Source organism: Streptomyces sp. CA189 (assembly GCF_056428985.1).
Map to the genome: position 1 here is coordinate 1 of NZ_JBWJVM010000022.1, position 103,606 is coordinate 103,606.

At 71.5% G+C, this 103,606-nt stretch carries 90 protein-coding genes, 2 pseudogenes and 1 riboswitch; of the genes and pseudogenes, 42 read left to right on the forward strand and 50 right to left on the reverse strand.

The annotated features are described in order from the left end of the window. Positions 1 to 247: 247 nt before the first annotated feature. The 4 genes from AC061S_RS18550 to AC061S_RS18565 form a co-directional block, all read right to left on the reverse strand. On the reverse strand, positions 248 to 1,366 hold the full coding sequence (locus tag AC061S_RS18550) for a GGDEF domain-containing protein (RefSeq protein WP_478687070.1): 1,119 nt from the start codon (positions 1,364 to 1,366) through the stop codon (positions 248 to 250). 120 nt (positions 1,367 to 1,486) lie between these two features. Continuing rightward, entirely contained in the window at positions 1,487 to 2,278 is a 792-nt protein-coding gene (locus tag AC061S_RS18555) for an enoyl-CoA hydratase/isomerase family protein (protein ID WP_478687071.1), read from the reverse strand. 26 nt (positions 2,279 to 2,304) lie between these two features. After that, positions 2,305 to 3,396, reverse strand: a complete 1,092-nt coding sequence (locus AC061S_RS18560; protein ID WP_478687143.1) for an adenylate/guanylate cyclase domain-containing protein — start codon at positions 3,394 to 3,396, stop codon at positions 2,305 to 2,307. A 297-nt stretch (positions 3,397 to 3,693) separates the two neighbouring features. Continuing rightward, a complete protein-coding gene (locus AC061S_RS18565; RefSeq protein ID WP_478687072.1) occupies positions 3,694 to 4,557 on the reverse strand; it encodes a biotin--[acetyl-CoA-carboxylase] ligase in 864 nt (287 codons plus the stop codon). Positions 4,558 to 4,645: 88 nt separating this feature from the next. Here AC061S_RS18565 and AC061S_RS18570 point away from each other — a divergent pair, with 88 nt between their 5' ends. From AC061S_RS18570 to AC061S_RS18590, 5 genes are all read left to right on the forward strand, one after another. Continuing rightward, positions 4,646 to 5,611 carry an RNA-guided endonuclease InsQ/TnpB family protein gene (locus AC061S_RS18570; RefSeq protein WP_478687073.1) on the forward strand — a complete coding sequence of 322 codons (966 nt, stop codon included), beginning with the start codon at positions 4,646 to 4,648 and terminating at the stop codon, positions 5,609 to 5,611. 55 nt (positions 5,612 to 5,666) lie between these two features. Next, a complete protein-coding gene (locus tag AC061S_RS18575) occupies positions 5,667 to 7,262 on the forward strand; it encodes an acyl-CoA carboxylase subunit beta (protein ID WP_478687074.1) in 1,596 nt (531 codons plus the stop codon). A 19-nt stretch (positions 7,263 to 7,281) separates the two neighbouring features. Beyond that, positions 7,282 to 7,491, forward strand: a complete 210-nt coding sequence (locus AC061S_RS18580; RefSeq protein WP_478687075.1) for an acyl-CoA carboxylase epsilon subunit — start codon at positions 7,282 to 7,284, stop codon at positions 7,489 to 7,491. 93 nt (positions 7,492 to 7,584) lie between these two features. Continuing rightward, on the forward strand, positions 7,585 to 7,719 hold the full coding sequence (mmpB, locus tag AC061S_RS18585; protein ID WP_478687076.1) for a morphogenic membrane protein MmpB: 135 nt from the start codon (positions 7,585 to 7,587) through the stop codon (positions 7,717 to 7,719). A gap of 43 nt (positions 7,720 to 7,762) precedes the next feature. Further along, positions 7,763 to 8,371 (forward strand): Maf family protein, encoded by a 609-nt coding sequence (locus AC061S_RS18590; protein WP_478687077.1) that lies wholly within the window; start codon positions 7,763 to 7,765, stop codon positions 8,369 to 8,371. On the opposite strand, the gene AC061S_RS18595 is transcribed toward AC061S_RS18590, so the two are convergent. Next, on the reverse strand, positions 8,352 to 8,927 hold the full coding sequence (locus tag AC061S_RS18595) for a hypothetical protein (RefSeq protein ID WP_478687078.1): 576 nt from the start codon (positions 8,925 to 8,927) through the stop codon (positions 8,352 to 8,354). The genes AC061S_RS18590 and AC061S_RS18595 overlap by 20 nt on opposite strands. A 441-nt stretch (positions 8,928 to 9,368) precedes the next feature. Between AC061S_RS18595 and AC061S_RS18600 the strand changes: the two genes are divergently transcribed. Next, complete coding sequence (locus AC061S_RS18600) at positions 9,369 to 11,123, forward strand: acetyl/propionyl/methylcrotonyl-CoA carboxylase subunit alpha (RefSeq protein ID WP_478687079.1); 1,755 nt, start codon at positions 9,369 to 9,371, stop codon at positions 11,121 to 11,123. Positions 11,124 to 11,215: 92 nt separating this feature from the next. Here AC061S_RS18600 and AC061S_RS18605 read toward each other — a convergent pair whose 3' ends face one another. After that, complete coding sequence (locus AC061S_RS18605) at positions 11,216 to 11,737, reverse strand: hypothetical protein (protein ID WP_478687080.1); 522 nt, start codon at positions 11,735 to 11,737, stop codon at positions 11,216 to 11,218. Positions 11,738 to 11,765: 28 nt separating this feature from the next. Continuing rightward, positions 11,766 to 19,052, reverse strand: coding sequence for a ricin-type beta-trefoil lectin domain protein (locus AC061S_RS18610; RefSeq protein ID WP_478687081.1), 7,287 nt, complete (start codon positions 19,050 to 19,052; stop codon positions 11,766 to 11,768). A gap of 577 nt (positions 19,053 to 19,629) precedes the next feature. Here AC061S_RS18610 and AC061S_RS18615 point away from each other — a divergent pair. Next, on the forward strand, positions 19,630 to 22,740 hold the full coding sequence (locus tag AC061S_RS18615; protein ID WP_478687082.1) for a DNRLRE domain-containing protein: 3,111 nt from the start codon (positions 19,630 to 19,632) through the stop codon (positions 22,738 to 22,740). Between the two features lie 117 nt (positions 22,741 to 22,857). Here AC061S_RS18615 and AC061S_RS18620 read toward each other — a convergent pair whose 3' ends face one another. Next, positions 22,858 to 23,805, reverse strand: coding sequence for a DeoR/GlpR family DNA-binding transcription regulator (locus AC061S_RS18620; RefSeq protein ID WP_478687083.1), 948 nt, complete (start codon positions 23,803 to 23,805; stop codon positions 22,858 to 22,860). 175 nt (positions 23,806 to 23,980) lie between these two features. Continuing rightward, positions 23,981 to 25,420, reverse strand: a complete 1,440-nt coding sequence (locus AC061S_RS18625) for an NAD(P)H-quinone dehydrogenase (RefSeq protein WP_478687084.1) — start codon at positions 25,418 to 25,420, stop codon at positions 23,981 to 23,983. Between the two features lie 198 nt (positions 25,421 to 25,618). Between AC061S_RS18625 and AC061S_RS18630 the strand changes: the two genes are divergently transcribed. The 3 genes from AC061S_RS18630 to AC061S_RS18640 all read left to right on the forward strand — a co-directional run bounded on the left by AC061S_RS18630 (position 25,619) and on the right by AC061S_RS18640 (position 28,803). Beyond that, positions 25,619 to 26,056, forward strand: coding sequence for a gamma-glutamylcyclotransferase family protein (locus AC061S_RS18630; protein WP_327254611.1), 438 nt, complete (start codon positions 25,619 to 25,621; stop codon positions 26,054 to 26,056). 211 nt (positions 26,057 to 26,267) lie between these two features. Further along, positions 26,268 to 27,074 (forward strand): purine-nucleoside phosphorylase, encoded by an 807-nt coding sequence (locus AC061S_RS18635; protein WP_266905195.1) that lies wholly within the window; start codon positions 26,268 to 26,270, stop codon positions 27,072 to 27,074. A gap of 79 nt (positions 27,075 to 27,153) precedes the next feature. Continuing rightward, on the forward strand, positions 27,154 to 28,803 hold the full coding sequence (locus tag AC061S_RS18640; protein ID WP_478687144.1) for a phospho-sugar mutase: 1,650 nt from the start codon (positions 27,154 to 27,156) through the stop codon (positions 28,801 to 28,803). A gap of 76 nt (positions 28,804 to 28,879) precedes the next feature. On the opposite strand, the gene AC061S_RS18645 is transcribed toward AC061S_RS18640, so the two are convergent. From AC061S_RS18645 to afsQ1, 3 genes are read right to left on the reverse strand one after another with little or no spacing between them, the layout of a single operon-like run. Beyond that, positions 28,880 to 29,590 (reverse strand): hypothetical protein, encoded by a 711-nt coding sequence (locus AC061S_RS18645; protein WP_478687085.1) that lies wholly within the window; start codon positions 29,588 to 29,590, stop codon positions 28,880 to 28,882. After that, positions 29,571 to 31,058: a sensor histidine kinase gene (locus AC061S_RS18650; RefSeq protein ID WP_478687086.1), complete on the reverse strand. Its 1,488-nt coding sequence runs from the start codon at positions 31,056 to 31,058 to the stop codon at positions 29,571 to 29,573. The genes AC061S_RS18645 and AC061S_RS18650 overlap by 20 nt, the downstream gene beginning before the upstream one ends. Continuing rightward, positions 31,055 to 31,732 carry a two-component system response regulator AfsQ1 gene (gene afsQ1, locus AC061S_RS18655; RefSeq protein WP_250746240.1) on the reverse strand — a complete coding sequence of 226 codons (678 nt, stop codon included), beginning with the start codon at positions 31,730 to 31,732 and terminating at the stop codon, positions 31,055 to 31,057. The genes AC061S_RS18650 and afsQ1 overlap by 4 nt, the downstream gene beginning before the upstream one ends. 177 nt (positions 31,733 to 31,909) lie before the next feature. On the opposite strand from afsQ1, the gene AC061S_RS18660 reads away from it, so the two are divergent. Then, positions 31,910 to 32,629, forward strand: a complete 720-nt coding sequence (locus AC061S_RS18660; RefSeq protein ID WP_478687087.1) for a SigE family RNA polymerase sigma factor — start codon at positions 31,910 to 31,912, stop codon at positions 32,627 to 32,629. Between the two features lie 271 nt (positions 32,630 to 32,900). Then, entirely contained in the window at positions 32,901 to 33,707 is an 807-nt protein-coding gene (locus AC061S_RS18665; protein ID WP_478687088.1) for a hypothetical protein, read from the forward strand. An 11-nt stretch (positions 33,708 to 33,718) separates the two neighbouring features. On the opposite strand, the gene AC061S_RS18670 is transcribed toward AC061S_RS18665, so the two are convergent. Beyond that, complete coding sequence (locus tag AC061S_RS18670; RefSeq protein WP_478687145.1) at positions 33,719 to 34,423, reverse strand: uridine kinase family protein; 705 nt, start codon at positions 34,421 to 34,423, stop codon at positions 33,719 to 33,721. A 65-nt stretch (positions 34,424 to 34,488) separates the two neighbouring features. Here AC061S_RS18670 and AC061S_RS18675 point away from each other — a divergent pair, with 65 nt between their 5' ends. Further along, complete coding sequence (locus AC061S_RS18675) at positions 34,489 to 34,851, forward strand: hypothetical protein (protein WP_478687089.1); 363 nt, start codon at positions 34,489 to 34,491, stop codon at positions 34,849 to 34,851. 85 nt (positions 34,852 to 34,936) lie between these two features. Here AC061S_RS18675 and AC061S_RS18680 read toward each other — a convergent pair whose 3' ends face one another. From AC061S_RS18680 to deoC, 3 genes are read right to left on the reverse strand one after another with little or no spacing between them, the layout of a single operon-like run. After that, entirely contained in the window at positions 34,937 to 35,842 is a 906-nt protein-coding gene (locus tag AC061S_RS18680; RefSeq protein WP_478687090.1) for an aldehyde dehydrogenase family protein, read from the reverse strand. Beyond that, the gene (locus tag AC061S_RS18685; protein ID WP_478687091.1) at positions 35,842 to 37,299 is read right to left on the reverse strand and encodes an aldehyde dehydrogenase family protein; all 1,458 of its coding nucleotides are present in this window, start codon (positions 37,297 to 37,299) and stop codon (positions 35,842 to 35,844) included. The genes AC061S_RS18680 and AC061S_RS18685 overlap by 1 nt, the downstream gene beginning before the upstream one ends. 5 nt (positions 37,300 to 37,304) lie before the next feature. Then, a complete protein-coding gene (deoC, locus tag AC061S_RS18690; protein ID WP_478687092.1) occupies positions 37,305 to 38,273 on the reverse strand; it encodes a deoxyribose-phosphate aldolase in 969 nt (322 codons plus the stop codon). Between the two features lie 276 nt (positions 38,274 to 38,549). Here deoC and AC061S_RS18695 point away from each other — a divergent pair, with 276 nt between their 5' ends. The 6 genes from AC061S_RS18695 (at position 38,550) to AC061S_RS18720 (ending at position 42,844) form a co-directional block, all read left to right on the forward strand. Next, complete coding sequence (locus tag AC061S_RS18695) at positions 38,550 to 39,476, forward strand: hypothetical protein (RefSeq protein WP_478687093.1); 927 nt, start codon at positions 38,550 to 38,552, stop codon at positions 39,474 to 39,476. A gap of 301 nt (positions 39,477 to 39,777) precedes the next feature. Continuing rightward, on the forward strand, positions 39,778 to 40,557 hold the full coding sequence (locus AC061S_RS18700) for a hypothetical protein (protein WP_478687094.1): 780 nt from the start codon (positions 39,778 to 39,780) through the stop codon (positions 40,555 to 40,557). 86 nt (positions 40,558 to 40,643) lie between these two features. Then, entirely contained in the window at positions 40,644 to 41,318 is a 675-nt protein-coding gene (locus AC061S_RS18705) for a class F sortase (RefSeq protein ID WP_478687095.1), read from the forward strand. Positions 41,319 to 41,343: 25 nt separating this feature from the next. Then, positions 41,344 to 41,961, forward strand: a complete 618-nt coding sequence (locus tag AC061S_RS18710) for a PH domain-containing protein (RefSeq protein WP_478687096.1) — start codon at positions 41,344 to 41,346, stop codon at positions 41,959 to 41,961. A 104-nt stretch (positions 41,962 to 42,065) separates the two neighbouring features. Then, entirely contained in the window at positions 42,066 to 42,581 is a 516-nt protein-coding gene (locus AC061S_RS18715; RefSeq protein ID WP_478687146.1) for a VanZ family protein, read from the forward strand. 50 nt (positions 42,582 to 42,631) lie between these two features. Beyond that, positions 42,632 to 42,844 carry a PspC domain-containing protein gene (locus AC061S_RS18720; protein ID WP_478687097.1) on the forward strand — a complete coding sequence of 71 codons (213 nt, stop codon included), beginning with the start codon at positions 42,632 to 42,634 and terminating at the stop codon, positions 42,842 to 42,844. A gap of 17 nt (positions 42,845 to 42,861) precedes the next feature. Here the strand turns inward: AC061S_RS18720 and AC061S_RS18725 are convergent, their stop codons facing one another. The 3 genes from AC061S_RS18725 to AC061S_RS18735 all read right to left on the reverse strand — a co-directional run bounded on the left by AC061S_RS18725 (position 42,862) and on the right by AC061S_RS18735 (position 45,395). Further along, the gene (locus AC061S_RS18725; RefSeq protein WP_478687098.1) at positions 42,862 to 43,671 is read right to left on the reverse strand and encodes a sensor domain-containing protein; all 810 of its coding nucleotides are present in this window, start codon (positions 43,669 to 43,671) and stop codon (positions 42,862 to 42,864) included. A 166-nt stretch (positions 43,672 to 43,837) separates the two neighbouring features. Beyond that, positions 43,838 to 44,107: a hypothetical protein gene (locus tag AC061S_RS18730; RefSeq protein ID WP_243333777.1), complete on the reverse strand. Its 270-nt coding sequence runs from the start codon at positions 44,105 to 44,107 to the stop codon at positions 43,838 to 43,840. 139 nt (positions 44,108 to 44,246) lie between these two features. Then, positions 44,247 to 45,395 carry an adenosine deaminase gene (locus tag AC061S_RS18735; RefSeq protein ID WP_478687099.1) on the reverse strand — a complete coding sequence of 383 codons (1,149 nt, stop codon included), beginning with the start codon at positions 45,393 to 45,395 and terminating at the stop codon, positions 44,247 to 44,249. A gap of 114 nt (positions 45,396 to 45,509) precedes the next feature. Here AC061S_RS18735 and AC061S_RS18740 point away from each other — a divergent pair, with 114 nt between their 5' ends. Continuing rightward, a complete protein-coding gene (locus tag AC061S_RS18740) occupies positions 45,510 to 46,229 on the forward strand; it encodes an alpha/beta hydrolase (RefSeq protein WP_478687100.1) in 720 nt (239 codons plus the stop codon). A 407-nt stretch (positions 46,230 to 46,636) separates the two neighbouring features. Further along, positions 46,637 to 47,752, forward strand: a complete 1,116-nt coding sequence (locus AC061S_RS18745; protein ID WP_478687101.1) for a helix-turn-helix transcriptional regulator — start codon at positions 46,637 to 46,639, stop codon at positions 47,750 to 47,752. Here the strand turns inward: AC061S_RS18745 and AC061S_RS18750 are convergent. Then, positions 47,691 to 48,629 (reverse strand): LysR family transcriptional regulator, encoded by a 939-nt coding sequence (locus tag AC061S_RS18750; RefSeq protein WP_478687102.1) that lies wholly within the window; start codon positions 48,627 to 48,629, stop codon positions 47,691 to 47,693. The genes AC061S_RS18745 and AC061S_RS18750 overlap by 62 nt on opposite strands. Before the next feature lie 99 nt (positions 48,630 to 48,728). On the opposite strand from AC061S_RS18750, the gene AC061S_RS18755 reads away from it, so the two are divergent. From AC061S_RS18755 to AC061S_RS18770, 4 genes are all read left to right on the forward strand, one after another. Continuing rightward, entirely contained in the window at positions 48,729 to 50,009 is a 1,281-nt protein-coding gene (locus tag AC061S_RS18755) for an MFS transporter (protein WP_478687103.1), read from the forward strand. A 50-nt stretch (positions 50,010 to 50,059) separates the two neighbouring features. Next, positions 50,060 to 51,358 carry a ribonuclease FAU-1 family protein gene (locus tag AC061S_RS18760; RefSeq protein ID WP_478687104.1) on the forward strand — a complete coding sequence of 433 codons (1,299 nt, stop codon included), beginning with the start codon at positions 50,060 to 50,062 and terminating at the stop codon, positions 51,356 to 51,358. A 1-nt stretch (position 51,359) separates the two neighbouring features. Further along, positions 51,360 to 52,322: an RNA-binding protein gene (locus AC061S_RS18765; RefSeq protein WP_478687105.1), complete on the forward strand. Its 963-nt coding sequence runs from the start codon at positions 51,360 to 51,362 to the stop codon at positions 52,320 to 52,322. Positions 52,323 to 52,413: 91 nt separating this feature from the next. Next, complete coding sequence (locus AC061S_RS18770) at positions 52,414 to 53,424, forward strand: sigma-70 family RNA polymerase sigma factor (protein ID WP_478687106.1); 1,011 nt, start codon at positions 52,414 to 52,416, stop codon at positions 53,422 to 53,424. Here the strand turns inward: AC061S_RS18770 and AC061S_RS18775 are convergent. From AC061S_RS18775 to AC061S_RS18835, 13 genes and pseudogenes are all read right to left on the reverse strand, one after another. After that, the gene (locus AC061S_RS18775; protein ID WP_478687107.1) at positions 53,311 to 53,646 is read right to left on the reverse strand and encodes an STAS domain-containing protein; all 336 of its coding nucleotides are present in this window, start codon (positions 53,644 to 53,646) and stop codon (positions 53,311 to 53,313) included. The two genes, AC061S_RS18770 and AC061S_RS18775, sit on opposite strands and share 114 nt — an antisense overlap. A gap of 51 nt (positions 53,647 to 53,697) precedes the next feature. After that, the gene (locus AC061S_RS18780; RefSeq protein WP_478687108.1) at positions 53,698 to 54,285 is read right to left on the reverse strand and encodes a Uma2 family endonuclease; all 588 of its coding nucleotides are present in this window, start codon (positions 54,283 to 54,285) and stop codon (positions 53,698 to 53,700) included. Between the two features lie 96 nt (positions 54,286 to 54,381). Next, the gene (locus AC061S_RS18785; protein WP_478687109.1) at positions 54,382 to 55,659 is read right to left on the reverse strand and encodes a thymidine phosphorylase; all 1,278 of its coding nucleotides are present in this window, start codon (positions 55,657 to 55,659) and stop codon (positions 54,382 to 54,384) included. Between the two features lie 85 nt (positions 55,660 to 55,744). Continuing rightward, positions 55,745 to 56,137 carry a cytidine deaminase gene (locus AC061S_RS18790; protein WP_243333749.1) on the reverse strand — a complete coding sequence of 131 codons (393 nt, stop codon included), beginning with the start codon at positions 56,135 to 56,137 and terminating at the stop codon, positions 55,745 to 55,747. Beyond that, positions 56,134 to 57,399: an ABC transporter permease gene (locus tag AC061S_RS18795; RefSeq protein WP_478687110.1), complete on the reverse strand. Its 1,266-nt coding sequence runs from the start codon at positions 57,397 to 57,399 to the stop codon at positions 56,134 to 56,136. The genes AC061S_RS18790 and AC061S_RS18795 overlap by 4 nt, the downstream gene beginning before the upstream one ends. After that, a complete protein-coding gene (locus AC061S_RS18800; RefSeq protein WP_478687111.1) occupies positions 57,396 to 58,511 on the reverse strand; it encodes an ABC transporter permease in 1,116 nt (371 codons plus the stop codon). Before AC061S_RS18800 ends, AC061S_RS18795 begins: the two co-directional genes overlap by 4 nt. After that, positions 58,508 to 60,142 (reverse strand): ABC transporter ATP-binding protein, encoded by a 1,635-nt coding sequence (locus AC061S_RS18805; protein ID WP_478687147.1) that lies wholly within the window; start codon positions 60,140 to 60,142, stop codon positions 58,508 to 58,510. Before AC061S_RS18805 ends, AC061S_RS18800 begins: the two co-directional genes overlap by 4 nt. A 263-nt stretch (positions 60,143 to 60,405) precedes the next feature. Next, positions 60,406 to 61,464, reverse strand: coding sequence for a BMP family lipoprotein (locus AC061S_RS18810; RefSeq protein WP_478687112.1), 1,059 nt, complete (start codon positions 61,462 to 61,464; stop codon positions 60,406 to 60,408). A gap of 218 nt (positions 61,465 to 61,682) precedes the next feature. Then, positions 61,683 to 62,996, reverse strand: a complete 1,314-nt coding sequence (locus AC061S_RS18815; RefSeq protein WP_478687148.1) for an amidohydrolase — start codon at positions 62,994 to 62,996, stop codon at positions 61,683 to 61,685. Positions 62,997 to 63,145: 149 nt separating this feature from the next. Beyond that, positions 63,146 to 64,288 carry a hypothetical protein gene (locus tag AC061S_RS18820; RefSeq protein ID WP_478687113.1) on the reverse strand — a complete coding sequence of 381 codons (1,143 nt, stop codon included), beginning with the start codon at positions 64,286 to 64,288 and terminating at the stop codon, positions 63,146 to 63,148. A 181-nt stretch (positions 64,289 to 64,469) separates the two neighbouring features. Further along, positions 64,470 to 65,378 carry an N-acetylneuraminate synthase family protein gene (locus tag AC061S_RS18825; RefSeq protein WP_478687149.1) on the reverse strand — a complete coding sequence of 303 codons (909 nt, stop codon included), beginning with the start codon at positions 65,376 to 65,378 and terminating at the stop codon, positions 64,470 to 64,472. A gap of 423 nt (positions 65,379 to 65,801) precedes the next feature. Then, a pseudogene (locus AC061S_RS18830) lies at positions 65,802 to 66,275 on the reverse strand (acylneuraminate cytidylyltransferase family protein); the annotation flags it as partial. Next, the gene (locus tag AC061S_RS18835; protein ID WP_478687114.1) at positions 66,272 to 67,729 is read right to left on the reverse strand and encodes a DUF6716 putative glycosyltransferase; all 1,458 of its coding nucleotides are present in this window, start codon (positions 67,727 to 67,729) and stop codon (positions 66,272 to 66,274) included. The pseudogene AC061S_RS18830 and the gene AC061S_RS18835, both read right to left, overlap by 4 nt. Before the next feature lie 176 nt (positions 67,730 to 67,905). Here AC061S_RS18835 and AC061S_RS18840 point away from each other — a divergent pair, with 176 nt between their 5' ends. Then, positions 67,906 to 68,922 (forward strand): glycosyltransferase family 2 protein, encoded by a 1,017-nt coding sequence (locus AC061S_RS18840; RefSeq protein ID WP_478687115.1) that lies wholly within the window; start codon positions 67,906 to 67,908, stop codon positions 68,920 to 68,922. After that, positions 68,919 to 70,283 carry a polysialyltransferase family glycosyltransferase gene (locus AC061S_RS18845; RefSeq protein ID WP_478687116.1) on the forward strand — a complete coding sequence of 455 codons (1,365 nt, stop codon included), beginning with the start codon at positions 68,919 to 68,921 and terminating at the stop codon, positions 70,281 to 70,283. Before AC061S_RS18840 ends, AC061S_RS18845 begins: the two co-directional genes overlap by 4 nt. Positions 70,284 to 70,342: 59 nt before the next feature. On the opposite strand, the gene AC061S_RS18850 is transcribed toward AC061S_RS18845, so the two are convergent. From AC061S_RS18850 to AC061S_RS18860, 3 genes are all read right to left on the reverse strand, one after another. Further along, positions 70,343 to 71,704, reverse strand: a complete 1,362-nt coding sequence (locus AC061S_RS18850) for a hypothetical protein (RefSeq protein ID WP_478687117.1) — start codon at positions 71,702 to 71,704, stop codon at positions 70,343 to 70,345. Between the two features lie 101 nt (positions 71,705 to 71,805). Continuing rightward, entirely contained in the window at positions 71,806 to 72,480 is a 675-nt protein-coding gene (gene leuE, locus AC061S_RS18855; protein WP_478687118.1) for a leucine efflux protein LeuE, read from the reverse strand. A gap of 79 nt (positions 72,481 to 72,559) precedes the next feature. Next, positions 72,560 to 74,143 (reverse strand): acyl-CoA mutase large subunit family protein, encoded by a 1,584-nt coding sequence (locus AC061S_RS18860; RefSeq protein ID WP_478687119.1) that lies wholly within the window; start codon positions 74,141 to 74,143, stop codon positions 72,560 to 72,562. A gap of 167 nt (positions 74,144 to 74,310) precedes the next feature. Here AC061S_RS18860 and AC061S_RS18865 point away from each other — a divergent pair, with 167 nt between their 5' ends. Then, positions 74,311 to 75,195, forward strand: a complete 885-nt coding sequence (locus tag AC061S_RS18865; protein WP_478687120.1) for a L,D-transpeptidase family protein — start codon at positions 74,311 to 74,313, stop codon at positions 75,193 to 75,195. Between the two features lie 335 nt (positions 75,196 to 75,530). On the opposite strand, the gene AC061S_RS18870 is transcribed toward AC061S_RS18865, so the two are convergent. Together AC061S_RS18870 and AC061S_RS18875 are read right to left on the reverse strand one after the other, a co-directional pair. Continuing rightward, positions 75,531 to 76,550 (reverse strand): hypothetical protein, encoded by a 1,020-nt coding sequence (locus tag AC061S_RS18870; protein WP_478687121.1) that lies wholly within the window; start codon positions 76,548 to 76,550, stop codon positions 75,531 to 75,533. Further along, positions 76,550 to 77,347, reverse strand: a complete 798-nt coding sequence (locus AC061S_RS18875) for an RNA polymerase sigma factor (protein WP_478687150.1) — start codon at positions 77,345 to 77,347, stop codon at positions 76,550 to 76,552. The genes AC061S_RS18870 and AC061S_RS18875 overlap by 1 nt, the downstream gene beginning before the upstream one ends. A 385-nt stretch (positions 77,348 to 77,732) precedes the next feature. On the opposite strand from AC061S_RS18875, the gene AC061S_RS18880 reads away from it, so the two are divergent. The 10 genes from AC061S_RS18880 to AC061S_RS18925 all read left to right on the forward strand — a co-directional run bounded on the left by AC061S_RS18880 (position 77,733) and on the right by AC061S_RS18925 (position 85,243). Then, entirely contained in the window at positions 77,733 to 78,392 is a 660-nt protein-coding gene (locus AC061S_RS18880) for a 2-oxo-4-hydroxy-4-carboxy-5-ureidoimidazoline decarboxylase (RefSeq protein WP_478687122.1), read from the forward strand. Positions 78,393 to 78,544: 152 nt separating this feature from the next. Continuing rightward, complete coding sequence (gene sdhC, locus AC061S_RS18885; protein WP_388831197.1) at positions 78,545 to 78,925, forward strand: succinate dehydrogenase, cytochrome b556 subunit; 381 nt, start codon at positions 78,545 to 78,547, stop codon at positions 78,923 to 78,925. A gap of 5 nt (positions 78,926 to 78,930) precedes the next feature. Continuing rightward, positions 78,931 to 79,413: a succinate dehydrogenase hydrophobic membrane anchor subunit gene (locus tag AC061S_RS18890; RefSeq protein WP_478687123.1), complete on the forward strand. Its 483-nt coding sequence runs from the start codon at positions 78,931 to 78,933 to the stop codon at positions 79,411 to 79,413. Positions 79,414 to 79,436: 23 nt separating this feature from the next. Beyond that, on the forward strand, positions 79,437 to 81,191 hold the full coding sequence (gene sdhA / locus AC061S_RS18895; protein ID WP_478687124.1) for a succinate dehydrogenase flavoprotein subunit: 1,755 nt from the start codon (positions 79,437 to 79,439) through the stop codon (positions 81,189 to 81,191). Continuing rightward, on the forward strand, positions 81,191 to 81,958 hold the full coding sequence (locus AC061S_RS18900; protein WP_478687125.1) for a succinate dehydrogenase iron-sulfur subunit: 768 nt from the start codon (positions 81,191 to 81,193) through the stop codon (positions 81,956 to 81,958). The genes sdhA and AC061S_RS18900 overlap by 1 nt, the downstream gene beginning before the upstream one ends. A 212-nt stretch (positions 81,959 to 82,170) precedes the next feature. Next, on the forward strand, positions 82,171 to 82,779 hold the full coding sequence (locus AC061S_RS18905; protein WP_478687151.1) for a hypothetical protein: 609 nt from the start codon (positions 82,171 to 82,173) through the stop codon (positions 82,777 to 82,779). Then, positions 82,763 to 83,521 (forward strand): alpha/beta fold hydrolase, encoded by a 759-nt coding sequence (locus tag AC061S_RS18910; protein WP_478687126.1) that lies wholly within the window; start codon positions 82,763 to 82,765, stop codon positions 83,519 to 83,521. The genes AC061S_RS18905 and AC061S_RS18910 overlap by 17 nt, the downstream gene beginning before the upstream one ends. A 95-nt stretch (positions 83,522 to 83,616) precedes the next feature. Beyond that, positions 83,617 to 84,021 (forward strand): hypothetical protein, encoded by a 405-nt coding sequence (locus AC061S_RS18915; protein ID WP_478687127.1) that lies wholly within the window; start codon positions 83,617 to 83,619, stop codon positions 84,019 to 84,021. 5 nt (positions 84,022 to 84,026) lie between these two features. Then, entirely contained in the window at positions 84,027 to 84,467 is a 441-nt protein-coding gene (locus AC061S_RS18920) for a thiol-disulfide oxidoreductase DCC family protein (RefSeq protein WP_478687128.1), read from the forward strand. A gap of 11 nt (positions 84,468 to 84,478) precedes the next feature. Beyond that, positions 84,479 to 85,243 (forward strand): TetR family transcriptional regulator, encoded by a 765-nt coding sequence (locus AC061S_RS18925; RefSeq protein WP_478687129.1) that lies wholly within the window; start codon positions 84,479 to 84,481, stop codon positions 85,241 to 85,243. A gap of 7 nt (positions 85,244 to 85,250) precedes the next feature. On the opposite strand, the gene AC061S_RS18930 is transcribed toward AC061S_RS18925, so the two are convergent. The 3 genes from AC061S_RS18930 to AC061S_RS18940 all read right to left on the reverse strand — a co-directional run bounded on the left by AC061S_RS18930 (position 85,251) and on the right by AC061S_RS18940 (position 88,580). Further along, positions 85,251 to 86,804 carry an ABC transporter substrate-binding protein gene (locus tag AC061S_RS18930; protein WP_478687152.1) on the reverse strand — a complete coding sequence of 518 codons (1,554 nt, stop codon included), beginning with the start codon at positions 86,802 to 86,804 and terminating at the stop codon, positions 85,251 to 85,253. A 133-nt stretch (positions 86,805 to 86,937) separates the two neighbouring features. Continuing rightward, positions 86,938 to 88,323, reverse strand: a complete 1,386-nt coding sequence (locus tag AC061S_RS18935) for a metallophosphoesterase (RefSeq protein WP_478687130.1) — start codon at positions 88,321 to 88,323, stop codon at positions 86,938 to 86,940. After that, a complete protein-coding gene (locus tag AC061S_RS18940; protein WP_478687131.1) occupies positions 88,320 to 88,580 on the reverse strand; it encodes an SCO4848 family membrane protein in 261 nt (86 codons plus the stop codon). The genes AC061S_RS18935 and AC061S_RS18940 overlap by 4 nt, the downstream gene beginning before the upstream one ends. Before the next feature lie 121 nt (positions 88,581 to 88,701). On the opposite strand from AC061S_RS18940, the gene AC061S_RS18945 reads away from it, so the two are divergent. After that, a complete protein-coding gene (locus AC061S_RS18945; RefSeq protein ID WP_478687132.1) occupies positions 88,702 to 89,952 on the forward strand; it encodes a D-alanyl-D-alanine carboxypeptidase family protein in 1,251 nt (416 codons plus the stop codon). Here the strand turns inward: AC061S_RS18945 and AC061S_RS18950 are convergent. From AC061S_RS18950 to AC061S_RS18965, 4 genes are all read right to left on the reverse strand, one after another. Next, positions 89,900 to 90,946, reverse strand: coding sequence for a YihY/virulence factor BrkB family protein (locus tag AC061S_RS18950; RefSeq protein WP_478687133.1), 1,047 nt, complete (start codon positions 90,944 to 90,946; stop codon positions 89,900 to 89,902). The genes AC061S_RS18945 and AC061S_RS18950 overlap by 53 nt on opposite strands. 145 nt (positions 90,947 to 91,091) lie before the next feature. Then, positions 91,092 to 91,715 (reverse strand): 2'-5' RNA ligase family protein, encoded by a 624-nt coding sequence (locus AC061S_RS18955; protein ID WP_478687134.1) that lies wholly within the window; start codon positions 91,713 to 91,715, stop codon positions 91,092 to 91,094. Between the two features lie 128 nt (positions 91,716 to 91,843). Beyond that, complete coding sequence (trpS, locus tag AC061S_RS18960; protein WP_478687135.1) at positions 91,844 to 92,857, reverse strand: tryptophan--tRNA ligase; 1,014 nt, start codon at positions 92,855 to 92,857, stop codon at positions 91,844 to 91,846. Positions 92,858 to 93,329: 472 nt separating this feature from the next. Further along, complete coding sequence (locus AC061S_RS18965; RefSeq protein WP_478687136.1) at positions 93,330 to 94,613, reverse strand: serine hydroxymethyltransferase; 1,284 nt, start codon at positions 94,611 to 94,613, stop codon at positions 93,330 to 93,332. 35 nt (positions 94,614 to 94,648) lie between these two features. Further along, a riboswitch (ZMP/ZTP riboswitch) is annotated at positions 94,649 to 94,739 on the reverse strand. Between the two features lie 110 nt (positions 94,740 to 94,849). On the opposite strand from AC061S_RS18965, the gene rocD reads away from it, so the two are divergent. Next, positions 94,850 to 96,061 carry an ornithine--oxo-acid transaminase gene (gene rocD, locus AC061S_RS18970; RefSeq protein ID WP_478687137.1) on the forward strand — a complete coding sequence of 404 codons (1,212 nt, stop codon included), beginning with the start codon at positions 94,850 to 94,852 and terminating at the stop codon, positions 96,059 to 96,061. On the opposite strand, the gene AC061S_RS18975 is transcribed toward rocD, so the two are convergent. Further along, a complete protein-coding gene (locus tag AC061S_RS18975; protein ID WP_478687138.1) occupies positions 96,058 to 96,918 on the reverse strand; it encodes a hypothetical protein in 861 nt (286 codons plus the stop codon). The two genes, rocD and AC061S_RS18975, sit on opposite strands and share 4 nt — an antisense overlap. A 212-nt stretch (positions 96,919 to 97,130) precedes the next feature. Between AC061S_RS18975 and AC061S_RS18980 the strand changes: the two genes are divergently transcribed. Further along, positions 97,131 to 97,349 carry a hypothetical protein gene (locus AC061S_RS18980; protein ID WP_478687139.1) on the forward strand — a complete coding sequence of 73 codons (219 nt, stop codon included), beginning with the start codon at positions 97,131 to 97,133 and terminating at the stop codon, positions 97,347 to 97,349. 469 nt (positions 97,350 to 97,818) lie between these two features. On the opposite strand, the gene AC061S_RS18985 is transcribed toward AC061S_RS18980, so the two are convergent. Together AC061S_RS18985 and AC061S_RS18990 are read right to left on the reverse strand one after the other, a co-directional pair. Continuing rightward, positions 97,819 to 99,009, reverse strand: coding sequence for a glutathionylspermidine synthase family protein (locus AC061S_RS18985; protein ID WP_478687140.1), 1,191 nt, complete (start codon positions 99,007 to 99,009; stop codon positions 97,819 to 97,821). Positions 99,010 to 99,015: 6 nt separating this feature from the next. Further along, positions 99,016 to 99,327 (reverse strand): hypothetical protein, encoded by a 312-nt coding sequence (locus AC061S_RS18990; protein ID WP_478687141.1) that lies wholly within the window; start codon positions 99,325 to 99,327, stop codon positions 99,016 to 99,018. Positions 99,328 to 99,442: 115 nt separating this feature from the next. Here AC061S_RS18990 and AC061S_RS18995 point away from each other — a divergent pair, with 115 nt between their 5' ends. Then, positions 99,443 to 100,297: a DMT family protein gene (locus AC061S_RS18995; RefSeq protein ID WP_478687153.1), complete on the forward strand. Its 855-nt coding sequence runs from the start codon at positions 99,443 to 99,445 to the stop codon at positions 100,295 to 100,297. A 155-nt stretch (positions 100,298 to 100,452) separates the two neighbouring features. Here the strand turns inward: AC061S_RS18995 and AC061S_RS19000 are convergent. Together AC061S_RS19000 and AC061S_RS19005 are read right to left on the reverse strand one after the other, a co-directional pair. After that, a pseudogene (locus AC061S_RS19000) lies at positions 100,453 to 102,005 on the reverse strand (IS200/IS605 family accessory protein TnpB-related protein). Positions 102,006 to 102,205: 200 nt separating this feature from the next. Beyond that, positions 102,206 to 103,606: hypothetical protein (locus tag AC061S_RS19005; RefSeq protein WP_478687142.1), on the reverse strand; the 1,401-nt coding region annotated here is incomplete at its 5' end.

Consider the following 103,606-nt stretch of genomic DNA (forward strand, 5'->3'; position numbering starts at 1 on the left):
CCGGGGTCCGGGGCGGAGCCCCGAGGGGTCCGGGCGCAGCCCGGCACCCCTCCAGCCCGTCCGGCGTTTGAGGACCGGGGTCCGGGCAGCGCCGGGGCACACACCCCAGCCCCGCCGGCGTTTGAGGCGCGGGTCCGGGCAGCGCCCGGGGAACGGTGGAAGGGCGGGTCGGGGACAGCCCCGCGCAGCGGCAAGGGGCGCAGCGGCGCACCCGCCACCGCGGCGGGCCCCCACACCCGGCCAGGGGCTACGCACGGCCCCGGAACCGCCGCCGCTCCCCCGGCCCCCCGGGCTCCGCGTCGGCGAGCCGGACCACCGCCGTGTCCCGCCCCGCGACCACCGGCTTCGCCGACCGCGCCGCCTTCGCCTTGTACTGCGCCGCATCCGCCAGCCGGAACAACCGCCGCGAGGATTTCACCGGCCCGATCGGATCCCCCGTAGAGGCGACCCCGCAGGCGACCCCCTCCCCGAGCTCCAGCTCGGCGGCCCGCAGGCAGACCTCCTCGGTGACCCGTACCACCTCGTCCGCCGAAGGCCCCACGCTGACCAGGCAGAACTCGTCCCCGCCCAGCCGCGCGACCAGCGCACCCGGCAGCATCGCCCCGCACAGGCTGAGCACGGAGCCGAACCGTTCCAGCAGCCGATCGCCCATCGCGTGGCCCAGGGTGTCGTTGACCTTCTTGAGGCCGTTCAGGTCGCAGACGACCAGACTCACCACGGTCTCGGCCCCGCTGCGCCGGTGCTCCTCCAGCGCCTCGTCGAGCCGCATGTCCACGGCCCTCCGGTTGGCCAGCCCGGTCAGCGGGTCGGTGAAGGCGAGCCGCCGGGCCTCCTCCAGCCGGTCGCTCTGCGCCAGCCCGGCCGCGATCACCGCCGCGAGGACGGTCGCGAACTCCGCGTCGTCCTCGTCGAAGTCCGCCATGCCCTCGTCCCGGGCCACGTACAGCTCGCCCCAGGCCCGCCCGCTCAGCACGATCGGGGCGACCACGCACGTACCGCGGCCGCGCCGCCGCAGTGCCTCGCCCCTGCGTCCCGGCCGGTCCCCGACCGCGCTGTCCACCCAGGCGTGGGGGCCGCCCCCGCCGACCCACCGCTCGTGCAGGAACTCCGTGATCTCGGGGAAGTCGTGCACGGGGTACGACTCGTCCTCGGGGAACTCCTCCTCCCCGGCCCTGCACTCCCCCTCGTTCACGAGCACCCGCAGGCGCCCCCGCTCCCGCTCCCACGCGGAGATCGCGGCGAACGATCCGTCCATCGCCAGCCTCGCCCCGCGCGCGGCGGCCCGCACACTGTCCCGCGGCGCGCACGCGGCCGCCATGGCCTGCGCGAGGCCCACAACGGCTCGGAGCCGCCCATCAACACCCATCACCCCAGGTTAGGGAGTTTTGTCCGATTTAGTGACAATTGGCGCGACATTCGGTGGCACCAAGATCACACCCGGTGACATCGGGGCACATCGAGCCGGGCCGAGCCGGGCCGGGCCGGGTCACACGCCGGGCCACTCCGGCTTCCGCTTCTCGTTGAACGCCGCCACGCCCTCGGCCCGGTCCCCCGAGAAGGCCGCCGTCCGCCACGCCGCGTCCTCGATCTCCAGCCCGGCCGTCAGGTCCATGCCGTGCCCGAGCCGCAGCGCCCGCTTGGCGGCCCGCAGCCCGACCGGGGAGTTCGCCGCCATGGCCGCCGCCATCGCCAGCGCGGCCTCACGGTCCGACCCCGCCGGCACCACCGAGTCCACCAGCCCCAGGGCCAGCGCCTCCGCGGCCTCGACCCGCCGGGCGGTGAAGATCAGCTCCGCGGCCCGCGCCGCCCCCACGCGCCTCGGCAGCAGCTGGGTGCCGCCGCCGCCCGGGATCACCCCGACCGACACCTCGGGCAGCCCGACGACGGCCGTCTCGTCGGCCACGATGACATCGCACGCCAGGGCCAGCTCGAAGCCGCCGCCCAGCGCGAACCCGTGCACCGCCGCGATCACCGGCATCGGAAGCTCCAGCACTCCCCCGTACGCACCCCGCGTGGTCGGCCGCTGCCGCAGCAGCTCGGCGTCCGAGAAGGAGTTGCGCTCCTTGAGGTCCGCGCCCACGCAGAACGCCCGCTCGGCGGTGGAGGAGAGCACGACCACCCGTACCGAGGAATCCGCAGCCAGCTCCGCGCACGCGGCGCCGATCCCCCGCGCCATCTCGGTCGACACGGCGTTCATCGCCTTGGGCCGGTCCAGAACCAGCTCGGCGACGCCGCCCTCATGCCGGTGTACGGCGACGAACTCTGAAGATTCGGACACAGGGCGACCCTCCCGGTTAACGAACGTTATCCGGGGATCTTAGGGCTCCGCCGCGTCAGCGACCAGGGCTCCACGACGCCGAGGCCGCGCACCGGGCGCTGGAACAGCGGCTGGAGCGCGAAGCGGTAGGCGCCGCCGCCCTCCTCGTTCTCCGCTTCCTTCTCCGAGACCGGCGCCGCACCCGTACGGCCCAGTTCCTCGGCCATCGCGCCGTCGACCAGCACCGCGTCCTTCGGCGCTATCGACGTCAGCCTCGAGGCCAGGTTCACCGTGGTCCCGAAGACGTCGCCCATCCGGGTGGTCACCGTCCCGAAGGCGATGCCCACGCGCAGCTCCGGCATCTGCGGATCGGCTTCCATCGTCTCGATCAACCGCAGCGCGATCTCCGCCGCCGTCGCCGCGTCGTCGGCGCAGTACAGCACCTCGTCGCCCAGCGTCTTGATCAGACGGCCACCGTGCGCCGCCACCAGGTCGGCCGAGGTCGTCTCGAAGGACTCGACGAGCTCGCCGAGCTCCTCCTCCTCCAGCCGCCGCGTCAGGCGCGTGAAGCCCACCAGGTCGGCGAAGCCCACCGCGAGGCGCCGGTCGACCATCTCCTCGTCGTCCGCCACCTGCACGACCCGCCCGGTGGCGGCCGCGAGCTGGCGCCGCCACACGTAGACGAGGAACTCCTCCAGCTCCGGCAGCAACAGCTCGACCAGCGGGTACGTGACCTCCGTGCGGGTCATCCCCGGCTCCGGCGGCTCCGTCAGCCCCTCCAGGAAGGAGTCGATCTGCCACTCCGCGAGCCGGGCCGTGGTCTGCCCGGTGGACCGCGCCACCTGGACCGCCATCGGCTCGCTGAGCAGCCCGGCCTCGACGAGGCCGGCGAGCCGGCGCAGCGCCAGTACGTCGGCCTCCGTCAGAGCCCTGGCCTGGCCGATGTCCGCGAAACCCATCGCCCGCCAGAAGCGGGAGGCGAGCTCCATCGAGACCCCGGCACTGCGGGCCGCCTGGAAGGGGGTGTACCGGCGCTCGGCGCCCAGGATCAACTGCTCCAGGCGGATGGCGAGCGGGTCGGCCGTCGGCTGGGCCGTGTGGTCGACCTCGTGGTGGGGAGTGTGCTGCTCGCGCCCGATCGGAGTGGCGTGGACTCCCGAACCGGCAACCGGACCGGCCGAGCCGGCCGAAGCCGACGCACCGGTCGAAGCCGCCGAGCCGGCCGAGCCGCCGGAGCCGCCCGCACCGCCCGTCCCCGTTCCGGGGGCGGGCGCGCTGGACTGAGGGTCGTCGACGGTCAAGGGCCGCCTCCTGTCCATTCCGTGCGCACTGCCGAACCGGGTGATCACCGCGAGGACCGGGATCGCCTAAACCATACGGCAGGTGTGCCGTAGCTCACTCCCCTACTCCGTCACCCGGGGCGGTGCCCCGGCGGGCTACCGCACGGACCGCAGATGCACGACGTCCCCTGCCCCCACGGCCTCGTGCTTGTCCTCCGCCGTCCGTACGACGAGCCGTCCGTCGGTGTCCACCGCTTCGGCCGTCCCGGTGAGGGTGCGCCCGCCCGGCAGCTCGGCCCGCACGTGCTTGCCGAGGGTCGCGCAGCCCGCCGCGTACGTCTCCTGCAGACCGCTCGCCGCCGGATCGCCACCGGCCGCGCGCCAGTTCCCGTACCACTGCTCCAGGGACCGCAGTACGGCCCTGAGCAGCGGGTCCCGGTCGGTGACGGTCGCCTTGGCCAGGTACAGCGACCCGGCGGTGTCCACCGGCAGCTCGGCGTCGGTCAGCGTCACGTTGAGCCCGATCCCGACGACGACCCCGTCGCCGACGCGCTCGGCGAGGATCCCGCCGGTCTTGCGCTCCTCCCCGTCCACGGTGACCAGCAGGTCGTTGGGCCACTTGAGGGCGGTGTCCACACCGGCGGCCCGCGAGACCCCGGTCGCGGCGGCCACCCCGGCCAGCAGCGTCAGCCAGCCCCACCGCTCCTGCGGCACCGAGGGCCCGGGCTTCAGGAGTACGGAGAAGAACAGCCCGGACCGCGCGGGCGCGACCCAGCTCCGGTCGAGCCTGCCCCGTCCCGCGGTCTGCTCCTCGGCGACGAGCACGGCCCCCTCGGGCAGCTTCGCGGCCCGTGCGGCGAGATCGCTGTTGGTGGACCCGGTGGAGCCCACCACCTCCAGCGAGCTCCACAGCCCCTCGCCGGTCACGAGGGCCCGCTGCAGCGCGGCGACGTTCAAGGGCGGCCGGTCCAGACTCGACCAACGGCCCGCGGGAGCACCTGCTGAAGCATCTGATGGCATGATCGGATCCTTATGTCGCTATATCGTTTTACGTGACCCTCTGACCCGGGATTGCGTACGGATCGTGATCGACCCTAGCGTCCGGGCTGTGGGGGATTCTCCGGTAAAGAGGGCGTTCAGGTTTCGTTTTTACCCTGATGACGCGCAGGTGACAGAGCTGTCGAAGACATTCGGGTGCGTGCGGAAGGTTTACAACCTCGCGCTGGCCGCCCGTAACGACGCCTGGGCACGCGGGGAACGCGTGAACTACGCCCAGACCTCGGCCCTGCTCACAGCATGGAAGCAGTCCGAAGAGCTCTTCTACCTGGCCGAGGTCTCCTGCGTACCCCTCCAGCAAGCACTGCGGCACTTGCAGAGCGCTTTCACCGCGTTCTGGGGACGCCGGTCCGGATACCCGCGCTTCAAAGCGAAACGGAAGTCTCGGGCAAGCGCCGAGTACACCCGCTCCGCGTTCCGCTACCGGAACGCGGAGCTCACCCTCGCCAAGATGCCGAACCCCCTGCCCATCGTCTGGTCGCGTCGCCTTCCGGAAGGCGCGGAGCCGACCACAGTGACCGTGTCCCGGGACTCGGCCGGACGCTGGTTCGCCTCCCTGCTCTGCGAGGACAGCCCCGCCCCCATGCCCACCACCACCGCCACGGTCGGGATCGATGCCGGCCTGACGGCCCTGGCTGTCCTCGCAGAGCTGGTCGTCGTGGGTCGGTGGTTCCCCAGCTCGAAGCTGTGCTCGGCCTGCGGTGCCATCGCCGCCACGATGCCGCTGAACGTCCGTACGTGGACCTGTGAGGGTTGCGGCGCCGTTCACGACCGGGACGGCAACGCAGCCGTCAATCTCTTGGCCGCCGGGTCGGCGGTGTCTGCCTGTCGAGCGGACGGAAGACCTGCCGGGGGCCCTCCCGGCAGGCGGTCCGCAGTGAAGCAGGAAAACCCGCCCGCGAGGGTCGGGACCGTGCCCCCTAGGGGGCACGGCGAGGCCAAGCAACCCAGATTAGGTGTGTCAAACGCCGCACCGCCGAGCACCATGCCCGCCGATACGCTACGCACCAGTAGCTAGTAAAAACCAAGTAAGTCACCAGGCAGTTGACACCACGCAGGGAGCCGCGACCCCGATGTCACAACCGTCAGAGCCGATCGACATGCACACCACCGCGGGGAAGATCGCGGATCTGCAGCGCCGCGTCGAGGAAGCCACGCACGCCGGGTCCGGGCGGGCGGTGGAGAAGCAGCACGCCAAGGGCAAGCTGACGGCGCGTGAGCGGGTGGCCCTGCTGCTGGACGAGGGGTCCTTCGTCGAGCTGGACGAGTTCGCCCGGCACCGGTCGACGAACTTCGGGCTGGAGAAGACCCGCCCGTACGGCGACGGCGTCGTGACCGGCTACGGGACCGTCGACGGGCGGCCCGTCGCCCTGTTCTCCCAGGACTTCACCGTCTTCGGCGGGGCCCTGGGCGAGGTCTACGGCCAGAAGATCATGAAGGTGATGGACTTCGCGCTGAAGACCGGCTGCCCGCTGATCGGCATCAACGACTCCGGCGGCGCCCGCATCCAGGAGGGCGTCAGCGCGCTCGGCATGTACGGCGAGATCTTCCGCCGCAACGTCCACGCCTCCGGGGTGATCCCGCAGATCAGCCTGGTCGTCGGCCCCTGCGCCGGCGGGGCCGTGTACTCCCCGGCCATCACCGACTTCACGGTCATGGTCGACCAGACCTCGCACATGTTCATCACCGGCCCGGACGTCATCAAGACCGTCACCGGCGAGGACGTCGGCTTCGAGGAGCTGGGCGGGGCGCGCACGCACAACAGCACGTCCGGCGTCGCGCACCACATGGCGGGTGACGAGAAGGACGCCATCGAGTACGTGAAGTCGCTGCTCTCCTACCTCCCGTCGAACAACCTCTCCGAGCCCCCGGCCTTCCCCGAGGAAGCCGACACCGAGGTCTCCGAGAGCGACCGCGAGCTCGACGTGCTGATCCCGGACAGCGCGAACCAGCCGTACGACATGCACCGGGTGATCGAGCACGTGCTCGACGACGCGGAGTTCCTGGAGACGCAGTCGCTGTTCGCGCCGAACATCCTCACCGGCTTCGGCCGCGTCGAGGGGCACCCGGTCGGGGTCGTCGCCAACCAGCCGATGCAGTTCGCCGGCTGCCTGGACATCGACGCGTCCGAGAAGGCGGCCCGGTTCGTCCGGACGTGCGACGCCTTCAACATCCCGGTGCTGACCTTCGTCGACGTACCGGGCTTCCTGCCGGGCACCGACCAGGAGTACAACGGAATCATCCGGCGCGGCGCCAAGCTGATCTACGCGTACGCCGAGGCGACCGTGCCCCTGATCACCGTCATCACCCGCAAGGCCTTCGGCGGCGCCTACGACGTGATGGGCTCCAAGCACCTGGGTGCCGACCTCAACCTCGCCTGGCCGACGGCGCAGATCGCCGTCATGGGCGCGCAGGGCGCGGTCAACATCCTGCACCGCCGCGCGATCGCCGAAGCGGAGGAGGCCGGCACCGCCGAGGAGACCCGGGCGCGGCTCATCACCGAGTACGAGGACGCGCTGCTGAACCCGTACACGGCCGCCGAGCGCGGCTACGTCGACGCGGTGACCATGCCGTCCGAGACCCGGGCGCACGTGGTGAAGGGGCTGCGGCAGCTGCGCACCAAGCGGGAGTCCCTGCCCCCGAAGAAGCACGGCAACATCCCGCTCTAGCAGGCACGAGGAGCTCACAGTGGTGATCAAGGTCGTCAAGGGGAACCCGACCCCGGAGGAGCTGGCCGCCGCACTGGCGGTGGTCCGAGCGCGCGCGGCGGCCCTCGCGTCGGAGCCGTCGGGCGCGGTGCGGGTGGCCGACGCGTGGGCGGCGCCGGGCCGGGTGGCCCGGCGGACCCTGCCGCGCCCCGGGCCGGGCGCGTGGGGCCGTACGTACTGGCCCGCGTAGGTGCGGCCGCGCGTGAAGATGGCGTGAACTGCCTGCGGCGCCTGAGTACCCGTACTCAGGCGCCGCAGGAGTCCCCGAGGCCAGGATCGGGGCATGCTCTGGTCAGACCCGAAGAACGAGCCGCCGAAGGACATGCGCGACGCCGCGGCGATGATCCGGCGGATGACGGTGATCGTCGTCATCGCGATGGTCGTCGTGGTGTACGTGCTGGGCGTGGGCGGTTTCTAGCGCCGCGAGCCGGGCCCTCCGGGCCGCCCCTACGATGGCAGGCATGACTGCTGCCCCCCGCCACGCCCTCGTCCTCGCCTCCGCTTCGCCCGCCCGGCTGAACCTGCTGCGGCAGGCCGGGCTCGCCCCGCACGTGATCGTGAGCGGCTTCGACGAGGACGCCCTCATCGCAGACTCCCCCGCCGAGCTCGCGCTCGCGCTGGCCGAGGCGAAGGCGGCCGTCGTGGCGGCCCTGGACGAGGCCGCGGGCGCCCTGGTGATCGGCTGCGACTCCGTGCTGGAGCTGGACGGCGAGGCGCTGGGCAAGCCGGCCGACGCCGAGGAGGCCACGGCCCGCTGGAAGTCGATGCGCGGGCGCGCCGGGGTGCTGCGCACCGGGCACTGCGTGATCGACACGGCGAGCGGCCGTCGGGTTTCGGCCACGGCGTCGACGACGGTCCGCTTCGGCGAGCCGACGGACGCGGAGGTGGCGGCGTACGTGGCGAGCGGGGAACCGCTGCACGTGGCGGGGGCGTTCACCCTGGACGGGCTGTCGGCCCCCTTCATCGAGGGCATCGACGGGGATCACGGCAATGTGATCGGGATCTCCATGCCGCTGCTGCGCTCGCTGCTGGCCGAACTGGGCGTGTCGATCACGGACTTGTGGGTTTGACGTCCCCGAGCCCGCCGAAGTCGCCGAAGTCCGCGAGCGGGTGGCCCGGCGGAGCGTCCCGGATCTCGGGCCCGCCGCCGGGGGTGCCGCCGGGGGTGCCGGGGCCGCCGAAGCCGTCCAGGGGGCCGCTGGAGCCCTGCGCGGGGCCGCCGGCGCCGCCCTCGGCCCCGCCCGCGGCGCCCTTGGCCGCGTAGAGCGTCAGGCTCAGCACCAGCAGGCAGAGGATCAGCATCATCACCGCGAAGGCGCCCCAGCCGACCAGGCCGACGACGAGGGCGCCGAGCAGTCCGTGGGTGACGGCGGCGCTGACGAGGAGCACGCGCGCGAAGGTGCCCGGGGCCCGGTCGCGGGCCGCGGCGACGACGAGGAACACCGCGCAGGCCACCAGGAACAGGGCCATGCCGGCGCCCAGCGCGTAGGTCGCCTTCGACATGACGTCCGGATCGGCGCCCGCGATGGACATCGCCTGGTTCTCGGTGGTCCGGCCCAGGACGAGGTGGACGAAGCCGAGCACCGCCGCCTCCACGACGAGTACGACCGCGGTCGCTCCGGCCACGGATCTCCGCAGCACCACGGCACCCACGCCACCCACACCAGCCACGACGCCCCCACCCCGCATGCACAAGCCCGTTCGACGCCTGGAGGCTACTAACGGGTAAACCTTCGGACAAGGGGCCGGGACCTCTTCGTTACGGTCGGGCCGCCGCACGGCGGCCGCCCGGCGCCGACACCGCGCCCGTGCAAGGAATGCATGGGCCGTTCGTAGGGATTCGACAAAGAATCACCCCGGGCCGCTGACCCGGCGAACAGAGACCCCGGACACACGGCAGGGTTACTGTGCAGTCGGGGATCCCCCTGACATGGGGCGCCACAAGGGTTTTATCGACTCGGGGTCGACTCGGATCACAGTCCGTGTGGGCAAGGTCACCACCGGGGAAGGGTCGAAAGGCCGTGTGGGCTGTCCCTAAACTCAGCTTGTTTCAAGGAGGGAGCCATCGTGCGCAAGGTGCTCATCGCCAACCGTGGCGAAATCGCAGTCCGCGTTGCTCGGGCCTGCCGGGATGCCGGGATCGCGAGCGTAGCCGTCTACGCCGATCCGGACCGGGACGCTCTGCACGTCCGCGCGGCCGACGAAGCTTTCGCGTTGGGCGGTGACACCCCGGCCGCCAGCTACTTGGACATCTCCAAGATCCTGCAGGCCGCAGCCGACTCCGGTGCGGACGCCATCCATCCCGGATACGGCTTCCTCTCCGAGAACGCCGAGTTCGCGCAGGCCGTCATCGACGCGGGTCTGATCTGGATCGGCCCGCCGCCGCAGGCGATCCGCGACCTGGGTGACAAGGTCGCCGCCCGCCACATCGCGCTGCGCGCCGGCGCGCCGCTGGTGGCCGGCACGCCCGACCCGGTCTCCGGTTCGGACGAGGTCGTCGCCTTCGCCAAGGAGCACGGCCTGCCGATCGCGATCAAGGCCGCCTTCGGTGGCGGCGGTCGCGGCCTGAAGGTCGCCCGGAACCTCGAAGAGGTCCCGGAGCTCTACGACTCCGCCGTCCGCGAGGCTGTGGCCGCCTTCGGCCGCGGGGAGTGCTTCGTCGAGCAGTACCTCGACAAGCCGCGGCACGTGGAGACCCAGTGCCTGGCCGACTCCCACGGCAACGTGGTCGTCGTCTCGACCCGTGACTGCTCGCTGCAGCGCCGCCACCAGAAGCTGGTCGAGGAGGCCCCGGCACCGTTCCTGACGGAGGCCCAGAACGCCGAGCTGTACGCCGCGTCCAAGGCGATCTTGAAGGAGGCCGGCTACGTCGGCGCCGGCACGGTCGAGTTCCTCGTCTCCGCCGACGGCCTGATCTCCTTCCTGGAGGTCAACACCCGCCTGCAGGTCGAGCACCCGGTCACCGAAGAGGTCACCGGCATCGACCTGGTCCGCGAGATGTTCCGCATCGCCGACGGCGAAGAGCTCGGCTACGGGGATCCGGTCCTGCGCGGCCACTCCTTCGAGTTCCGCATCAACGGCGAGGACCCGGGCCGCGGCTTCCTGCCGGCGCCGGGCACCGTCACCAAGTTCGCCGCCCCGTCCGGCCCGGGCGTCCGCCTCGACGCGGGCGTCGAGTCCGGCTCGGTCATCGGCCCGGCCTGGGACTCCCTGCTCGCCAAGCTCATCGTTACGGGTGCCACGCGCGAGCAGGCCCTGCAGCGGGCGGCGCGCGCGCTGGCCGAGTTCGAGGTGGAGGGCATGGCCACGGCCATCCCCTTCCACCGCGCGGTCGTCGTCGACCCCGCCTTCACCGCGGACCCGTTCACGATCCACACCCGCTGGATCGAAACCGAGTTCGTCAACGAGATCCCCGCCTTCGTGGTCCCCGCCGCGGACGACTCCGAGGACGAGCCCGGCCGCGAGACCGTGGTCGTCGAGGTCGGCGGCAAGCGCCTGGAGGTCTCCCTCCCGTCCTCGCTGGGCATGACCCTGGCCCGCACGGCCGCCGCGGGCGGCGCGAAGCCCAAGCGCCGCGCGGCCAAGAAGTCCGGTCCGGCCGCTTCCGGCGACACGCTGGCCTCGCCCATGCAGGGCACGATCGTGAAGGTCGCGGTCGAGGAGGGCCAGCAGGTCAACGAGGGCGACCTGATCGTCGTCCTCGAAGCCATGAAGATGGAACAGCCGCTGAACGCGCACCGTTCGGGCACGATCGTGGGCCTCGCGGCGGAGGTCGGAGCGTCGCTCACCTCCGGCGCGGCGATCTGCGAAATCAAGGACTGACCTCCTCCGCACCACCGGCGACAAAGAGACGGCCCGTGCCCCCCTTCCGGGGAACACGGGCCGTTCTCAGTTCCGGCTCACTTCCTGGTGTCTCACTGCACCGGAAGCGGGTTCACACAGTCTGCGCTCGACAGCACGATCTGGATCCCGGGCAGATCGACGTGCGTGCCGACCCCCAGTTCCGCTGCGAATTCCGACGAAACGAAGCTGACATATCCGGTCCAGCTGTCCGGATCCGTCAGGACGGAATCCGCCGAGATGCGAGCGAGGAGCGGCGGTACCCCGGGCAGGGTGCCGGCCGCGTGCAGCGCATCCCACGCGAAAGCGGTCCCTCGCCGCATGAGGAGCTCGATCTGCTCATCGGCCGTGCCGACGGCATCGTGGTCGGGGACACCCCGCCCGTTGACCGCGGCCTCGTAGCTACCCGTACCGGGAAACCTCGACCGGTCACCGACGTACGATTCGCGGAAGGCGGTCAGGAGACTGGCTCCCCGGTCGACGACCCAGCCCTCGTCGACCACCTCGCTCAGCGGACCGTAGCGGTCCGCCGCATTGACGCCGCCCAGGAAATCCTTCCCGAGGACCTCCAGGGCACGGAAACTCATTCTGCTCATCTGAAATCCTCGCTCGTGGAAAAAACCCTCAGAAGCATCCCGGAGTCCCCGCCCTGGCCCTGTCGAAGACATCGATCGCCTTGTTCATGCCCTTGGCGAAGTCGGGATAGTTCTTCTTCAGATCCTTCTTGAGGCTGTTCGGCATCCCCTCGAACTCGCCCGTGGCCGGATCGTAGTGGTACTTGGGAGCCTTGCTGGACGCGACGCCGTTGATCTGAACCTGGAAGTGCATCTGCACACCGCTCGGAGAGCCTTCGATGTCGATGCGATAGGTGCCGCGCTTCCAGGCCGTGTGGCTCTTGCCGGTCAAGTCGACCGGATCGCCGCCCGAATTGTGCACGAGCACCGGCGTGGCACCCACGAGCACGTAGTACGTGTGGAGATCCGCGACGGTCAGGTTGTACGTCTTGTTGACCGCCTGGTAGACGCGGGTGGCGGCGACCTCGGCCGTCGCGTCCTCGTCCGTGCGCAGCGTCGTACCCGGCTTCAGGTCCTCCGCGTCGCGCCAGGCCTGGTCGGATTCCGACCAGAACGGGTGGTGACCGGTGGTCGTGATGGTCCGTACGCCGTCGGCGGTGGAGATGGAGAGGTCGACGTAGGTCTTGTCGTCCGCGGTGACGATCGTGGCCGTGACCGGCTTCGCTACCGACTGGTCCGTCTCCGGATCCGTCGCGAGGACCTGGTCCGTCGGTTCGAGTTCCTCGATCGGCTTGGTGGAACCGTCGGCCATGAGGACTTGGGTTCCGGCGACGAAGCTGTTCGCCCCGCAGAATTTCGGCCGGGTCTTCCCCTTCATTCCACGTGCCCCGACCCTTGAGGCGAGACCCGCGGCGAACGCCTCTCCCATGCGTTCGCCATCGGTCGGCTCGTACAGGGGCGTATCGATGTTCTTGCCGCTGAGCAGTGCCTCGACCGGCGAGTTGCACGACAGGAAGTCACAGTAGTGACCGCTGAAGTACTCGACTTCCTCTTCGGAGGCCCCGTACAGCCACATCTTGTAGGCGACCTGCTTGGAAACACTTCCGCTGGTCGGGTCGTACTTGACCATCATCCTGCGCAACTCGTCCTTGGACGTGTTGCTGGTGTTGCGGACGATCTTCTGGCCCGAGGTGAACTTCTCCACCGCGCGGTCGTACGACTGCTGGGCCTTGCCGACCACGCCCCATCCGTAGTGCCGGGCGTACTGGCGGTTGATGGCGTGCTGTCGCTCGGCGGCCTTGTTCTGCGAGACGATCTGGTCGTACCGCTTGCCCTGAGTGATGATCGTCGTACCGCGGTTGCCGCACACGTACATGCCGCTGGCGCACTCTTCCAGCGCCATGCCCGACGGGTCCCAATTGGAGACGGGGTTGCCGTTGGAGTACGTGTAGCCGTTCATCTGGAGCGGGTCGGTGATGTCGATGAGCGGGTCCACCGACATGAACCGGCCCGTGGCCTGGTCGTACTCGCGGGCCCCGATGTGGGTCAGGCCGGTCGAGGAGTCGTCGACGCCGGTGCCGAGGAAGCCCCGGCTGCCGGGCCAGTCGTTCACCACTCCGCCCCGGGTGTTGCCGTACGGGTCGGTCTTGCGCCGGGTGACCTTCTGTCCGGCGGACTGGTCGACCGAGGCCGTCCCCGTGTTGTGGTGGTCGGACAGCAGGACGTTGAGCTTGTGTCCCGTGGGCTGGCCGTACGTGGTGCGGACGGTGGTGGCTCCGGGGCCGGTGTAGTAGCGGACCGCGTCGACGGCCCGGCCGGTCTTGTCGACCGTGATCTCGGCTTCGCCGAGGTAGAGGGTCCGAGAGGTTCCGGTCTCCTCGATCAGGCGGTTGCCGTCGGTGTCGTAGATGTAGGTGGTGGTGTTGTCGAAGCTCCACTGCTGGGCCGGGACACCGCCCGCGGCGCAGGCGTAGATGTGGAGGTCGTTGCCGTCTGCGGGGTTGTCGTTGGGAACGGTGACGCACGCGTTCGCCGCGGCGTTGTAGAGCGTCTTGTCGGCGGGACGGTAGGTGAACGCCTGCTTGGTGCTTCCGTCACACGTCGCGAGACGGGCGTACAGACCGTCCGCCGTCAGGCACTTGCCCAGGGCTTGGACGGTGTTGCCGCTCAGCTTCCACTGCTGGGCCCTGGTCTCGTTGCAGGGGTAGATCTGGACGGGCGTGCCGTCGGTGAGGGAGCCCGACTGGACGTCGAGGCACTTGCCGGCCATGCCGACGACCGAAGCCGATCCGATGCCCGGGCTGCTCGCCGTGCTGAGCTTGTTGCGCCGGTCCCAGGTGAGGTTCTGGGTGTCGCCGCCGATCTTCCGGGTCTTGGTGTTGCCGGCGGCGTCGTACTCGTAGGTCGAGAGCGAATTGACCGTGGAGTTCGCCGTCTTGAGGGTCTTCTCGGCCTTCGAGAGGGCGTGCGGCTGGGTGGTCGTGGGCGGCAGTGCGCCGTTTCCGGCGACGGTGACGCCGTAGGTGTACTTGGTCTCGTCGTCCAGGGCCGCGTTGGTGAGGTCGTGCTCGACGAGCTTGGTGCGGTTGCCGATCAGGTCGAACTGGTAGTCCTGCCAGTAGCCGTCACCGTCCGGGCCGGGGGTGACCTCGGTCAGGCTCGGGGCGGGGCAGTTCGCGCTCTTGGCCGTCCAGGCCTTGGTCAGCTGACCGACCGCGTCGTAGTTGAAGCACTGGCGGTCGACCCGGCCACCGGTCTGGGTGTCCGTGATGGAGGTCGGGTTGCCGACCGTGTCGTAGGTGTAGGAGAGGGCCGAGATCCGGTTCGGGTTGGCGGTCTGGCGATCGCTGATGGACTGCTGGACCCGGCCCGAGTTGCGGTCGTACAGGTTGGTGGTCCACACCTGGTTCGGCGCGTTGCCGGATGCCGTGCGCAGGACCTCGCCGTACGGGCTGTAGACGATGTCGGACGTGTACCAGGACAGGCCCGAGAAGGTCTTGGGCATGCCGTCCGCGTCGTAGCGCGTGATCAGCTTCTCCGCCGCGAGACCACCCGGCGTCGCGGGCACCGTCGTCGACTGGACCTTGCCCCGCGGGGTGTAGGTCGTGCCGTACGCGTAGGTGCCGGCCAGCCCCTTCGTGGCGGGGACGTCCGGAATCGTGATCTTGGTGCCGGTGGGTCGGTACTCGGTGTCGTAGGCGGTGACCTCGTTCTTGTACTCCACCGCACCCTCGTAGTGGGTGGAGGCCACCGGCAGCCCCTTGGCGCCGGCCAGGGAGTCGAACGTCCACGAGTCGACCAGGGCGCCGTCCGCGGCGTTGTCGCGCACCTCGGTCGTGCGGCCCAGTGCGTCGTACGTCGTGAACTGGGTGCGCCCGCCGGAATCGGTGACGGAGACCTGCTGGTCGAGGTTGTTGTACGTGTAGGTCGACTTTCCGGTGTCGGGGTCCTCGGTCGAGGTCGTCCGGCCGCGGGCGTCGTAGGTGTAGGCCCACTTGTTCCCGGCCGGGTCGGTGACCTTCTCCAGCTTGCCGCGCCGGTCGAAGCTGTAGCGCGTGTCCTTCCAGGTCGTGAGGTCGGTCGCCGTGTAGTGCTGCACCAGCGAGATCCGGCCCGACGTGTCGGTCCAGGTCTTGACCGCGCGGCTGCCGGACAGCGGCGAGGTGCCGTCGGGCGACATGGCGGTACGGGTGAGCGTCCAGTCGCCCTCGAACCTGCTCGTGCTGGAGTACTGCGGCACGTCGGCGTACAGGGTCGTCACACGGACGGCACGTCCGAGACCGTCGTAGGCGGTCTTCGTGGAGTTCGGAACGTGGAAGACGGTCTCGGGGACGAAGATCTTGTCGTCCGGCTTGCCCTCCGCGTAGTAGCCGTTGTTGGTCTGGCTGACCGTGCCGTTCTGGTTGTAGAGGGTGTCGGTGACCAGGCGTCCGCCGCCCAGTGTGTCCGCCTGCGTCTGGCGCGGCCGCAGGCGACCGTCGTAGATCGTCACGGAGCTGGCGTAGGTGCCGTTGTCGCGCAGGGTCCGGCTGGTGACGACCGGCGTCTGCTGCTCCCCGATCTGGTAGTCGAAGGTCTGCGCGGCCGGATCGGTGGTCTTCTGCGAGGAGGTCCAGACGGCCGTGGTCCTGCCCAGGCTGTCATAGGCCAGTGTGGACTTGCGGCCGTTGGCGTCCGTGGTCTCCAGGACGGTGCCGCGGCCCGGATCGGCCTTGACGCTGTTCGTGTGGCCGGCGGGGTTGGTCGTCTTCGTACTGAACGGGACGCCGGTGGCCGGGGTGAACACCGTGCTGGTCGCGTTGCCGGCCGGGTCGTACACCTTGACGGTGCGGCCGAGCGCGTCGTACTCGGAGCGCGCGGTGGGCGTCCAGCCGGTGCCCGCCGCGTCGTTGCTCTCGACCTGGAAGGGCAGGCCCTTCACCGGCGCGGTCCCGAACGCGTTGAGCGCGTCGTAGGAGGTGCGCGTGTCGGAGACCAGGGCTGCGGTGGCGGCCTGGGCGCAGTCGCCGGTGGTGGCCCGCACCCGCTGGGGAAGGCCGATCAAGTGCTTGGCCGTGTTGTGCACGTAGGTCGTGACGGTGCAGCCCTGGTCGCCTATGACCGATGCGCCCGCGCCGTCCTCGGCGCGGGTCTCGGTCTGGGCGGAGGTCAGGAGCCCGTACGTGGTCTCGAAGGTGTTCAGCGACCGCCCCACGCGGAAGCCGGTGCTGACGGTCTGGATGGTGTCCGTACGGGACACGTTGCTGCGGTAGGCCTCCAGCGGCGTGGTGCCGTCCCGGGGGCGGGTGGCGGTCTTCTGGCTCCACGGCCAGGTCAGGACGCGCTTGTCGACGGCGCCGCCGGCCTGGGTGTAAGTGATGGCCTCGGCGGGGCTGCCCTGGTACTGGGGCAGGTCCTCGCCGAGGGTCTCCTTGCCGGTGGAGTCCTTGACGGTGATCTTCGCGCGTCCCGCGTCGCCGGACATGCCGCGGAAGAAGCGCGTACGGCTCTGCGACTCGACCGTCGCATCGCTCTGGCCCGCGTTGGCCGTCACGCCGCTCTTGGTGAGCACCGAGGCGTAGCCGCGCCACTGGCCGTACGTGCGCAGTTCGGGCTTGGTGAACTCGTCGGTGTCCTTGGCCCAGGCCGGGTCACCCTCGTAGGTGTAGCTGGTGACCACGTCGGGCTGGCGGGCGACGCGGTCCTTCTCGACCACGCGCTCGACGACGTACTTGTTGAACCAGGCCAGCGGGGGCTTCTCCAGGTCGCTGTCGGGCGACCAGTGGACGGGGAAGCACCGGGTGGTGTTCTCCTCCGGCTTGGGGTGCGTGGTGCCGACCGCGCACGGTGCGGAGTAGTCGACGTAGACGTCGCCGCCGGTCTCGGTGCGGATGGTCTCCACGCGGAGCCGGTCGAAGTCCGGGGTGGCGTCGCTCGGGCCGGTCGCGACCCGGTTGGGCATGTCCACGAGGTTCGCCTGGAAGGTCACCGGCGGCAGCGTGACGCTCAGCTGGTTGCCGCCCTCATCCTTCCCGGTGCCGTAGCCGGTCCGGGTGATGGACTCCAGCCACAGGGGCGGGTGGGTGTCGGTGCGCTGCTTGGGGAACGACTGGGTGAGGCTCCAGCGGTCCACCAGGGACAGGGCAGTGGAGCCCTCGGTGCGCTGGCCCCAGGTGGTGACGGCGGTCAGGCGCTTGCGGGTCCAGAAGCTCGGCGAGGTGGTGAAGCAGTCCTTGGCGTCGGCCTTGCAGTGCAGGGCCGACGGGGTGTCCCACCAGGCCTGCTTGTCACCGTAGTTCTTCGACTCGAACTCGGTGTCCGTGCACTTCGCGGAACCCTCCTTGATGCAGCGCTCGTCGAGGGTGAACTCGATCTTGGCCGCCGGGGCGCCGGAGAGGTTGGAGGCACGCAGACCGTAGGTGATCTGGGTCGGGTAGCCGCCGCGGACGTAGGAGACCTTCGCCTGGAACTTCTCGTTCTTGGCGTAGTGGTTGGTCTCCTTCTTCCAGTCGACGATCATCGCGTTGCCGTGGATGTCCTCGACGTAGTCGAGGTTCCAGCGCCAGCCCTGGACGCAGGAGGAGTCCGCGAAAGCGGCTTGGTAGCAGGGCTCGCCCGTGTGGTTGCCGAAGACCGGGACGGTGAACACCGAGTCGGTCACAGCGCGGGTGCCGGCGCCGTCCACGTCGTGGCGGCCGAAGAAGTAGCGGGTGCCGTCGGGCGTGGTGACGACCCAGTACTCGCCGTCCTTCGCGCCGTTGGCGATGGTGGCGTCCGTCTTGCGCTCGACCTTGGAACCGTCGTCGGACGCGGGGACCCACTGGCCGGAGGTGGCGTCACGGACCAGCTCGGTGGTGCTGCCGCCGAGCGACATCACCATGTTGTCGCCGGACCAGCAGAGGTCGCCCTTCTTCTTGTCCGTGGAGTTGTCGTTGTTCGGCTTGCTCGGCACGGCCTTCAGGTCGTCCGAGCAGGAGCGGTAGCGCCGCTCGATGTAGCCCGGTTCGTAGCCCCAGCCGTCACCGATCCAGGAGCCCTGGCTGTTGGCCGCGGACGTCTTGCCGTCCACGGACTGCGACGAGTAGGTGAAGGCCATCTTGGGCGCGGGCCCGGCGGGGGTCTCGGGGATGCCCAGCGGGTAGGACCAGGAGAAGTCACCGCTGTTGCCGCCGGAGGACCAGCTGCCGGAGGGCGCGAGCGGGGTCGCACTGTACGTTCCGCCCGGGCCCTTGCCGGAGTCGGACGCGGCGAGGACCATCGGTCCGCCGCCCCCGAGGGCCATGGTGCGCATGCCCTGGGCCGGAGCGGTCGCCGGGTCGACCGTCGCACGGACGGTGCCGGCCGCCGGGTCGTTGGTGCTGGGCACCGTCTTGGCCGTATTGCACTCCGGGAGCAGCGGAGTGGTCAGGAAACACTCGGGGAGCTGCTTGATCTCCAGGCGGGTCGCCCAGTCGGTCCCGTAGAGGTCCTTGAACTGGCTGTAGTCCAGCTGGACGTCGACCGGGGTCGAGGCGTCGGCGGGCGGGGTGACCTTGATGAGTGCGCCGTCGATGTTGGCGGCCTCGGTCGCGGCACGGGATTCGACGCCCACGGACCAAGTGCCCGACGGGGCCGGCGGGGTCGGGTTGCTCTCGGTCGGCGAAGCCTTGCCGATGCTCACCGGCAGGGACCCGGCCTGGACGAGCTGGTCGCCGGCCAGGGCGACGTCCGCCGTTCCCGCGGCGGGCGGGTTCAGCTTGGACGGCTCGAAATCCACGGGCGGTTGGGCCGGTGCACCGGACCACCCTTCGAGCTTGGCCGCCTCGATCTTGTCGAGTTTGGCCTTCAAGTCCGTTTGCAGGCCGGGCAGATCGACTCCTGCCCGGTTGCCCGGTGGAGCGGCCCAGGACTCGGTGGGCAGAAGGGATGCAACCAGCATCACGGAGACCGTGATGCCTATGCGCCCGGCAAGGCGCGCACGTTGAGTGCGCGCCTTTCCATTTCCGGGCAGGTGAAATCTGTCCGCCGACAACGGCGACATGTGGACCCCCCACGATCTGCCGCTACGGCGAAAACGCGCGCGCGGCAGGAGACTGACATAGTCCACCGATTCTGTGGTCCTGCGACCTGAAACACCAACCTCGCTTTATCCATGTGGCATGTATCACTTCTTTACGTGCACAATCCCGAGACAATCGATGGAAACCCACCCCAATACACAGGGCGTTCGCCGATTTTCGGGCGTGCCCTTCGCGGACGGATGGCCCATGCTCAACTCGCGCGCCCGTCGCGCGAAGGGTGCGCGGGGAGCGGACTTTCGCGTTCCGGGTCGATTGCCGAAGTCGTTTGTGAGTACCGAAGGCTGCGCGAGCGCGAGCCCGAGGGGGGAGAGGACCGTCGTGGTTTTGAGTGGCTCCAAAGGCGGAAGACCGCCGATAGCCGTTTCCGAGAGTGTGGCCGACACACCCGCAACACCCGCACGCCCGTGGTTCCGGCGTCGCAGGAATCTGGGAGGTGTGGCCGCGCTGCTCGCACTCGCGGTGGCCGTACCGGTCGGCGTGCAGTTGCGCGGGGGCGACGTCCAGGACGGCAAGCCCGCGGCGAAGGACGCCGCCGGGCCGCTGGCGGCTCCGGAGGCGCGCAAGCTGGCGGAGGAGACCGGCAAGGACGTCGAGGTCACGGCGGAGCGCAGTCCGAACACGACGACCTGGGCACAGCCGGACGGGTCCTTCAGGAAGCAGGTCTTCAGCTCGGCGGTACGGGCGAAGGTCGGCGAGGCATGGAAGCCGATCGACACCAACCTGGCGAAGACGGAGGCCGGTTACGCGGCGAAGGCCGTCAATGGGGCCGTCGTCTTCAGTGCAGGTACGGCGGCCGCGGGCGCACGGGCTTCGCGCGGTGTGGTGCGTTCGGCGCTGACGGTGGACGAGCCGGGGCAGGTGTGGACCGAGCTGGTCCGGTTGAACGTCGACGGTCATGACATGGCGGTGAGCTGGCCGGGTGTGCTGCCGGCGCCGGTGGTCGACGGTCCGCGGGCCTTGTACGAGAACGTGCGGCCGGGGATCGACCTGGTGATGACGGCGCAGGACGGCGGTTATTCGCACCTGCTGGTCGTGAAGGACAAGCAGGCCGCGGCCGACCCCCTCCTCGCGCAGATCAACTACCGTCTGGCTTCCGCAGATCTGCGATTCCAGCTGGACGCCGAATCCGGTTCGGTCAGTGCTCGCGACGCCAAGGACGAGGAGGTGGCGGGTTCACCGTCGCCTTTGATGTGGGATTCGGCGGGCAAGGTCCTTACCACGGATGACGTCCCCGCGTGGCAGGCCCCGAAAGCGGCCAAGGACCATCCGACGCTGGGTCTGAAGGGTCTGGCAGGTGCGGAGGGCGCGCACCTTTCCGTGGCGGCAGCCTCCCTGACGGAGGGGAACCTCTCGCTGAAGCCGGACACGGCGCTGCTGAATGCGGCGGACACCGTGTTTCCGGTATTCATCGACCCTTCCTTCAAGGGCCGCAAATACGCGTGGTCGCTGCTCTACAAGACGGCCGGCGGGAGCAGTTTCTACAACGGACAGAACTTCAACGCCTCGGGCACCAACGAAGCCCGCGTCGGATACGAATCCACCTCCGGCGGCACCTCCCGTTCCATCTTCAATTTCGAGTTCGGCAGCCAGCTCCACGGAGCGGGAATCCGTACCGCGGTCGTGCGTGCCCTGCAGACCTACTCGTGGTCGTGCACGAAGAAGCCGATGGACATCTACTCCACCTACTTGGTGACCTCGTCGAGTACGTGGAACAACACGACGGGCTGGTGGGGCAACAAGGTGGCCTCGGAGGACGCCGGTTACGGCTACAACTCCTCCTGCCCCGACAACTGGGTCGCCCCCGACATCAAGGGCCTGGTCACGCAGGCCGCGAGCAGTGGCTGGACGGGGCTGGCGCTCGGGTTCAAGGCACCGAACGAGTCGGACTCGTACTACTGGAAGAAGCTCCTGGCGAACGGTGAGTCGGCCCCGTACCTGGAGATCACCTACAACACCCCGCCGGACATCCCGGTCGCCGCGAACATGAGCACCAGCCCGGGTGGCGCCTGCCTGACCAGCGGCACGGGGACCAGCATCGGCAAGACCGACATCAACTTCCAGGTCAAGGGCAAGGACCGCGACGGGAACCTCAGCAAGCTGCAGATCGAGGTCTGGGACGCGGCCTCGGGCACGAACGTCCACAACGAGTGGATCGCGGTCAACAGCGACCAGACCGTCAACCGCACCGTGCCGTGGTCGAAGTTCACCTCCGGCCGCAAGTACTACTGGCTCGCCCGCGCCGTGGACTCCGACGGCTTCGGCGCCCCGGGCTCCGGACCCCTGGACTCCGGTGGCGGCGGTTGGTGCACGTTCACCGTGGACCACGTCGCCCCCGCCAGCCCCGCGGTGAAGTCCACCGACTTCCCCGTCCCCGGGCCCGACGGCGCCGAGTGGAGCGTGAACCCGGCGAGCACCCCCAACCAGAGCTTCGAGATCCGGGGCAACGGCACCCCCGGCAGCAGCATCCGCGAGTACCAGTGGGCCCTGAACCACCCCACCTGGGAGAACAAGGCCGTTCCCGGCGCCGGCACCGACCTGGCCACCATCAAACTCCAGGTCGACACCGCCGGACCCAACGTCCTCTACGTCCGCACCGTCGGCACGTCCGGGAACATCTCGGTCCAGACCGAGTACCTCTTCTACGTCCAGGCGCGTCCCGGCACCGACACCCCCGGTGACGTCACCGGTGACGGCAGCCCCGACATCCTCGCCATCGACAAGGACGGCAACCTGCGCACCTACGCCGGTGACAAGAAGGGCGACACCGACGCCTGGATCCCCGGCGCGGTCGAGAACGGCAAGCCGGTCGCGCCCGGCTACTTCAAGGATCCCTCCGGGACCACGCCCGCGCTGATCGGACACGCCACCGACTGGCATCCCGGCGACGGCATCACCGACCTCATCGCCCGCATGCCTGACGGGAAGATCTACATCTACCCCGGCACCGGCACCGGACAGTTCGACGTCGGCCGCCGCCAGGAGATGCAGATGCCGCTCTCCGCACCCGACGCGTCCACCTTCCGGCAGATCATCGTCACCGAGGACGCGGACGGCGACGGCCTGGGAGACCTCTTCGCCCTGGACGCGGACGCCTTCTGGGCGTTCTCCGGCTACACCGGCTCCAGCTTCGCTTCGTACCGGAAGATGGCGACCGGTTGGGCGGCTCGTGACCTCGTCGGCGTCCGCGACGTCTCCGGCGACAAGGTCCCCGACCTCCTCTTCCGCGACAACTCCAACGCGAACCGCACCATGGCCCTGCGCAAGGGCAAGCCCGGTCCGAACGGCATCGGGGCCGACCTGACCTCGCTCCAGTTCGCCGCCAACGCCGCCGACGGAGTCGACAACACCTACGCCACCACCGCCTGGACCCGCGCCGACTGGCCCAAGGTCCTGGGCACTGCCGACGCCACCGGCGACGGCATCCCCGACATCTGGGGAGTCCGGGCCGACGGCATCCAGTACCTCTTCCAAGGCGGCACCACCACCTACGGCAACGCCTCCGGCGCCGAAGAGGACAGCTGGAACACCTTCCTCACCATCGGATAGCCGGGCCCGACCCGCACGGACAAGCGGCGACCCGCACGGACAACCGGCGCCCCGCACGGACAACCGGCGCCCCGCCCCAGACACCGATGTCTGGGGCGGGGCGCCGCTTCCGTAGGGCTACCGGCGGCGCATGTCCGCGACGCGGGCGCGCTCCCCCGGTGGCGTTTCGGCCATGGCGCCCGCGCTGCGCAGCTGCGGCCCGCCGCGGCGCTGGACCGGCAGCGGGGACTCCCGGCGCGGCCGGCGCCCGGCCATTCCCTCGCCGGGGGCTCCGCCGGAAGCGGCGCCCCCGGCCACGGTGATCTGCACGCCCTGGTCCGCCAGTGCCTGCAACTCCGTACCGGCCCGGTCGTCGTGCGGCGGCGGCTCGTCCGTGACCAGCCGTGTGATCACGTCGGTCGGCACGGTCTGGAACATGGTGTCCGTCCCGAGCTTCGTGTGGTCGGCCAGGACCACCACCTCCGCCGCGGCCTGCACCAGCGCCCGGTCCACGCTCGCGGAGAGCATGTTGGACGTGGACAGCCCGCGCTCGGCGGTGAGACCGCTGCCGGACAGGAAGGCCCGCGAGACCCGCAGCCCCTGGAGGGACTGCTCGGCACCGCTGCCGACCAGCGCGTAGTTGGACCCGCGCAGGGTTCCGCCCGTCATCACCACCTCCACCCGGTTCGCATGGGCCAGGGCCTGTGCGACGAGCAGCGAGTTGGTGACGACGGTGAGTCCGGGCACCCGGGCGAGCCGGCGGGCCAGCTCCTGGGTGGTGGTGCCGGCGCCGACGACCACGGCCTCGCCTTCTTCGACGAGTCCGGCCGCGACATCGGCGATGGCGGTCTTCTCCGCCGTCGCGAGATGGGACTTTTGCGGAAAGCCGGATTCCCGCGTGAAACCGCCCGGCAGTACCGCACCGCCGTGCCGGCGGTCGAGGAGTCCTTCTGCCTCCAGTGCCCGCACGTCCCGCCGTACGGTCACTTCGGAGGTCTGGACGACGCGGGCGAGCTCCCGGAGCGATACCGCTCCGTTGGCCCGCACCATTTCGAGGATCAATTGGCGACGTTCTGCAGCGAACACGAAACTGACAGTAACCCCAACGACCATCTGCTTTCAGCTCTTTGCGCCGGAATTCCGAAGTTGTCCGTACCGTAGGGCAACTAGTGGTATACGCGGTCGGCCCGCCGCGCACCTGCTCCGCGACGGGCCGACCACCCACTCCAAAGCCCTTGCGCACAAGGGCCGTTATCGGTACTTACGCCTCGCCGGAGGCCTTTCGCGTGTGCAGCTGGCGGGCGACCTCGGCGATCGAACCGGACAGCGAGGGGTACACGGTGAACGCGTTTGCGATCTGCTCGACCGTCAGGTTGTTGTCGACGGCGATCGAGATCGGGTGGATGAGCTCGCTCGCGCGCGGGGAGACCACCACGCCGCCCACGACGATCCCGGTGCCGGGCCGGCAGAACAGCTTCACGAAGCCGTCCCGGATGCCCTGCATCTTGGCGCGCGGGTTGCGCAGCAGCGGGAGCTTCACGCACCGGGCGTCGATCTTGCCGGAGTCCACGTCGGCCTGGGTGTAGCCGACGGTGGCGATCTCGGGGTCGGTGAAGACGTTCGAGGAGACCGTCTTCAGGTTCAGCGGGGCCACCGCGTCGCCGAGGAAGTGGTACATCGCGATGCGCCCCTGCATGGCGGCCACCGAGGCCAGCGCGAAGATTCCGGTCACGTCGCCGGCCGCGTACACGCCGGGCGAGGAGGTGCGCGAGACCTTGTCGGTCCAGATGTGCCCGGACTCCTTGAGCTTGACCCCGGACTCCTCCAGGTTCATGTTGCCCGTGTTCGGGATCGCGCCGACCGCCATCAGGCAGTGCGTACCGCTGATGACCCGGCCGTCCGAGAGGGTGACCTCGACCCGGTCGCCCACCCGCTTGGCGGACTCGGCGCGGGAGCGGCCGATGACGTTCATGCCGCGCCGCCGGAAGACGTCCTCCAGTACGGCGGCGGCGTCCGGGTCCTCGCCGGGGAGCACGCGGTCGCGGGAGGACACGAGGGTCACCCGGGAGCCGAGGGCCTGGTACGCGCCGGCGAACTCGGCGCCGGTCACGCCGGAGCCGACCACGATGAGCTCCTCGGGGAGCTCTTCGAGGTCGTAGACCTGGGTCCAGTTCAGGATCCGCTCGCCGTCGGGCATCGCGTCGGGGATCTCGCGGGGGTGTCCGCCGGTCGCGATGAGCACGGCGTCGGCGGTGAGGATCGTCTCCGAGCCGTCGGCGGCGGTGACGATGACGTCCCGCGTGCCGTCGATGCCCTGCGGGCCGCCGAGCTTGGCGCGGCCCCGTACGACCCGGGCGCCGGCCCGGGTCACGGAGGCGGTGATGTCGTGGGACTGGGCGAGCGCGAGGCGCTTGACGCGCCGGTTCACCTTGCCGAGGTCGACGCCCACGACGCGCGCGGCGTGCTCGATGTGCGGGGTGTCGTCCGCGACGACGATGCCGAGCTCCTCGTACGACGAGTCGAAGGTCGTCATGACCTCGGCGGTCGCGATGAGAGTCTTGGAGGGCACGCAGTCGGTGAGCACCGACGCGCCGCCCAGACCGTCGCAGTCCACGACGGTCACCTCCGCGCCGAGCTGGGCCCCCACGAGGGCCGCCTCATACCCGCCGGGTCCGCCGCCGATGATCACGATCCGGGTCACGAAAACTCCGCCTCACGTCTACCCGGCCGGCTGCCGCCCCGGCCGGGGCTTCCGGGGGGTCTCCCCGGGGGATGCATTCCGTACGTCATTGTCCCGCACGCATCAAGGTGCTTCACGCCCGGTCCCACCATCCGGGACGCCGGCCCCGTACGCGGCCGCGAGCGCGGTCGGGGCCGCCCCTCCCGTACCCTCGACCTCATGTCGCTCTACGCCGCGTACGCCGGCAACCTCGACCCGCGGCTGATGACGCGCCGCGCTCCGCATTCGCCGCTGCGCGGCACGGGCTGGATCAACGACTGGCGGCTGACCTTCGGCGGCGAGCAGATGGGCTGGGAGGGCGCGCTGGCGACGATCGTCGAAGCGCCGCGCCACCAGGTCTTCGTCGCGCTGTACGACGTGGCCCCGCTCGACGAGGACTCCCTGGACCGGTGGGAGGGCGTCGGGCTCGACATCTACCGCCGCATGCGGGTCCGCGTGCACACGCTGGACGGCGAGGAAGCGGCCTGGGTGTACGTCCTGAACGGCTACGAGGGCGGCCTGCCCTCGGCCCGCTACCTCGGCGAGCTCGCCGACGCGGCCGAATCCGCGGGCGCCCCGCACGACTACGTCATGGAACTCCGCAAGCGCCCCTGCTGAAGCAGGCCGCCCACATTCAGGCAGCCGCCGGCCAAATCCAGCCCCGCCGGCGTTTGAGGCGCGGGGTCCGGGGCGGAGCCCCGGCAACGGCGCGGCACGGCACCCGCACACCCCGCCCGGGACAATTGGTCGGAAACGACAAAGCAACGATCCGAATACCGTGAGCGGCGCCATCTACGCGCGTAGGCGAAGAGCGGCTACGCTCTTCCGCGTGAACGCATCTGTTACCGACCCCTTCGCCGCCGCCGACGCCGCCGCCGCCCGCCTGCGCGAGCTGACCGGCGCCGAGACCCACGATGTCGCCCTCGTCATGGGCTCCGGCTGGGCCCCCGCCGCGGAGGCGCTCGGCGCGCCCGAGGCCGAGTTCCCGGTCACCGAGCTGCCCGGCTTCCCGCCGCCCGCAGTCGAGGGCCACGGCGGCAAGATCCGCTCGTACAAGATCGGCGAGAAGCGCGCCCTGCTCTTCCTCGGCCGGACCCACTACTACGAGGGCCGCGGCGTCGCCGCCGTCGCCCACGGCGTGCGCACGGCCGTCGCCGCCGGCTGCAAGACCATCGTCCTGACCAACGGCTGTGGTGGCCTGCGCGAGGGCATGAAGCCCGGCCAGCCGGTCCTGATCAGCGACCACCTCAACCTCACGGCCACCTCGCCGATCGTCGGCGCGAACTTCGTGGACCTGACCGACCTGTACTCGCCGCGCCTGCGCGCGATGTGCAAGGAGATCGACGAGACCCTCGAAGAGGGCGTCTACGTGCAGTTCCCCGGCCCGCACTACGAGACCCCGGCCGAGATCAACATGATCCGTGTCATGGGCGCCGACCTGGTCGGCATGTCCACCGTGCTGGAGGCCATCGCCGCCCGCGAGGCCGGCGCCGAGGTGCTCGGCATCTCGCTGGTCACCAACCTGGCGGCGGGCCTGTCCGGCGAGCCGCTGAACCACGAAGAGGTGCTCCAGGCCGGCCGCGACTCGGCCGCGCGCATGGGCAAGCTGCTGACCCAGGTCCTCGCCCGGATCTGAACGGCGCACCGAACGACCGGGTGACCGGACGACCGGCCATACGAGAGGTAAGGCGGAAGTAGTGCAGGACGTGCAGGACGTGCAGGACGATCTGATCGCGCGGGCCCGGGCCTGGCTGGCCGAGGACCCGGACCCGGAGACGGCCGACGAGCTCGCGAAGCTCATCGAGGCCGGTGACACGACCGAGCTCGCGGACCGCTTCTCCGGCATGCTGCAGTTCGGGACCGCCGGACTCCGCGGCGAGCTGGGCGCGGGCCCGATGCGGATGAACCGCAACGTGGTGATCCGGGCCGCGGCGGGCCTCGCGGCCTACCTCAAGGCCCAGGGCCACGACGGCGGCCTGGTCGTCGTCGGCTACGACGCCCGCTACAAGTCGGCCGACTTCGCCCGCGACACCGCCGCGGTGATGACGGGTGCCGGGCTGCGCGCCGCCGTCCTGCCCCGTCCGCTGCCGACGCCCGTCCTCGCGTACGCCATAAGGCACCTGGGCGCCGTCGCCGGCGTCGAGGTGACCGCGAGCCACAACCCGCCCCGGGACAACGGCTACAAGGTCTACCTCGGCGACGGTTCGCAGATCGTCTCGCCGGCCGACGCGGAGATCGCCGCGCAGATCGACGCGATCGCCGCGCTGGCCGACGTACCGCGGGCCGAGGGCGGCTGGCAGGACCTCGGCGACGAGGTCCTGGAGGCCTACCTGGAGCGCACGGACGCCGTCCTGACCCCCGGGTCCCCCCGGGGCGTGCGGACCGTCTACACGGCCATGCACGGCGTCGGCAAGGACGTGGTCCTGGCCGCCTTCGCCCGCGCCGGCTTCCCGGCCCCGGTCCTCGTGGCCGAGCAGGCGGAGCCGGACCCGGCCTTCCCGACGGTGGCCTTCCCCAACCCGGAGGAGCCGGGCGCGATGGACCTGTCCTTCGCGACGGCCGCCCGGGTGAACCCGGACATCGTCATCGCGAACGACCCGGACGCCGACCGCTGCGCCGTGGCCGTCCCGGACCCGGCAGCCGCCTCCGGCTGGCGGATGCTGCGCGGCGACGAGGTCGGCGCGCTGCTCGCCGCCCACCTGGTGCACAAGGGCGCGACCGGCGTCTTCGCCGAGTCGATCGTCTCCTCCTCCCTCCTCGGGCGGATCGCGGAGGCCGCGGGCGTGGGCTACGAGGAGACCCTCACGGGCTTCAAGTGGATCTCCCGCGTCGAGGGCCTGCGCTACGGGTACGAGGAGGCGCTCGGCTACTGCGTGGACCCCGAGGGCGTCCGCGACAAGGACGGCGTCACGGCCGCCCTGCTCGTCGCGGAGCTGGCCTCGGAGCTCAAGGAGCAGGGCCGGACCCTGACCGACCTGCTGGACGACCTGGCGATGGAGCACGGTCTGCACGCCACCGACCAGCTGTCGGTCCGCGTGGAGGACCTGTCGGTCATCGCCTCGGCGATGGCGGCGCTGCGCGCGGAGCCCCCGGCCTCGCTGGCGGGCCTGCGGGTCACCTCCGCCGAGGACCTCAGCCGGGGCACCGCGGCCCTCCCGCCCACGGACGGGCTGCGCTACTACCTGGAGGGCGACTACAAGGCCCGGGTGATCGTCCGCCCGTCCGGCACGGAGCCCAAGCTGAAGTGCTACCTGGAGGTCGTGGTCCCGGTGGCGGACGCCCCGGACCTGCTCCCGGCCCGCGCCCGCGGCCAGGAAGTCCTCGACGCGATCAAGAAGGACCTGGCGGCCGCGGCCGGCATTTAGCCCGAACGCGCCGCTCGCACGCCGACGGCCCCCTGAGCTCCGGCTCGGGGGGCCGTTTCCGTTTCCCGTGTGAGGGTCAGGAGGCCGAGGGTGCGGGAGTGGGAGTGGGCGTCGGCCGCACCACGTCGCCCAGGGTCGGTACCGCCTCCGGGCGGGAGCGGACGGCGTCCGTGCACTCCCAGGCCCTCGGCGGATCCGCGTCGGGACCGCCCAGGACCACCGGGCCCGGACCCGCAGACACCGCGTCGCTCTCCGCGAGCGTGCACACCAGCTGCGACAGCGCCACCGGGGGCAGGTCCTCGGGCTTGCGGCTCAGCCGTACCGTGCCCTGAGGATCGCCCGGCCGCGGCGCCGAGGCCGTCAGCAGGGCCGGCACCTCGGTCGTGAAGCCGGCCTCCCGCTCCTCCGCCGACGGCTCCCGCTGGAGCACCTCCAGCAGGGCCTGGGTGACGAGCACCGCCACGTCCCGCGCAGGCCGCTTCTCCGGCACCGGCACCACCCGCTGGACGCCCACCAGCTGCGCCCCGCAGACCAGTTCCACCGTGGCCCGGATGCCCTGCATCCCGCCGGTCCCGGCCGGCGTGCCCGCCGGCGTCTTGCAGGAGACCCGCGAGGGCGCCGGGCCCACGTCCACCGGCACGGTGGTCGCGCGGATCCCGCACCCGGTCAGGGCACCCAGGGACAACAGGCCCAGGGCCACCACGACGGCCGTCGTACCGAGCATCGCGCCGAGCGCCGCGCCACGCCCCGCCCCGCGCGTCGCCGTCCTACGCCTCGTCGTCGTCACCGGCGATCACCTTCCCCACGTCCACCGGCAGCCGCAGCGTGAACAGCGCACCGCCCTCCGCCCCGTTCTCCGCGGTGATGTCGCCGCCGTGGATGTGCGCGTTCTCCATCGCGATGGACAGGCCGAGCCCGCTGCCGTCCGACTTAGGCCGCGACGCGCTCGCCTTGTAGAACCGGTCGAAGACGTGCGGCAGTACGGCCTCGGGGATGCCCGGCCCGTTGTCCCGTACGGCCATGACCAGCCAGTCCCCCTCCACGCGGATGGAGACCCGTACCGGCGATCCGCCGTGCTTGAGCGCGTTGCCGATCAGATTGGCCAGGATCACGTCGAGCCGCCGCGGGTCCAGCCGCGCCACGATCCCGCGCTCCGCGTCGAGTTCGACCGCGTCGAGCCACGCCCGCGTGTCGATGCACGCCGTCACCTGGTCGGCGACGTCCACGTCGTCCAGCACCAGGCGCGCCGTTCCCGCGTCGAAGCGGGTGACCTCCATGAGGTTCTCCACGAGGTCGTTCAGCCGCCTGGTCTCGCTCACGACCAGCCCCACCGCCGGTGCGATCATCGGATCGAGGTCGTCGACCTCGTCCTCCAGCACCTCGGCGACCGCCGTCAACGCCGTCAGCGGCGTGCGCAGTTCGTGGGACATGTCCGCGACGAAGCGCCGGCTGGACTCCTCCCGCGCGCTCATGTCGGCGACCTTCTTCTCCAGCGCCTCGGCCGTCTTGTTGAAGGTGTGGGCCAGGTCGGCGAGTTCGTCCGTCCCCGACACCTCCAGCCGGTGGTCCAGCTCCCCTTCGCCGAGCCGCCGCGCCGCGTCGCCGAGCCGCTGCACGGGCCGCAGCACCGTACGGGCCGCGGCCTGCGCGAGCAGCGCGGAGCCGAGCAGCGCGAGGCCGGTGGCGATGGTCAGCGACCAGGCCAGGGCGTTGAGGTCGTCGCGCTCCTGGGCGAGGGACTTGTACATGTAGCCGGTCGGGCCGCCGCCCACGATCCGGGTGCCGCCGACCAGGTACGGGTTCCCGTTCGGCTTCGTCCGCTGCCAGTACACGTGGTACTCGGCGTCGTTGGCCGAGGTGGTCTTCTGCCGGTCGTCGACAGCGTGCTGGAGCGACTTCGGTACGTCGGCCAGCGAGAAGGCGTCGGGACCGGCGGTACCGGCCACCCTGCGGCCGTCCTTCTCGTCCACCAGCAGCACGCTGTAGCCGGGGCTGCTGCCCGCCATCATCTCGGCGGTGTGCTGCAGCTCCTCCTGCGTCGGGTCGGCGGGCAGCGCCGCGGCCCGGTTCTGCATCTCCTGCCGGAAGTCGCCGAGGGCGGCGTCCTGGGTCCGGGTCAGGACGGCCTCGCGGTTGAGCCAGTACGCGATCCCGGACGCGGAGACCGCGGCCGTCAGCGCGACCAGTGCGAACACGACGAGGAGCCGCAGCCGCAGGCTGGTCCAGCGCCGGCCCGCGAACAGGGCTCTGATCACTGCGGGGAATCCAGTCGGTAGCCGACGCCCCGGACGGTACGGATCAAGGTGGGCGAGGAGGGCACTTCCTCGACCTTGGCGCGCAGCCGCTGCACGCAGGCGTCGACGAGGCGCGAGTCACCGAGGTAGTCGTGCTCCCACACCAGCCGCAGCAGCTGCTGGCGGGAGAGCGCCTGGCCGGGCCGGCGGCTGAGCTCCAGGAGCAGCCGCAGCTCGGTCGGGGTGAGCTGGAGGTCCTCGCCGTTCTTGGTCACCGTCATGGCGTTGCGGTCGATGACCAGCGAGCCGAAGACGGCGGAGTCGGTGGCCTCGCGCTCGCCGCGGCGCAGCACGGCCCGGATGCGGGCGTCGAGCACCCGCCCCTGGACGGGCTTGACCACGTAGTCGTCGGCTCCCGACTCCAGGCCGACGACCACGTCGATGTCGTCGTTGCGCGCGGTGAGCAGGATGATCGGCAGCTGGTCGGTGCGGCGGACACGCCGGCACACCTCGAAGCCGTCGATGCCGGGCAGCATGACGTCGAGCACGATCAGGTCGGGCCGCTGCTCGCGCAGCAGTTTGAGGCCGTCCTCGCCCGTCGCCGCGGTGGCCACACGGTGGCCCTGGCGGGTCAGGGAGAGTTCGAGGGCCGTGCGGATGGCGTCGTCGTCCTCGATGAGCAACAGGAAAGGCACGGGCTCATTCTGTCCCATCGCCCCGCGGGACTTCGACCGCCCTGCGCCTCCAATCCGGGCGCGGCTCCTCCCGGGACCCTGTGACAGGCCTGTGACAGTCGAAGGACACCCCGGTTATCTCGGGCGGGCAGTCTTCTTGGCAACGGACCAGACAGACTCCACGACGGGGGGCGCGAGATGAACACGCTGCACAGCACCAGCACCAGCGCGGTTGTCACGCGGCTGCACGATGTGAACCGCCGCACGGCAATCCGTACGGCGACGGCCCCTTCGCGGCGGCCGGCGCACGTGGTGGCCATCGACGCGAAGACCTACGAGCGCCCCTCCGTCCCCGCCCAGCGCACGGCGGGCTCCCCGGAGGTCCCGGACTCCTCCAACGAGGCCGAGTTCACGGCGTACGTCCAGGAGCGGCGGGCCGCCCTCTACGCGACGGCCTTCCACCTGACCGGCGACCGCTACGAGGCCGAGGACCTGCTGCAGACCGCGCTGTTCTCCACGTACCGCGCCTGGGACCGCATCAGCGACAAGGCCGCCGTCGGCGGGTACCTCCGCCGCACGATGACGAACCTGCACATCAGCGCCTGGCGCCGGCGCAAGCTCAACGAGTACCCGACGGAAGAGCTGCCGGAGACGGCCTCGGACACGGACGCCATGGGCGGTACGGAGCTGCGCGCCGTGCTGTGGCAGGCGCTCACCCGCATCCCGGAGCCGCAGCGCACCATGCTGGTGCTCCGGTACTACGAGGGCCGCACGGACCCGGAGATTGCGGAGATCCTGGGCATCAGCGTCGGCACGGTGAAGTCGAGCATCTGGCGTTCGCTGCGCCGGATGCGCGAGGACGAGGCGCTGAGCTTCGGCCGCGACGAGGCGGAGTCCTTCGAGGACCTGGTCGCCTGACAGACCATCGGCCGGGGGGCCGTCCTACGGGGGTGGGGCGGTGGCCATGGGGGAGGAGCGCGGGATCAGTCGGCCGGGGGTCCGACTGATCCCGCGCTTTCATGTGCGCGTACGGCGTCATCTGTGGGCCGTCGTGGTCAACGTTCCGGGCCGTTCGGGGGACTCCTCCGCCAGCCGGTTCCCGCTCCCGCCCGCCCGGGGCACCAGTCCTCCGGAAGTCACGGAGAACTGCGAGAACCGGGAGAACGCGCATGTTAGGACAATGGGCCGGATGGCAGCGGTGGCAGTGACGGCGGGGGCGGTCGGCCTGCTCGGGGCGGTACCGGAAGCGGCCGCCCAGACCATGGTGAACTGCGCCACCGACAATCTCCAGGACGAGATCGACGCCGCCGCCCCCGGTACCTCGCTGGTGCTGAGCGGGACCTGCAACGGCGACTTCACGATCAACAAGAACCTGACCCTCAGCGGCATGGCGGGCGCCGCCCTCGACGGCACCGGAGGCGCGAGCACGCTGACGGTCACCGCGGGCGTCCAGGTGTCGCTGGTCAACCTGACCGTCACCGGGGGCGGCGGGGCCAATGGCGCCGGCATCCGCAACATCGGCGGCGCGCTGTCGCTGAACCGCGTCACGGTCACCGGGAACGCATCGGCGGACCAAGGCGGCGGCATCCGCAACGAAGCCGGAGCCACGCTGTCGCTGAACCGGTCCACGGTGAGCTCCAACACCGCCAACTTCGGCGGCGGCATCCTCAACGAAGCCTCCACGCTGAGACTGAACAACTCCACGGTGAACAACAACCAGGCCTCCTTCGGAGGCGGCATCCACAACGTCGCGGGCAGCACCGCGACGCTGAACGGCTCCCAGGTCACCGCGAACACGGCGTTTTCCCAAGGCGGCGGCATCAACAACGACGCCGGCAACACGCTGGTCCTGAACCGCTCCACGATCACCGCCAACACCGCGGGCGAAGGCGGCGGCATCTACAACCTGGGTACGGTGACGAACCGCCGGTCCTCGATCACCGGCAACACGCCGGACCAGTGCGCCCCGGCGGGCTCCGTCCCGGGCTGCGTCTAGAGCTCCCGGAGCTACGCGGCCGCGGCGCTCGCCGAGCGGTGGCGGCCCGCGGCCGCCGCCGCGAGGCGGCCCAGGGCCTCGTCGCGGGCGCAGGCGTGCGCGCCCAGCGCGGTGTGGCGGGCCACGATGCCGCGCTCGGCGCGCATCAGCCGCCAGCCCCGCCGCAGGAGCACCGGCACCGATTTACGGCCCTCTCGCAGGTCACGGGCGAGCCGCCGCCGGAAGGTCGTGCTGGGCCGCCCGCGCAGGCAGATCGCGTCCGCCAGCAGCCCCAGCTCCTGGCACCGCGCCGCGACGTCCGCCGCGAAGATCCCCTCGGCTATGAACAGCGGGGTCCGGGAGATGTCCAGCGCCTCCGTACCGGTCCGCGAGGAGGTGGAGATGTCGTAGACGGGGACCTCGGTCCGCCCGGCCGCGCACAGCGCGGCGATCGCGGCCACGGCCGCCTCCGCGTCCCAGGACAGCGGGGAGTCCCAGTCGATGTCGGCGCTGCCCTCGACCAGCGGGAGGGTGGGGTCGTCACCGTCCTTGTAGAAGTCGTCCAGGCGCAGCACGGGCAGCCCGGACCGGGCCGCCAGCGAGGACTTGCCGGAGCCCGAGGGCCCGGTCAGCAGGACGACACGCGTAGGCAAAGGAGAGGAACAGCTCACGGAACAACAGTGTGAACTATTACCTCGCGCAGGGGACCTACCCAAAGGTCCGTTGGTATCCAGGATCACACCTCCACTACGCTGCGTGCGCACACGACTACGACTCCGTACGAGCCCACAGGCGGGAACCCATGGCACGTCACGCAGCCCCCAAAGCCACCCACCCCAAGGCGCTGCGCACCGCAGGCCTGACCCTCTCCATGGCCGGTGCGGCCCTCGCGATGGCCGCCGGTGGCGCCCAGGCGGGCGAGCTTGATGTTCCGGCGGCCCTCGCCGGCGTCTCGGACCCGATCTCGAACCTCAAGGTGAATCCGCTGGCGCACACCGGCGTGGATCCCCTCGACAACGGCGTCGCCACCAAGGTCGCGGATTTCCCCTCGGTCGGCACCGGCATGGTTACGGGCATCCTGACCCAGGGGCCGTCGGTCGGCGAGCTGCCCACCGCCGCGGCCTCCTCACTGCTCGGCCCGCTGCTGCCGGGCGCCGCCAAGTAGCTCCCGTAGGCACGAAGAGGCCCCGGCAGCGCGGGGGACGCTGCCGGGGCCTGTCTTCGAGGGATCTCGTACGAGCCGGACGGGGCTAGTACGAGGACCCGCCCGCGCCCAGCGACCCGGTCGGGTGCCAGACGGTCTTGGTCTCCAGGAACGCCGTCATGCGCGACGTGCCCGGGTCCGCGCTCCAGTCGTCCACAGGCTGTGGACGCAGAACGCGCTTGAGGTTGTCCGCGGCCGCGATCTCCAGCTCCTTGGCCAACGCCTCACCGGCGCCCGCCAGGTCGATCGCGTTGACGTCCTGGTGGGACGCCAGGTGCGGGCCCATCTCGGCGGCCTTGCCGGACAGGATGTTGACCACTCCGCCGGGCAGGTCGGAGGTGGCCAGGACCTCGCCGAGGGAGAGCGCGGGCAGAGGTGCCTTCTCCGAAGCGATCACGACGACCGTGTTGCCGGTGGCGATCACCGGGGCGATCACGGAGACGAGGCCCAGGAAGGACGAGTCCTGCGGGGCGACGACCGTGACCACACCGGTCGGCTCGGGGGTGGAGAGGTTGAAGAACGGGCCCGCGACCGGGTTGGCCCCGCCCACGATCTGGCCGATCTTGTCGGTCCAGCCCGCGTACCAGACCCAGCGGTCGATGGCCGCGTCCACGACGGCCGCGGCCTTGGTCTTGGACAGGCCCTCGGCCTCGCCGACCTCGCGGACGAACTGCTCGCGGCGGCCCTCCAGCATCTCGGCGACGCGGTAGAGGATCTGGCCGCGGTTGTACGCGGTCGCGCCCGACCAGCCGCCGAAAGCCTTGCGGGCGGCGACGACCGCGTCACGGGCGTCCTTGCGGGAGGACAGGGGGGCGTTGGCCAGCCACTTGCCCTTCGAGTCACTCACCTCGTACACCCGGCCGCTCTCGGAGCGGGGGAACTTGCCCCCGACGTACAGCTTGTAGGTCTTGAAGACGCTCAGACGCGTCGAAGAAGACTCAACAGTTCCCATTAGCGCTCACCCTTCGGGTTCGACGGGGCGAGGTAGCCCTCCAGGCCGTGACGGCCGCCTTCGCGCCCGAAGCCCGACTCCTTGTAGCCGCCGAAGGGCGAGGTCGGGTCGAACTTGTTGAACGTGTTGGCCCACACCACACCCGCACGGAGCTTGTTGGCGACCGCCAGGATGCGGCTGCCCTTCTCCGTCCAGATGCCGGCGGACAGGCCGTACTGGCTGTTGTTGGCCTTGGCAACGGCCTCGTCCGGCGTACGGAAGGTCAGCACGGACAGCACCGGGCCGAAGATCTCGTCGCGGGCGACGGTGTGCGACTGGGAGACGTTCGTGAAGAGCGTCGGGGCGAACCAGTAGCCGGCGTTCGGCAGTTCGCACGGAGCCGACCAGCGCTCGGCGCCCTCCGCCTCGCCGGTGTCCGCGAGGGCGGTGATCCGGGCGAGCTGCTCGGCGGAGTTGATCGCGCCGATGTCGGTGTTCTTGTCGAGCGGGTCGCCCAGGCGCAGCGTGGTCAGCCGGCGCTTGAGCGAGTCGATCAGCTCGTCGTGGATCGACTCCTGGACCAGGAGGCGCGAGCCCGCGCAGCAGACCTGGCCCTGGTTGAAGAAGATGCCGCTGACGATGCCCTCGACGGCCTGGTCGATGGGGGCGTCGTCGAAGACGATGTTGGCGCCCTTGCCGCCCAGCTCCAGGGTGACCTTCTTGGACGTACCGGCGACCTGGCGCGCGATGGCCTTGCCGACGGCGGTGGAGCCGGTGAAGGCGACCTTGTTCACGTCCGGGTGCTCGACGAGGGCCGCGCCCGCGTCCCCGTACCCGGTGAGGATGTTGACGACGCCCTTGGGCAGGCCCGCCTGGCGGCAGATGTCCGCGAAGAAGAGCGCGGAGAGCGGGGTCGTCTGGGCCGGCTTGAGCACGACCGTGTTGCCCGTGGCGAGCGCCGGGGCGATCTTCCAGGCGAGCATCATCAGCGGGAAGTTCCACGGGATGACCTGGCCGGCCACGCCGAGGGGGCGCGGGTTGGCCCCGTAGCCCGCGTGGTCGAGCTTGTCGGCCCAGCCCGCGTAGTAGAAGAAGTGCGCGGCGACGAGCGGGAGGTCCGCGTCGCGGGTCTCCCGGATCGGCTTGCCGTTGTCGAGGGTCTCCAGGACGGCCAGCTCGCGGCTGCGCTCCTGGATGATCCGGGCGATGCGGAAGAGGTACTTGGCGCGCTCGGAGCCGGGCAGCGCGGACCACTTCTCGAAGGCCTTGCGGGCGGCCTTCACGGCGCGGTCCACGTCGGCGGCGCCGGCCTGCGCGATCTCGGCGAGGACCTCTTCGGAGGCCGGGGAGACGGTCTTGAAGACCTTGCCGTCCGCCGCGTCGGTGAACTCGCCGTCGATGAACAGCCCGTAGGAGGGCGCGATGTCGACGACGGACCGGGACTCGGGGGCGGGTGCGTACTCGAATGCGGATGCCATGATGATCAGTCCACCGTCACGTAGTCGGGACCGGAGTAACGGCCGGTGCTCAGCTTCTGGCGCTGCATCAACAGGTCGTTGAGCAGGCTGGAGGCTCCGAAGCGGAACCAGTGGTTGGACAGCCAGTCCTCGCCCACGGTCTCGTTGACCAGGACCAGGAACTTGATCGCGTCCTTGGTGGTCCGGATGCCGCCGGCCGGCTTCACGCCGATCTGGATTCCAGTCTGCGCCTTGAAGTCGCGGACGGCCTCGAGCATGAGGAGCGTGTTCGCGGGCGTCGCGTTGACCCCGACCTTGCCGGTGGACGTCTTGATGAAGTCGGCCCCGGCCATCATGCCGATCCAGGAGGCGCGGCGGATGTTGTCGTACGTGGACAGCTCGCCGGTCTCGAAGATCACCTTGAGCCGGGCCGCGCTGCCGTCGGGGCGGACGCAGGCCGCCTTGACGGAGCGGATCAGCTCGTAGGTGTCGAGGTAGCGGCCGGCGAGGAAGGCGCCACGGTCGATGACCATGTCGATCTCGTCGGCGCCGGCGGCCACGGCGTCGGCCGTGTCGGCGAGCTTGACGGGCAGGGCCGCGCGGCCGGCCGGGAAGGCGGTGGCTACGGAGGCGACCTTGACGTCGGCTCCGTTCAGGGCGGCCTTGGCGGTGGCCACCATGTCGGGGTACACGCAGACGGCGGCCGTCATGGGCGTGGTGCGGTCGGTCGGATCGGGGTTGGCTGCCTTGGCGGAGAGCGCCCGGACCTTGCCCGGGGTATCCGCGCCTTCCAGCGTCGTCAGGTCGATCATCGAGATGGCGAGGTCGATGGCGTACGCCTTGGCCGTCGTCTTGATCGAGCGGGTGCCGAGGGAGGCCGCGCGGGCCTCCAGGCCGACAGCGTCGACGCCGGGCAGCCCGTGCAGGAAGCGGCGCAGCGCACTGTCGGACGTCGTCACGTCAGCGAATGCGGTGGGGGTGGTGGGCATGGTCACCACATGAGCATATCTACGCGCGTAGCGGCCTGTCACCCCCCTCTGCCGATTCGAGGGCATCCGCGAGGGAATCGACCCGTCCGTTCCGACACGCGTTCGGGTGTTACACGTCCGGGACGGGAAGCGAATCCTCCGGCCTCACGAGATCCATAGATTCGTCATCAGCAGCCCGCCACACCTGAACCGGCCGAAAGAGACCGAACAGACTCGACGCGGCATGCGACTCTCCTCCATTTTCCGCCACCCTTCCGCGTTGCCCGTGCCCCAGGAGTCGTTATGCGTACCGCCCACGCCCTCCGTACCCCGATCTTCACCGCCGCCCTCGCGGGCGCGATGCTCCTACCGGCCACCGGCGCCGCCTTCGCCGCGCCGATCGCCGCAGCCCCACAGGCGGCCGCGGCAGCCACCTCGGGCAACAGTCGCTACGAGGGCAAGGCCGTCTACATCGGCGAGGGACTGGTCGCCGTGCTGCGCAACAAGGTGGAGGGCCCCGAGGCCTGGATCCGCAGGGTCGGGACCGGCTGGAAGCCGGGCCACGACTACATGAAGCCGGTCGTGACGAAGCTGGACCGGAGCGGACCCTACGACAAGGCCGAAGGCATGTCGCTCGAACTGACCAAGGCCGCGAGCGCCCACCCCGTGCTCGTCGTCACCGCCAAGGACGGGACCGTCAAGTCCTACCCCCTGCCCGCGGGGCAGGCCAGCACGGACTGCCGGGTCGGACCGAAGGGGCAGTCGCTGGGCGCGGGCATGAAGGCCGAGCTGTACGTCACCGAGAACGGCCCGAAGGCGGTCCTCTACAACTCCGGCGACGACCGACCCTGGACCACCCTGAACCGCACGAACCCCTCGCTGCCCACGAAAGGGTTCATCGTCAGGATCCTGAACCCCAGCAGCGCCACGCCCGTCCTCGAATGGAAGACCGAAGGCGGCAGCACTCCGTTCGGCCGGGCTCCGTTCCCCGCGTTCCCCAAGGGCTGCCGGCCGAGCTACGCCTTCACCGACACCAAGCCGGCACCGAAGCCCCCGAAGCCGCAGACGGCCGTCGTCCCCAAGGGGCCGGTCGCCGCGGGCGCCGAGCCCGGTACGCAGGACACCGGCGGCGCCCCGATCGCGGTCGCCGGTGCCGGGGTCCTCTCGACGGCCCTCCTGCTCGGTGCGGCCTTCGCGGTCCGTGCCCGCCGGGCCCGCTCCCGGGGCTGATCACCGGCCCCGGGGCGGAGCTCCGGTTCCCTCCGTCCCTTCCTCTGGCGGGCCGCCTTCGTGGCGGCCCGCCGGAGGGCGTTGCGGGTCCGCCGCCCGGCCGTACGGGCCGAAGACGAGTGCGCTGGTCAGACGGCTGTTCGCTGTTACGCATCCATGACAGGAAGCCCACGTTCCGGTCGATCGAGATCCGTAGATTTCTCATCAGCAGCCCCGCAGACCTGACCGGACGAAACCCCGACAGCGACACCGCGGCATGCGACTCTCCGCCCCTTCCTCCACCATGCGCCAAGGAGTCGTTATGCGTACCGCCCTCCGTACCTCGATCGTCACCGCCGCCCTCGCCGGAGCGCTCCTGGCGCCCGCCGCGACGGCGATCGCCGCGCCCACCGCGCAGGCCGCGACGGCCGTGACCTCGGTAGCGGCGGTATCGGCGGTGTCCGGCAGCACCACCTCGGGCAACGACCGCTACGACGGCGAGAAGGTCCTCGTCGCCGAGAACCACCTCGCGGTGCTGCGCAACGGGCCCGAGGGCCCCGAGGCCTGGATCCGCTCCTCCGGCCCGAACTGGAAGCCGGGCGACGCCTGGGCCTTCCGCGTACTCGGAATGGTGGACCTGGCGAACCCCCGCGCGGTGGTCGAGGGCATCCAGTACGACCTGAAGAAGATCGACTCCGGCCCGGACAAGGGCCGCTACCTCCTCAACGTCTACGTGCTGGGCGAGGGCGCCTCCAGCGGCTGGTACCTGCTGCCGAAGGCCGCACCGGCCACCAAGCCCTCCACCAAGCCCGCCCCGAAGCCCTCGGCCAAGCCGGCCACCAAGCCGGCCGTGAAGCCCGCCGCGAAGCCCGCCACCACCCCCGCCAACGCCGCCAAGCCGCAGACCGTCGTCGTCCCCAAGGGCCCGGTCGCCGCGGGCGCCGAGCTCGCCGACATCACCGACACGTCCTCCGAGGACATCGCCTCCGAAGACACCGACAACACCACCACCGCGGCCACCGGCACCGCCCTCGTCGCCATACTCGCCGCACTCGGCGCCGGCTTCATGATCCGCAACCGCAAGGCCCGCACCCGCAGCTGAACCACCCCACCCCGCGCCACTCGTTGCCGCCTCCGGCGGGCCACCTCCACGGTGGCCCGCCGAAGGCCGTTCCCGGAGCCGATGCCATGAATCGCCGTACGCCCCGCCGCACAGCCCGCCGACCGCGCCGCGCGCTGACGGCCGCCGCCCTCCTCGGGCCGCTCGCCCTGGCCGCCCTGACCGGCTGTGGCGGCCCGGCGCCCGCCGCCGCCGCGCCGCCGCACGTCGCCGAGACCTCGGCCGCCCCGGCCGCCCCGGCCGCCCCGTCGGCGTCTGCCCCGTCGGCGTCCGCCTCGCCCGCCGCGGCCCTGCCCGCCTCCGCGCCCGTCCGCGTACGGATCGCCTCGGCCGGGGTGGACGCCTCACCGGTACTGGAGCTCGGGCTGGGCTCCGACGGCTCGGTCCAGGTGCCCTCCGTAGCGGACGGGGACAAGATCGGCTGGTACACCAAGGGCGTCACCCCCGGCGAGACCGGCCCGGCCGTGCTGATCGGCCACTTCGACACCGCGCGCGGCCCGGCCGTGCTGCGCAACGTCTCGCGCGTCCGCACCGGCGACGAGATCAGGGTGACCAGGGCGGACGGCACCGAAGCCGTCTTCCGCGTGCGCGAGCTGGAGCAGGTGGACAAGAAGGACTTCCCCACCGCGAAGGTCTACGGGGACACCCAGCGCCCCGAGCTGCGCGTGATCACCTGCGGCGGTGAAATCACCGACGGTCACCGCCCCGACAACATCATCCTGTACGCCGATCTCGTGGGGTGAGACGGCTTGAGGCAGAATCTGCCGCATGAGCAGCGATCAGCCCACCGAAGAGCCGGCGTACGACGACCGGGTCTACCGCTCCCCCATGGCCACCGTCGCCGGGGTGATCATGCTCGCGCTCCTCGCGTGGCTCTGCGGGGACGCCGTGGTGCGGGGCTCCGGGAACGTTCCGTGGATCGCCCTCGCCGTCGCGCTCTGCCTGGCCCCGCTCATCGTCGCCTTCACGGTCCGTCCGGCCGTCTTCGCCAACGACGACCGGCTGCGCGTGCGCAACCCCTTCCGGACCATCGAGCTGCCCTGGGCCTCCGTCGACACCGTGCGGGCGCGCTTCTCCGCCGAGGTGCTGGCGGAGGGGGCTACGTACCAGCTGTGGTCCGTGCCGGTCTCCCTGCGGGAACGCAAGAAGGCCAACCGCCGCCAGGCGAGCCGGCTCGGCATGGCCAACGGCCAGGGCAAGACCCCGGACGAGGAAGTCCGTCGCGCCGCCGCCGACCAGACGGTGAACGAGCTGCGGGAACTGCACGAGCGCGGTGCCTCGCGGGCCGGCGCCCAGGGCTCCGTACAGGTCTCCTGGTCGTACGAGATCATCGCGCCCGCCGTGCTCGGCGCGCTGATCCTGATGGTGCTGCTCGCCACGGGCTGACCGGCGGTTTCCCCGGAACCGCGGGCACCGGAACCCGCGTCTCCACTGGCGTGCACCGTCTCAAGGGCAAGCGTGTCAAGGGCAGCGGCAGCGCCACCGTACAGCTGTGGATCCGGCTTCTCGCCGGGGTCCTGCTGACCGCCCACCTCCTCCTCGTCGGCTGGCTGATGCTGCGCCCACTGGACGTGCCCTGGGCGGCGGCGGCCAATCTGACCCCGCTGGAGGGCATCAGGGCGGACCTCTCCTACGGGCCCCTGGAAGCCGCCCGCCGGATCGGCGGCGGGCTGGCGCTGCTGGCCCCGCTCGGGGTGCTGCTGCCGCTGATCAGCGGCCGCGTGGAGCTTTCGCCGCTGGCCACGTGGTCCTCACTGGCCCGGGCGGCCGCCGCGGGCGTGCTGGTCTCGGTCGGCATCGAGATGCTCCAGACGGCGGTTCCGGGGCAGGTGGTCGACGTGGATTCGGTGCTGTTGAACACCCTCGGCGTGGTGCTCGCGCACCTGGCCGTCGTCCCGGCCCTGCGGGCCCGGCTGCGGCGGTCTCAGGGGGCGACCCCGAGAATTACCAGGGTCGGGCTCGGCCCCTGGACCGACGTTCTGTCCTCTGTTCAGCGGGAGTATTGAGGCATCGCGGGAAAACATCCCGCGGACCGCACAACGACCGAGGAGAGACCATGAGCGCCCTTGCCCGCCCCCGTGACGGACGATGGATCGGCGGAGTCTGTGCCGGTCTTGCGCGCCGGTTCGGAATATCCGCGAACACGATGCGGATCATCTTCGTCGTCTCGTGCCTGCTGCCCGGCCCGCAGTTCCTCCTTTACCTGGCGCTGTGGGTGCTCCTGCCGAACGAGAAGTCGGGCACCTCTTCCGCCGCCACCGGCTGGTAGCCCGCCGGACGGGGAATTCAGCGCGCGGCGCGGACCTTCTGGAGCTGCTTGTCCGTGACCTCGTGCGGGACCTGCGGGGTCTGCCGGCCGCCCGCGACGTTGAGTGCCATGAGGCGCATGACGGTGTCCCCTTGGCGTACGACGCCCAGGTGCACCTGGGCGGTGACGCCTTCGGCGGCCGCCGTCGTGGTCCAGCTGACGGTCTCGTCGCCGGCCGTCTTGTAATCGGCCGCCTTCACGTCGCGGTACGAGCCGCTCTGCTTCTCGACGGTCGCGGTGAAGCCGCCGGCGCAGGCGGACACGGCGTTCCTCAACCGGGCGATCAGCGCCTTGGCGTCGGACTCGGCGTAGGAGCTGACGGAGGAGGAGACGGCCAGGCCCATCTGCTTCTGGGAGCCGATGCCCCGGTTGACGGTCTCGCGCGCCGCCGGGTCGGGCTTGTCGCCCATGATGTCGGCGAGCGGCTGGCAGGCCTTGCGGTCCGCCTGCGGCTGGCCGTCGGGGGCGTTCGGGTTCTTGCCGTTCGCGGAGATCTGGTAGCCGGGCAGGTCGCCCTGTGCCAGGGCGGAGCGCTCCAGCCGGCCGGCGCCCTGCCGGGGAGCGCCCGTGCCGCCCGTAGCACCGGCTCCGCCGGTGCCCGCGGAGCCGGGGGATCCCGCCTCGCCGGACGCGCCGGCCGAGCCCGCCGACGCGGACTGCCCGGGTGCGCTCGCGGAGCCCTTCGGGTCCGGTCCCTTGCCGGAGGCGGGGGTGTTCGTACTGCCACAGCCCACCATCGCGGACAGCAGGGCGGGGAGCAGCACGGCCGTGGCCGTTCGTGCCTTCATTCGCATGATCGAAACCTCATACCCAGGGTGTCGGCGGGCAGTTGGCGGTGATCCTGGCACATGCCGCGACGCGGCACACACCTGGTCGAAGAGGTGTGCGCCGCGTGGGCGTGCGTGCGAATCGCGTACGGGTCGCGTACGAATCCGACAGGGGATCCGAAGTGGATCAGGCGCCGAGGCCGCTGGTCGGCAGACCGCCGAGCAGGCCGGTCACCGTGCCGAGCGCGGCGGCCGGGTCGGTCGCCTCGGGGGCCTGCTGGCCCTCCTCGGCGGTCACGTGCTGCTGGCTGGTCGCACCCTGGACCGCGCCCGTGACGGTGCCCAGCGCGTCACCGAGACCGACGGCGGGGACGGCCGAGGCGGTACCGGCGGCGACGGCGGCGAAGGCGGCACCGAGAGCGGCGACACCGAGGGTCTTGGCAGCTGACTGCTTCATGAAGAATCGTCCTTGCGACGGGGAAATGAGCGGCTCCGCAAACTAGTCACTTCAAACCCCCTCCCGCAAACATCATTAAATACGAGAAAGCGCCCGGGAATTGCCCCTCCCGGGCGCTTTCAGTCCGTCACGCCATGGCCTAGGCCGAGACGGAACCGCTGGTGGAAGCGGTTTGACGGAACAGCCATTCCGACTTCAGCTCCGCATAACCGGGCTTGATCACGTCGTTGATCATGGCCAGCCGTTCATCGAAAGGAATGAACGCGGACTTCATCGCATTGACCGTGAACCACTGCATGTCCTCGAGCGAGTAGCCGAAGGTGTCGACCAGGTGCTCGAACTCACGGCTCATGCTGGTACCGCTCATCAGCCGGTTGTCGGTGTTGACGGTCAGCCTGAAGTGCAGTTTCCGCAGCAGACCGATCGGGTGCTCGGCGTAGGAGACCGCCGCGCCCGTCTGCAGGTTCGACGTCGGGCACATCTCCAGCGGGATGCGCTTGTCCCGGACGTACGAGGCCAGGCGGCCCAGCGTCACGGAACCGTCGGCGGCGACCTCGATGTCATCGATGATCTTCACGCCGTGGCCGAGCCGGTCGGCGCCGCACCACTGCAGGGCCTGCCAGATCGACGGCAGGCCGAAGGCCTCGCCCGCGTGGATGGTGAAGTGGTTGTTCTCGCGCTTGAGGTACTCGAAGGCGTCGAGGTGGCGGGTGGGAGGGAACCCGGCTTCGGCGCCGGCGATGTCGAAGCCGACAACGCCCTTGTCGCGGTAGCGGTTGGCCAGTTCCGCGATCTCCAGCGCACGGGCCGCGTGCCGCATCGCGGTCAACAGCGCGCCGACGCGGATGCGGTTGCCGTTCGTCCGCGCGCGGCGCTCGCCCTCGCGGAAGCCCTCGTTGACCGCCTCGACGACCTCTTCGAGGGTCAGGCCGCCTTCCAAGTGCTGCTCGGGCGCGTAGCGGATCTCGGCGTACACGACGCCGTCGTCGGCCAGGTCCTGGGCGCACTCGGAGGCCACCCGGAAGAGGGCCTCCTTCGTCTGCATGACGGCGCAGGTGTGCGCGAACGTCTCCAGGTAGCGCGGGAGGGAGCCGGAGTCAGCCGCTTCCCGGAACCAGGTGCCGAGCTTGTCGGCCTCGGTCTCGGGAAGGTTCTCGTAGCCGGCCTTGTCGGCCAGCTCGATGATGGTCCCGGGGCGCAGTCCACCGTCGAGGTGGTCGTGCAGGAGCACCTTCGGGGAGCGGCGGATCTGATCCGGTGTGGGCAGGTTGGGGGTCTCGCTCGTCATCTGGGCACTCTAGCTCCTACGCGCGTAGAGCAGTGAGACGGTGTCCACCCCCGATATGTAACAGTGACCGCGCGGACGGGTGGCGTACACCTCGGGGTCTGAGACTGTTCCGTCATGGCACAGCATGCGCCGCCGGCGCGCGGGGCCCGCCTGGGGCGGGCGGCCGGCGCGACCGGCTCGGTCTCAACGGTCAGTGGTGTGGTGCTCCTTCTCCCCGGAGCATCCAGGTTCTCCCCCGGTCCCGTGCGTCCGCTGGCTCGGGCCCTGGCCCGTGCGGGTGCGGCGGACGGGCTGGTCACGCACCAGGTCATCCACGGCGCGGGCACCCGCGAGGGGGACGCCGAGTGGGCCGCGGACGAGGTGGTCCGGCGGTACGGGGACGTTCCAGTATGCCTGGCCGGGTACGACGCGGGCGGCCGGGCGGCGCTCGCCGCGGCCGGCCACGAAGCCGTCAACTCCGTCCTGGCACTGGCCCCTTCGTTCCCCCGGCAGTCCGACACGGACTCCCCCGAACCGGTGAAGCAGCTCTCGGGCCGCCGGGTCCTGATCGTGCACGGCACCAACGACGCGCGCAGCGACCCGGAGTTGTCGTACCGGCTGGCGACCCGGGCGAAGAAGGCGAACCGCACGACGTGCCGCTTCGAGGTGCATTCCGACGGGCACGGACTGCGCGATCACCAGGACGAAGTCGTGGCCCTGTCCGTGGACTTCGTCCTGGGCTCCGTGTTCTCGTGGTCCTACTCGCGGCCGGTCACCGACGCGCTGGCGGCTCCCCCGCCACTGGGCCTGCGGATGCCGCTGGCCTCCGGGTACGGGCGGTCCCTGCGCGGCTGACGCCGCGGGCTGACATCGCGGGAAGCGGGACCGCACCGGACTGCGGCGCGGCGCGGGGCGGCAAGGAGCCGCGGGCGGAGAGCGCCCGCGGGTGCGGTGGTCGCGCGGGGCCGTCCGCGCAGGCCGCGCCGTCCCCTCCCGGCCGGATGACACGGGCGGGCCCGGCGCGACCACCTTGAGGCACACGCCCGCGCGAGGGCGCGGTGCCGGTTCGGCGAAGCGCGGACTCAGGATGCCCGCGCCCTCCCCCGAGAACGCCGTGGTACCACTGTGCCGGTTCGGCCTATCCTCACGAAGATCGGAGGGCATCGTCTTGGTGCCTTGCGGGAACACGAGGGGTTTACAGATCGGCACAGGCCGGGACGAATATGTATATGCCATCGGATGAAACGGACCAACTGAGCTCCGTGGCCCGGCGTCTTTACGGGTACGCGGCCGAGCGGCACGCCTTCTCCGAGACGGAGGCCGGCGAGGCGCTCGGCGTGTCCGTCGATGCCGCCGTCGCCGAACTCGCGGCGGCCCACCTGATCCAGCCCCGCCCCCACCCGGCGTCCGCCGCGGACGGAAGCCCCGACGGACCGGCGCCGGCGTCGCACTGGAGCGCCGTGTCCCCGCAGGCCGCCGTGGCCCGGACGCTGGCCCCGCTGGCCCTGCGGGTGCGCGAGACCCATGACGAGATGGACCGGCTGCGCGTCCGGCTGGAGGAGCTGCTCCCCGCGTACGAGGCGGGCGCCGACCTGCGCGCCCGCGGCGGGGCGAACGCCCTGGAGCTGGTCACCGACCCGGCCGCGCTGCAGGACCTGATCGGGGAGCTCGTCGCCTCGGCCGAGTCCGAGGTGCTGACCTGCCACCCGGGCGGCGGCCGCAGCCCGCAAACCCTGGAAGGGGCGGTGGTCCGGGACGAGGCGATGCTGGCCCGGGGCGTGCGGATGCGCACCCTCTACCAGCACACCGCCCGCTACTCCCGCCCGACGGCCGCCTACGTCGAGCGGGTGACCGCGCTCGGCTCCCAGGTCCGTACCGTCGGCGACGGGCTGATGCGGATGATCCTCGTCGACCGGCACACCGGGCTGATGGAGGTTCAGGACGACATCAAGGCGGCGCTGGTGGTGCGCGAGCCCAACATCGTCCACTTCATGGCGGAGACCTTCGAGCGCTGCTGGGCGGAGGCCGAGCCCTTCAGCACCACCGTCGGGCCGGACCAGGCCCGTTCCATCTCCGACGAGCTGCGCCAGACCATCGTGCGGCTCCTGGCGGAGGGGCTGGAGGACAAGGTCATCGCCCGGCGCCTCGGCATGTCGGAGCGCACCTGTCAGCGCCACATCGCCGAGATCATGCGGGCGGTGGGGGCCAAGTCCCGTTTCCAGGCCGGGTTCCTGCTGTCCGCGACGGCGGCGGCCGCCTCGGCGGCCTCCGTGGCTTCCGCGGCTTCCGCCGCCTCCTCGGCCTCCCGCGCCCCGCTCACGCCCCCGGCTGGAGCTCCGGGATCAGCCGCCCCCGACGGGACAGCAGAAACTTCTTGAACTCCGCCACCGGCGGAGTGTCCGGGTGCCCGTCGAGCCAGGCCACCCCGATCTCGCGGACCGCGCGCGGGGCGGTGACCGTCAGCTCGACGACCCCGGGCCGGGCCACCGCGGGCGGCGGCAGCAGCGCCACGCCGAGACCGGCGGCGACGAGCCCGCGCAGGGTCTCGGCCTCCTCGCCCTCGAAGGCCACCCGGGGCGTGAACCCGGCCTCCGCGCACAGGTCGTCGGTGATGCGCCGCAGCCCGTAGCCGGGCTCCAGGGTGACGAAGGTTTCCTCGGCGGCCTCCGCGAGGCGGATCCGCTTGCGCGTGGCGAGCCGGTGGTCCTCGGGGACCACCAGCCGCAGCCGCTGCTCGTCGAGCCGGCGGGCCACCAGGTCCGGGGCGTCGGGCAGGGGCGAGGTCAGGCAGAGGTCGAGCTCGCCCGCGCGCAGCTTCTCCAGCATGGCCTCGCCGTAGTTCTGGACCAGTGAGAACCGTACGCCGGGGTGGTCGGCCCGGAAGGCCCGGATCAGGCCGGGCACGGTCTCGGGGCCCAGGGTGTGCAGGAAGCCGAAGGCGACCTTGCCGAAGGACGGGTCGGCGTCCTGCTGGACGGAGCCGGCCGCGCGGGCGATCTCGGCCAGCGAGCGTTCCGCCGAGGCCAGGAAGGTGCGGCCGGCGGTGGTGAGCGCGACCGTACGGCCCTTGCGGGCGAACAGCGTGACGCCCAGGTCCTGTTCGAGGCGGACCATGGCCCGCGACAGGGTGGACTGCGGGACGCCCAGCTCGTGTGCGGCGCGGGTGACGTGCTCGTGCCGGGCGACGGCGGCGAAGTACGCGAGGCGCGGGGCCAGCGCATGTGTCACGGCCATGTCTTCTTCGTAACGACTCATCGATAGGCACCCATCTGACCTGCACTGATGCACGGATGGATTGATTATCGCGAATTCGTGCATTGGACGCATGAAAAAGACGGATCTACGGTCGTACGCATGCCTCCCGCTCATACCGGGGCACCCGTCATCCCGGGTGCCTCCACCCCGTCGTTCCCCGCCTCCGCACCCGAGGCGCACGAGCCCGGCCGCCCCGGCTACCGCCGCCTCAGCCTCGCGCTCTTCGCCGCCGGACTGGCCACCTTCGCCCTCCTCTACTCCACCCAGGCGCTGCTGCCCGCGATCTCCGACGGCTTCGGTGTGACGGCGGGTCAGGCCAGCTGGACGGTCTCCGCGGCCACCGGCGCGCTCGCCCTGTTCGTCCTGCCGCTCAGCGCGCTCTCGGAGCGCTTCGGGCGGACCCGGATGATGACCTGGTCGATGGTGATCGCGGTCGGCGTCGGCCTCCTCGTGCCCTTCGCGCCGAACCTGGAGTGGCTGATCGCGCTGCGCGCCGTCCAGGGCGCGGCGATCGCCGGCATCCCGGCCTCCGCGATGGCGTACCTGGCGGAAGAGGTCAAGCCGAAGGCGCTGGTCGCCGCGATCGGCCTGTTCGTGGCGGGCAACTCCATCGGCGGCATGAGCGGCCGCCTCGTCACGGGCTGGGCGGCCCAGGTGTGGGGCTGGCGCGGCGGGCTGCTGACCGTGGGCCTGATGTCGCTGGCCTGCGCGGCGGCGTTCCTGGTCCTCCTCCCCCGGGCCCGGTTCTTCCGGGCGGCCTCACTGAACCCGCGCGCGGTGGGACGTACCGTCTCCGGGCACCTGCGCGATCCGCTGCTGCTGCGGCTGTACGGGATCGGCGCGCTGTTCATGACCGTGTTCGGGGCGGTGTACACGGTCATCGGCTACCGCCTGGTGGACGAGCCGTTCTCGCTCGGGCAGGGTCTCATCGGCTCGATCTTCCTGGTCTACCTGGTCGGTACGGTCTCCTCGGCGGCGGCCGGGCAGCTGGTGGCCCGGCTGGGCCGGCGCGGCGCGCTGTACCTGGCGGTGACCACGACGGCGGTGGGCCTGTTCCTCTCCCTCGCGGAGTCGCTCACGGCGATCCTGCTGGGCCTGATCCTCATCACGGCGGGCTTCTTCGCGGGCCACGCGGTGGCCTCCGCGGCGGTGAGCCGTACGGCGAAGACGGGCCGAGCTCAGGCCTCGGCGCTCTACCAGTCGGCGTACTACGTCGGCTCCAGCGCCGGCGGCACGCTGGGCGCCCTCGCCTACCACTCGGCGGGCTGGGCGGCCACGGTCACCCTCGCGCTGCTCGCGGTCGCCGGGGTCCTCACGATCACCCTGTACGGGTCCCACGCGGCCCGGTCGGCCCGGATCGCGGCACTGCCGGCGCGCTGAGGTGCCGGCGCACCGGGGCCCGGCACCCCCGGATGGCATGATCGCCCATCATGTCCACAGTCAGCATTCACCTCATACTCGGCAGCACGGTCAGCATGATCTGCCCGGCCCGCGTCGTGGAGTCCGGCGCCGACGGCCTGCTGCTGTGGGTGGCCCCGGGCACCCCGCTCTGGCGCGCCGCCATCCCGCCCGGCACCCATCTGCGGGACCTGCCGCCGGAGGGCTCGTACCCGCTGCGGGCGGACCGGTGGCGGCACGGGGGCGCGCTGATCCTGCAGCCGGCCGGGGCGGGGCACGCGGTGTGGTGGAGCTTCACGCCGGAGCAGGAGTTCCGCAGCTGGTACGTGAACCTCGAATCCCGTGTCCGTACCCGGGACGGCGCCGACGTCCACGTGACCGACCAGGAGCTGGACATCACGGTGGCCCCGGACCGCGCGTGGGAGTGGAAGGACGAGGACTCCTTCGCCGCGAAGACGGGCCACCCGGTGTACTGGACGGCGTCCGAGGCCGCCGCCGTCCGCGCGGAGGGCGTCCGCGTCACCCGCCTCATCGACTCGGCCGCCTACCCCTTCGACGGCACCTGGTGCGACTTCCGTCCCCCGCCGTCCTGGCCCCTCCCGGACCGCCCGCCCCTCCCCCTCGAACCGGTCACCGCTCCCTCGGGGGTGCTCGTGCTGGGCAAGACCGGCTGGATCGACCACCGCGCGGACGGCGCCCCGCCCCTCTCCGACCGCGCCCTGGCCGTGGCGGCGACGGGCGGCGGCCACCTCCACGACGGCGGGGCGGCCGGGCCCGGGCCGTGGGGCTGCGAGGCCGTGGCCGTCCCGGCCGCCGCCGACCGCCCCCTGCCGGTACGGGCCTGGACCTCGCCGTCCCCCTTCGACGGCGAACCGGTGATCTCGGCCCTGGAGGTGTCCCTCGGCCTCCCCTGGAACCACGGCGCGGCCCCGGTCCCCCTCGGTGACCTCCCGGTCGACCGCTACGGCATGGTCCTGGGCGACGCCCGGGCCCTGGACGCCTTCGAGGGGCTGAACGGCGAAGCCGTGAACGGCCTGGCGGACGTCACCTACTGGGGGAGGTACGCGGACGAGGCCCAGGCGGTGTTCGGCGGCCACCGCGCCCGGCGCGCCGGCTGGGGCCATAGGCTGCTGGCCGGAGCCATCGAACTCGGCGGCTGCCGGATGCTCGGCCTCGGCTGGGCCCCCGGGGACCACGCCGAGCGGCACCAGGGCGAGCGCGAGGAGGGCCGGGTGTACCCGGTCACCCTGGAGGAGCGGGCGGGCGAGGCCGTCCTGCGGTGGGTCATACCGCCGTACGATGCGCCGACCGCACCGGGGAATGAGAACTGACGTGCCGCTGCTGCCCTACGCGTACCGGGTGACCAAGTACGACCCCGCCGACCGGGCGCCCGACGGCGCCTATCAGGGGACGGAGGCCGCCGACAGCGACCACGGGCCGGTCGAGGCGGCGTACCTGGCGGCCGTCGCGGCCTTCGCGGAGGAGAGCGGGGTCGAGAGGCTCGCCGTGCGGGATCCGGAGGCCGGCATCCCGTCCACGGGCTTCGGGCGGGATCCGGCGGCGGGGCACGGCCTGGCCGGACTGTTCCCGGACGGAGAGCGCGGTTTCCACGACGGTGCGAGCGTGCCGGTGCCGCTCGCGCTGGAACTCGTACACGGCATGCTCCGCGAGAACGGCGGATGGTGCCGGCTGGAGGCGGAGGGTGCCATGACCGTGCACGTCGGGTGGGACCAGTACGTCTACGTCTCCACCCGCACGCCCTGCGAGGGCGCCGCGGCCCGCACCCGGGAGCTCGGGCTCTTCGCCGAGCCGATCGGGGCCTCACCCTACGAGCCCTCGCCCGACGAGGAGTACGAGCTGCGCCCCGCCGACGAGGAGTTCTGGGCGCGGGTACGGGCGAGCGCGGCGCGCGGCGAGGCCGGGCTGCTGGAGGAGGCGTACGCCGCGAATACGGCCCGCTGGCACCGCCTCGGCGACGGGAGCCCGCTCGATGCCGTCCGGGCCGGGCTCGCGCCGCGCGCACTCCTGCGCGTCTGGCCGGCGCTGTCCCGCGACACCGCCGGGTTGATCGCCGGACTCCCCGAGGAGTTCTCGCTCGAGTGCGTGTGGGAGGACGCGGACGGCCGGATCTCGAGCGCTCTCGTCGACGAGGACGACTGCGACGAGCTGGTGGAGGTGCTCGCGGGCGCCAGGGCCGCAGGCCTGCAGGCGTACTTCGCCGACGAGCACGAGCCCCTGTTCACCGGCGTGGTGCCGGACGCGGACGGCGTGGTGCGGGCCCGGTGGACGCTGTAGGCGGAGGTTCACCGGTGCGTGCCGGGCTGCCGATGTCAGTGGCCTCCGGTAGTTTCCGACGTATCGGGAACTAACAGAGGGATCAAGGGACATGACGGAAACGACCGACCTTGGGCCCGAGCTGGACGCGGCGCTGGACCGGTACCGCGTCGAGCTCACGGGGTACTGCTACCGCATGCTCGGCTCGGCCTTCGACGCCGAGGACGCGGTGCAGGACACGTACATCCGTGCCTGGCGGAGCTACGCGAAGTTCGAGGGGCGGTCCTCCCTGCGGTCCTGGCTCTACCGGATCGCCACCAACGTCTGCCTGGACCTGCTGAACGCGGGGAACAAGCGGGCCCGGCCGATGGACCTGAGTGCTCCGCAGCACCAGGCCTCCGCCGTGCTGAGCGAGCGGCCCGAGGTGACCTGGCTGGAGCCGGTGCCCGACGGGCGGGTGCTGCCGCAGACCGCCGACCCGGCGGAGATGGCGCTGGCCAAGGAGTCCGTACGGCTCGCGTTCGTCGCCGCGCTCCAGCACCTGCCGGCCAAGCAGCGGGCGGTGCTGATCCTGCGCGAGGTGCTGGCCTGGAAGGCCGACGAGGTCGCCACGCTGCTGGACACCACCGTCGCGTCGGTGAACAGCGCCCTGCAGCGGGCCCGCGCGACGCTCGCGGCCGGCCGGGTGCGCGAGAGCGAGGCCCTCGACCCGCTGGACGCGGACCAGGCGAAGCTGCTGGAGCAGTACCTCGCCGCCTTCGAGGCGTACGACATCTCCCGGCTGACCTCCCTCCTCCACGACGAGGCCGTGCTGTCGATGCCGCCGTTCGACCTGTGGCTCCAGGGCCACGAGGACATAGCGGCCTGGCACCTGAACCAGGGCATCGGCTGCAAGGGCTCGCGGTTGATCCCGACGACGGCGAACGGCATGCCCGCCTTCGGCCAGTACCGGCCGCGCGAGGACGGGGAGCCGGGCTGGACCCCGTGGGCGCTCCAGGTGCTGGAGGTGTCAGACGGGAAGATCACCGGGCTGAACGCCTTCCTGGACACCGCCCGGTGGTTCCCGCTCTTCGGGCTCCCCGAGCAGCTCGACGAGTCCTACGAGGTGCAGCAGGGCGCGTAGCGGGGGCGGGGCCCCGGTGACTCGGAAGCGCCGGCCGGCGGCGGTGAGTCGCAGCCGGGCCAGGACCTCGACGGCGCCGAGGCCGGGCGCGGTGACGGCGCCGGCGTCGCACACCACCGTGCCCGCCCCGGCCGCGTAGAGCAGCTCCAGGCGGGCGCACAGCGGGGCCACGTCACGGGCGGCGGGTTCGGGACCGGGCAGTACGAGTCGCGTGATCGTCACGAGGGGGTGACTCCCCCGGCGCCCGGAACTCATCGGCGTCGGGGGAGCACCTCAGGGTGCGGGGAATGCGGACGTATCGAGCTCGACGTCGAAGGGCGCGGGAATGCGGAAGGTGTCACCAAATTTCCCGGCGCGGAGCACCCGGTAGACAGCACCGCTCGGCTCGCCGTAAAGGGTGACGGTGGGACCTCCGGGCGCAAAGCCGTCGATGAGCAGGTACAGCGGCACATCAGCCTGCGCGTACGCGGCGGCCTTCGCGATGCGGTCGTGTGAGGCGTTCGACGGGGAGGTGATCTCGACGATGAGTTCGACAGCCGCCGCCGGAATAAACGGAGCGCCGTCGACAACAGCGTCGGGCACCACGAGGAGGTCGGGAATGTACAGCCCGGTCCTCGATGGGATGGCTACCCCCAGCGTCTGGTGAACGTCCCAGTCGCCAGGGATGGCCGACAGCAGGCAACGCTGGAGTTTGGCCGCGATCAGGCTGTGCTTTCCTACTGGCGGTGGCGCCACGGTGATGATCCCCTCGATGATCTCCACCTTGCAGCCCTCCGGCCAGTCCATCGCCTCCCAGCGATGGACGAGCTCGTCCCAGCTGTCGCCACCGTGTGGCTCATGCTGAACGGTGAGTGCGCTCATGGTGTGCTCCTCATTCGGTTCGTCACCGATCCCAGCATGCCGAACGGGACCGGCAGGGGTCTACCGGTCCCGTTCACCCGAAAGAGAAGCCGCAGGTCAGGCGATGCGGTCCAGCACGATCGGCGTGGCGGAGAAGGCCGTGCCCGCCGCCGCGATGTCGACGGTGCCGTCCAGCGCCGCCAGGGCGTAGTCGAACTTCTCCGGGGTGTCGGTGTGCAGGGTCATCAGCGGCTGGCCCGCCGTGACCGTGTCGCCCGGCTTGACGTGCAGCTCGATGCCCGCGCCGGCCTGGACCGGGTCCTCCTTGCGCGCGCGGCCGGCGCCCAGGCGCCAGGCGCCCACGCCCACCCCGTACGCGTCCAGCCGCGTCAGCACGCCCGAGGCGGGGGCCGTGACCACGTGCTGCTCCCGCGCGACGGGCAGCGCCGCGTCCGGGTCGCCGCCCTGCGCCGCGATCATCCGGCGCCAGACATCCATCGCCCGGCCGTCGGCCAGGGCCTTCGCCGGGTCGGCGTCCTTGATGCCCGCGGCGTCCAGCATCTCCCGGGCCAGGGCCAGGGTCAGCTCGACCACGTCCGAGGGGCCGCCGCCCGCCAGGACCTCGACCGACTCGCGGATCTCCAGGGCGTTGCCGGCGGTGAGGCCGAGCGGGGTGGACATGTCGGTGAGCAGGGCGACGGTCTTGACGCCCGAGTCGGTGCCCAGGCCCACCATGGTGCGGGCCAGCTCACGCGCGTCCTCGATGTTCTTCATGAAGGCGCCGGTGCCGACCTTCACGTCCAGGACGAGGGAGCCGGTGCCCTCGGCGATCTTCTTGGACATGATCGAGGAGGCGATGAGCGGGATCGCCTCGACGGTGCCGGTGACGTCGCGCAGCGCGTAGAGCTTCTTGTCGGCCGGGGCCAGGCCGTCGCCGGCCGCGCAGATGACGGCGCCGGTGGTGTCCAGGACGTGCAGCATCTCCTCGTTGGAGAGCAGGGCGCGCCAGCCGGGGATGGATTCCAGCTTGTCCAGGGTGCCGCCGGTGTGGCCCAGGCCCCGGCCGGAGAGCTGAGGTACGGCCGCGCCGCAGGCGGCGACGAGCGGGGCCAGCGGCAGGGTGATCTTGTCGCCGACGCCGCCCGTGGAGTGCTTGTCCGCGGTCGGGCGGGAGAGGGAGTCGAAGTTCATCCGCTCGCCGCTGGCGATCATCGCGGCGGTCCAGCGGGCGATCTCGGTCCGGTTCATGCCGTTGAGCAGGATGGCCATCGCCAGCGCCGACATCTGCTCGTCGGCGACCACGCCGCGCGTGTACGCGTCGATGACCCAGTCGATCTGCTCGGGGCTCAGTTCACCGCGGTCGCGCTTGGTGCGGATGACGGAGATGACGTCCATGGAAGTGCTTCCTTCTACGCGCATAGAGAGAGGGGAGGGGAGGACGAAGGCCCCCCGCCCCGGCAGGGGCGGGGGGCCTTCGCGGCTATCTCAGATGGTCCGGCCCGAAGGCCTGCGGCAGCATCGCGGAGAGCGGCAGGACGCCTTCCGGCGTCTCCACCTGGAGCTCCGCGCCGCCGAACTCGAAGAGGAGCTGGCGGCAGCGGCCGCAGGGGACGAGGATCTCGCCCTTGCCGTCCACGCAGGTGAAGTGCGTCAGACGGCCGCCGCCCGTGGCCTGGAGGGAGGAGACCAGCCCGCACTCGGCGCACAGGCCGAGCCCGTAGCTGGCGTTCTCGACGTTGCAGCCGACGACGGTGCGGCCGTCGTCGACCAGCGCCGCGACGCCGACCGGGAAGCCCGAGTACGGGGCGTACGCCCGGGACATGGCCTCCCGGGCGGCCTCGCGCAGGGCCTCCCAGTCGGGAGCGGCCGTCACTTGCCCTGGCCCTTGCGGTACGGCATGCCGTCCGCCTTCGGCATCCGCAGGCGCTGTGCGGACAGCGCGAGCACCAGCAGCGTGGTCAGGTACGGGGCGGCGTCCACGAACTGGCTGGGCACCGCGTCGGTGAGCGCGTACCAGAGGAACAGCGCCACGGCGAAGGCGCCCGAGACGGCGGCCGGGACGTAGCGCTTCTTGTAGAGCTGCCAGGCCACGACCAGGACGAGCAGGATCGCGATGAGCAGCAGCATCGCGTGGACGTTCTCGGCGCCGCCGCGCAGCTTGAGGCTGTCGGTGAAGCCGAACAGGCCGGCGCCCAGCGCCATGCCGCCCGGCATCCAGTTGCCGAAGATCATCGCGGCGAGGCCGATGTAGCCGCGGCCGCCGGTCTGGCCCTCCTGGTAGATCGGGCTGGCCACGATCGAGAGGAACGCGCCGCCCAGGCCCGCCAGGGCGCCCGAGACGATCACGGCGATGTACTTGTACTTGTAGACGTTGACGCCGAGCGATTCGGCGGCGATGGGGTTCTCGCCGCAGGAGCGCAGCCGCAGGCCGAAGGTGGTGCGCCACAGCACCCACCAGGTGCCGGGGATCAGCAGCAGCGCGACGACGGTCAGCAGCGACAGCCCGGTGACCAGGCCGCCGACGACGCCCGCGACGTCGGAGACGAAGAACCAGTGCTTGCCCTGGAGGGTCGCCATCCAGTCCGACAACCCCGGCACGGTGATCTCGTAGATCGGCTCGACGCGCGGGGACTGCTTGGAGGAGCCGCCGGGCGCCTCGGCGAACGTGAAGTTCGACAGGTACTGGGTGAAGCCCAGCGCCAGGATGTTGATGGCCACACCGGAGACGATGTGGTTCACGTTGAAGGTGACCGTGATGATCGCGTGCAGCAGGCCGCCGATGGCGCCGCCGATCAGGCCGGCGATCACGCCGGTCCACGGGCCCCACTGGTAGCCGGCCCAGGCACCGAACCAGGTGCCGAGGATCATCATGCCTTCGAGGCCGATGTTGACGACGCCCGCGCGCTCGGCCCACAGGCCGCCGAGTCCGGCGAGGCCGATCGGCACGGCGAGCGAGAGCGCTCCGGAGACCTGGCCGATGGAGGTCAGGTCGTCCGCGCCGCTGATCACGCGGACCAGCGAGACGAGCGCGAGGCCGCCCGCGATGATCAGCATGATCCACGGGAGGGTGAGCTTGGTGCGTCCGCCCTGCTTCTTGGGCGCGGCGCTGGTCGCGGAAACGGTGCTGGCGCTCACGCCGAGACCTCCTTCTCGGTCGTGATGGCGTGGCCTGCGGCCAGCTCCTCGCCGACCTTCTGCTGCTGGCGTCGGATCCCGTAGCGGCGGACGAGCTCGTAGGAGACGACGACCGCGATCACGATCAGCCCCTTCATGATCGTGCCGATCTCCTTCGCGAAGCCGGCCGTGTCGAGCGAGGCCGAGGACTTGTCGATGAAGGCCATCAGGAGCGCGGCGAAGAAGATGCCGACCGGGTGGTTGCGGCCGAGCAGCGCGATGGTGATGCCGGTGAAGCCGACACCGACCGGGAAGGACAGGCTGTACGTGTGGCTCTCGCCCAGCAGCACGGGCATGCCGGCGAGGCCGGCGACGGCGCCGGAGATGAGCATCGAGGTGATGATCATCTTCTTGGCGTCCACACCGGAGGCCTGCGCGGCGGACTCGCTGGAGCCGGTGGCGCGCAGGTCGAAGCCGAAGCGGGTGCGGCCCAGCACGAACCAGTAGACGATGCCCAGCGCGAAGGCGAGGAAGGTGAAGCCGTAGATCTCCAGGCCGTCGCCGACGGAGATGGCCGGGAACCAGCCCGACGTGGCGATCTCGCCGGTGGTCAGGTCGTTCGAGCCCTTCGGCTGGACGCCGAGGTTCTTCGGGAGGATCAGCCAGGCGATCAGGCTGGTGGCGATCGCGTTCAGCATGATCGTGGAGACGACCTCGCTGACTCCGCGCTTGGCCTTCAGGACGCCCGCGATACCGGCCCAGAAGGCGCCGACCAGCATGGCGACGATCACGATCATCAGGATGTGCAGCGGGCCGGGCAGCGAGACCGCCGCGCCGACGACCGCCGACACCATCGCCGCGAGCCGGTACTGGCCGTCGACGCCGATGTTGAAGAGGTTCATCCGGAAGCCGATGGCCACGGCCAGGGCCGCCAGGTAGTACGTACCGGCCTGGTTGACGATGAGGACCTGGACGTCCTCGTAGCTCGCGTTCTCCACCATGAGCCGCAGCGGCTCGATCGGGTCCACGCCCGTCGCCGCCAGTACGGCCATGGTCAGCAGGAAGGCGGTGACCAGCGCGAGCGCGGGCCCGGCGAAGCCGAGGAGCAGCCGGTCCTTGTCGAGTTTCTTCATCGGGCCTCGTCCTCCGGGGAGTCGGTACGGGCGTCCGTGCCGGCGTCGGAGCGGTTGTCGGTGGCTTCCAGGTGCCCGGAGGCGGCGCCCGTCATGGCGGTGCCGAGCTCCTCCGGGGTGACGGTCGCGGGGTCGGCGTCGGCGACCAGGCGGCCGCGGTAGATCACGCGCAGGGTGTCGGACAGGCCGATGAGCTCGTCCAGGTCGGCGGAGATCAGCAGGACCGCCAGTCCTTCGCGGCGGGCCTCGCGGATCGCGTCCCAGATCTGCGCCTGCGCGCCGACGTCCACACCGCGGGTGGGGTGGGCGGCGATGAGGAACTTGGGGTTGTGGCTCATCTCGCGGCCGACGATCAGCTTCTGCTGGTTGCCGCCGGAGAGCGAGGCCGCGGTGACCTCGATGCCGGGCGTGCGGACGTCGTACTCGCGCACGATCCGCTCGGTGTCCTTGCGGGCGGCCTTCGGGTCGAGGATGCCGCGCTTGGAGTTGGGGGCTTCGGTGACGTGGCCGAGGATGCGGTTCTCCCAGAGGGAGGACTCCAGCAGCAGACCGTGCCGGTGGCGGTCCTCGGGGATGTAGCCGATGCCGCCCTCGCGGCGCTTGCGCACCGGGGCCTTGGTGATGTCCTTGCCGTCGAGGGTGATGGCGCCCGCGTCGGGGGTCATCATGCCCATGAGGGCCTCGATCAGCTCGGTCTGGCCGTTGCCCTCGACGCCCGCGATGCCGAGGATCTCGCCCTTGTGGATCGTGAAGCTGATCCCGTCGAGCAGCAGGCGTCCGGCGACCGGGGTCTCGCGCAGGTTGGCGTCCGGCAGGCCCGGCGTGCGCGCGGTGTCCTCCGTGACGACGGGCGCGCCCCCCTCGGCGACGGTCAGGCGCTCGACGCGGAGCATCGCGGTGGTGGTCACCGTGGACTCGCGGGTCTCCGGGGACGGCAGCTCGGAGCCGACCATCAGCTCGGCGAGCTGCTTGGTCGTGGTGGTGCGGGGGTCGGCGGTGCCGACCGTGGTGCCGCGCCGGATGACGGTGATGTCGTCGGCGACCTTCAGGACCTCGCCCAGCTTGTGCGAGATGAAGATGACGGTCAGGCCCTCGGACTTGAGCTCGCGCAGGTTGTCGAAGAGTGCGTCGACCTCCTGCGGCACGAGCACGGCCGTCGGCTCGTCGAGGATGAGGATCTTCGCGCCGCGGTAGAGGACCTTGAGGATCTCCACGCGCTGGCGGTCGGCGACCCCGAGGTCCTCGACCAGGGCGTCGGGACGGACGCCGAGGCCGTACGCGTCCGAGATCTCCCGGATCTTCTTACGGGCCTTCGCGCCGATGCCGTAGAGCTTCTCGCCGCCGAGAACCACGTTCTCCAGGACGGTGAGGTTGTCGGCGAGCATGAAGTGCTGGTGCACCATGCCGATGCCGCGGGCGATGGCGTCGCCGGGGCTGGTGAAGGAGACCTGCTCCCCGTCGATGGCGATGGTGCCCTCGTCCGGCTTCTGCATGCCGTAGAGGATCTTCATCAGCGTCGACTTGCCGGCGCCGTTCTCACCGACGAGGGCGTGGACCGTGCCCTTGCGGACGGTGATCGCGATGTCCTTGTTGGCGACGACGCCGGGGAAGCGCTTGGTGATGCCGTGCAGTTCTACGGCGGGGGGCGGGCTGGACGCGTTGATGACGCACTCTCCTTGGCGCGGAAGGAGCTGAAGACAGGGAGGGGACAGGGCGGGGGGAGAAAGTATCGCGTCCACGATGCTTCTACGCGCGTAGCACTGTCGAAAGTGAAAACTTGCGGCCAACCGGCCACAAGATCACATGAAACCACGTGACACGGGCCGGGGCCCGGGAGCGATGAGACCGCTTCCCGGACCCCGGGTATCACGTGTGCAGCGGGTCGGACGGCACCTTACGGCGCCGTCTTGACCTCGATCTTCTTGGCGATGATGTCGGCCTTGGCCTTCTCGACCGCGGCGACGACGTCCGTCATCTCCTTGTACTTCGGGTTGGAGTCGGCCAGGCCGACGCCGTCCTTGTCGAGGCCGTAGCGGACCTCGCCGGACTCCGGCTTGCCGTCCTTGACCGACTTGATCAGGTTGTAGACGGAGTCGGCGACATCCTTGGTGACCGAGGTCAGGATGAAGTCCTTGTACTTCGCCAGACCGGCCTGGTTGTACTGGTCCGAGTCGACGCCGATGGACCACTTGCCCTTGGCGGCGGCGGCCTCGATGGCACCGGAGCCGGCCAGACCGGCGGCCGAGTAGATCACGTCGGCGCCCTTGTCGAGCTGGCCCTCGGCCGCGGCCTTGCCCAGGTCGGGCTTGGCGAAGCCGTCGAAGTTCGGCGGCTGGGTCAGGTACTGGGTGAGCACCTTGGCGTTCGGGTTGGTGTCCTTGACGCCCTGGGCGAAGCCCGCCTCGAACTTCTTGATCAGCGGAACCTCGACGCCGCCGATGAAGCCGACCGTGCCGGTCTTGGACGCCTTGGCGGCGGCGACGCCGGCCAGGTAGGAGCCCTGCTCCTCGTTGAAGACGAGGTTGGCGATGTTCGCCGCGGTCACCGAGGTGTCGTCGATGATGCCGAACGTGGTGTTCGGGAAGTTCGCCGCGACCTTCTTGATGGCCGGCGCGTAGGCGAAGCCGACGCCGATGACCGGGTTGTTGCCCTTGCGGGCAAGCTCGGTGAGGCGCTGGACCTTGTCGGCCTCGCCCTCTCCATCGGTGGGCTCCGCCTCGGCGCCCTTGATCTGGAGGTCCTTCTCCGCCTTCGAGAGGCCCGCGTACGCGGCGTCGTTGAACGACTGGTCGCCGCGGCCACCGATGTCGTACGCGATGGCGGCGGACTTCTCCGAAGAGGAGGAGGCGGACGAGGACGAGTCCGAGGACGACTTACCGCCACAGGCGGTGGCCGAGAGGGCCAGCGCTGCGGACGCGATGCCCACGGTGGCGATCCTGGTGATCCGGCGCAAGGGGAGGCTCCTTCAAAACCTGACCGAAGCGCCACGACCGGCGCTGGTTTCGCCGAGATCGTAACGCGCGTAGATGTCAGTTAAAGGCCCGTTCATGAGTCGTTATCGGATCGTCGTGAACCAGACAGTGACCGATCAGTAACTGCCGACACATCCAGCCCATGTGTACCAAGGGCTGGACGCGTCCGCCGGATCAACCGCCGATGTTGTAAGAACTTCTACCCGGCTGCCCCCGCGAGCCTGGCGCGTCGCCCGTCGAGCGGCCGGCCGTCGAGCAGCGCGGCGGCCGTGAAGAACTCCACGCCGACCCCGATCGCGGCCTCGTCCACGTCGAAGTCACCCCGGTGCAGATCCCGCTTGGCCGTGTCCCCGGGCGTACGGACGCCCAAGCGCGCCATGGCTCCGGGGACGTGCTCCAGGTACCAGGAGAAGTCCTCGCCGCCCAGGCTCTGCTCGGTGTCCTCGACCGAGTCGGCCCCGCACCGGGCGCTCATCGCCTCGCGCAGCAGCTCGGTGATCACCGGATCGTTGACGACCGGGGGCACTCCGCGCACGTAGGTGATCTCCGATTTGGCCCGGTGCATCGAGGCGATCTCGTCGATGACCGCGTGGATCTGGTCGGGGGCCTCGTGCCAGGAGGCCAGGTCCAGGCAGCGAACGGTTCCGGACAGTTCCGCGTGCATCGGGATGACGTTGCAGGCGTGCCCGGCCTCGATCCGGCCCCAGGTGACCGACATGCCCGAGCGGGCGTCCATCCGCTTGGCCAGCACGGCGGGCAGGTCGAGGGCGAGCCGGGCGGCGGCCGTCACCAGATCGGTGGTCAGGTGCGGGCGGGCGGTGTGCCCGCCGGGGCCGTCGAGGGTGACCTCCAGCCGGTCGCAGGCCGAGGTGATGGGCCCGGAGCGCAGGCCGATCCGGCCGGCGTCGACGCGGGGGTCGCAGTGCAGGGCGATGATCTTGCCCACGCCGTCCAGCACCCCGGACTCGATGGCCTCGGTGGCGCCGCCGGGCAGCACCTCCTCGGCGGGCTGGAAGAGCAGCCGCACCGGGCGGGGCAGCTCGCCCCGGCGGTCGAGCTCGGCGAGGACGAGGCCGGCGCCGAGCACCACGGCGGTGTGCACGTCGTGGCCGCAGGCGTGGGCGCGGTCCGGGACGGTCGAGCGGTACGAGACGTGCGTCTTGGCATCCGGGATGGGCAGGGCGTCGATGTCCGCGCGCAGGGCCAGCATCGGCCGTACGCCGCCCTCCCGTCGCCCACCACCCTCAACGGAGCTACGCGCCCCTTCGTCCCACGTGCCCACGTCACAGATGAGCCCGGTCCCCGACTTCAGCACCCGCGGGCGCAGGCCCGCTTTCTCCAGTCGGGCCTTGATCGCCGCCGTGGTGCGGAACTCCTGGTGTCCTAGCTCGGGATGCATGTGCAAGTCCCGGCGGAAGGCGATCAGTTCGGCACGCAGGTGGTCCGGAAGCTTGCCGGGCAGCTCGGGCCGGTCGGGCGTGCCGGGCAGGGCGGTCTGGGACTCGCGGGACATCAACTGGTTCACCCGTTGAAGGGTAGGCCCACCCATGGGTCAACTGGCTGGAGATCACCAAAAGTTCATGCCGTTAGGGGAAAGAAACCCGGCCTCTGGACGCATGACCGGATGAAGGCGCGGGTAAACTCGCGCGCTCACTCATGCACTCATCCGGCCGCCTGAGCCGTCTGAGCAGGAAGTCTGTGCACATCACGGGCGGTGTCGGTGACTCCGGCGAGGAAACCGCGGGCCCGCTCCGAGGCCGACGCGGTGAGCCAGCTCGGATCGACATCGCATACGGCCACGGTCACGCCGGTGCCGATCAGCGCGTAGGGCAGGGTGTGGACCACCGTGGAAGGGAAACTGACGATCGTTCGGCCGACCGGGCCCCGCCTGGCGATCAGCTCCAGCGGCAGGTCCGGGCGTACGATCTCCAGCCCGGCCGCCTCGCTCAGGGTGCGCAGCTTCTCCGGGGATTCCCGGCGGTGGGCGAAGTAGCGGGTGGCCCCGTGTTCCAGGGTCAGGGCGCGCACCGCCTCCAGGTAGCGGTCCGGGTCGACCACGCCGGTCTCCACCAGCGAGGTCCCGACCAGGTCGGTGCCCTTGGTCAGGCGGGGCGGGCCGAAGCGGGCCCGGGTCCACGCGAAGTCGTTGAGCCGGACGGTCATCCCGCCGTGCCCGGTGACCGGCATCGAGGTGAACACCTCGACGCGCCGGCGGCCGTCCGGGCCGGGGGTGAACCGCCGCCGGGCCGTCGCCGAGACCGGCGCGTACGCGAGCTCGCGCAGCCGGGCCGGGAGGCCTCCGCCGCCGATCCGGTGCCAGCGCACGAGGCGCTCGCCGCGGGCCGTCTGGGCGACGAACTCCATGGTCGCGGTGCCGTCGTCGACCACGACGAGCTCCTCGGCCCGGACCAGGGTGAGCAGGAGCTGCACGTAGCGGGAGAACGGATCCCCTATCACCACCCGCTCGGCCGCCCGCACCTCCCGGGCGAGCGCGGCGAACGCTTCGAGCGGCACGAACCGGCCGCCGCGGGCCTCCTGCCACCGCACCTCGTGCCCCTCGTCCCGGGCCAGCCCCGCCATCCGGCGGAGCTGGCCCCGGGACATGGGGTCGGTGGGCGGGAGCACCACGATCCGCAGGCCCCCGGCGGCAGCGGGCGTGGGCCGTGCCCGGGTCCCCGGGGCGGGCTGGCGCGGGACGGCGCCGAGGACGCCGACGCGCTCCGCGTACGCCCACTCCAGGACGTTGAGGAGCTGGACCGGGCTCTCTACGAAAGCCAGGGTGCGGTCAGGGTCTGAGGGGGTCACCAGGTACTCCTCGTCAGAGGGAGAAAGGAAACGGCTCACGGTCCGTACGAGCCCGCCGCGCGCCGCCGTTGCCCCGGGTCCCGGCAGAGCCCGGGGAACGGTGGAACCGGGGGTCCCCCCGGACGGAGTCTGGGGGCGGGTAGGGGACAAGCCCCGCTCAGCGGCACACCCGCAGCGCCGCTCACACGGTGGCGAGCTCCCCCTGGACGCGGCGGAGCTTCTTCATCGGGCCGAGCTCGGACGCGTAGACCTGCTTGACGCCGTCGCCCAGCGCGGTCTCGATGGTGCGGATGTCGCGGACCAGGCGGGTCAGGCCGCCCGGCTCGACGGAGGCCGCCTGGTCGGAGCCCCACATCGCGCGGTCGAGGGTGATGTGGCGTTCCACGAAAGCGGCGCCGAGGGCTACGGCGGCCAGGGTGGTCTGCAGGCCCGTCTCGTGGCCGGAGTAGCCGATCGGGACGTTCGGGTACTCCTCCCGCAGGGTGTTGATGACCCGCAGGTTGAGCTCCTCGGCCTTGGCCGGGTACGTCGAAGTGGCGTGGCAGAGCAGGATGTTGTCGCTGCCGAGCACCTCCACCGCGTGCCGGATCTGCTTCGGGGTGGACATGCCGGTGGAGAGGACGACGGTGCGGCCGGTGGCGCGCAGCGCGCGCAGCAGCTCGTCGTCGGTCAGCGAGGCGGAGGCGACCTTGTGGGCGGGGACGTCGAACTTCTCCAGGAAGGCGACGGCCTCGGTGTCCCACGGGGAGGCGAACCAGTCGATGCCGCGCTTGGCGCAGTGCTCGTCGATGGCGCGGTACTCGGTCTCGCCGAACTCCACGCGGTGGCGGTAGTCGATGTACGTCATCCGGCCCCAGGGGGTGTCGCGCTCGATGTCCCACTGGTCGCGGGGGGTGCAGATCTCGGGGGTGCGCTTCTGGAACTTCACGGCGTCGCAGCCGGCTTCGGCGGCGGCGTCGATGAGGGCGAGGGCGTTGCCGAGCTCGCCGTTGTGGTTGATGCCGATCTCGCCGACGACGTAGACGGGGTGGCCGGGGCCGGCGGAGCGGGAGCCGAAGGTCCGGAGGCGGGGGGCGGGGGTGACCGTCATGGCAGGGCTGTCCTTCGGAGCGTGGGGTGTACGGGGAGGTGCGGGCACGGGTGCGGGCACCGGGGTGTGGAGCGGGGAGGTGGAGAGGGACGTGGGGGCCGGTGTGGCCGCGGGTGTGAGGACGGGTACGAGGGCGCGGGCGCGGGCCAGGTCGTGGGGGTCGTCGATCTCCAGCACCCGTGCGGGGTCGGTGGCGACCGGGACGGTCCGCCCGAAGAAGCGGTGGCGGGCGGTCCGGAAGCCGGCGGCGTTCATGGCGTAGGCGGCGCCGGTCTCCAGGAGGTCCTGGGGGCGGTCCTGCCGGCGGGGGCGGTACGCGGTGTCGTGGTTGACCCCGGTCCCGGAGCCGTCGGGGGCCGCCCGCCAGAGGAAGCCGTGGAAGGGGGCCGCGGTGAGCGCGGAGTCGGCGGCGCCGGTCGCGACGGCGGCGGCGACGGACTCCACGTCGCAGGCGGTGACGAACGGGCTGGTGCACTGGACGAGGAGGACCACGTCGACGGTGACGGAGTGCAGTTCCTCGAAGGAGTCGAGCGCGTGCAGCAGGGCGGCCTCGCTGGTGGCGGTGTCCCCGGAGATCCCGGCGGGCCGCCGCAGCACCACGGCCCCGGCTCCGCGGGCGGCGGCGCCGATGGCCTCGGAGTCGGTGGAGACGAGGACGTCGGTGACGGTGCCGGCCCCCAGGCAGGCCCGGACGGCCCGGACCACGAGCGGCATCCCGCCGACGTCGGCCAGGTTCTTCCCGGGCACTCCCTTGGACCCCCCGCGTGCGGGGATCACGGCGAGCACCCTGGGCACGGCGCGGGCCTTGCGGAGGGACCCCCCGGTGGCCGGGGCGGGGACGGGGCCGGTGGCGGGGACGCCGGCGGGCGTACCGGCTCCGGCCGGGCGGGTGCTCACAGCTCCCCCAGGCGGCGGATCACCGGCGCGACGCGCTGGACGCCGTGGCGGTAGGCGCCCCGGGCGGCTGCGCGCATGTGGGCGCGGAGCCGGCGGCGCAGCCGGGACCCCCCGGCGCCGGTCCGGGCCGCACCGGGCAGCGGGTGCCCGTCGGGGCCGAGATGGTGCCTGTCCAGGATCCCGGGCAGGTATCCCGGCGCGGTGTCCTGCGTGTAGTAGGGCTCCACGGCCGGGAGCGGGCCGCCGTCCAGCAGCTTCGTGAGCCGTGCCCGCGCGGCGGCGTAGGGGTCGGGCCCGCCGGGGGTCCCGCCGGGGGTCCCGCCGGGGGTCCCGCCGGGGGCCCCGCCCGGGGTCCCGCCGGGGGCCCCGCCCGGGGTCCCGCCCGGGGTCCCGGCCGGTCCGGCCGCCGGGGCGCCCACGCCCTGGGCGGCCAGCCAGTCCGGATCGGCCCGCGGGAGCAGGCCCGCGTCGAGCTGGGTCCACGAGGCCAGGCAGCCGGAGCCCAGGAAGTGGTGGTTGCCGAGGGCCTCGCGGACGCCGAGGTCGGTCAGGACGGCCGTCGGGATGCCCCGGTGGAGGGATTCCAGGGCCGCCGTGGAGGAGACGGTGACCAGCAGGTCCGTGGTGTCCAGGACCTCGCCCATGTTCCCGTAGACCAGCCGGCAGTTGGAGGGGAGCCCGCCGGGGAGCTGCTCCGCGAGGCGCTGGTACGGGAGCTCCTCCAGGTGCGTGGTGTGCTCCCCCGGGCGGCTGCGCAGTTTGATCAGCACCTCGCGCCCGGGGTGCAGCCGGGCGTGTTCCGCGGCGCGGCGCAGCAGGTACGAGCGGTCCGCGCGGGTGTCCGGCACGGACGGCTGGACCGCGAAGACCACCCGGTGGGCCGTGGTGCTCACGGGCTCGTACGGCTGCCCGTCGAGGAAGGGGAGGGCGGTCTCCACGACGGACCCGGCGTCCGCGCCGACTCCCTCGTAGACCGCGCGGAACCGCCCGGCGTCGTGGCGGGAGTTGGCGAGGACCAGGTCGGCCCCGTGGCGCAGCAGCAGGCCGTCGGCGAGTTTCTCGTAGACGACCCCGACGTACCCGGTGACGAACGCGGGCCGGGCGGCCGGCTCCGGCCACAGGGCCCGGGCCCCGTGCAGGACGGCCTGGACGGCGCCGCCGACCAGGGCGAGGACGATCACGTCGTACGGCTCCCGGTCCGGCGCCGACAGGTCGGCGAGGAACTCCGCGCAGGTGACCTCGGTGAGCCGGTCCGCCCGGACCCCGACCTCGCCGAGCTGGCGCGCGGTGGGCGTGGCCCGGCCGCGGAGCAGGTATCCGGTCAGGTGGACGGAGTCCGGCTCCGGGGCGAGACGGCGCGCGGTGAGCGCTCCCCATTTCCAGCGGGTGTCGGAATCGGCGAGTACGGCCACACGGAGGGCGGCCCGATGGGCCGCGCGGTTGCTTGCTGGCACCCGGCAGAAGTTATTCCGGCTTTTCGGTGATCGGCCCAACGAACGCACAACAGCGGGTTAACAACCCGTCGATTCAATGCGAAAGCGTCCGGGTTAACGTTCCCGCCGTTCGTCGTTCACATGGAATCCGCGTCCGGGCCACAGTGAATGACGAACGGCGCTCTAATGTCTCGCGAGTGCTCAAGCTCTCTGTTGTCGTGCCGTTCTTCAACGTGCAGACGTATGCGCCGGATGCCCTGAAAAGCCTCGAACTCAACGCTCGGGACGATTTCGAGTTCCTGCTCGTCGACGACCGCTCGACGGACGGGACGCCCGCGCTCCTGGAGCGGGCGGCCCGAGGACTGCCCGGCGCCGTGCACCTCAGACACGAGCGCAACGGCGGCCTGGCGACGGCGCGGAACACCGGTCTGGACGCGGCGCGCGGCGAGTACATCGCCTTCCTGGACGGGGACGACTGGCTGGCGCCGGGCCACCTGGCCCGCACCCTGGCCGCCATCGAGGCTCTGAGCTGCGATTTCGTCCGTACCGACCACGTCCAGTGCACGGGCAGGACGCGCAGTGTCCAGCGCGTCCCCTACGGGCCGGAGTCGGTGGTGGCCGATCCGCGGTCCGCGATCCTGCCCGTCGCCCGCGCGACCTCGGTCGACTATCCGTACGCCTGGGCGGGGATGTACCACCGGCGGCTGCTGGACCGCGGGCTGCTGCACTTCACGGACGGGCTGCGGACGGCGGAGGACCGGCCGTGGATCTGGCGGCTGCACCGGGAGGCGGAGTCCTTCGCGCCGGTCGGTCTGCCCGGAATCTTCTACCGTCGCGGGATTTCCACCTCGCTGACACAAATCGGCGACGAGCGTCAGCTCGATTTCATTCGGGCATTCGATCAAGTTCTGTCAGAAACGGCCGCCGACCGGGAATCCGACCTCCTCCTCCCGAAGGCCGTCCGAACGTATTGTGCAATTATCGCGCACCATGTCGGGTCCATCGAAAGGTTCGAACCACCCGTGGCCAGAAAACTCCGCTCGATGAGCGCGGCCGCACTCGGCAGAATGCCCCAGCAGGTCCTGGACCAGACCCTGGACGCGATGGACGGCGACCGCGCGGCCCTGCTCCGCCGGCTGCGCCGCCGCGCCACGGCCGGATCCGCCGCCCCGGCCCCCGCCGCGTCCGCCGCGTCCGCCGGGGTGACGGCGTGAACGTCACCCAGATCTTCCTGGCCTCCACCCTCTACGGCACGGCCACCCTCGCCGCCGCCCTCGACGCGGGCCTCTTCCCGCCCGCCGGCCGCCGGATCCTGCTGACCAGCAACCACTCCGTCACCGCCGAGATCGCCCCCGGCCTGGCCTCCGCGCCCGGCTTCGAGACCCTGAGCACCCGTTTCGACGCGGTCCTCGACTGGAACGCCGTCATCGCCCCGCAGCACCCCAGCACCTGGAGCCCGCGCGCCGACGACGTCCCGCTGTGGGAGCGCCAGCTGCGCTCCTCCTGGGGCCTGGGCGACGACCGCGTCGAGCTGATCGTGGAGTCGCTCCAGGTGCCGCCCGCCCAGAGCCTGTGCCGGCTCTTCGCCGGGGCGGCCATAGATGTCTACGCCGACGGGCTGATGAGCTACGGTCCCACCCGCTTCCGCCTCGACCCCGGACTCGGGATGCGCGTACGGCGGGTGCTGCACCTGGACCTCGTACCGGGCCTGGAGCCGCTGCTGCTGACCGAGTTCGGCGTACGGGCCGAGGCGGTCCCGGCCGCCGCCTTCCTCAAGGTCATCGGCGAGCTCGAAGCGGCGGTGGAGACGCCCGCCGTGGAGAGGCCCGCGGTGGCGGAGGGCGCCGTCCGCGAGGCCCCCGCGCTCCTGCTGGGCCAGTACCTCTCCGCCCTCGACCTGGTGCCGGCCGCCGAGGAGGAGGAACTGCACGTGGAGATGGTCCGCGGCGCGCACGCGCTGGGCCACCGCGAGATGGTCTTCAAACCGCACCCCAGCGCCCCCGCCGCCTACTCCCGCCGGGCGGAGGAGGAGGCCGAGCGGCTCGGCGTCCGGCTCACCGTGCTGAGCAGCCCGGTGCTCGCCGAGACCCTGTACGAGCGGCTGCGCCCGGCCCTGGTCGTCGGCTGCTTCTCCACGGGGCTGCTGACCGCCGCCACCCTGTACGGGCTCCCGGTGGCCCGGACCGGCACGGGAGCCGTCCTGGCGCGGCTGTCCCCGTACCCGAACAGCAACCGGATCCCGCTCGTGCTGGCCGACGCCCTGCTGCCCGACCTCGCGGACCCCGCGGCCGTACGCGCCTGGACCCCGCCGGGGCCCGAACGGGTGGCGGCCGAGCTGGCGGGCCTGGTCGCGGCGGTGGGCTTCACCATGCAGCCCAAGATCCTCGCGGACCGCCGCGCGGAGGCCGAGCGCTGGCTGACCGCGCACCTGACCCCGGACACCTGGCGCTACGTCACCCGCCGCCGGCTGACCGCGCTGGGCCTGCCGGGCGGCATCCCCGCGCAGTTGTCCTTCCTGCCCCGCAGCCGCGCGGCCCGCCGCGTGGCCCGGCTGCTGCGCCGGGCGGTCGGCTAGGCGGGGCGGCAGGCCGTGCGGGGAGACCGGGAGGCCGCCGTACCGCCCGGCGCCGCGCGCTACGGGGTGACCACGACCTCGTCCACGCGGCTCGCCGCCTGGAAGTGGGTCGCGTCGGCGGGGACGTACCGGGCCTCCCAGAAGCCGGTCCGGTCGGCCGGGAACTCCTCGCCGAAGGTGCCGTCGGCGGCGGTCTGCGAGGAGCCCATGAGCTTCCAGGCCGTTTCGCCGGCCGGCCGGAAGTAGTAGTGGACCGGCCGGCCGGCAAAGGGCTCCCAGGCCTGGCCGTGCCGGGTCAGCTTCCCGGCGACCGCGATCGGCCGGCCCTTTCCGACCGTCTTGGGCGCGGCGTTGAAGACCGGGATGGCCGTCAGGGTCCGCACGGCCCGGACGGCGGGCGTCGCGGAGCCGTGGACGGCCGGGGAGCCCGCGTACTGCATCCGCACGAAGCCCGGGCCGGGGTAGTGCAGCGTGGCCTCCACCCGCGCCGGGGCGTTGTCTCCGGGCCTGGTGGCCACGTCCACGCTCTGGCGGGTGGTCCAGCCGGTCGCGCCGTCGGCCGAGTACTGCACGTCCACCTTCAGCGAGGTGACGCCGGCCGGGATCCCGCCGCGGTCGAGCCGGGCCGTGACCTTCACGTTCTTGGACGCGTCCGCCTCGGCCGCGAACTCGGCGAAGGCGGTGCCGGCCGTGGTGTCCACGGTGACGTTCATGTTGTTCGTGCTCAGCCAGGGCGTGTTGTCCTGGGTCTTCCACGTCGTGTCCCCGCGGAACTGCCGGACCACGGTGAACCGGCCGGCGTCGTCCGTACGGGCGGACGCCCCGCCCGCGCTGATCGCCGCTCCGGCGGGGACCGGCTTCCACGTGCCGTCGGCCGACTCCCAGGTGACGGTGCCGCTGACCTCGGCGTCCGTTCCGTAGGGGCCGGTGAGGGTCGGGGAGTCCAGGGCGATGCGCGCGCTCACGGCCCCCACGGGGACCGGCACGGACTCCTCGCCCCTGACCCCGTCCACCTCGGCCGCGAGGTGGAGGAACGTCCGGTAGAAGTCCTCTCCGTCACCGTTCTCGGCACCGGAGACCGTCACCTTGGACTCGAAGCGCCCCCGCGCGTCGGTGGCCAGCAGCGTGGTGACGGAGCCGGTCCTGGCCGTGAAGGTGCCCGTGAACGGCTTGGTCGAGCCGGTGCGGGGGTCGTGGACCTTGATGTACCCGGACACCACGGTGTCCGGGTAGGCGAGGGACACCACGTTCGCGGCCTGTACGTGGTCGAAGTACGGCCGCGCCCGCTGGTCCGGCGCCGCCGCGTCCTCGTGGCCGACGGCCGGTGCGGAGGAGCCGGCGGCCTGGGCGGCCGTGGGCAGGGTCAGTACGGCCGCCGAGGCGGTCACCGCGCAGAGCAGGGCGCGGATGCGCTTCTTCATGGATCCCCCCGGATTGATTCTCTGATCAATGAGGGGACCGTTCGCCGCGCCCGATGGTTGTACGGCGAAACGGTCGAATCGGGCGGACGCGACGCCGGAGATCAGCTCACGGCGAGCTTCGCCGCGAACCCCAGGAACAGCACGCCCGCCGCCGAGCTGGCCCCGGCGGCGAGCCGCTTGCGGCGCCGGAAGGCGGCCGCCAGGCGGTTCCCGCCGAAGATCAGCGTGGTCAGGTAGAGGAAGCTGCCGATCTGCATCAGGCCGCCCAGCAGCAGGAAGGACAGCGCCGGGTAGGAGTAGGCCGGGTCCACGAACTGCACGAAGAAGGACATCAGGAAGAGGATGGCCTTCGGGTTGAACACGCTGATCAGCAGCGCCCGCCGGTAGGGCCGCTCCGTGTCGCCGGCCTTCACCTCGGCGGCGGCCACGGGAGCCGCCGGGGCGCCCGCGCCCGCTCCGGCGCGCTCGCGGCGGGCGCGCCACATGGTCCACGCGCCCCGCAGCATGCCGAAGGCGAGCCAGGTCAGGTACCCGGCGCCGAGCAGTTTGACGATGCCGAACAGCATCGGGCTGGTCTGCAGCAGTGCCCCGGCGCCGACCGCGGCCAGGGTCATGAGCAGGGCGTCACCGGTGAACACGCCCGCGGCGGCCCGGTACCCCCGGCGGACCCCGCCGCGCGCGGCGACGGAGAGCACGTAGAGCGAGTTCGGCCCCGGCAGCAAAATGATCAGCACCAGGCCGGCGAGATACGTCGGAAGATCTGTGACACCCAGCATGTGCAGGAGTGTCCCATGAGGACACACCTGTCGCGCCACTCCATTTCACGGATCGGGACCGAACGGCAATGCACCGCGCTCACCAGCCGGAATCAGCCGGCACGTACGTCCCCCACACCTCCCGCAGCGCCCCGCACACCTCCCCCACCGTGGCCCTGGCCCGCAGCGCCTCCCGCATCGGATAGAGCACGTTCTCCGTGCCCGCCGCCGCCTCCCGGAGCGCCGCCAGGGCCTCGTCCACGGCCGGCCCGTCGCGCCCCGCCCGCAGCGCGGCCAGGGCCGCCCGCTGCCGGTCCTCGATCCCCGGATCCACCCGCAGCGGCTCGTACGGCTCCTCCTCGTCCAGCGCGAAGCGGTTGACCCCGACCACCACGCGCTCGCCGCTCTCGGTCTCCCGGGCGATCCGGTACGCGTTCCGCTCGATCTCCTCCTTCTGGAAGCCCGCCTCGATCGCGGCCACGGCCCCACCCATCGCCTCGACCCGCGCCATCAGGTCGAGCGCCGCCGCCTCCACCTCGTCCGTCATCCGCTCCACCGCGTAGGACCCCGCGAAGGGGTCGACGGTGTGCGGCACGTCCGTCTCGTACGCCAGCACCTGCTGGGTCCGCAGCGCGAGGCGGGCCGACTTCTCGGTGGGCAGCGCGATCGCCTCGTCGAAGGAGTTGGTGTGCAGCGACTGGGTGCCGCCCAGCACGGCGGCCAGGCCCTGCACGGCGACGCGTACCAGGTTGAGTTCCGGCTGCTGCGCCGTCAGCTGCACCCCGGCGGTCTGGGTGTGGAAGCGCAGCATCAGCGATCTGGGGTCCCGGGCCCCGAACTCCTCGCGCATGACGCGGGCCCAGATCCGCCGGGCCGCGCGGAACTTCGCGACCTCCTCCAGGAGGGTGGTGCGGGCGACGAAGAAGAACGACAGCCGGGGCGCGAACGCGTCGACCTCCATCCCGGCGGCCAGCGCGGTCCGTACGTACGCGATCGCGTCGGCCAGCGTGAAGGCGATCTCCTGCGCGGGCGAGGCCCCGGCCTCGGCCATGTGGTACCCGGAGATGGAGATGGTGTTCCACTTGGGGAGCTCGGCCCGGCAGTAGCGGAAGGTGTCGGCCGTCAACCGCAGGGAGGGGCCGGGCGGGAAGATGTAGGTCCCCCGTGCGATGTACTCCTTCAGCACGTCGTTCTGGACCGTGCCGGTCAGCAGGCCGGGCTCGATCCCCTGCTCCTCGGCGACCAGTTGGTAGAGCAGGAGCAGCAGCGCGGCCGGCGCGTTGATCGTCATCGACGTGGACACCCGGTCGAGCGGGATCCCGTCGAACAGTACCCGCATGTCCTCGACCGAGTCGATCGCGACGCCCACCTTCCCGACCTCGCCGTGCGCCAGCGGGGCGTCGGAGTCGTGACCCATCTGGGTGGGCAGGTCGAAGGCCACGGACAGCCCGGCGGCGCCGCCCGCGATGAGCTGCCGGTAGCGGGCGTTGGACTCGGCGGCCGTGCCGAACCCGGCGTACTGGCGCATGGTCCAGGGCCGTCCGGTGTACATCGTCGGGTAGACGCCCCGGGTGTACGGGTACTCACCCGGCTCCCCCAACTCGGTCCCGGGGTCCCAGCCGGCGAGGTCGTCCGGCCGGTAGACGGGCGCGATCGGGATCCCGCTCTCGGTGTGCCGCTCCATGTGACGCGCTCCTTCGTGGCTCCGAGGGACCCGGGGCTGATAAAACGTCTCCGCGGCTGCCGCGCGGCGGCCGCTGGTCACAATGGCGCAACATCGCGGCCGTCCCTGCAACTGTCCACGCCCGCGAAGCATCACCTAGATACACACGTAGAAATCGGGGGACCGCAATGCACCGCCAGAGAGCAATAGTTCGCGCACTGGGCCTGGCCACCGCCGTCGCGCTTGCCGCGACCGCCTGTGGGCCGCAGAAGACGGAGTCCACGGGCTCCGGTTCTTCGGCGCCCGCATCGCCCACGGCGGCCGCCTCTCCCGATGCCTCTCCGTCCACGGACGGCAAGCCGGGCGACCCCTCGCCGTCCGCGTCGCCGTCGGCGTCCGCGTCCGCGTCGCCCTCGCCCTCCGCGTCGCCCTCGCCGACCGTCAAACAGGTCATGGCGAACGGCGACGACAGCGAGCTGGTCCGCGAACTGCAGGCCCGGCTGCGCCAGCTCAAGCTGATGACGGTCGCGCCGACCGGCTTCTACGGTTCGAAGACGACCTCGGCGGTCAAGTCCTTCCAGTCGAAGAACGGCCTGGCGGCCACCGGCGGCGTGGACGAGCCCACCTGGAAGAAGATCCAGAAGGCCTCCAAGAAGCCGACGGCCGACGAGCTGCGCCCGCCGACCGTCAACGAGCCGGACGCGCCCGACGAGCGCTGCATGACGGGCCAGGTGATGTGCATCAGCAAGGAGAGCCGCACCCTCTCCTGGATGATCGACGGGAAGGTCGTCTCCACGCTGGACGTGCGCTTCGGCTCGGAGAACACTCCGACCCGCGAGGGCCAGTTCAAGGTGGAGTGGAAGGCCAAGGACTGGACGTCGACGATCTACCACACGCCGATGCCGTACTCGATGTTCTTCAGCGGCGGCCAGGCAGTGCACTACTCGGCGGACTTCGCCGCCCGCGGCTACGCCGGCGCCTCGCACGGCTGTGTGAACGTCCGGGACAAGGCCAAGCTGGCGAAGATGTTCGACGCGATGAAGGTCGGCGACAAGGTCGTCGTCTACTGGTGATCCGCCGGGGGCCCGGCGCGGGGGCGGCCGGTCCGGGCGTCGACGGTCGGAAGTTGAGGGCGCGGGCGGGATCGGGGGAACGAATCCCGCCCGCGCCGGTTGCGCAGAGCCCAGGGGTACGGGGGGAACCCCGGCTCATGCGCGGCCGATGACCAGTCGGCTCGTTACATACTGCGCCGCCGGTTCGAAAAGTGTTACAGCCGGGGTGCGAACCGTTTCAGGCCAATGTCCGATACCCGGTCCCGGGCCGGTTTCCAGGCCCGTTTCCGGGGCCGTTTCCGGGCCGTCTCCAGGCCCGTTCCCGCAACCCGTCCCGCCCTCGGGCGGGACCCGTATCAGCGGCGGTCGCCCGCGTCCGGGGGCGTCGGCGAAGCGGTCCGGGCCGGCGTCAGCTCCAGGGAGCGCGACGGGGAGCTCGGCGTATCGCCGCGCGAGCCGCCCTCCGGGGGCATGCCGAGCACCACCTGGCAGTAGCGCGGAACCCGCAGCAGCCCCTTGGCCAGGCGCACGAGCCGCTCGCGGCCGGCGTCGTCGAGCCGCCCCGACCGGTGGTCCCGGCACAGCTCCACCGCTCCGGTGCGGCTCTCCCGGTCTCGGTCGCCCGTTCCGGCCGTCGCGCCGTCGGTGCCGCCCTGGAGGGACCGGTCGCGGCCGTCCCTGCTTCCGGTCGAACCGCTCGCGGACGGTTCCGTGCCGGTGCCGCCGCTCGCCCCGGCGCCGCCGCCGGGTCCCGTCGGCGTACGTCCTTCCGCGCCCGGGGTGATGCCCGGGCTCGGGCTGCCGCTCTGGCCCTCGCCGCCGCGCGGCGCGGTGCTGCGCAGCGGTGCGAGGGGCGTCGCGTACCCGCTGTCCGCAAGGGGCGTCGGGGAGGATCCGACCGACACCGAGACGGCCGGCACCTGGCCGGCGGCGTCCCGGGTGTCCCGGTCCAGCAGTCCGGTGCCCGCGGCGGCCGCCAGGCCGCCCACGGCGACGCTCGCCACCGCGGCCGCGAGGGCGAAGCGGACCGGCCGGCCGCGCCGGGAGCGCTGTCCGGCAGGGCCGGAAGACGGGCCGAGCTCGACCACCGTGTCCGCGGAGCCGAACAGCTCGGCGTCCGGCGCCCGGGTCTGGAGATCCGCCTGGAGTACGGAGCCGCGCGCGCGGAACGCTGCCACGGCGGCGGCCTCTCCGCGCAGTTCCCCGGGCAGCCCGCCGACGGCCGCGGGCGGCGGCTCGGCCAGTGCGTCGAGGGCGGCGCGCAGCCGCTCGGCCCGCACCCGGGCGTGGTGCTCGGCGCCAGGTGCGGCCGGTTCTCCGCGCAGCAGTCTGTCCGCCGCGGCTTTGTCCAGCCACCTGTCGCGCTCGTCGGCCATCACATGTCCTTCTGCGTCCGCCAACGTGAATGCGTCACACCGGTTTGCTCTACGAGGCCCGCGGCGCGGGCCCGCTGCGCCGGTACGGCGTCCAGGTCCCGCCCGCCCCCGGCGCCCCGTGCGCGACTCCCGTCATTATCGCCGAGGCCGCGCCCCCGTCCGGAGCCGACGCCGACGGCGGAGCCGAGTCCGGGGCCGGGGCCGGACTCGGGGTCGGCGTCGGGGTCGGCCTCGGGGTCGAAGTCTTCGTCCGCGCCGAGCAGCTCGGCCAGCTTCTTCAGGCCCCGGTGCGCGGCGGTGCGTACCGCGCCCGGGCGCTTGCCCAGGGTCTCGGCCGCGCTCTTGGCGTCCAGGCCGACGACCACCCGCAGGACGACGGCCTCGGCCTGGTCCTGCGGGAGCTGGGCTATGAGTTCCATCGTGCGGCAGGTGGAGAGGGACTCCATGGCCTCGCCGGCGGTGTCGGATTCGGCGGCGTGGCCCGTCAGCTCGGTCTCGTCCCCGCCGACGGCGGGCCGGCGCCCGCGCATCCGGATGTGGTCGAGGGCGCGGTTGCGGGCGATGCGGGCCGCCCAGCCGCGGAAGCGGTCGGCGTCGCCGGTGAAGGAGTCGAGGTCGCGGGCGATCTGCAGCCAGGCCTCGGAGGTGACGTCCTCCGCGTCGCCGTCACCGACGAGCGTGCGGACGTATCCGAGCAGGCGCGGGTGCACGGAGCGGTACACAGAACGGAACGCGAGCTCGTCGCCGTCTTGTGCCGCGAGCACCGCGGTGGTCAGCTCCGCGTCGTCCCCCAGCAAAATCCCCAACCCGTTCACAGTCCCGTGTGTGTGGCGCAAATCAGCACGTTACGGCCTTCAAGCACCTTCGTCCACGAGTTGTACAACGCGCAACCATGCCTGCGCGGAGCGGGGTGTGACACAAAACGCACCGAAGACGCTGACAGGGGTGCGGGCTTGTCGCACGAGTCCGCGACGGATGGCGGCCGGGGCCTCTCCTGTGGGGGGTGGCGGCCTCGGTCGCCCTCCCCTTTCCCGCCGCCTCCGCGGCCATCATGCCCCGGCCTCCCGAGGGCGCCCCGAGCGGCCCCGCACCCGGCCCCACATGCGCGCTCGTCATCCTTTCGGCTCACTTCCGGGTGAAATCCCGGAATGGGTACGACACACCCGGCTCCGCGTCGATAGCGTGGCGGGACACCCGCGCCACGCCACGAGGAGCCCCCCGCTGTCCAGCCACCTTCCGGCACAGGCCCGCGGAGGCTCCGACCCTTCCCACGGCTCCCACCCCGTCCACGGCGCCACCCCCTTCGGCGACTCCAGCCCTTTCGGCGACTGCGGTCTCACACGGTTCAACGCCCTGTCCCCCGAAGTCGCCCACTCCGCCCTGCTGCACTGCTGCGGCAGCCGTCGCTGGGCCCACCGGGTGGCCGCCCACCGCCCTTACCCCGACTTCGGCGCGCTACTCGCCGCCGCGGACGAAGCTTCGTACGACCTCTCCCAGACCGACCTCTCCGAGGCGCTGGCCTGCGAGTTCCCGCCGGAGCTGGAGCACGGGGCCGCGTACGCCGCGCTCCTGGCGCTCGACGCGGCGCACGCGGAGTACGAGCGCACCTTCGGCCACGCCTTCGTGATCTGCCTCGACGGGACCACCCCGGAGGAGCAGGCGGACCAGCTGCTGGCCGCGATCCGGCGGCGGATGGAGCTGGACGTGGACGAAGAGCGCGCGATCTCCGCTGACGAGCTCCGTCGCGTCGCGCAGGTCCGGCTCGCCGACCTGACACACTGGCTGACCTCGGCGGATGGGGTATCTGCTGCCGAATTCGGGCTATTCGCCCCTGTGGGATAGTCCGTCCGTGCCTGTTTGATCACACCGATGGCCCCCGCGCGAGGGAACCGACAAAGCGTCGCTACGATGTCCGGGGCCGGAGGACCGTACCCGGCCGGGCCCGACCGACAAAGAAGCCGGCTGGCCCCCGCCCCGCTTCCGGAGGGTTTTCCGTGCCGGCTGGAACGTTGTACCGCGGCCGGGAAGGAATGTGGTCCTGGGTGGCTCATCGAGTCACCGGCGTCCTCATTTTCTTCTTCCTGTTCGTACACGTCCTCGACACCGCTCTCGTCCGCGTCTCTCCCGAGGCGTACGACGATGTCGTGGCTACCTACAAGACTCCGATCGTCGCGCTGCTGGAGTACGGCCTCGTCGCCGCAATCCTGTTCCACGCGCTCAACGGTCTCCGTGTCATCGCCGTGGACTTCTGGTCCAAGGGCCCCCGCTACCAGAAGCAGATGCTCTGGACCGTGGTGGGCATCTGGATCGTGATGATGGCCATGGCCCTGTACCCCGTACTGGGCCACGCCTACCTCGAACTCTTCGGGAAGTGACACGCATGTCTTCTGACACTTCTTTCGAAAAGGGCATCGGTGACGTGGAGGGCGTGACCCTCTACGACGTCGACAACCCGGCGCCGTACATCGAGGCCCCGCGCAAGCGCACCAGCAAGACCCCGCGCTCGACCCGCGGCAACTTCGAGATGGTCGCGTGGCTCTTCATGCGCCTCTCGGGCATCGTGCTCGTCGTCCTGGTCCTCGGCCACCTGCTGATCCAGCTCGTCCTCGACGGCGGAGTCTCCAAGATCGGCTTCGCCTTCGTGGCCGGCCGCTGGGCCTCCCCGTTCTGGCAGGGCTGGGACCTGCTGATGCTGTGGCTCGCGATGCTGCACGGCGCAAACGGTCTGCGTACCGTCATCAACGACTACGCGGAGCGCGCCAACACGCGTCTGTGGCTCAAGGGCCTGCTCTACACCGCCACGGTGTTCACCATTCTTCTGGGCACGCTGGTGATCTTCACCTTCGACCCGAACATCCGCTAGGCAACGGGGCTGAGGCGAAACCAATGAAGATCCACAAGTACGACACCGTCATCGTCGGGGCGGGCGGCGCAGGCATGCGCGCCGCCATCGAGTCGACGAAGCGCAGCCGCACCGCCGTGCTGACCAAGCTCTACCCCACCCGCTCCCACACGGGCGCCGCGCAGGGCGGCATGGCCGCCGCGCTCGCCAACGTGGAGGACGACAACTGGGAGTGGCACACCTTCGACACGGTCAAGGGCGGTGACTACCTGGTCGACCAGGACGCCGCCGAGATCCTGGCGAAGGAGGCCATCGACGCGGTCCTCGACCTGGAGAAGATGGGCCTGCCGTTCAACCGCACCCCGGACGGCACCATCGACCAGCGCCGCTTCGGCGGTCACTCCCGCAACCACGGCGAGGCCCCGGTCCGCCGGTCCTGCTACGCCGCGGACCGCACCGGCCACATGATCCTCCAGACGCTCTACCAGAACTGCGTCAAGGAGGGCGTGGAGTTCTTCAACGAGTTCTACGTCCTGGACCAGCTCCTGGTCGAGGAGGACGGCGTCAAGAAGTCGGCCGGCGTGGTCGCGTACGAGCTCGCCACCGGCGAGATCCACGTGTTCCAGGCGAAGTCCGTCATCTACGCCTCCGGCGGCACCGGCAAGTTCTTCAAGGTGACCTCCAACGCGCACACCCTCACGGGTGACGGCCAGGCGGCCTGCTACCGCCGCGGCCTGCCGCTGGAGGACATGGAGTTCTTCCAGTTCCACCCGACGGGCATCTGGCGCATGGGCATCCTGCTGACGGAGGGCGCCCGCGGTGAGGGCGGAATCCTCCGCAACAAGGACGGCGAGCGCTTCATGGAGAAGTACGCGCCGGTCATGAAGGACCTCGCGTCCCGTGACGTCGTCTCGCGCTCCATCTACACCGAGATCCGTGAGGGCCGCGGCTGCGGTCCCGCCGGTGACCACGTGTACCTGGACCTGACGCACCTGCCGCCGGAGCAGCTCGACGCGAAGCTCCCGGACATCACCGAGTTCGCGCGCACGTACCTGGGCATCGAGCCGTACACGGACCCGATCCCGATCCAGCCCACCGCGCACTACGCCATGGGCGGCATCCCGACCAACGTCGAGGGTGAGGTCCTGATGGACAACACCACCGTCGTCCCGGGCCTGTACGCGGCCGGCGAGGTCGCGTGCGTGTCGGTGCACGGCGCGAACCGCCTGGGCACCAACTCGCTGCTGGACATCAACGTCTTCGGCAAGCGCTCGGGCATCGCGGCGGCCGCGTACGCCCACGCCCACGACTACGTCGAACTGCCCGAGAACCCGGCGCAGCAGGTCATCGACCAGGTCGAGCAGCTGCGCAACTCCACGGGCAACGAGCGGGTCGCGGAGCTGCGCCTGGAGCTCCAGGAGACGATGGACGCCTGCGTGATGGTGTTCCGCACCGAGCAGACGATCAAGACCGCGGTCGAGAAGATCGCGGAGCTGCGCGCGCGCTACAAGAACGTGTCCGTGCAGGACAAGGGCAAGCGCTTCAACACGGACCTGCTGGAAGCCATCGAGCTGGGCAACCTGCTCGACCTGGCCGAGGTCATGGCCGTGTCCGCGCTGGCGCGCAAGGAGTCCCGCGGCGGTCACTACCGCGAGGACTACCCGAACCGCGACGACGTCAACTTCATGCGCCACACCATGGCGTACCGCGAGGTCGACGACAACGGCCAGGACTCGGTCCGCCTGGACTACAAGCCGGTCGTCGTCACCCGCTACCAGCCGATGGAGCGTAAGTACTGATGGCCACCCCGACCCTCAGCAAGACGGACACGATGGAGGAGGCGGCCGCCGCCTCGCCGTTCATCACGGTCACGTTCCGGATCCGCCGGTTCAACCCGGAGATCTCGGACGAGTCGACCTGGCAGGACTTCCAGATCGAGATCGACCCGAAGGAGCGCGTGCTCGACGGTCTCCACAAGATCAAGTGGGACCTCGACGGCACGCTGACCTTCCGCCGCTCGTGCGCGCACGGCATCTGCGGCTCCGACGCGATGCGGATCAACGGCAAGAACAGGCTCGCCTGCAAGACGCTGATCAAGGACATCAACCCGGAGAAGCCGATCACGGTCGAGGCCATCAAGGGCCTGACGGTGATGAAGGACCTCGTCGTCGACATGGAGCCCTTCTTCCAGGCGTACCGGGACGTCATGCCGTTCCTGGTCACCAAGGGCAACGAGCCGACGCGCGAGCGCCTGCAGTCCGCCGAGGACCGCGAGCGCTTCGACGACACCACCAAGTGCATCCTGTGCGCCGCGTGCACGTCTTCGTGCCCGGTGTTCTGGAACGACGGCCAGTACTTCGGCCCGGCGGCGATCGTCAACGCGCACCGCTTCATCTTCGACTCGCGCGACGAGGCCGGCGAGCAGCGGCTGGAGATCCTGAACGACAAGGACGGCGTGTGGCGCTGCCGCACGACCTTCAACTGCACCGACGCCTGCCCGCGAGGCATCGAGGTCACGAAGGCGATCCAGGAAGTGAAGCGCGCCCTCATCACGCGCCGCTTCTGATTTCTTGACGCGCCCCTCGCAGCGCTCGGCCCTGGCGGGCCTCCCGCCCCGCGGCGGAGCCGCCGAATGTCACCGCGGCGCGCTGCGACGGACTCCGTCCGTCGGCGGCCGAGGCCGTTGACCGTACGAAGGCCCCGTGCCCGGTGTTCACACCGGGCACGGGGCCTTCCGCGTACCCGCGATCGCCCTACTGGCCGGCCGAAGCCTGTGGAATCGTCGGGAACACGAGTGAGCAGCAGCCGAACCCTTACGCGAGCGACCCGGACCACGGCGACTACAAGTGGGGCCCGGGAACCCCGAGTTACGGCTACCCGCAGCCCTACCCCGGACCCCCGGCCTACCAGCCGACCATCGGCGGAGCGGGCATCCCGGCCCAGCTGCCGCCGATGCCCGCCATGGGGTACCCGGCCGCCGGACTCTCCCTGGGCGACATCACGATCGCCGGCGACCAGATCATCACCCCGTCGGGCCCGATGCCGCTCAGGGGCGCTATGTGGAACGCCACGGACTTCTCGCGGACGGAGGAGAAGATCCCGGCGCACGCGATCGTGCTGGCCGTCATCTTCTTCCTGTTCTGCCTGCTCGGCCTGCTCTTCCTCCTGATGAAGGAGCGCCGCACGACGGGCTACGTCCAGATCACCGTCAACAGCGCCGGCCGCCACCACTCCACGATGATCCCCGCGGTGGACCCGGGCACGTACATGTGGGTCATGAGCCAGCTCAACCAGGCGCTCGCTGAGCATGTGAGCCCGGCCGGGCGGGAATCCGGTGGCGGGACGGGGGCCGGTCCCCGAAGATCACCGGATGATCCTTTCTCATGATGTGGACGGCCCCGCGGATGCCCCGGCCGTCGTACTGCTCCATTCCTCCGTGTGCGACCGGCGGATGTGGGAGCCCCAGTGGCGGCCGCTGCTCGCGGCCGGGTTCCGGGTGGTCCGGCCGGACTTCCGGACCTGCGGGGACTCCCCCGCCGCCGAGGCCCCGTACAGCGACCACGGGGACATACGGGAGCTGCTGGACCACCTCGGCATCCGGCGGGCGGCGTTCGTCGGCAGCTCCTACGGCGGGCGGGTCGCGCTGACGCTGGCCGCGCTGCGTCCGGAGCTGGTGAGCGCGCTGGCGCTGCTCTGCCCCGCCCGGCCCGCACAGCGGCGCGGCCCCGCACTGCTCGCCTTCAACGCCGCCGAGGCCGCCCTGCTGGACGCCGGCGACCTGGAGGGCGCGGCCGCGCTCAACGCCCGCCAGTGGCTCGGCCCGGACGCCGACGAGGCCGCGCACGCCCTCGTACGGGACATGCAGCTCGGGAACCTGCGGGGCGCCCTGGACGCCGACTGGGACCACGAGCTCCCCGAGCCCGTCTTCGAGCCGGCCGCCGTCACCGCCCCCGTCCTCGCCGTCGGCGGCGCGCACGACATCCCCGATTTCCGGGACGTGCCCGCCGAGCTCGCCTCCCTCGTGCCCGGCGCCGTCCACGTGGAGCTGCCCTGGGCCGGCCACCTGCCCTCCCTGGAACGCCCGGCGGAGATCACCCGGTTGCTGCTGGACTTCCTCCCCGGACGCTGACCCGGACCGCCTCCACCATTCGCTTGAACCTGTTCAAAAATGGGTCTACAGTCAGTGCTGTCAGCAGTTGAACACGTTCAAGGGGGCTGAGGGCAATGGACCTCACCGTGGTCGCGTACGTCATCTACCTGTTCATCAGCATCGGACTCACCGTCTGGGTGGCGCGCACGCTCAGCCGCAACGGCCGCGTCTTCATCGGAGACGTCCTCCAGGGGAACGAGAAGCTCGCGGACGCCGTCAACCAGCTCCTGGTCGTCGGCTTCTACCTCGTCAACATCGGCTTCGTGACCCTCTACCTGCGGTCGGCCGAGGAGATCGTCGCGGCCCGCGGCCTCTTCGAGGCGCTGTCGGTCAAGCTCGGAGTCGTCCTCCTGGTCCTCGGCTTCATGCACCTCGGGAACGTCTGGGTGCTGAACAAGATGCGCCGCCGGGGAATCATGGAGCGTCAGCAGACCCCGCCGGTCGCCCCCCAGGGGTGGACCGCGCCCGCCGGGGCCTGATCCCGGTGGCCACCGCAGTGACCCGGCACCTGACGGTGCTCTACGACGCGAACTGCCCGCTCTGCGTCCACATCCGGCACTGGCTGCTCGGCCAGCGTTGGCTGGTGCCGCTCCGGCTCATCCCCGCGGCCTCCTTCGAGGCGCAGCGGCTGTACCCGCGGCTCGACCACGCCTCGACGTTGAAGGAGATCACCGTCATCGGCGACTCCGGCCAGGTGTGGACCGGTACGGACGCCTTCATCGTCTGCCTGTGGGCGCTGGCCGAGCACCGGCCGAAGGCGAACTGGCTGGCCACCCCGGCCGGCCGCCCCTTCGCCAGGGCGGCCATGTACACCGCGTCGACCTGGCGCGAAGCGGTACGGGACGGCTCGGCGGCCGTCGGGGCGCCGGCTGGGGCACCGGCTGGGGAACCGGCCTGTGACGACCATTGCTCCACGCCCGGATAGGCTCGTGCACCGTGACTGATCAGAAGGCTCCCAAGAGCGAGCAGACCCGCACGCTCATCCTCGAAACCGCGCTCCGCCTCTTCCAGGAGCGCGGCTTCGACAAGACGACGATGCGCGGTATCGCCAAGGAGGCCGGAGTATCGGTCGGCAACGCCTACTACTACTTCGAGTCCAAGGAACACCTGGTCCAGGGCTTCTACGACCGGATCGGCGCCGCCCATCTGGCGGCGGTCCGGCCGATCCTGGACAACGAGACCGATCTGCAGAAGCGGCTCGCGGGCGTCCTGACCAGCTGGCTGGACATCGCCGCGCCGTACCACGAGTTCGCCTCGCAGTTCTTCAAGAACGCCGCGGACCCGGAGAGCCCGCTCAGCCCGTTCTCCCCGGAGTCGGAGGCGGCCCGCAAGCAGGCGATCGACATGCACCGCGAGGTGCTGGCCGGGGCGAAGACGAAGGTGCCCGACGAGCTGGCCGACGTACTGCCGGAGCTGATGTGGCTCTCGCAGATGGGCCTGGTCCTCTACTGGGTCTTCGACCGCTCCCCGGACAGCGAGAAGACCCGGCGGCTCGCACAGCGCGGCGCGCAGCTCACGACGCGGGGCATCATCCTGGCCCGGTTCCGGGTGCTGCGGCCGCTGGTGCGGGAGGTGCACGAGCTGTTCACGGACTTCCTGCCGGGCATGGCCCAGACGGCCGTGTCCCGTCCGGGCCGCAAGCGGGCCTCCGACCCGGACGCGGGCCCGGAGGAGGGCCCGGAGGAAGGCCCGGCCGCGTAACCAACTCCTACAGCCAGTTGAGCTCCCACAGCCGCCACACGCCGGTGCCGTCCGAGAGGTACTGGGCGCCCGTGACGGCCTCGCGGGACATCACGTAGTCCTTCTTCTGCCAGATCGGCAGCATCGGGACCTGCTGCGCGACCAGCTTCTGCAGGTCGCGGAAGTCGTTGGCGGCGGCGCCGCGGTCCGAGAAGGACTGGGTACGGGTGATGAGGTCGTCGACGGCCTTGTCGGAGTAGCCGTTGTTCATCGAGTTGTCGGCGCCGACGAGCGGGGCGAGGAAGTTGTCCGCGTCCGGGAAGTCGGCGATCCAGCCGATGGTGTAGGCGTCGAACTCGCCCGCCGCGTAGGCCTTCTGGAAGTCGCTCCACTTCTCGACCGGCTTGATGGTCAGGTGGAACAGGCCGGTGGACTCCAGCTGCGCCTTCAGCTCCTCGGCCTCGGCGACGCTCGCGCCGCGCACGTTGACCCCGAGGGTGATCGCGACGGGGGCGGTGATCCCGGCGTCCTTGAGCAGCTTCTTCGCGGTGAGCCCGTTCGGCGAGGGATAGGCGTCGAAGAACGGCGTGCTGTGGGCGGAGATGCCCGCCGGGACGAGGGAGTAGAGCGGGGTGACGGTGCCCTTGTAGACCTCGGTCGCGACCTTGGCCCGGTCCACGACCGCCGCGACGGCCTGACGGACGGCCGGCGGGGCCACCGGGGAGCTGGGACGGAGGTCGAAGACCATGCTGCGGATCTCCGTACCGCCCGAGGCCTGGTACCGGGTGTCCTCCAGGCCCGGGTTCAGGCCGGCCAGGACCGCCGGGGGCATGTCGCGGTGCGCGACCTCGATCCCGCGGTCGGTCCAGGCCTGTTCGAGCTGGGCGGAGTCCTTGAAGTACCTCACGGTCACCGCGCTCTCGGAGACCTTCCCCTGGCCCTTGTACGAGGTGTTGGGCTTGAGCTCGGCGCTCGCGCCGGCCGTGTAGCCGGCGAGGGTGAAGGGGCCGGAGCCGTCGACCTTCTCGCCCTCGCGCAGGGCCGTCGCCGGGTACTTGTCCTTGTCCACGATCGAGGCGGCACCCGTCGCGATCTTGAACGGGAAGGTGGCGTCCCCTGCGGAGAGGTTGAAGGTGACGGTGCGGCCCTCGGCCTTGACCGACTCCAGGGTGTTGAACAGCGGCGCCGGACCCTGGTCGGAGTTGATCGCCTTGATCCGGTCGAAGGAGTACTTGACGTCCTCGGCGGTGAGCGCGCGGCCGGAGGAGAACGTCACGTCCGGGCGCAGCTCGCACTGGTACGTGGTGAGCTTGTCGCCGATGAACTTGCAGGCGGAGGCCGCGTCGGGCACCGGGGCGTCCGAACCGGGCTTGATGGTCAGCAGCGACTGGTAGACGTTGCTGAACAGGGCCCAGGAGCCCGCGTCGTACGCCCCGGCGGGGTCGAGGGAGGAGACCACGTCGCTCGTGCCGACGCGGATCGGCTCCCCGCCCCCGGCCTGCGGCAGCAACTGCCAGGTGGCGACGGAGCCCACACCGAGGACCAGCCCGGCCGCGATGACTTTCGAGCGGACAGACCGCAACATCCTTGACTCCACCCCACGCGGTCGCACACCGAAGTGTGCGACCAGTTGTCCGATTATCGGTCACATCCCATCATGGAAAACCGGCCTCGGGAAGGCCGGTTCGTAGCGTGGCGTTGGGGGTTCGGACGGTTCAGGCCTGATATGAGGCGAGTTCGACGACTGTGATGTCCGACGGCGCGCCGACCCGGACCGGCGGCCCCCAGGCGCCCGCACCGCGCGACACGTACAGCTGGGTGTCCCCGTAGCGTTCCAGCCCGGCGACGGTGGGGTTGGCGAGCTCGGCGACGTACTCGCCGGGCCAGAGCTGGCCCCCGTGGGTGTGGCCGGACAGCTGGAGGTCGACCCCGTGCCGGACGGCCTCGTCGATGACCACGGGCTGGTGGGCGAGGAGTACGGAGCTGCGGGTGCGGTCCCGGTCGCCCAGGGCGGCCTGGAAGTCCGGGCCGTTGCCCTCGCTCTCGCCCGCGATGTCGTTGACCCCGGCGAGGTCGAAGTACGGGAGCTCGCGGCGGGCGTTCTCCAGGGGCGTGAGGCCGAGCTCGCGGACGTGGTCGACCCACTGCTGGGCGCCGGAGAAGTACTCGTGGTTGCCGGTGACGAAGTACGAGCCGTGGCGCGCGCGGAGGCCGCGGAGCGGTTCGGCGGCGGGGGCCAGGTCATGGACGCTGCCGTCGACGAGGTCGCCCACGATGGCGATGAGGTCGGGCTGCGTGCGGTTGATGGTGTCGACGATGCGGGCGCTGTGGGCCCGGCCCAGGATCGGGCCGAGGTGGATGTCGCTGACGACGGCGATGCGGAAGCCGTGGGCCGCGCGGGGGAGCTTGGCCAGGGGGACCTGGACCCGCTTGACGCGGGGGCCGCGCAGGACTCCGTACGTGCCGTAGCCGACGGTGCCGGCCGTGGCGGCGGCGGCCGTGCCGGCCACGATCCGCGCGAAGCGTCTGCGGCTGACGCCGGACGGGGTGGGCTCAGCCGGCTGTACGGAGTCGGCCTCCGCGGGGCCCGCGGTGGCTTCGAGGGTGGCCTGCGGCGCTGATCCCCTCCCCGCCCCTTCCCGCTGCGCCGAATCGTGCGGCTCCGCCGCGTGGTGGGGCTCCGCCGCGTGGTGGGGCTCCGCCGCGGCCCCCGAGGGGTCCCCGCCTGCGGCGGCGGGGGCGTTGCGGGGCTGCGCCCCCGAGCCCGCCCGGGCCGTGGGCCCGTTCAGCTGGCGGAGCCATACCGCTCGGACCGGCTCGGCCACCAGCATCGCCAGGGTGAGGTAGAGGAGGACGGCCAGCCAGAGGTAGCCGGGCCAGGCGACCGTGCGCTCCAGCCAGAAGGGGGCTCCCGCGCGGCCCGCGACGAGGGCGGCCACGGCCAGGAGCGGGAGGGCGAAGGCCAGGGCGGTGCCCGCGCGGCGGATGCCGCCGCCGGGGGCCGTGGTGTCGCGGACCAGCCGGATCCAGAGCCAGCGGTGCACCAGGACCAGGAGGACCACGACCAGCAGGGCGACGGCCGCGATGAGAACGATCGTCATGCTCCCGCCTCCGTACGTGATTCACGCCGCAGAGCCCGCACCCCGCGCAACCCGATCACTCCGACGGCCGTCCCCAGGAGAAAGGACACCACCGCCAGGAGAAGGTGGACCCAGAAGTACCCGGTCGGGTCCCCCGCGTCGTCGAAGGCCAGACCACCGCCGTCCTTCCACAGGTTCCGGACGAAAGACACCCAGATGAACCAGCTCCACACCCCGAAGGCGAGCAGGAACCAGGAAGCGGCGCGGCTGAGTCTCATGACCTCAGTATCGGTTTCGTCCCCAGGACGGACGCGCCGGGGTGGGCTGTCCCGGCGGTGGTTGCGGCGGGTTGGCCGGTCCGTGACGCTAAGCACAGGATCGGGATGTACTTTCACCTGCGTGTCTGCCAAGAAGACCGCGTTGACGGTCCTTTCCGCCGCGCTCCCCGCCCTGCTCGTCCCGGCGCTGCTGGCCTCGCCCGCGTACGCCGCGCCGACGCCGACGCCGCCGGCGGACGGGAAGGGGCAGCCGCCGAAGGCGCCGCCGCCGCCCGCCTCGATGTCCACGGTCGGCGGAGCGTCGCTCGGGCAGCCCGGTACGCAGGTCAACCTGCTGCCCGGGGCGCCCGCTCTGCCGACGAGCCTGACGGGCCGTTCGTGGATCGTGGCCGACGCCGAGACCGGCGAGGTCCTGGCCGCGCACAACGCGCACTGGCGGCTCCCGCCCGCCTCGACCATGAAGATGCTCTTCGCCGACACCGTGCTGCCCGGTCTGCCCAAGGACCAGGTCCACAAGGTCAGCCAGGAGGAGCTGGAGGGGGTCGGCTCCGGCTCCAGCCTGGTGGGCATCAAGGAGGACACCGAGTACAGCGTCCACGACCTGTGGCTCGGGGTGTTCCTGCGCTCCGGGAACGACGCCGTGCACGTACTTTCGGCCATGAACGGCGGCGTCGAGAAGACCGTCAAGGACATGCAGGCGCACGCCGAGGAACTCCAGGCCCTGGACACGCATGTGGTGTCCCCGGACGGCTACGACGCTCCGGGCCAGGTCTCCAGCGCCTACGACCTCACCCTCATCGCCCGCTCCGGTCTGCAGAAGCAGGACTTCCGGGAGTACTGCGGCACGGCCAGCGCGAAGTTCCCCGGCCGGCAGGAGGCGGGGAAGACGCGCGAGACCTTCGAGATCCAGAACACCAACCGGCTGATGACCGGCGCCGGCGGCCTCTCCCCCTACAAGGGGATCGCCGGGGTGAAGAACGGCAACACCACGATGGCCGGCTCCACCTTCACCGGCGCCGCCCAGCGCGGCGACAAGAAGCTGCTGGTCACGGTGATGAACCCGGGGACCAGCGGCGCCAACTCCGTGTACCAGGAGACGGCCGACCTGCTCGACTGGGGGTTCGCGGCGAGTGGGAAGGTCAAGCCGGTGGGCGAGCTGGTGCCGCCGAAGAGCGCCGACACCACCTCCCACGGCTCCCCCGCCCAGTCCCACGAGAACAACCCGTCGGCGTCCGGTGCGGACTCCGGCGGCGGGGTCGGTACCGCCTTCGGCGTGGCGGGCGGGGTGCTGGCCGTGGTGGCCGGCGGGGCCTACGCGGTCAACCGGCGCTGGCCGCGGGGGCGCGGCCGCCGGGCTCGCGGCCGGGCCTAGCGGAGCCGGCGGGCTCCGGGGCCGCATCCGGGTCCGCGTCCGGGGCGGTGCCCGTGCCGGCGGCCGGCTCCCGGGCGGCGTCGGCGGCCGGCTCCCGGGCGGGCTCGCGGCCCGGCTCCGGGTCCTCCACGCCGTCCCCGTCCGCATCGTCCCGGCTCGCGGTCCACGCCGCGCAGAACAGCAGCAGCTTCGCCGTCAGGTTGATCCAGATCAACAGCGCGATCGGCACGCCGAAGGCCCCGTACATGCTCTTCGTGGCGACCTCCCGCATGTAGCCGCTGAGCAGCAGCTTCAGCAGCTCGAAGCCGGCCGCGCCGAGGAGGGCCGCCTGGATCAGGCGGCGGCGGGGCGGTTCGACGCCCGGGAGCAGGGTCAGCACGTAGAGCAGGAGGAGGAAGGCGGCCAGCACTCCGACGAGGAAGGCCCCGCCCCTCAGCAGGCCGCCGCCCGCGCCGTCGCGCGGTACGCCCAGCCACTCCCCGGCCTTGCCGACCGCGCTGGAGCCGAAGATCGAGGCGGCCGCCGAGCAGAGGCCGACACCGCCGAGGCCGATGAGGACGAGCGCGTCCTTGCCCTTGCGGGCGAAGGGGTTGCCCTCGTCCTCGTCGTCCTTCTCCCACACCGCGCGCAGGCAGTCCCGCATCGAAGTGACCCAGCCGATGCCGGTGAAGAGGAGCACGCCGGCGGCGACCAGGCCGACCGTGCCGGCGTTCGCGACGAGGGCGTTGATGTCGAGCTGGTCGGAGATGCCGGGGACCTGCTCGGCGAGGTTCTTCTGGAGCCGGTCGAGCTGGTCCTGGGTGAGCAGTCCGGCGCCGATCGCGGCGGCCACGGTGATCAGCGGGAAGAGGGCCACGAAGCTGATGAAGGTGATGGCCGCGGCGAGCCGGCTCCAGTGCACGCGGTCGAGCCGCTGGTACGAACGCCACAGGTGGGTCCGCATCAGGGCGGACACCAGGGGCCCGATCAGCGGGAGTTTCGTCAGCCAGTCCATACGGTCACCGTAAATGAGCTGTCGTAAATAGCCGGGATTGCCGCTTTTGGGGACTACGGTCGTCGATTGTGACTTTTCGCCCGACGGCTCGGCCGTTCCACGCCCTGATCCTGCGAAGGATCAGCTTCCGGTTCCGGTTCCTGCGTCAGGAACGGCGTACGGTCGCCTCGCCCGCGGCAGCCGCCGCGCTGTTGTCGGTGGCCGATCCGAGCTGCGCCGGCACACCGCTCGCTCCACCGCTTGCCCCGTTGCCGAACGGATATTCCCGCAGCTTGCGCCAGACCCCGTCCGAGCCCTGCTCGTAGAGGGCGAACCCGGAGCAGAGCCACTCCGCCGCGTACTCGGCGAGGGTGCTGAACGCCAGGTCCATCGCCTCCTCGGAGATCCCGTGGGCGACCGTGACGTGCGGGTGGTACGGGAACGAGAGCTCCCGGCTGAGCGGCCCGTCCGGGTCGCGGACCTGGCCCTGGAGCCGGGTGCAGTCGGAGCCGCCCTCGACGACCTGGACGAAGACCACCGGCGAGAGGGGGCGGAAGGTGCCCGTGCCGGCCAGCCGCATCACGAAGGGGCGGCCGGCGGCCGCGACCTCGGCCAGGTGGGCGCGGATCCCGGGAAGCCGGTCCGCGGCCACCTCCGTCGGCGGTACGAGGGTGACGTGCGTGGGAATGCCGTGCGCGGCGGCGTCCCCGAAGCCGGCTCGCAGCTCCTGAAGGCTGCTGCCGTACGGCTCCGGGACCGCGATCGAAACGCCGAGCGTTACGGTCCCCACGTAGCTCTCCTCCGCCTGTAGTCCTGTGCGTGGTCCGTGCTCCGCATGTGCGTCGCACGAGTGCTGCCGCCCCAGTGTGGCGGCAGCACCCCCCAGATCGCCAGGGCCCTCTTTCTCTTCCGTCCCCGTCAGTGCTTCGCGGGGAGGAAACCGAGGTGGTCGTAGGCCTGCGCCAGGGTCTCGGCGGCGACCGCCCTGGCCTTCTCCGCGCCCTTGGCCAGCAGGGAATCCAGGGTCTCCGGATCGTCCAGGTACTCCTGGGTGCGCTGCTTGAAGGGTGTGACGAAATCGACCATCGCGCCGGCCAGATCGGTCTTGAGCGCGCCGTAGCCCTTGCCCTCGTACGCGGCCTCCAGCGACGGGATGGACTCGCCCGTGAGAGTGGAGTAGATCGTGAGCAGGTTGCTGACGCCGGGCTTGTTCACCGCGTCGAAGCGGACCACGGCCTCGGTGTCGGTGACCGCGCTCTTGATCTTCTTCTCGGTGGCCTTGGGCTCGTCGAGGAGGTTGATCAGGCCCTTGGGGGAAGACGCCGACTTCGACATCTTGATCGCCGGGTCCTGGAGGTCGTAGATCTTCGCGACCTCCTTGACGATGTGCGCGGAGGGGAGGGTGAAGGTCTGCCCGAAGCGCTGGTTGAAGCGCTCGGCCAGGTCGCGGGTCAGCTCGATGTGCTGGCGCTGGTCCTCGCCGACGGGGACCGCGTTCGCCTGGTAGAGCAGGATGTCGGCGACCTGGAGGATCGGGTACGTGAACAGGCCGACGGTGGCGTTGTTGGTGCCCGACTTCGCGGACTTGTCCTTGAACTGGGTCATCCGGCTGGCCTCGCCGAAACCGGTGATGCAGTTCATGACCCAGCCGAGCTGCGCGTGCTCGGGCACGTGGCTCTGGATGAAGAGCGTGCAGCGCTCGGGGTCGAGACCGGCGGCGAGGAGCTGCGCGGCGGAGAGCCTGGTGTTCGCGCGGAGATCCTTCGGATCCTGCGGCATGGTGATCGCGTGCAGGTCGACGACCATGTAGAAGGCGTCGTGCGTCTCCTGCAAGGCGACGTACTGGCGGATGGCTCCGAGGTAGTTCCCGAGGTGGAACGAACCGGAGGTGGGCTGGATGCCGGAGAGCGCGCGAGGACGATCAGAAGCCATGGCCCCATTCTCTCAGGTGTGACACGGGGCTCGGCCCCGCCGCTGGCCGGAACCCGGCGGGTCGCTCCGGGCCCGCCCGGCCCCGGCACGGGTACCGGGCGGTAGCGGCCCGTCCGGATCTTGCCTCGGCCGAGCGACCGCTTTCCGTTGCTCCCGCTGCGGGGGGCGGGGGGGGCTCCGCGCCGAGGTCCGAGGAGTCCCGCTGCACGGGGCTTCGTGGGCGCCGCCCACACCCGCGCCTCAAACGCCGGCGGGGCTGGATGTGGCCGACGTCGGCCACAGAGGTGCGGATGCACCGCGGGCTCACGCTGCGCTGCGCGCACGTACGAACCGTCGGCACCCAAATCCAGCCCCGCCGGCGTTTGAGGCGCGGGGTCTGGGGCGGAGCGCCAGGGGGTCCGGGCGCAGCCCGGGGAACGGTGGAAGGGCGGGTAGGGGACAGCCCCGCAGGGACCGGCCCCCACCCGGCGGGTCAGGCGAGCGGGAGGCCCGGGGCCGGGAAGGCCGCCATGAGGTCGATGACCTCGGCCCGGATCTTGCCGAGGGCCGCCTCGTCGCCCTGCCCGGCGGCGTCCACCGCACGCGCGATCCAGTCGGCGACCACCGGCATGTGCTCCTCGGAGAGCCCCCGCGAGGTGAGCGACGGCGTACCGATCCGGATCCCCGACGGGTCGAACGGCTTGCGCGGGTCGAACGGCACCGTGTTGTAGTTCACGACGATCCCCGCCCGGTCCAGCGCCTTCGCCGCGATCTTGCCCGAGACCCCCTTGCCCGTGAGGTCGATCAGGATCAGGTGGTTGTCCGTACCGCCCGAGACCAGGTCGAAGCCCCGCTCCAGCAGAGCGGCGGCCAGCGCCTTCGCGTTGGCCACGACCGCGTGCGCGTACGACACGAACGACGGCTGCGCCGCCTCGTGGAGGGCCACGGCGATACCGGCCGTCGTCTGGTTGTGCGGGCCGCCCTGGAGGCCCGGGAAGACCGCCTTGTCGATGGCCTTCGCGTGCTCCTCGCGGCACATCAGCATCGCGCCGCGCGGACCGCGCAGGGTCTTGTGGGTGGTCGTCGAGATCACGTCCACGTGACCCGCCGGCGACGGGTGGGCCCCGCCCGCGATCAGGCCCGCGATGTGCGCCACGTCGGCGACCAGCACCGAGCCCGCCTCCTTCGCGATCAACGCGAAGGCCTCGAAGTCGATCGTGCGCGGGAGCGCCGTACCGCCGCAGAAGATCAGCTTGGGGCGCTCCGCCAGCGCGAGGTCCCGTACCGCGTCGTAGTCGATGAGACCGGTCTCGGCCCGGACCCCGTACTGCACGCCCCGGAACCAGGAGCCCGTCGCCGAGACCCCCCAGCCGTGCGTCAGGTGCCCGCCCATCGGCAGCGCCATGCCCATCACCGTGTCGCCGGGCTCGGCGAAGGCCAGGTACACCGCGAGGTTGGCGGGCGAGCCGGAGTACGGCTGCACGTTGGCGTGGTCGACTCCGAAGAGGCCCTTCGCCCGCTCCACGGCCAGCGCCTCGATGCGGTCGATGTTCTGCTGGCCCTCGTAGTAGCGGCGGCCCGGGTAGCCCTCGCTGTACTTGTTCTGCAGCACCGTGCCGGAGGCCTCCAGCACGGCCGCGGAGACGTAGTTCTCGCTCGGGATGAGGCGGAGGGTCTCCGCCTGGAGGGTCTCCTCGGCGGCGACGAAGGAGGCCAGCTCAGGGTCGGTGGCGAGCAAGGCGGGGTGGCGGTACGGGTGGTGGTGGTTCGCGCTCATGGCGGCTCCTCCGGGGTCGATGTCAGATCTCGTCCCCGCGAGGCCCAGGCGAGCGGCCCTGTATGCGGTCGTGCGCGCACGGCTCCCCCGGAGTTGGTTCTCCGTGCGCCAGTCGCCGTGCGTGTCCGACACCTTAGCGGGCACGCCTCGAGAAAGGTTTCTCCGTCCGGTATTCGAGCGAGGATGGAGGGTGACGCCCACCCTCGTCACCGGCTTGACGGACGATCGGAGACCCCGTGTCGACAACTGCTGATGCCATCCGCTCCGCCGACGCGCACAGCGCGCACAACTACCACCCCCTGCCCGTCGTCGTCGCCACGGCGGAGGGCGCGTGGATGACCGACGTGGAAGGCCGCCGCTACCTCGACATGCTCGCGGGCTACTCCGCCCTGAACTTCGGCCACGGCAACCGCCGCCTGCTCGACGCCGCCCACGCCCAGCTGGAGCGGGTCACCCTGACCTCCCGCGCCTTCCACCACGACCGCTTCGCGGACTTCTGCACCCAGCTCGCGGCGCTGTGCGGCAAGGAGGCCGTCCTGCCCATGAACACGGGCGCGGAGGCCGTGGAGACGGCGGTGAAGACCGCCCGCAAGTGGGGTTACGAGGTCAAGGGCGTACCGGACGGCCACGCCAAGATCGTGGTGGCGGCCGACAACTTCCACGGCCGCACGACGACCATCGTGTCGTTCTCCACCGACCACGAGGCCCGCGACCACTTCGGCCCGTACACCCCGGGCTTCGAGATCGTCCCGTACGGGGACCTCACCGCGCTCGCCGCCGCCGTCACCTCCAACACCGTCGCCGTGCTCCTGGAGCCGATCCAGGGCGAGGCCGGCGTCCTCGTGCCGCCCGCCGGATACCTGCGGGGCGTACGGGAACTGACGCGCGAGCGGAACGTCCTGTTCATGGCGGACGAGATCCAGTCGGGCCTGGGCCGTACCGGCAAGACCTTCGCGTGCGAACACGAGGACGTCGTCCCGGACGTGTACATCCTCGGCAAGGCGCTGGGCGGCGGGGTCGTGCCCGTGTCGGCGGTGGTGGCCGACCTCGACGTGCTCGGCGTGTTCAAGCCGGGCGAGCACGGCTCCACCTTCGGCGGCAACCCGCTGGCCTGCGCCGTCGCCCTGGAGGTCGTCGCGATGCTCCGCACCGGCGAGTACCAGCAGCGCGCCACCGAACTCGGCGACCACCTGCACCGGGAGCTGAACCTGCTGGTCGGCGGCGGTGCGGTGACCGCCGTACGGGGCCGCGGGCTGTGGGCGGGCGTGGACATCGACCCGTCCCGCGGCACCGGCCGGGAGATCTCCGAGAAGCTGATGGGTCTCGGGGTACTGGTCAAGGACACCCACGGGTCCACCATCCGGATCGCGCCGCCGCTGGTGATCTCCAAGGAGGACCTGGACTGGGGTCTGGACCAGCTCAGGTCGGTCCTCGGAGAGACGGTCTAGGGGGTGGCCTCCTGCCCGTGAGGCCGGGTTTCGAGGGTGATCTCGATGCCGCGGACGGTGAAGTGGCGGGCGGGCCGCAGGCCGGCGGCCCGCATCGCCCGTTCTTGAGCGGCGGCGGCCCGCTCGGCGGCCGGCCGGGCCCCGGCGGAGAGATGGGTGCACGCCACGTGCCACACGCGGGGCGCGCCTTCGAGGCGCCGGGCGAGGGTGGCCGGGTCGGCGGGCGGGTTGTCCAGTACGCCGGCCTCGGCGGCGGTCCGGGACCGGCCGAGGTCGGGCCGCCAGGCGAAGGCCTCCCGGTAGGCGGTGGAGATCAGGCCGCAGCGGGCACCGCTGAAGAGGACGCTGTCGCCGGGGGCCTCGTGGGCGTGGAGGATCCTGACCGCGGCGAGGCTGTCCCAGGACCGGCTCTGCTCCAGCCGGATCGCGCGGTGGGTGAAGGCCAGGGGCGCGGCCACGGCCAGCAGCAGTGCCGTCCGGGCCCACCACGGCAGGGTGAGGATTCCGGCGGCGAGCAGCAGGGCCAGCGCGGGCAGGCAGAAGACCAGGTAGCGGTACGCGAACACGGGCTGCGCCACGGTGGCCAGGGCGAGCAGGGCCGGCGGGACGGCCAGCCACGGCACGGCGACCGCCCGGATCAGGGGCGGGCTCGCACGCCGCCGTACGGCGAGCGCTCCCAGGGCGGTCACGGCCGCGCCGAGGAGCAGCAGCTTGAGCGTGTCCAGGAGGGTGTCCTGGCCGGGGAACAGGAGCCAGGAGAAGAGGGCCAGAGGGGTGGAGAAGGAGACCGGCGGGGACTCCCCCACGGCGGAGTGCTGGGTCAGGGCCAGGTACAGCAGGGGCGCCACGGCCGCCACGCCCGCCGCCTGCGATGGCCACGCGCCGTGCCGTGCGTCGCCCGGGGCGGATCCAGGCCACGGTGACGGCGTGTGCGGCGAGCAGCAGCAGCCCCATGACGTTGAACCAGCCCAGTACCGCGACCAGTACCGCGTAGGCGACCGGCCACCGCCGCCTGCCGTCGCCGGTCAGTACCTTGGCCAGGGCCCCGGTGGCGAGGACGGCCGCCGCCATGACGAAGGCGAACGAACGCCCCTCCTGCGCGTACCGGGAGGCCGTCGCCGCCACCGCGAGGGCCAGCCCCGCACCCGTGCCGAGGCGGGGACCGTCGAGAGTGCGGCCCAGCCACACCACGGCGGCCACGGCGACGGCGACGGCCGCCGCGGACGGGACCCGCATCGTGAACTCGGTCACCGAGGTGACCTGTCCGACGAGGTGCATGAGCACGTAGTGCAGTCCGTGCACCGCGTCGACCCGGCCGAGCAGCGCGAACAGCTCCCGCCACGAGCGCCGCGCCACGTCCATGGTGACGATCTCGTCCGTCCACGGGGCCGGGCCCGTGGTGCCCCACACCCCCAGCGCGAACGCGAGGACCGGCATCGCCCAGCCGGCTGCGCGCGTCGGCAACCCGGTTCGTGGAGCGGTCCGCCCGCGGGGCGGGTCGGACGCGGCCGGGGACGGGTACGGGTACGGGTACGGAAGGGCCGTCACGACGTTCGGCTCATCACCGGCGCACAGCGAACCGGGGCCACAGGACGTCCTCCACACGATCGGCGCGAGCCGGAACGGTGACGGACGGACCCGAACGGCATGTCCGTACGCTGCGGCCGCCCCGGCCCGGCGGGGCCCTCCAGGGTGCCGCGGCCCGCACGGGCCGCGCCTCACCCGAACGGCCGACCCCGCCCCGGTCGCGGGACGGCCTAGAGGATGACGTGGGGCAGGAAGCGGGCGTACTCGTCCGTGACCGGCCCGGCCGATTCGCGGATGCCGAGGCCCGCCGCCTCGTCCTCGACGACCCACGCGCCGAGGACCACCCGGTTGCCGTCGAAGTCGGGCAGCGGGGCGAGGCCCTGGAACACGTACGTCTCGTCCTGCTCCGGTGCGAACGGCTCGCCGCCGGCCGGGTGCAGGGTGACGCCCGCGCCCTCGCGCCCCAGCAGCGGCTTCGCCGCGTAGCCGGTGGTCGTGGCGAGCTCGCGCGGGCCGTCCAGGTAGGCGGGCAGCAGGTTCGGGTGCTCCGGGAAGAGCTCCCACAGGACCGCCAGCAGCGCCTTGTTGGAGAGCAGCATCTTCCACAGCGGCTCGATCCAGGCCGTGGTGCCGGAGCCGCCGCCGTGGTCGTACGTGCCGAGGACCTGCGGGGCGAACTCGTCGGTGGCCAGCCACTCCCACGGGTAGAGCTTGAAGATCGCGCGGATGAAGCCGAGCTTCTCGTCCACGAACCGGCCGGACAGGCTGTCCCAGCCGATCGCCTCCACCGACAGCTCCCGCGTGTCGATGCCGGCCTGCTCGGCGGTCTCCTGGAGGTAGGCGACCGTCATCAGGTCCTCGCCGAGCTCGTCGGTCTCGGAGTGCGCGAAGTGCACCGGGCCGGGCGGCAGCAGCTCAACCTGGCGGCGCCAGGCGTCGACGAGCCGCTCGTGGAGGGAGTTCCACTGGTCGGCGCCGGGGAAGCGCTCCTCCATCCAGAACCACTGCGGACTGGCCGCCTCCACGAGGGAGGTGGGGGTGTCCGCGTTGTACTCCAGCATCTTGGCGGGGGCGCCGGAGCCGTCGTAGCGCAGGTCGAAGCGGCCGTAGAGCGAGGGCTGTTCGGCGCGGCGCCGCCAGGACTCGGCGATCAGCGCGGCGAGCTTCGGGTCGGTGATGCCGAGGTCGGCGAAGCGGTCGTGGTCGACTATGTGCTGGGCCGCCGCGAGGCACATGGCGTGCAGTTCCTCGACGACGTTCTCCAGCGCCTCGACCTCGGGGAGGGTGAAGGAGTAGTACGCGCTCTCGTCCCAGTAGGGGCGCAGGGAGTCGTCGGGGTAGCGGGTCAGGGGGTAGATCAGCCCCTGCTCCTCGACGGTCTTCTGCCAGTCGGGGCGGGGCTCGATGGTGTGGCGCTTCACGCTGGATCAGCCGCCCGAGGAGCTCTTGTGGCTGCCGCCGATGCCGCCGCGGGTGACGGCGGACTTGTCGAAGCTGCCTCCGGTGACCTTGTTCTTCGCGACGGTGCCGCCGTAGTAGAAGGCGCCGCGGCCGCCGCTCTTGCACTCCTTGGAGTTCAGCTTCTCCAGGGTGGCGCGGTCCGCGCAGCGCTTGTCGGGCTCGTTGCTGCTTCCGCAGGCCACGAGGGCCGCGGCGAGCAGGCCCATGCCGCCGAGGGCGACGGTGCCGGAGCGCATACGGCGCCTGGTGCGCGTGGTGTCGGTGCTGCTGCTGTCCATGGACTGTTCGCTCCCCCTGGGTGTCCGGCTGCGGACAGACTAGAACGGCCGCCCGGGCCGACGGAATCCGGCCGACGCGGGATCCCTGACCTAGAGTCGGTTCGTGCTCATTGGGATGATTTGCGCGCTCGGTGCGGCGGTCTGCTTCGGCACGGCGTCGGTCCTGCAGGCGGTGGCGGCGCGGGCGGCGGAGCCGGGAACGGGATCCGGGGTCGACGCCGCCCTCTTCCTGCGGGCGCTGCGCCAGTGGCGCTATCTCGCCGGACTCGGGCTGGACGCGGTCGGCTTCGTCCTCCAGATCATCGCCCTGCGGCACATCCCGATCTACGCGGTGGGCGCGGCCCTCGCGGCCAGCCTCGCGGTGACCGCGGTGGTCGCGGCGCGGCTGCTGCGGGTGCGGCTGAGCGGGACGGAGTGGGGCGCGGTCGGGGTGGTGTGCGCGGGGCTGCTGATGCTGGGGCTCGCGTCCGGCGAGGAGGGCGCGGGGAAGGGCACGCTCGCACTGAAGCTGGGACTGCTGGCGGTGGCCGGCCTGGTGCTGGTGGTCGGGGCCGTGGCGGGCGGACTGCCGGACCGCAGCCGGGCGCTGACGCTGGGTCTGGCCGCCGGGACCGGCTTCGGGGTGGTGGAGGTGGCGGTCCGGCTCATCGACGACGTCTCGCTCTCCGCGCTGTCGAACCCCGCGTTCTACGCGCTGCTGCTCGGCGGCGGCGCCGCGTTCCTACTGCTCACCTCGGCGCTCCAGCGCGGCTCCGTGACGGCGGCGACCGCCGGGCTGGTGCTGGGCGAGACGATCGGACCGGCCGTGGTGGGGGTGGCCTGGCTGGGCGACCGCACCCGCGAGGGCCTGGCCTGGCTGGCGGTAGCGGGCTTCGTGGTGGCCGTGGCCGGCTCCCTGGCCCTGGCCCGCTTCGGCGAACCTCCGGCGGAGCCGGCCCCCGCGCGGCCCACGTCGGCCCCCGCCCCCTGACCGGGCCATCACAGCGCGGCGACGAGTGCCTCCAGAGTCGCGGACCAGGCATTCTGGGGCGGCCCGCCCGCAGAGCCGCCTGCTCCAGGTCCAGCACCGCGTGCAGGTCCGGCCCGGTCAGCAGGTCCCCGGTGCACGTCCAGCCCGTACCGTTCCTAGCCAGAGTGCAGGAGTGAGTCTTGGACCCACTCGCGTCTGCTGGGCGCATCCCGAACGGTTTTGGATGCACTGGGTCCCCGCGTTCTCGTCCCGCTCGGCGTCGGCTCTCCATGAAGCCGGTCCGTTGCGGGTGGGCGGTTTCCGTCACGCCTGCGGGTGCCTGGTCCGGCCTGGACGGTCCGATGCCCGTAGCGATCGCTCTGGTCGCTACGGGGCGGTGCTGTCCGTCGCCGGATCGGGTGCCCGAGGGCGCGTCGCCCGATCGCGATGCCTGCGGCATCGTGACGGGACATCTTTCGGCGCGGGGTGGCCAGCGGTTTCTGCCAGTGCCGGCCTCCCCACTGGGAGGTGTACGCGGGATCGACCGCAACGACGGCGAGGCCGTGCTCAGCGGCCATCGATACGTGAAGTCGAGGTCCTCGATCGCGATGGCCTTGACGCCGGTGTTCTTCGCCCAGTGCAGTACCTGAGTGAAGGCGTGGCGGATCTGGGCGTCGCGGTGATCAGCTGATCCGCTGAGGTCGTAGAGGAAGCGGCGTGGATCGCCGATCGGGTTGCCGTGCGGGTCGAGTCGGTAGGCCGCGAAGTGGTCGGCGTTGGTATCCACGCCGACCGTGCCCTTCGCACGGGCAGTGGCGAGTGGGATCGTCTGGACGGCGGGGCGTTGCCAGGAGGCGGTCAGGTACCAGCGGCCTCGTGTGACGTCCAGGCGGATGCGGTAGGCGACGGCCTGGTTCGCTTCGATGCGGTCGGCCCATTCCGCGCCCCGGTGCGCGAACGCGATACGGCAGGCCAGGACGTACCGACCATGCTTACTGTTGGCCAGGTACGCGAGCGGGACGGGCAGCTTGATGCTGATCTCCCCGTCCGCAGTGACGCGGATCGTCTCGTTCCCGAACCGTTTCCCGGACTCACCATCAGCAGCAATAAACCAGCGTTCGGCTTCCCAGCGGGCACGCCACTGCTCCTCGGTGAGCTCGGCTGCGGCCAGATTGTGCCGGGTGTTCGCCAGACGCTTCCCACCCCGCACCACACGAACCCGACCCGCCCGCCAGCCAGCCAGCGAGAGCGGCTTCATGGCGCGCTTCCAGAGTGGCGAGACGGCGGGACTTGTTGAACCACTCACTCTTGGACCGGTAGCCGCCCACCGAGCGCTTTCTGCCCCTCTCCCCGATGGGCAGGGACAGGCGGTGCTTCAGCGTCTCGATGCCGGCAGCCACATTCTGGATGTGCGCGGCCTGGCAGCGCCGGGCGAGCGCCCATTGATCGTGGCTAGCCTTGGTAGATCGCCCCAGCGATCCGCGAAGACGACTCTTTGGTCAGCCCCCGCTTACGGACCGCCCACGTGGCGGCGGAGTGGTCGGAGCCGTCCGCGCACCGCTGCTTGAGGTCACGCGACGCCAGGGCGCCCAGATGCGCGCCGACAAGCCGCAGAACCCTCATCCTCGACGCTCAGGCACTTGAGGCGGTCGCGTACCGCCACAGCGGACGGACCGAGCGCCACAAACGAAGGAGCAATGGCACGCAACTTCTTGGCCGGATCAGCCATCGACGGCCACCGCCTCCGGCGCCCGACGCGCCCCCATCCTCGCGAAGTGGCGCCCGTACAAGCGGGCGCAGGGCGGCATCAGCGACCTTCCCTCACGGAACCAGCGAGAGGCACTCGGGGGACGTGCGCCCCGCGCCTTCGCCGACTCCTTGAGATCCATACAGCCGACCGTAACGACACGCACCCAAATGGACCATCACTCAGCCGCCCGAGGGGCGGAAGGCGGCCAGCGCGGCCCGGTGGTGCTCCTGGGTGAGCGTCCACTCGGTCGCCGGGCCGGCCGTCAGGACGGCCCACTTCTTGCCGTCCTGGGCGACGAAGACCCGTTCCACGCCGCGTCGCCGGCCGCGTGATTCCGCGCTGTCGTACTCGTAGACGAGCTCCCCGCCCTCGGGGGTGCCCGGGGCGGGGCCGACGCGGATCTCCTGGTAGCCGGTCGTCTGGGCGCGCAGGTAGGTGGAGGCGCCCTGGACGGCCGCGAGCGGGGTCAGTTCGGGCTCGCTCACCTGGAAGATCTGGATCAGCGCGGCGCGGTCGGGAGAGCGGTAGAAGACTCCCGTGGCACCGTCCTCCCGGACCCATCCGGCCGGGACGGCGACGGTGAACCCCTTGGCGTCGCGCACGGTCTCGCGTGCGGGGTCGCTGCCGCTCGGGCTGGGGGTGGGGCTGGGGCTGGGGCTGCCGGTGCCGGTGCCGGTGCCGGTGCCGGTCGGCGACGGGGAGCGGGTGGCCGTGGCCGAGGGGGCCGGTGAGCCCTCGCCGCTCGGCGGGGCGCTGGAAGCCGTCGGCCCCGCGTGGGCGGGCCGCTCGCCGGAGTCCCGTGCCACGAACCACACGGTGGCCGCGCCGATCGCGAGCGCGGCCACCGCGACGGCCGCCGTGGTCGGCGTCAGCCACCGCCCGCCGGCCCGCGCGGGCCTCGGCGGGGCGGGGTGGACCGGCTGCGGGTACGGATACGCGGGGTACGGGTACGGGTCCTGCGCCGCCGGCCCCGGCCCGTACCCGCCCGGCCCGGTCCCGGAAACGGGCCCCGAGGCCGGGGGGTAACCCGGGGCCGGAGCCGGACCGGGAGCCGGGTCGTAGCCCGGAGCAGGGGCCGGCGCCGGTCCGGAGCCTGATGCCGGGCCCGCGGCCGAGGCCTGGGAGTGGCCCTGGGCCGGGTGGTGGCCCGAAGCCGGCGAGTGGCCCGGAGCAGGCGCGGGTGCCGGACCGGTAGCGGGTGCCGGAGGCCGCCCGGGGACCGGGTCGTAGCCCGGAGCAGGAGCCGAAAGCGACCCCGAGGCCGGGTCGTAGCCCGGGGCCGGGGCCGGGTCGTAGTCCTGGGCCGGGGCCGGGTCGTAGTCCTGGGCCGGGGCCAGGTCGTAGCCCGGGGCCGGGGCCAGGTCGTAGCCCGGGGCCGGGGCCAGGTCGTAGCCCGGGGCCGGAGTGGGGGTCGGAGACGGGTCGTAGCCCGAGCCCGAGGCCGGGCCCACGCCCGAGGCCGAGGCCGGGACCGAGCCCGAGGCCGGGGCTGGGTCGAAGTCCTGGGGCGGAGTGGGGGTCGGAGACGGGTCGTAGCCCGAGGCCGAGCCCGGGGCCGGGGCCGGGGCCGGGCTCGGCCT

Coding starts and splice junctions, on each gene's coding strand:
- AC061S_RS18610 (WP_478687081.1), bottom strand. CDS start 19,052: ATGCTGGTTGCATCCCTTCTGCCCACCGAGTCCTGGGCCGCTCCACCG.
- AC061S_RS18825 (WP_478687149.1), bottom strand. CDS start 65,378: ATGACGGTCACCCCCGCCCCCCGCCTCCGGACCTTCGGCTCCCGCTCC.
- AC061S_RS18785 (WP_478687109.1), bottom strand. CDS start 55,659: ATGGACGTCATCTCCGTCATCCGCACCAAGCGCGACCGCGGTGAACTG.
- AC061S_RS18705 (WP_478687095.1), top strand. CDS start 40,644: ATGAATCGCCGTACGCCCCGCCGCACAGCCCGCCGACCGCGCCGCGCG.
- AC061S_RS18550 (WP_478687070.1), bottom strand. CDS start 1,366: ATGGGTGTTGATGGGCGGCTCCGAGCCGTTGTGGGCCTCGCGCAGGCC.
- leuE (WP_478687118.1), bottom strand. CDS start 72,480: ATGCTGGGTGTCACAGATCTTCCGACGTATCTCGCCGGCCTGGTGCTG.
- AC061S_RS18865 (WP_478687120.1), top strand. CDS start 74,311: ATGCACCGCCAGAGAGCAATAGTTCGCGCACTGGGCCTGGCCACCGCC.
- AC061S_RS18695 (WP_478687093.1), top strand. CDS start 38,550: ATGCGTACCGCCCACGCCCTCCGTACCCCGATCTTCACCGCCGCCCTC.
- AC061S_RS18755 (WP_478687103.1), top strand. CDS start 48,729: ATGCCTCCCGCTCATACCGGGGCACCCGTCATCCCGGGTGCCTCCACC.
- AC061S_RS18760 (WP_478687104.1), top strand. CDS start 50,060: ATGTCCACAGTCAGCATTCACCTCATACTCGGCAGCACGGTCAGCATG.
- AC061S_RS18980 (WP_478687139.1), top strand. CDS start 97,131: ATGACGAAGGCGAACGAACGCCCCTCCTGCGCGTACCGGGAGGCCGTC.
- mmpB (WP_478687076.1), top strand. CDS start 7,585: ATGCTCTGGTCAGACCCGAAGAACGAGCCGCCGAAGGACATGCGCGAC.
- AC061S_RS18740 (WP_478687100.1), top strand. CDS start 45,510: ATGGCACAGCATGCGCCGCCGGCGCGCGGGGCCCGCCTGGGGCGGGCG.
- AC061S_RS18750 (WP_478687102.1), bottom strand. CDS start 48,629: ATGAGTCGTTACGAAGAAGACATGGCCGTGACACATGCGCTGGCCCCG.
- trpS (WP_478687135.1), bottom strand. CDS start 92,857: ATGGCTTCTGATCGTCCTCGCGCGCTCTCCGGCATCCAGCCCACCTCC.
- AC061S_RS18890 (WP_478687123.1), top strand. CDS start 78,931: ATGTCTTCTGACACTTCTTTCGAAAAGGGCATCGGTGACGTGGAGGGC.
- AC061S_RS18590 (WP_478687077.1), top strand. CDS start 7,763: ATGACTGCTGCCCCCCGCCACGCCCTCGTCCTCGCCTCCGCTTCGCCC.
- AC061S_RS18680 (WP_478687090.1), bottom strand. CDS start 35,842: ATGGGAACTGTTGAGTCTTCTTCGACGCGTCTGAGCGTCTTCAAGACC.
- AC061S_RS18995 (WP_478687153.1), top strand. CDS start 99,443: ATGATTTGCGCGCTCGGTGCGGCGGTCTGCTTCGGCACGGCGTCGGTC.
- AC061S_RS18665 (WP_478687088.1), top strand. CDS start 32,901: ATGGCAGCGGTGGCAGTGACGGCGGGGGCGGTCGGCCTGCTCGGGGCG.
- AC061S_RS18780 (WP_478687108.1), bottom strand. CDS start 54,285: ATGAGCGCACTCACCGTTCAGCATGAGCCACACGGTGGCGACAGCTGG.
- AC061S_RS18730 (WP_243333777.1), bottom strand. CDS start 44,107: ATGAAGCAGTCAGCTGCCAAGACCCTCGGTGTCGCCGCTCTCGGTGCC.
- AC061S_RS18800 (WP_478687111.1), bottom strand. CDS start 58,511: ATGAAGAAACTCGACAAGGACCGGCTGCTCCTCGGCTTCGCCGGGCCC.
- AC061S_RS18725 (WP_478687098.1), bottom strand. CDS start 43,671: ATGAAGGCACGAACGGCCACGGCCGTGCTGCTCCCCGCCCTGCTGTCC.
- AC061S_RS18850 (WP_478687117.1), bottom strand. CDS start 71,704: ATGAAGAAGCGCATCCGCGCCCTGCTCTGCGCGGTGACCGCCTCGGCG.
- AC061S_RS18630 (WP_327254611.1), top strand. CDS start 25,619: ATGTCGCTCTACGCCGCGTACGCCGGCAACCTCGACCCGCGGCTGATG.
- AC061S_RS18940 (WP_478687131.1), bottom strand. CDS start 88,580: ATGAGACTCAGCCGCGCCGCTTCCTGGTTCCTGCTCGCCTTCGGGGTG.
- AC061S_RS18660 (WP_478687087.1), top strand. CDS start 31,910: ATGAACACGCTGCACAGCACCAGCACCAGCGCGGTTGTCACGCGGCTG.
- AC061S_RS18685 (WP_478687091.1), bottom strand. CDS start 37,299: ATGGCATCCGCATTCGAGTACGCACCCGCCCCCGAGTCCCGGTCCGTC.
- AC061S_RS18900 (WP_478687125.1), top strand. CDS start 81,191: ATGGCCACCCCGACCCTCAGCAAGACGGACACGATGGAGGAGGCGGCC.
- AC061S_RS18915 (WP_478687127.1), top strand. CDS start 83,617: ATGGACCTCACCGTGGTCGCGTACGTCATCTACCTGTTCATCAGCATC.
- AC061S_RS18950 (WP_478687133.1), bottom strand. CDS start 90,946: ATGGACTGGCTGACGAAACTCCCGCTGATCGGGCCCCTGGTGTCCGCC.
- sdhA (WP_478687124.1), top strand. CDS start 79,437: ATGAAGATCCACAAGTACGACACCGTCATCGTCGGGGCGGGCGGCGCA.
- AC061S_RS18565 (WP_478687072.1), bottom strand. CDS start 4,557: ATGCCATCAGATGCTTCAGCAGGTGCTCCCGCGGGCCGTTGGTCGAGT.
- AC061S_RS18935 (WP_478687130.1), bottom strand. CDS start 88,323: ATGACGATCGTTCTCATCGCGGCCGTCGCCCTGCTGGTCGTGGTCCTC.
- AC061S_RS18965 (WP_478687136.1), bottom strand. CDS start 94,613: ATGAGCGCGAACCACCACCACCCGTACCGCCACCCCGCCTTGCTCGCC.
- AC061S_RS18605 (WP_478687080.1), bottom strand. CDS start 11,737: ATGAGCAGAATGAGTTTCCGTGCCCTGGAGGTCCTCGGGAAGGATTTC.
- AC061S_RS18770 (WP_478687106.1), top strand. CDS start 52,414: ATGACGGAAACGACCGACCTTGGGCCCGAGCTGGACGCGGCGCTGGAC.
- AC061S_RS18700 (WP_478687094.1), top strand. CDS start 39,778: ATGCGTACCGCCCTCCGTACCTCGATCGTCACCGCCGCCCTCGCCGGA.
- AC061S_RS18990 (WP_478687141.1), bottom strand. CDS start 99,327: ATGGACAGCAGCAGCACCGACACCACGCGCACCAGGCGCCGTATGCGC.
- AC061S_RS18720 (WP_478687097.1), top strand. CDS start 42,632: ATGAGCGCCCTTGCCCGCCCCCGTGACGGACGATGGATCGGCGGAGTC.
- AC061S_RS18675 (WP_478687089.1), top strand. CDS start 34,489: ATGGCACGTCACGCAGCCCCCAAAGCCACCCACCCCAAGGCGCTGCGC.
- AC061S_RS18910 (WP_478687126.1), top strand. CDS start 82,763: ATGATCCTTTCTCATGATGTGGACGGCCCCGCGGATGCCCCGGCCGTC.
- AC061S_RS18815 (WP_478687148.1), bottom strand. CDS start 62,996: ATGTCCCGCGAGTCCCAGACCGCCCTGCCCGGCACGCCCGACCGGCCC.
- AC061S_RS18575 (WP_478687074.1), top strand. CDS start 5,667: ATGTCACAACCGTCAGAGCCGATCGACATGCACACCACCGCGGGGAAG.
- AC061S_RS18860 (WP_478687119.1), bottom strand. CDS start 74,143: ATGGAGCGGCACACCGAGAGCGGGATCCCGATCGCGCCCGTCTACCGG.
- AC061S_RS18870 (WP_478687121.1), bottom strand. CDS start 76,550: ATGGCCGACGAGCGCGACAGGTGGCTGGACAAAGCCGCGGCGGACAGA.
- AC061S_RS18710 (WP_478687096.1), top strand. CDS start 41,344: ATGAGCAGCGATCAGCCCACCGAAGAGCCGGCGTACGACGACCGGGTC.
- AC061S_RS18735 (WP_478687099.1), bottom strand. CDS start 45,395: ATGACGAGCGAGACCCCCAACCTGCCCACACCGGATCAGATCCGCCGC.